The 85,175-nt window shown below is 59.5% G+C and carries 82 protein-coding genes; 52 read left to right on the forward strand and 30 right to left on the reverse strand.

Going from position 1 to position 85,175, the window contains the following annotated elements; all coding sequences use genetic code 11:
• The coding region (locus PSV43_RS00365; RefSeq protein ID WP_345784639.1) for a ThiF family adenylyltransferase at positions 1–474 on the forward strand (474 nt) is incomplete at its 5' end.
• A 1-nt stretch (position 475) separates the two neighbouring features.
• Here the strand turns inward: PSV43_RS00365 and PSV43_RS00370 are convergent.
• From PSV43_RS00370 to PSV43_RS00390, 5 genes are all read right to left on the reverse strand, one after another.
• A complete protein-coding gene (locus PSV43_RS00370; RefSeq protein ID WP_300192541.1) occupies positions 476–805 on the reverse strand; it encodes a TA system VapC family ribonuclease toxin in 330 nt (109 codons plus the stop codon).
• A gap of 86 nt (positions 806–891) precedes the next feature.
• A complete protein-coding gene (locus tag PSV43_RS00375) occupies positions 892–1,155 on the reverse strand; it encodes a hypothetical protein (RefSeq protein ID WP_300192542.1) in 264 nt (87 codons plus the stop codon).
• Between the two features lie 114 nt (positions 1,156–1,269).
• Positions 1,270–1,650, reverse strand: coding sequence for a rhodanese-like domain-containing protein (locus PSV43_RS00380; protein ID WP_300192543.1), 381 nt, complete (start codon positions 1,648–1,650; stop codon positions 1,270–1,272).
• A gap of 33 nt (positions 1,651–1,683) precedes the next feature.
• Complete coding sequence (locus tag PSV43_RS00385) at positions 1,684–2,211, reverse strand: hypothetical protein (protein ID WP_300192544.1); 528 nt, start codon at positions 2,209–2,211, stop codon at positions 1,684–1,686.
• Positions 2,212–2,233: 22 nt separating this feature from the next.
• Positions 2,234–2,950, reverse strand: a complete 717-nt coding sequence (locus tag PSV43_RS00390; protein WP_300192546.1) for a superoxide dismutase — start codon at positions 2,948–2,950, stop codon at positions 2,234–2,236.
• Between the two features lie 107 nt (positions 2,951–3,057).
• On the opposite strand from PSV43_RS00390, the gene PSV43_RS00395 reads away from it, so the two are divergent.
• The 11 genes from PSV43_RS00395 (at position 3,058) to PSV43_RS00445 (ending at position 11,627) form a co-directional block, all read left to right on the forward strand.
• Positions 3,058–4,128: an OmpA family protein gene (locus tag PSV43_RS00395; protein ID WP_300192548.1), complete on the forward strand. Its 1,071-nt coding sequence runs from the start codon at positions 3,058–3,060 to the stop codon at positions 4,126–4,128.
• A gap of 27 nt (positions 4,129–4,155) precedes the next feature.
• Positions 4,156–5,634, forward strand: a complete 1,479-nt coding sequence (locus PSV43_RS00400) for a hypothetical protein (protein ID WP_300192549.1) — start codon at positions 4,156–4,158, stop codon at positions 5,632–5,634.
• 16 nt (positions 5,635–5,650) lie between these two features.
• Complete coding sequence (locus tag PSV43_RS00405) at positions 5,651–6,457, forward strand: HAD-IIB family hydrolase (RefSeq protein WP_300192551.1); 807 nt, start codon at positions 5,651–5,653, stop codon at positions 6,455–6,457.
• A gap of 112 nt (positions 6,458–6,569) precedes the next feature.
• A complete protein-coding gene (rplU, locus tag PSV43_RS00410) occupies positions 6,570–6,884 on the forward strand; it encodes a 50S ribosomal protein L21 (RefSeq protein ID WP_300192553.1) in 315 nt (104 codons plus the stop codon).
• 19 nt (positions 6,885–6,903) lie between these two features.
• Entirely contained in the window at positions 6,904–7,179 is a 276-nt protein-coding gene (gene rpmA, locus PSV43_RS00415) for a 50S ribosomal protein L27 (RefSeq protein WP_300192555.1), read from the forward strand.
• 129 nt (positions 7,180–7,308) lie between these two features.
• Positions 7,309–7,965, forward strand: coding sequence for a phosphoadenosine phosphosulfate reductase family protein (locus tag PSV43_RS00420; RefSeq protein WP_300192557.1), 657 nt, complete (start codon positions 7,309–7,311; stop codon positions 7,963–7,965).
• Between the two features lie 6 nt (positions 7,966–7,971).
• Positions 7,972–8,715, forward strand: a complete 744-nt coding sequence (locus PSV43_RS00425) for a sulfite exporter TauE/SafE family protein (RefSeq protein WP_300192559.1) — start codon at positions 7,972–7,974, stop codon at positions 8,713–8,715.
• A 12-nt stretch (positions 8,716–8,727) separates the two neighbouring features.
• A complete protein-coding gene (gene cysD, locus PSV43_RS00430) occupies positions 8,728–9,636 on the forward strand; it encodes a sulfate adenylyltransferase subunit CysD (protein ID WP_300192561.1) in 909 nt (302 codons plus the stop codon).
• Positions 9,636–9,902 carry a hypothetical protein gene (locus PSV43_RS00435; protein ID WP_300192563.1) on the forward strand — a complete coding sequence of 89 codons (267 nt, stop codon included), beginning with the start codon at positions 9,636–9,638 and terminating at the stop codon, positions 9,900–9,902. Before cysD ends, PSV43_RS00435 begins: the two co-directional genes overlap by 1 nt.
• A gap of 23 nt (positions 9,903–9,925) precedes the next feature.
• A complete protein-coding gene (locus PSV43_RS00440) occupies positions 9,926–11,266 on the forward strand; it encodes a GTP-binding protein (protein WP_300192565.1) in 1,341 nt (446 codons plus the stop codon).
• A 148-nt stretch (positions 11,267–11,414) separates the two neighbouring features.
• Positions 11,415–11,627 carry a hypothetical protein gene (locus PSV43_RS00445; protein ID WP_300192567.1) on the forward strand — a complete coding sequence of 71 codons (213 nt, stop codon included), beginning with the start codon at positions 11,415–11,417 and terminating at the stop codon, positions 11,625–11,627.
• Positions 11,628–11,689: 62 nt separating this feature from the next.
• On the opposite strand, the gene PSV43_RS00450 is transcribed toward PSV43_RS00445, so the two are convergent.
• The 3 genes from PSV43_RS00450 to PSV43_RS00460 all read right to left on the reverse strand — a co-directional run bounded on the left by PSV43_RS00450 (position 11,690) and on the right by PSV43_RS00460 (position 14,679).
• Positions 11,690–12,151 (reverse strand): hypothetical protein, encoded by a 462-nt coding sequence (locus PSV43_RS00450; protein WP_300192568.1) that lies wholly within the window; start codon positions 12,149–12,151, stop codon positions 11,690–11,692.
• Between the two features lie 514 nt (positions 12,152–12,665).
• On the reverse strand, positions 12,666–13,541 hold the full coding sequence (locus tag PSV43_RS00455; RefSeq protein WP_300192570.1) for a hypothetical protein: 876 nt from the start codon (positions 13,539–13,541) through the stop codon (positions 12,666–12,668).
• Positions 13,542–14,037: 496 nt separating this feature from the next.
• On the reverse strand, positions 14,038–14,679 hold the full coding sequence (locus PSV43_RS00460; RefSeq protein WP_300192571.1) for a hypothetical protein: 642 nt from the start codon (positions 14,677–14,679) through the stop codon (positions 14,038–14,040).
• Positions 14,680–15,455: 776 nt separating this feature from the next.
• On the opposite strand from PSV43_RS00460, the gene PSV43_RS00465 reads away from it, so the two are divergent.
• The 3 genes from PSV43_RS00465 to PSV43_RS00475 all read left to right on the forward strand — a co-directional run bounded on the left by PSV43_RS00465 (position 15,456) and on the right by PSV43_RS00475 (position 17,216).
• Positions 15,456–16,049 (forward strand): hypothetical protein, encoded by a 594-nt coding sequence (locus PSV43_RS00465; protein ID WP_300192573.1) that lies wholly within the window; start codon positions 15,456–15,458, stop codon positions 16,047–16,049.
• 78 nt (positions 16,050–16,127) lie between these two features.
• The gene (locus PSV43_RS00470; protein ID WP_300192575.1) at positions 16,128–16,733 is read left to right on the forward strand and encodes a hypothetical protein; all 606 of its coding nucleotides are present in this window, start codon (positions 16,128–16,130) and stop codon (positions 16,731–16,733) included.
• A 189-nt stretch (positions 16,734–16,922) separates the two neighbouring features.
• On the forward strand, positions 16,923–17,216 hold the full coding sequence (locus tag PSV43_RS00475; protein WP_300192577.1) for an addiction module protein: 294 nt from the start codon (positions 16,923–16,925) through the stop codon (positions 17,214–17,216).
• Between the two features lie 43 nt (positions 17,217–17,259).
• Here the strand turns inward: PSV43_RS00475 and PSV43_RS00480 are convergent, their stop codons facing one another.
• From PSV43_RS00480 to PSV43_RS00495, 4 genes are all read right to left on the reverse strand, one after another.
• Complete coding sequence (locus PSV43_RS00480; RefSeq protein ID WP_300192579.1) at positions 17,260–18,432, reverse strand: DNA cytosine methyltransferase; 1,173 nt, start codon at positions 18,430–18,432, stop codon at positions 17,260–17,262.
• 61 nt (positions 18,433–18,493) lie between these two features.
• The gene (locus PSV43_RS00485) at positions 18,494–19,669 is read right to left on the reverse strand and encodes a hypothetical protein (RefSeq protein WP_300192581.1); all 1,176 of its coding nucleotides are present in this window, start codon (positions 19,667–19,669) and stop codon (positions 18,494–18,496) included.
• A 111-nt stretch (positions 19,670–19,780) separates the two neighbouring features.
• Positions 19,781–23,104 (reverse strand): ribonucleoside-diphosphate reductase subunit alpha, encoded by a 3,324-nt coding sequence (locus PSV43_RS00490; RefSeq protein ID WP_300192583.1) that lies wholly within the window; start codon positions 23,102–23,104, stop codon positions 19,781–19,783.
• 109 nt (positions 23,105–23,213) lie between these two features.
• A complete protein-coding gene (locus PSV43_RS00495) occupies positions 23,214–24,296 on the reverse strand; it encodes a ribonucleotide-diphosphate reductase subunit beta (protein WP_300192585.1) in 1,083 nt (360 codons plus the stop codon).
• 365 nt (positions 24,297–24,661) lie between these two features.
• Between PSV43_RS00495 and PSV43_RS00500 the strand changes: the two genes are divergently transcribed.
• The 4 genes from PSV43_RS00500 to PSV43_RS00515 all read left to right on the forward strand — a co-directional run bounded on the left by PSV43_RS00500 (position 24,662) and on the right by PSV43_RS00515 (position 28,363).
• Positions 24,662–25,306 carry an N-acetylmuramoyl-L-alanine amidase gene (locus tag PSV43_RS00500; RefSeq protein WP_300192587.1) on the forward strand — a complete coding sequence of 215 codons (645 nt, stop codon included), beginning with the start codon at positions 24,662–24,664 and terminating at the stop codon, positions 25,304–25,306.
• A gap of 42 nt (positions 25,307–25,348) precedes the next feature.
• A complete protein-coding gene (locus tag PSV43_RS00505) occupies positions 25,349–26,755 on the forward strand; it encodes an AAA family ATPase (RefSeq protein ID WP_300192588.1) in 1,407 nt (468 codons plus the stop codon).
• Positions 26,756–26,769: 14 nt separating this feature from the next.
• Entirely contained in the window at positions 26,770–28,065 is a 1,296-nt protein-coding gene (locus tag PSV43_RS00510) for a tetratricopeptide repeat protein (protein WP_300192590.1), read from the forward strand.
• A gap of 82 nt (positions 28,066–28,147) precedes the next feature.
• Complete coding sequence (locus PSV43_RS00515) at positions 28,148–28,363, forward strand: hypothetical protein (protein ID WP_300192592.1); 216 nt, start codon at positions 28,148–28,150, stop codon at positions 28,361–28,363.
• A gap of 15 nt (positions 28,364–28,378) precedes the next feature.
• Here PSV43_RS00515 and PSV43_RS00520 read toward each other — a convergent pair whose 3' ends face one another.
• Complete coding sequence (locus tag PSV43_RS00520) at positions 28,379–31,375, reverse strand: c-type cytochrome (RefSeq protein WP_300192594.1); 2,997 nt, start codon at positions 31,373–31,375, stop codon at positions 28,379–28,381.
• A gap of 138 nt (positions 31,376–31,513) precedes the next feature.
• On the opposite strand from PSV43_RS00520, the gene PSV43_RS00525 reads away from it, so the two are divergent.
• Both PSV43_RS00525 and PSV43_RS00530 read left to right on the forward strand, forming a co-directional pair.
• A complete protein-coding gene (locus tag PSV43_RS00525) occupies positions 31,514–32,674 on the forward strand; it encodes a TMEM43 family protein (protein ID WP_300192596.1) in 1,161 nt (386 codons plus the stop codon).
• A gap of 107 nt (positions 32,675–32,781) precedes the next feature.
• Positions 32,782–34,041, forward strand: coding sequence for a protein kinase (locus PSV43_RS00530; protein ID WP_300192597.1), 1,260 nt, complete (start codon positions 32,782–32,784; stop codon positions 34,039–34,041).
• Between the two features lie 34 nt (positions 34,042–34,075).
• Here PSV43_RS00530 and PSV43_RS00535 read toward each other — a convergent pair whose 3' ends face one another.
• Positions 34,076–34,489, reverse strand: coding sequence for a hypothetical protein (locus tag PSV43_RS00535; RefSeq protein ID WP_300192599.1), 414 nt, complete (start codon positions 34,487–34,489; stop codon positions 34,076–34,078).
• 26 nt (positions 34,490–34,515) lie between these two features.
• A complete protein-coding gene (locus PSV43_RS00540) occupies positions 34,516–35,547 on the reverse strand; it encodes a Gfo/Idh/MocA family oxidoreductase (RefSeq protein WP_300192601.1) in 1,032 nt (343 codons plus the stop codon).
• Between the two features lie 45 nt (positions 35,548–35,592).
• Here PSV43_RS00540 and PSV43_RS00545 point away from each other — a divergent pair, with 45 nt between their 5' ends.
• The gene (locus tag PSV43_RS00545; protein WP_300192603.1) at positions 35,593–36,048 is read left to right on the forward strand and encodes an MOSC domain-containing protein; all 456 of its coding nucleotides are present in this window, start codon (positions 35,593–35,595) and stop codon (positions 36,046–36,048) included.
• Positions 36,045–36,626 (forward strand): molybdenum cofactor guanylyltransferase, encoded by a 582-nt coding sequence (locus PSV43_RS00550; protein ID WP_300192605.1) that lies wholly within the window; start codon positions 36,045–36,047, stop codon positions 36,624–36,626. Before PSV43_RS00545 ends, PSV43_RS00550 begins: the two co-directional genes overlap by 4 nt.
• Positions 36,627–36,646: 20 nt before the next feature.
• On the opposite strand, the gene PSV43_RS00555 is transcribed toward PSV43_RS00550, so the two are convergent.
• Both PSV43_RS00555 and PSV43_RS00560 read right to left on the reverse strand, forming a co-directional pair.
• On the reverse strand, positions 36,647–37,006 hold the full coding sequence (locus PSV43_RS00555; protein ID WP_300192607.1) for a DUF5329 family protein: 360 nt from the start codon (positions 37,004–37,006) through the stop codon (positions 36,647–36,649).
• A 45-nt stretch (positions 37,007–37,051) separates the two neighbouring features.
• Positions 37,052–37,777, reverse strand: coding sequence for an RsmE family RNA methyltransferase (locus PSV43_RS00560; protein WP_300192609.1), 726 nt, complete (start codon positions 37,775–37,777; stop codon positions 37,052–37,054).
• A gap of 172 nt (positions 37,778–37,949) precedes the next feature.
• Here PSV43_RS00560 and PSV43_RS00565 point away from each other — a divergent pair, with 172 nt between their 5' ends.
• Positions 37,950–39,404: a hypothetical protein gene (locus PSV43_RS00565; protein ID WP_300192611.1), complete on the forward strand. Its 1,455-nt coding sequence runs from the start codon at positions 37,950–37,952 to the stop codon at positions 39,402–39,404.
• 40 nt (positions 39,405–39,444) lie between these two features.
• On the opposite strand, the gene PSV43_RS00570 is transcribed toward PSV43_RS00565, so the two are convergent.
• The 3 genes from PSV43_RS00570 to PSV43_RS00580 form a co-directional block, all read right to left on the reverse strand.
• Positions 39,445–40,734 carry an aminopeptidase P N-terminal domain-containing protein gene (locus PSV43_RS00570; protein ID WP_300192613.1) on the reverse strand — a complete coding sequence of 430 codons (1,290 nt, stop codon included), beginning with the start codon at positions 40,732–40,734 and terminating at the stop codon, positions 39,445–39,447.
• Positions 40,735–40,804: 70 nt separating this feature from the next.
• A complete protein-coding gene (locus tag PSV43_RS00575; RefSeq protein WP_300192615.1) occupies positions 40,805–41,887 on the reverse strand; it encodes a PDZ domain-containing protein in 1,083 nt (360 codons plus the stop codon).
• Positions 41,888–41,979: 92 nt separating this feature from the next.
• A complete protein-coding gene (locus PSV43_RS00580) occupies positions 41,980–42,969 on the reverse strand; it encodes a trypsin-like peptidase domain-containing protein (protein ID WP_300192617.1) in 990 nt (329 codons plus the stop codon).
• 147 nt (positions 42,970–43,116) lie between these two features.
• Here PSV43_RS00580 and lpdA point away from each other — a divergent pair, with 147 nt between their 5' ends.
• From lpdA to PSV43_RS00605, 5 genes are all read left to right on the forward strand, one after another.
• The gene (gene lpdA, locus PSV43_RS00585; RefSeq protein WP_300192619.1) at positions 43,117–44,493 is read left to right on the forward strand and encodes a dihydrolipoyl dehydrogenase; all 1,377 of its coding nucleotides are present in this window, start codon (positions 43,117–43,119) and stop codon (positions 44,491–44,493) included.
• A gap of 18 nt (positions 44,494–44,511) precedes the next feature.
• The gene (locus PSV43_RS00590) at positions 44,512–44,727 is read left to right on the forward strand and encodes a hypothetical protein (protein WP_300192621.1); all 216 of its coding nucleotides are present in this window, start codon (positions 44,512–44,514) and stop codon (positions 44,725–44,727) included.
• Positions 44,728–44,801: 74 nt separating this feature from the next.
• The gene (locus PSV43_RS00595; RefSeq protein WP_300192623.1) at positions 44,802–45,029 is read left to right on the forward strand and encodes a hypothetical protein; all 228 of its coding nucleotides are present in this window, start codon (positions 44,802–44,804) and stop codon (positions 45,027–45,029) included.
• A gap of 7 nt (positions 45,030–45,036) precedes the next feature.
• Positions 45,037–45,420: a hypothetical protein gene (locus PSV43_RS00600; RefSeq protein WP_300192625.1), complete on the forward strand. Its 384-nt coding sequence runs from the start codon at positions 45,037–45,039 to the stop codon at positions 45,418–45,420.
• A gap of 72 nt (positions 45,421–45,492) precedes the next feature.
• On the forward strand, positions 45,493–46,458 hold the full coding sequence (locus PSV43_RS00605) for an amidohydrolase family protein (RefSeq protein WP_300192627.1): 966 nt from the start codon (positions 45,493–45,495) through the stop codon (positions 46,456–46,458).
• Between the two features lie 93 nt (positions 46,459–46,551).
• Here the strand turns inward: PSV43_RS00605 and PSV43_RS00610 are convergent, their stop codons facing one another.
• Positions 46,552–46,953, reverse strand: coding sequence for a hypothetical protein (locus tag PSV43_RS00610; protein WP_300192629.1), 402 nt, complete (start codon positions 46,951–46,953; stop codon positions 46,552–46,554).
• 263 nt (positions 46,954–47,216) lie between these two features.
• On the opposite strand from PSV43_RS00610, the gene PSV43_RS00615 reads away from it, so the two are divergent.
• The 3 genes from PSV43_RS00615 to PSV43_RS00625 all read left to right on the forward strand — a co-directional run bounded on the left by PSV43_RS00615 (position 47,217) and on the right by PSV43_RS00625 (position 48,222).
• The gene (locus tag PSV43_RS00615; RefSeq protein ID WP_300192631.1) at positions 47,217–47,630 is read left to right on the forward strand and encodes a hypothetical protein; all 414 of its coding nucleotides are present in this window, start codon (positions 47,217–47,219) and stop codon (positions 47,628–47,630) included.
• Positions 47,627–47,824, forward strand: coding sequence for a helix-turn-helix transcriptional regulator (locus tag PSV43_RS00620; protein ID WP_300192633.1), 198 nt, complete (start codon positions 47,627–47,629; stop codon positions 47,822–47,824). Before PSV43_RS00615 ends, PSV43_RS00620 begins: the two co-directional genes overlap by 4 nt.
• Positions 47,825–47,994: 170 nt before the next feature.
• Entirely contained in the window at positions 47,995–48,222 is a 228-nt protein-coding gene (locus PSV43_RS00625) for a hypothetical protein (protein ID WP_300192635.1), read from the forward strand.
• On the opposite strand, the gene PSV43_RS00630 is transcribed toward PSV43_RS00625, so the two are convergent.
• On the reverse strand, positions 48,189–50,753 hold the full coding sequence (locus PSV43_RS00630) for a discoidin domain-containing protein (RefSeq protein ID WP_300192637.1): 2,565 nt from the start codon (positions 50,751–50,753) through the stop codon (positions 48,189–48,191). The two genes, PSV43_RS00625 and PSV43_RS00630, sit on opposite strands and share 34 nt — an antisense overlap.
• A gap of 92 nt (positions 50,754–50,845) precedes the next feature.
• Here PSV43_RS00630 and PSV43_RS00635 point away from each other — a divergent pair, with 92 nt between their 5' ends.
• Entirely contained in the window at positions 50,846–51,586 is a 741-nt protein-coding gene (locus tag PSV43_RS00635; protein WP_300192639.1) for a helix-turn-helix domain-containing protein, read from the forward strand.
• Here PSV43_RS00635 and PSV43_RS00640 read toward each other — a convergent pair.
• Positions 51,577–52,137, reverse strand: coding sequence for a GNAT family N-acetyltransferase (locus PSV43_RS00640; protein ID WP_300192641.1), 561 nt, complete (start codon positions 52,135–52,137; stop codon positions 51,577–51,579). The genes PSV43_RS00635 and PSV43_RS00640 overlap by 10 nt on opposite strands.
• 150 nt (positions 52,138–52,287) lie before the next feature.
• Here PSV43_RS00640 and PSV43_RS00645 point away from each other — a divergent pair, with 150 nt between their 5' ends.
• The 12 genes from PSV43_RS00645 (at position 52,288) to PSV43_RS00700 (ending at position 70,350) form a co-directional block, all read left to right on the forward strand.
• Positions 52,288–54,465 carry an ATP-dependent RecD-like DNA helicase gene (locus PSV43_RS00645; RefSeq protein WP_300192643.1) on the forward strand — a complete coding sequence of 726 codons (2,178 nt, stop codon included), beginning with the start codon at positions 52,288–52,290 and terminating at the stop codon, positions 54,463–54,465.
• A gap of 18 nt (positions 54,466–54,483) precedes the next feature.
• Positions 54,484–55,824 (forward strand): hypothetical protein, encoded by a 1,341-nt coding sequence (locus PSV43_RS00650; RefSeq protein WP_300192644.1) that lies wholly within the window; start codon positions 54,484–54,486, stop codon positions 55,822–55,824.
• A 102-nt stretch (positions 55,825–55,926) separates the two neighbouring features.
• A complete protein-coding gene (locus PSV43_RS00655; protein WP_300192646.1) occupies positions 55,927–56,943 on the forward strand; it encodes an AAA family ATPase in 1,017 nt (338 codons plus the stop codon).
• A complete protein-coding gene (locus PSV43_RS00660; protein WP_300192648.1) occupies positions 56,940–58,733 on the forward strand; it encodes a hypothetical protein in 1,794 nt (597 codons plus the stop codon). The genes PSV43_RS00655 and PSV43_RS00660 overlap by 4 nt, the downstream gene beginning before the upstream one ends.
• A 20-nt stretch (positions 58,734–58,753) precedes the next feature.
• The gene (locus PSV43_RS00665; protein ID WP_300192650.1) at positions 58,754–59,806 is read left to right on the forward strand and encodes an ABC transporter ATP-binding protein; all 1,053 of its coding nucleotides are present in this window, start codon (positions 58,754–58,756) and stop codon (positions 59,804–59,806) included.
• 61 nt (positions 59,807–59,867) lie between these two features.
• Entirely contained in the window at positions 59,868–61,313 is a 1,446-nt protein-coding gene (locus PSV43_RS00670; protein ID WP_300192652.1) for a hypothetical protein, read from the forward strand.
• Between the two features lies 1 nt (position 61,314).
• Positions 61,315–62,793, forward strand: coding sequence for a hypothetical protein (locus tag PSV43_RS00675; RefSeq protein ID WP_300192654.1), 1,479 nt, complete (start codon positions 61,315–61,317; stop codon positions 62,791–62,793).
• Complete coding sequence (locus PSV43_RS00680; RefSeq protein WP_300192656.1) at positions 62,780–63,664, forward strand: DUF58 domain-containing protein; 885 nt, start codon at positions 62,780–62,782, stop codon at positions 63,662–63,664. The genes PSV43_RS00675 and PSV43_RS00680 overlap by 14 nt, the downstream gene beginning before the upstream one ends.
• The gene (locus PSV43_RS00685) at positions 63,661–65,430 is read left to right on the forward strand and encodes a BatA and WFA domain-containing protein (protein ID WP_300192658.1); all 1,770 of its coding nucleotides are present in this window, start codon (positions 63,661–63,663) and stop codon (positions 65,428–65,430) included. Before PSV43_RS00680 ends, PSV43_RS00685 begins: the two co-directional genes overlap by 4 nt.
• On the forward strand, positions 65,427–68,141 hold the full coding sequence (locus tag PSV43_RS00690; RefSeq protein ID WP_300192660.1) for a vWA domain-containing protein: 2,715 nt from the start codon (positions 65,427–65,429) through the stop codon (positions 68,139–68,141). The genes PSV43_RS00685 and PSV43_RS00690 overlap by 4 nt, the downstream gene beginning before the upstream one ends.
• A gap of 174 nt (positions 68,142–68,315) precedes the next feature.
• Positions 68,316–69,677 carry a Gfo/Idh/MocA family oxidoreductase gene (locus PSV43_RS00695; protein WP_300192662.1) on the forward strand — a complete coding sequence of 454 codons (1,362 nt, stop codon included), beginning with the start codon at positions 68,316–68,318 and terminating at the stop codon, positions 69,675–69,677.
• A gap of 178 nt (positions 69,678–69,855) precedes the next feature.
• Positions 69,856–70,350 carry a YqgE/AlgH family protein gene (locus PSV43_RS00700; RefSeq protein ID WP_300192663.1) on the forward strand — a complete coding sequence of 165 codons (495 nt, stop codon included), beginning with the start codon at positions 69,856–69,858 and terminating at the stop codon, positions 70,348–70,350.
• A 2-nt stretch (positions 70,351–70,352) separates the two neighbouring features.
• On the opposite strand, the gene PSV43_RS00705 is transcribed toward PSV43_RS00700, so the two are convergent.
• The 3 genes from PSV43_RS00705 to PSV43_RS00715 are packed head-to-tail and all read right to left on the reverse strand — an operon-like array spanning position 70,353 to position 73,959.
• On the reverse strand, positions 70,353–73,043 hold the full coding sequence (locus tag PSV43_RS00705; RefSeq protein ID WP_300192665.1) for a hypothetical protein: 2,691 nt from the start codon (positions 73,041–73,043) through the stop codon (positions 70,353–70,355).
• The gene (locus PSV43_RS00710) at positions 73,040–73,612 is read right to left on the reverse strand and encodes a hypothetical protein (protein ID WP_300192666.1); all 573 of its coding nucleotides are present in this window, start codon (positions 73,610–73,612) and stop codon (positions 73,040–73,042) included. Before PSV43_RS00710 ends, PSV43_RS00705 begins: the two co-directional genes overlap by 4 nt.
• A 35-nt stretch (positions 73,613–73,647) precedes the next feature.
• Positions 73,648–73,959 (reverse strand): FmdB family zinc ribbon protein, encoded by a 312-nt coding sequence (locus PSV43_RS00715; RefSeq protein ID WP_300192668.1) that lies wholly within the window; start codon positions 73,957–73,959, stop codon positions 73,648–73,650.
• A 191-nt stretch (positions 73,960–74,150) separates the two neighbouring features.
• Here PSV43_RS00715 and PSV43_RS00720 point away from each other — a divergent pair, with 191 nt between their 5' ends.
• Complete coding sequence (locus PSV43_RS00720) at positions 74,151–74,981, forward strand: AraC family transcriptional regulator (protein WP_300192670.1); 831 nt, start codon at positions 74,151–74,153, stop codon at positions 74,979–74,981.
• Here PSV43_RS00720 and PSV43_RS00725 read toward each other — a convergent pair.
• Positions 74,978–75,379 (reverse strand): hypothetical protein, encoded by a 402-nt coding sequence (locus PSV43_RS00725; RefSeq protein WP_300192672.1) that lies wholly within the window; start codon positions 75,377–75,379, stop codon positions 74,978–74,980. The genes PSV43_RS00720 and PSV43_RS00725 overlap by 4 nt on opposite strands.
• 63 nt (positions 75,380–75,442) lie before the next feature.
• Here PSV43_RS00725 and rlmN point away from each other — a divergent pair, with 63 nt between their 5' ends.
• The gene (gene rlmN / locus PSV43_RS00730; protein WP_300192673.1) at positions 75,443–76,570 is read left to right on the forward strand and encodes a 23S rRNA (adenine(2503)-C(2))-methyltransferase RlmN; all 1,128 of its coding nucleotides are present in this window, start codon (positions 75,443–75,445) and stop codon (positions 76,568–76,570) included.
• A 205-nt stretch (positions 76,571–76,775) separates the two neighbouring features.
• On the opposite strand, the gene PSV43_RS00735 is transcribed toward rlmN, so the two are convergent.
• Positions 76,776–77,366, reverse strand: coding sequence for a cyclic nucleotide-binding domain-containing protein (locus PSV43_RS00735; protein ID WP_300192675.1), 591 nt, complete (start codon positions 77,364–77,366; stop codon positions 76,776–76,778).
• A gap of 53 nt (positions 77,367–77,419) precedes the next feature.
• Positions 77,420–78,325, reverse strand: coding sequence for a hypothetical protein (locus PSV43_RS00740; RefSeq protein WP_300192677.1), 906 nt, complete (start codon positions 78,323–78,325; stop codon positions 77,420–77,422).
• A 112-nt stretch (positions 78,326–78,437) separates the two neighbouring features.
• Here PSV43_RS00740 and PSV43_RS00745 point away from each other — a divergent pair, with 112 nt between their 5' ends.
• The 4 genes from PSV43_RS00745 (at position 78,438) to PSV43_RS00760 (ending at position 83,637) form a co-directional block, all read left to right on the forward strand.
• Positions 78,438–80,684, forward strand: a complete 2,247-nt coding sequence (locus PSV43_RS00745; protein ID WP_300192679.1) for an exo-beta-N-acetylmuramidase NamZ domain-containing protein — start codon at positions 78,438–78,440, stop codon at positions 80,682–80,684.
• A 33-nt stretch (positions 80,685–80,717) separates the two neighbouring features.
• A complete protein-coding gene (locus PSV43_RS00750) occupies positions 80,718–81,668 on the forward strand; it encodes a substrate-binding domain-containing protein (RefSeq protein ID WP_300192680.1) in 951 nt (316 codons plus the stop codon).
• Between the two features lie 16 nt (positions 81,669–81,684).
• Positions 81,685–82,218 (forward strand): hypothetical protein, encoded by a 534-nt coding sequence (locus tag PSV43_RS00755; RefSeq protein ID WP_300192682.1) that lies wholly within the window; start codon positions 81,685–81,687, stop codon positions 82,216–82,218.
• Between the two features lie 549 nt (positions 82,219–82,767).
• Positions 82,768–83,637: a hypothetical protein gene (locus PSV43_RS00760; protein WP_300192684.1), complete on the forward strand. Its 870-nt coding sequence runs from the start codon at positions 82,768–82,770 to the stop codon at positions 83,635–83,637.
• A gap of 219 nt (positions 83,638–83,856) precedes the next feature.
• On the opposite strand, the gene PSV43_RS00765 is transcribed toward PSV43_RS00760, so the two are convergent.
• Positions 83,857–84,477 carry a prepilin-type N-terminal cleavage/methylation domain-containing protein gene (locus PSV43_RS00765; protein ID WP_300192686.1) on the reverse strand — a complete coding sequence of 207 codons (621 nt, stop codon included), beginning with the start codon at positions 84,475–84,477 and terminating at the stop codon, positions 83,857–83,859.
• 91 nt (positions 84,478–84,568) lie between these two features.
• Between PSV43_RS00765 and PSV43_RS00770 the strand changes: the two genes are divergently transcribed.
• Positions 84,569–85,039: a hypothetical protein gene (locus PSV43_RS00770; protein ID WP_300192688.1), complete on the forward strand. Its 471-nt coding sequence runs from the start codon at positions 84,569–84,571 to the stop codon at positions 85,037–85,039.
• Positions 85,040–85,175 lie beyond the last annotated feature (136 nt).

The following is an 85,175-nucleotide window of genomic DNA, read 5'->3' on the forward strand; positions in this document are numbered from 1 at the left end:
TCGAATGTGGACCGCATGCTTGCGCCGGACTTTGATTTCGTTGTGGATGCCATTGACCGGACTTCGATCAAAGCGCTCATCATCGCCAAATGTCACGCTCGTGGTCTGCCGGTCATTACGTCGGGATCTGCGGGGGGGCGGCGTGATCCCACCGGCATCAAGATCGCCGATCTCGGTCACGCGGGAGCTGATCCTTTGCTCCGAGGCGTGCGTCAGTGCCTGCGCCGCGAACACGGCTTTGAGAAGAGCGAGCAAGGCCGCCCGATCACGATGGGCATTCCCTGTGTGTTTTCCATGGAGAAACCGGTGTTTCCGTGGGCGGATGGGTCCTGCTCTCTCGAAGCTGAGACCGGTGCCGAAACTGGGCTGCGCCTCGACTGCGCCGCTGGTTTTGGTGCTGCGACATTCGTCACCGGAACGTTTGGCTTTGTGCTCGCGGCGGAGGTGGTGAGAAAGGTTCTGGAAGTAGATTGAGTTACGACGCCAACGGATTTTTCCAACGCAGACAGATGCAGTTTGAGAAGTCGGCGTCGTTCGTATGCAGCTCTGCGCTGTGTTCAATGGCCAGCGCCGCGAGGTGCGCATCAGAGAGGGCGGCTCCAGTCCAGCCAATCTTTTCCAACTCATCCCAGTGCTGGGGTGTGGGGTAAAGCAAGGTGACGTTTGGCGCAGCGATCCAACGTTTAACTTCAGACAAGGCATCCGCGAGGGGCATGGGAGGCTGGATGACTCTGGGATTTGTCATCAGTCGTACAAACCCGAGAACGACATTCAGTGGCAGGCCCACCTCCTCACCCCGCGTCATAACATCCTCTCACCACAATCGGGCTGCCACATGGTCAGGTGCAGTCAAATTGTAGGCGTAAATAAGCAGATTGATGTCTGGCAGAATCATGATTTCTGCCGGGCTAGAAAGGCATCGACATCCAGTTGATCAGCCAGCCGGTTCAATTTCTGCAATGGAAGACCGGGTGCAAAGATGCCCTGGTGTGGACGAATGCGAAAGGGCGTCGAAGACGCGGCCATGTGGGTCGGTTTGCCGAGTGCTGTGCGTAGCAGGCTGAACGCCACCTCGGCCACTGGCTGTCCTTTTTGCTGCGCTGCTGCGCGGAGCAAACCTGCAAGATCGTCGTCAAGCGTGAGTGTCGTAGGCATGGCAGAAGAATGCCATAGGCTGCGAAATCGCCCAATGATTTTTTTTGCGACGCCAAGGAAGCCCTTGAGAGCAAAATGGAAGGAGGTGCTGACTAAGCAATCACCGGCACTGCGTTACTTCACCACCGGCTTGCCGGCTGTTTCCCAGCCGCCGAAGCCGTCATCCAGATGGATGAGGTTTGTGAAGCCGAGTTTTTCCAAAATCGGGAGGGCGCGGGTGCTGCGGCCACCGGCCTGGCAGTGGACGAGGGTGGGCTGGGTCTTGTCGAGTTTGCCAAGCTGCGCTTCGAAGTCTTTCGACATGATGTCGATGTTCTTCGCGCCTTTGATGTGACCGTCTTTGAACTCATCCGGCGTGCGCACATCAATGATGGCGGTTTTACCTTCGGCGATGATCTTGGCGGCTTCGTCGGCTTTGACGTGTTTGGCGGGGTCTGCGGCGAACATAAGGATGGGAAGGAGAAGCAGGAGGGTGGTGAGGAGGAAGGTTTTCATGGGATGTTAGAGTTTCAAGTTTAAGGTTTCAAATTAGACCGAGCAGTGAACTTCGACGGACATGTGGCTGAGGCGCTGATAAAGCTTTCTGAGGGCGAGCAGGGGCCACCAACGGTAGAGGTAGATTTCGAGCGGCTTCCACATGGCCACCCAGCCGATGATGGTGAGGCCTTCGCGGGAGACGGTCTGCCAGTTGGAGGCAGCGGGGATGAGCAATGTGGCGGCAAACTGGCAGGCACCGAGGAATAGGAGGCCGATGAGAAGGGATGCGCGCCCTTCGCGCATGAGCTGCTTGAAATCGCGCAGCGCCATCGCGGCGCGATAGTCAAAGTAATGGGAGATGGAATTCGCGACGAGCTGTCGTGCATCGGCGATATCGGAAGGATGTTTTGCCAGATGCACGACGAGCTTCAAATCATGTTTGCGCGGGTGTTCCTGCGCCCAGCTGACGATGAATTCTTCAGCATCGTGATCCAGATCACGCTCATGGAATGGGGAGGGGTCCAAGGAGTTGAACAACTGGCTCAACTCCGTGAGATTGACCTCGATGAGTTCGGTCATAAGCGTGATGCGGTGAAGACGCTCACGCCTTCGCTGCAGCGTAGCCCTTGGCGACTTCCGCCCAGTTCACCACGTTCCACCAGGCGGCGATGTAGTCGGGGCGCTTGTTTTGATACTTGAGGTAGTAGGCGTGCTCCCAGACATCGAGGCCGAGGATCGGGGTGCCGAGGTCAGCGGCATCGACAATGCCTTTCATGAGCGGGTTGTCCTGGTTTGGCGTGGAGGTGACCTTGAGCTTGCCATCCTTGGTGACGATGAGCCAGGCCCAGCCGGAGCCGAAGCGCTTGGTGCCGGCTTCGCCGAAGAGCTTTTTGAAGTCGTCGATGCTGGTAAAGGTGCTCTGAATCGCTTCACCGAGTTTGCCTTCGGGGCCGGTCGGGCCGCTGCCGGCCGGGGCCATCCATTTCCAGAACCAGCTGTGGTTCACGTGGCCGCCACCATTGTTGCGGATGGCGGTCTGGGAGGCTTCAGGGAGCGATTTGATGTCGGAGACCAGTTTGATGGTGTCGGTCTTGCTGATATTCGCCGCTTTGAGTGCATCGCCGAGCTTGGTGATGTACCCGGTGTGGTGCTTGCCGAAGTGGATGTTCATCGTCAGGGCGTCGATGTGGGGCTCCAGGGCTTCGGGTGCGTAGGGAAGGGGGGCTTGGGTGAGATCCAGCGCATGACTGCTGGCGGGAACAAGAAGTGAGCCCGCGAGGGTGGCGGTGCTGGTGGTGAGGAAGTGGCGGCGGTTCATATTATTGGGGTGTGGTTGAAGTCACAGAATACGAATTTTGAGGGGGGGATGTCACGGCGAAAGTGCCGCGTGCAATCTTTTGTCACCGTGGTAGCTTGGGATTCGTTATGGCCGCAGTCACCCATCCCCCCGAATGGACCACTCCGCAGTCCTCTTTTCGTTCTCGCGACGATTGGAGCCTGAAATGGTGGGTGATGTTCGCGCTGATTCTCTCGGTGGTGTTTCACATGATGCTCGTGGTGGGGTTTGACACACTGGGCATTTCGAATGTGACGCCGACCAAGCCGCGTGATGTGCCCGAGCGTTTGCGCATCAGCGAGCAGGTGCTGAAAGACCAGCAGGCCATCCAGGAGATCCCGGAAATCATCGCTCCCGGGAATGTGCCGGACATGAAGGCCTTTGAGCCCAAGCTGGATGATTTCGACAAGCTGCAGGAACTGCCCAAGAACCAGGAGATCGACCTCACGCCGAACGTGAAGGAGATCACCAATTTCCTTCGTGCCAATGATCCGGGTGACGGTGCGCCCGGCATGCCCAAAGGCAGCGACATGGCGAAGCTGCTGGCCCCTCAGACCATGGATGGGCCGGACATCGCCGCAGAGATGGCCAGCGTGCGCCGGGATGTCTTGTCCAAGCCTATGTCTGAAAAGCAAATGCTGCTGGATGCGGGAGCCGTGGACCCCGGTGATGGGGGTAAGATGGACAGCGGCCTGCTTGACGCTGTGAAAAGCCAGAGCACCACGGCCGCCTCCGGCGCGCGAGTGAAGGGCTTCAGCAATCTCGATGATCTGCTCGGCGGCGGCGGCAAGATGGGCGGTAGCACGGCCCCGATTCTGATGCCAACCGATCTGCTGTTTGAGTATGGCAGCGACCAGCTTGCCGAAGCCGCGCGCCTCAGCCTGATGAAGCTGGGTTTCCTCATTCAAAAAAACCCTGACTCGCTTTTCATTATCGAAGGGCACACCGACAGCTTTGGTGGTGAGGACTACAATCTCGAACTCAGCATCCGCCGTGCGAGTGCGGTGGTGAGCTGGCTGCGCGAATCCCTTGGCTTGGGCACGGACCGCATTCAGGCCGTGGGCATGGGCAAGTCGAAACCCATCGTCAGTGTCGCGGGTACGCCGGAGCAGCAGGGCATGAACCGCCGTGTGGAAATCAAGGTGCGGCCGAAAAAGTAACCCGTTTCACGTCAACCACGCAGACGCATGTCGGTAAAGTCCGTTTTCCTGCAGTTAACGAAACAATGGCTGCGCGGCGGCCGCTGGGTGGTGATGGTTGCATGTTTGATCTTTTTTGCGTGGTGTTACATGCGGGCCTTTCAGCGGCAGGGGATCATCCGTTCGGATTCACTTACCGGGCACGAGCGGGCTTATCTGAATGCCGCCATCGAAACGCGGCATGATCTGACGCCGGATTTTTCCAAAAGCGTTTCCCAGCCGCTGAACGACTGGCTGCCGCACCGTACGGATGGCGTGGTGCGCCCGCTCTGGCCCTGGCTGGCCGCATGGAATGTCGGGGCGGAACAGCCCCTCTCAGCCGGTGCCTTGAGTGCGGAGGACCAGCGTGTGCTGCGATTCAGCAAGCTCTGGCTCATGGGGCTGAGCCTTGGCTTTTTGATGATGCTGGGGCTGGCGGCGGCACGGGCGTTTTCAGTGCCGGCGGCGCTGCTCACGATTTTGACCATTGGCTTTGGCGTGCTGCTGCCTTCCACCGCTGAGTTTTCACCCGATGTGTTGTTTCAGCTGCTGTTTCTGCTCACCTGGGTGTGCTGTGTCGCAGCGTTGAAGCGCAATTCCCTCTGGCTTTATGGCTTGATCGGTTTTCTGTCGGCGCTGGCCAATCTGACGCTGCCGACCGCCACCACGCTGGTGCTGGTTTTTATAGCCGTGAGCACACTGCGCTGGCTGTGGGGCTGGGTCCTGGCCCACTGGCCGCACGAAGGCGGCACGTCACTCTGGGTCTGGCGCAATCACTGGCTGGGCATGGTTCTGCTGGTGGCGTGTCATCTGATCACCGTGGGGCCCATGATGGCGAACTCGAAGGAGAAACTGGGAGATGCCACACCCTTTCACTGGCGCTGGTTCGAAAACGAACCGGCCATGCAGCAATGGACGGCAGTGCACCGGACGCGCGAAGCTTTGCAGGCCGTACCGGCAGATGAACTGCCAAGTTATAAGAACTACCTCGCAACACATGCGCCCAATGCGAGGCAGGAGCGCTTTTGGCAGGGCGGGCTGAAAATGATGGATGCAGTGCTGCAATTCCCCTGGAGTTTTGATTCGCTGCCGCATGAACGCGGTGTGTTTGTGATCGTTTTGGCCAGTATTTTGGGCCTGCTGCTGTTGATCATCGCGTTCGTGGCGCCGCGTGCGGCGCATGCCGGGCAGGCGTTGCATCCTGAAACGGCCCCGCTGGCTTTGTTCGGCATCTTGGCATTTGTGGCCTGCTCCCTAGATTTCGGCTGGGACTTGCCGGTGCTGACCTGGGGGAATCGTCATCTGGCCTTGTATCCGCCGCTGGTGCTCAGCCTGCTCTGGGCCAGTGAGGCGCTGGTGCATCGTGCACGCCGCCGGAAAATGTGGCTGCCGGTCTTTGTGATCTACGAAACCGTGCTGTGGACGCTCTGTATTCTGGCCTTCTGGAGAGTGATCGCGGTCTTGCAGCCGGTCTCTTTCGCGGCATGACTGCGCGCCCCTATTCATGGCTGCCCCCAAACATCGTTTCATTCTCTGCTTCGACTTCGACGGCACTCTCATCCATCCGGGGAGCGACCCCGTGTTTCATCCGGGGCTCGGGCAGATGATTCAACTGCTGCGCGAACAAGGAGCGGCGTGGGTGATCAATACGGGGCGCGGTTTGAGCCAGACGACTGAAGGGCTCGCGCAGCATGGCATCTACATTGAGCCTGATTTCATCATTGCGCAGGAGTGTGATATTTATAAGCCGGGCTTCTTCAGCCGCTGGACCGACTACGGCTCATGGAACCGGCTGGCACGGCGTGCGCAGGAGCGGTTCGTCAAAGACCACCAGGCATCTTTGCAGGACATCCGCCGCATGGTGGAGACGCAGACGCAGGCCTCATTCATCAGCGGTGGAGAGGGGGAGATGGGCATTGTGGGCACCACTGATTACGAACTCGACGGCATCTGTGCTTACATCGACAACCACGCCCGGCAGTTCCCGGACATTGGCTATCATCGCAACGGCATCTATCTGCGCTTTTCGCACAGCGGGTACAGCAAAGGCACCGCCCTCAGTGAGCTTGCGCGCCTGCTCGGACTGGATGCCTCAGTGTGCTTTGCGGCCGGGGACAATTTCAATGACCTCAGCATGCTGGATCCGCGCCATGCCCGCATGATCGCCTGCCCTGGCAACGCGTTGGAACCGGTGAAACAGATCGTGCATGCACGAGGCGGATTCATCGCCACCCGCTTCGCCAGTGAGGGCATGATGGAGGCTCTGACGCATTTTTTTGGCAATTCTCAGGCTCCGGCAGCCTTATTTTAACAATTCTAAGGCTTTCGAAGGAAGTTTTCCCTTGCCGAATGGGGTGACGTGTGGAAATCTCTGCGCCCCTCGCCCCAAAATGGCGAAGGACAACTCTCTTACTTTTCAGGTTATGGCATACGCAATCATCAAAACAGGCGGCAAGCAGTATAAAGTCTCCGTGGGCGACAAGTTCGACGTGGAAAAACTCGAAGCTGCTGAAGGCGACATCGCCACTTTCGACCAGGTGCTCGCCGCCGGTGAAGGCAGCAGCATCACCGTGGGCGCTCCTACCGTGGCAGGCGCCAGCGTCTCCGCCAAGGTAATCAAGCAGCACCGTGCTGACAAGGCCACCACCTTCAAGTTCCGCAAGCGCAAGGGCTTCCACAAGACTCGTGGTCACCGCCAGCCGCTCACCCTCGTGCAGATCACTGCCATCAACGCTTAATTTTTAACTCTCTCTTCTTATGGCCCATAAAAAAGGACAAGGTTCCGTCAAAAACGGTCGCGACAGCCAGAGCAAGCGTCTTGGCGTCAAGAAATTCGGCGGCGAAGCCGTCATCGGTGGCAACATCATCCTCCGCCAGCGTGGTACGAAGTGGGTTCCAGGCCGTAACGTCGGTCTTGGCCGTGACCACACCATCTTCGCTCTCGTGGCTGGCCGCGTCCTTTTCGACAAGGAAGGCCGTCGTGTGAACGTCGAGCCTGAGGCTGCCGAGCCAGCTGCTGCCCTCGTGGCATAAGCGATCAAACAGTTATTTTTATCAGGGCGCGGATCACCTCCGCGCCCTTTTTCTTGCCCAATTTCCGTGATGGAATCCTATTTCCTACTTTACACATCGGGAATCAGGTGAATACTCCGCGCCCCTCGCATGAATCCCGACCAAATCCAAGCTCTCAACGATGCCGCCCGTGGCCAGTCGCCGCAGGAGATCATTAAAACCGCTCTGGCGCATGCCGAAACCGGGGCCATCGTTACCACGAATTTCCGTCCGTATGAGGCGGTGATCCTGCACCTCGCCACCGAGCAGAGCGCAGACATTCCGATTCTTTGGGTCGATCACGGCACCAATCTCCCTGAAACCTACCTCTTTGCAGAAAAGAGCCGCGCCCGGCTGGGCCTCAATCTTCAGGCCTATCTGCCGAAAATGACCGCTGCCCACTGGTTGGCGCTTAATGGCGGACAGATTCCGATGCCGGATGAAGTCGAGCGCGTGGAATCCTTCAGCCGCATCATGAAGCTGGAGCCCTTTGAGCGCGGCATGCGTGAACTGGCCCCGAAAGTGTGGATCACCGCGCTGCGCAAGGAGCAGAACCCCCAGCGTGCCGCCACGCTGCAGCCCTTCATGTGGGATGCCAAGTTCAACTGCCTCAAGGTGAACCCCATCCTCGAATGGACCCCCGTGGAGATGGACGCCTACCTGGCCGAACACAAGCTGCCGAACGAGCGCACCTACTACGATCCCGCCAAGGGCGACGAAAAGCATGAGTGTGGCCTGCACGCCAAGCTCGTCACTGACAAAGCCTAAGCGTTCATGGAACTGCCTGATCACTTTCTTCTGTACGTCCTGGCCGGCTTCGTCGCTCAATTGATCGACGGCGCACTCGGCATGGCCTACGGCGTGAGTGCTTCGTCTTTGCTGTCCGTCTTCGGTGTGTCTCCGCAGGTGGTCAGTGCCACGGTGCATGCGGCAGAATGCTTCACCACGGGTGCCTCGGGCCTCTCCCACCATGCGTTTGGCAATGTGGACCGCACGTTGTTTCGTCGGCTGCTCATACCTGCTGTGGTCGGTGCGGTCGTGGGTGCCTATGTGCTCACCTCGATCGATGGCAAGGTACTGAAGCCCTACATCTCCATCTATCTGGTGATCATGGGCGCGGTGATCATCGCCAAGGCCTTCACTCGTGTCCCGCCGCGCAAGGTCACCACACACCTCGCCCCGTTGGGATTCTTTGGCGCGCTGGTCGATGCGATGTGCGGCGGCGGCTGGGGGCCCATCGTGGCATCGAACCTCATCATCCGTGGCAATGACACGCGCATCACGGTCGGCAGTGTCAACGCCGTGGAGTTCTTCGTCACGCTCGCCGCTTCCATCACCTTTTTCCTGACCATTGGCCTCACGCATTGGAACATCATCCTGGCGCTCGCCATCGGCGGTGTCATCGCTGCGCCCTTCGCTGCGTGGGCCGCGAAGCACATCCCGCACAAGCCTTTCATGGTGCTTGTCGGCGTGCTGATTGTCGTCATCAATTCCCTCCGCATTTTCAAGATTCTTTAATTTACCCGTCTCATGTCCGCGATCACCCATCTCCAATTCCTCGAATCCGAGGCCATCTACATCCTGCGCGAAACTGCGGCGCAGTTCCAAAAGCCCGCGCTGCTGTTCTCCGGTGGCAAAGACTCCATCGTCATGGCCTGGCTGGCGCGCAAAGCCTTCCATCCTTCGCGGCTGCCCTTCCCGCTGCTCCATGTGGACACCGGGCACAACTTCCCCGAAGCCATTGAATACCGTGACTGGTTCGTGCAGGAGATCGGTGCCTCGCTGACGGTGGGTCTGGTGCAGAAGTCCATCGACGATGGTCGTGTGCAGGAAGAACAAGGCCACAACGCCAGCCGCAACAAGCTGCAGACGGTGACGCTGCTGGATACCATCGAAGAAAATCAATACGACGCCTGCTTGGGTGGTGGTCGCCGCGATGAAGAAAAAGCCCGCGCCAAAGAGCGCTTCTTCAGCCACCGCGATGGCTTCGGCCAGTGGGACCCCAAGAACCAGCGCCCGGAGCTTTGGAACATCTTCAATGGTCGCAAACACTTCGGTGAGCACTTCCGCGTCTTCCCGCTGAGCAACTGGACCGAGATGGACATCTGGCAGTACATCCGCCAGGAAAACATCCCCCTGCCAAGCCTCTACTTCAGCCATCAGCGCAAGATCATTGATCGCCACGGCCAGCTCCTCGACGCCAGCACCGGCATCATCCCGCTGCACGATGAAGAGAAGCCGAAGGTGAAGGAAATGACCATCCGCTTCCGCACCGTGGGCGACATCACCTGCACCGGCGCCGTCGAATCCACCGCCAGCACGATTGACGAAATCGTCGCGGAAGTCGCCGCTGCGAGACAGACCGAACGCGGCACGCGTGCGGATGACAAGCGCAGTGAAAACGCCATGGAAGACCGTAAGAAGGAGGGGTACTTTTGATGAAAAGATTGGCTGAAGCACTCTCCTACTCGGTGGCTTATCTCGCTTCCGTCCGTCGCAACGATGAAGACGCGGCAGAAGAGGACGGTGACACACTGGACTTCTTGACCTCCATCGTACGCGAGGCCACACCCGCTGAGATCGAAGCCATTCGAACCGCTTCAGAATCGGCCATCGCAACCCTTCTCGAAGACTCGGAACCCGACCACGAATTCATTCAAGGTTACCGCGACTGCATCGAAAACTTCTGCAACCCGACCGCATAGTCCCTCTCACTCCGCTTTTTATCATGGACGTTCTCGTTAACCCTACTGAATCCTCTCTCCTTCGTTTCACCACTGCTGGCAGTGTGGACGATGGCAAAAGCACTCTCATCGGCCGTTTGCTGTATGATTCCAAATCCATCTTCGAAGATCAGCTTCTCGCCGTCGAAGAATCCTCCAAGCGTCGTGGCGATGCGCATGTGAATCTGGCACTTCTCACCGACGGCCTGCGTGCCGAGCGCGAGCAGGGCATCACGATTGATGTGGCCTACCGCTACTTCGCCACACCGAAGCGCAAGTTCATCATCGCCGATACACCGGGGCACATTCAGTACACGCGCAACATGGTCACGGGGGCTTCCACAGCGGATCTCGCGATCATTTTGATCGATGCGCGCCTTGGCGTCATCGAGCAGACCATGCGCCACACCTATCTCGCCAGCTTGCTGCGCATCGGCCACATCGTCCTTGCGGTGAACAAGATGGACCTCGTTGGCTTTGACGAAGCCGTCTATAACAAGATCGTGGCTGACTTCCAGGCTTTCGCCAAAGGCCTCGATCAACTGCCGCAGGTCACGCCGATCCCGATGAGCGCGCTCAATGGGGACAACGTCGTCGATAGATCCGAGCACACCCCATGGTATACCGGCCCTTCGCTCCTGCAGCATCTTGAAACCGTCCAGGTACACAGTGAAACCGCTGCGGATGAAGCACGCTTCCCCGTGCAGTGGGTGATTCGCCCGATCTCCGACCGCAAGGATTCCAAACTCGGCAATCTGCATGACTACCGTGGCTTCGCCGGGCGCATGGCCAGCGGCACCTTCCGCGTGGGCGATGACGTGCTCGTGTATCCGTCCGAGATGAAGTCGAAGATCACGGGCATTCACACCTTTGAAGGCCCGCAGGAAGAGGCGATCCCGCAGCTCAGCTACAGCATCACCGTGGCCGATGAAATCGACACCAGCCGTGGCGGCATGATTGTGAAGGCGAATGAGCCGACGCAGACCAGCCAGGAATTCGACGCCATGATCTGCTGGTTTGCCGACAAGAAGACGCTCAAGCCGAACAGCCGCTTCCACCTGCGCCACACCACCAATGATGTGCGTGCCGTGGTCACCGACGTGCTCTACAAAGTGAACATCAGCACGCTGGAAAAAACCGTCGCGAGCAAGGAGTTCTCTCTCAACGACATCGGCTGCATCCGCCTCCGCTGCGCATCCCCGATTTTCTTTGACCCGTATGGAAAGAACCGCACCACCGGCAGCTTCGTCCTCGTCGATGAACAGACGAACAACACCGTCGCCGCCGGCATGATCACCCGCTCGCTGGTGGACGCCGGTGACGAAGATGCGGAAGTGGCGATCTAACGCGTGTGAAATTGGCAACATGGCCACGTTTGAGGACGTGGCCATGGTATGCAGGGCGTCATTCTTGATTCAGGGCTGACGCGCAGGCCGGACTGGGTCGGCAATTGAGGTATTGAGCCGGAGCAGTGGAAACGATAAACTCAGATCCATGTCACAGACCATTCACCTTGATCTGGAACTGCCGGGCGATCTCGCACGTTTCAAGCTGCCTCAAGGCGTGAATGAGCGGCTCATGTCCTTGCTCGACAAACAAGACTCCGGTCAGGAGTTAACCGATCAAGAACGGCGTGAGGCAGAGGGCTTGGTGGATCTGGCGGACACACTGACCTATCTCGGACTCAAAGCCAAGGCTGCTGCCTGAGCCTTGTGATGGGAGCCTTAGCGTGAAACAGGAAGAGGCAAGGCGCTTTTGGCTTTCGTAACCTACAGTGATTCGATCATCTCCCCTGCCTTCGTGCGGCAGGGGACGCGGAGGTGTTCGAGCCAGATGGGAATCCAGGTGTTGAGCACAAGCTTCCGCGCTTCGGCGAGATCATTGAACGTCGCAGCCGCCCATGGAAAGCCACGCTCTTGAAAGTAGAACTCCCATTCTTTCTTGCCGTGGGCGATGAAATAGGCGCCATCGTGTGAGTCCTTTTCAGTCTGAGTGGACGGCAGGTCTTCGGGCTGCAAACCTTGTGCCGCCAAGCTCGCCTCAATGTCCGCCCGCGTCAGCGTGAAGAGCCGGTTCACCGCTTCCTGGCAGCGCTCGGTATTGCCCTCTTCATTCGTATCCCGCCACTCGGCAGGCAGCCCCAGGTGCGCTAGCGACCACGTGGCCACATCCTCCACGGAATGCAGCACCTTCATCTGCTCGGCGATGGAAAGGGGTTCAGCAGGATTCATGCACCAAGCATTCCCGAAAACCGTCAGGAATCAAGCCCGTGGGATCGGCAGCCCAGTCAGCCCGCCTGTTTCCCAGTGAGCGAGCAGAAACTCGATGGGGATGGAGTATACCAAACGCCATTGGAAACAGGTCTGTATTCCTGTCATAGCAGAGGCTGTAAGCGAACAGGTGAACAGCGCGGCGCCCAGGGCCGTAGGTTGGGTGTGTTTGGCGTCGGGCGCGTATCGTGCTCCACAGCGCTCTCCGCCAAACCGCCCGACCACCAGGACGTTCGTACGCCAGGGTGCGTTGCCGCACGCTGATGGACGGGCGGGCTGTCGCCACACCCATCCTACGACTGCCTTTGCCTGTCTTCTCGCTGATCATCCGACTCGTTTCTACCTGCTCGTGGTATTACAAAAGATCTCCCGCGCGACCAGCAGAGGGTCTGCCTGCTACTGGTGCCATGCGGTCAAAGGCCCGAATCTTTCCCGCATTGATCCCGACAACTTATCTGGCGCATGGATTCGCTTTCTACGCATACCGTCCCGGCAGGTTCGCGGTATCACTGCGCGTCGGCGGCGCTGGCGCTAGCCGGTGGATCACCTTCTGCGAAGGCAGCCAGCCTTGATCCCGCCACTTGCGCAGCCCCGCCCGCCAGTCCTTGACCGAAGTTTGGCCGTTCACCCATCCGTTCGCCGCCCAGTGGTTAAACATCGAGGTGCCATCGCTGGCCGGTAGTCCGATCTGCGCCGCGTAGGCCTCCAGCTCCGCTTGGGTTCCACGGTCTGCATGGGGCTCCGCGCCAATGGGCAACTCCAGGCCTTTGAGGTTGATGCTCCGGTCCGCTTTGTTCAGCCAATTCAGCAGCCTCACACGGCTGAGCCGCCGTTGTTTCAGCTCGCACCAGGCGGTGCATTTCCCCAGTTCCGCCGGGATGTCGATGGCTTGATACGCCGGGTTTGCAGCGAGGTGCGCGAGCCACATCGCGTCATCCACCGGCAGTCCACGTCGTTTGGGTTTCTGGGTCGCGGCCAGGGGCTGCGCTGCTTGGGAAAGGTCGGCTTCGCGTACGTACGCGGGCGCTCGCCCATATGCAGGTGTGGGGGTGTGTGGGTGGGCGGGGGAAAGGGGAGTCTGAGGGGAAAGGGGGAGGGAGGGCGAGAGGGGGAGAGGTGTTGTGTTTTCAGACGATTTAGACGCAGCAAGACACTCCAAGACGGGTTCAGGCGAATTTAAGACGTTTTCAGTCGCATGCAGACGCCCTGCTTGATAGTAGCGGCGGTTCCTTTCGGCACGCTTGCTGACCTTGGATGGCTCCGCATCCACGATAACGCCTCCTTCGGGAGTGAGTTCAAAGCGCCGGCCCGAGGCGAGCAACGCAGCAATCGTTTCTGGTAGGATCACCATGGTTATATTATGGTATGAAATGCTATTTAATCAAGCGCTTTTGACCTGCTCCAGGTTCTCCGCCCAGGCCTTGAGGACCTCCCAGACCTGCACCCGACAGCCGGATTTCAAGAGACGTTCCCGCCACCCGGCCTGTGAGCAAAATGCCTGGCATGAATGGCACTTGATTAAGGCTGGGCGGCGAGGAAATCATCCATTCACTGACGAAGCCGAAAAGTGTCGCGGAGCGCGGACATGAGTCCGCAGCGGGTCGTCCGCGTGGGACGTGTGATGGCTCTTACTGAATGCCGCAAACACGGTGATGCTCGGTGTCGCGAAAGTTGCGTGCCAAAGCGGAGTGGGTGTTTGCTGCGGAGTGCAGCGGAATAAATTCCGCGCTCCGAGGAGCGCTACGCGCAAGCTGTGAGTCTCACGATCTACGCCCTTAATCAAGTGCCATTCATGCGTGGAATCTTGCCCGGTCTTATATGGTGCCTTCCGTCTCTCTCAACCGGGCTCAGCTCCCGTAAACATGAACCTTTTGCAGGTGCCGTTCCAGAAGCTCCGGATAGCCGGTCGAAGACTTGGGATGCAGGCGCTCATGACAGGGGCGGCAGATCGCCACCAGCTCGAAGAGGAGCTCATCACCCACATGGGCATAGGTCAGATGGTGGACTTCCGTGGCCCGAGCCTCCCAACACCCTTCGCAGGTGACCCAGGCCCTCCTCAAAACGCGCTGGCGCACGGACTGCCAGTCAGCAGATGCCAGATAGCGGCGATAGACAGCCCGCCACTCCGCCTTCCGCTTGGCGATGGCCGCTTCCCGGCACTGCCCGTAGGCAGCAAGGCCACTGCGGAGGCGCCTCTGGTACAGCTCCTCATTCCACTGCGGGCACCTCTCGCGGTTGGGGACGCTGGAGTGCGGGAGTGAATGGCTGAGCTTCTGGCCGCAGTCAGCACACTGGATGCGGTAGAAAGGCTTGCCGTCCGACTGCAGCGCCACACGCGGCTCCCGCCGCAGATGATCGCAATGCCGCTGCCTGGCAGCCTCCGCGCTGATCTCACGGCTGTCGATGTCCAAGGAGGGAAAGTGCCACTTCCTGCGGATGAATCTTGGTTGGGTGTCCGCTTCCATGAGGATGGGCAGGTGTGTTTCCATAGTGTCTGGAGGCAGTGCTAAAACCGGTTTGGATGCCCATGATGACCGGCATCTCTTTCTTCCAAGCGCCGGTCCGGGTGCGGGCGGCAAGGCAATCGCTTCTGGTAGGATTACCATGAATATATTATGGTAGGATTCGGTATTATATCAAGAACTTTTGACCTGTTTCACGATCTCACCCCGCTTCTTTCCAAGACTTGCAAAACCCTGCCCCGTGGCCGGATTTCAAGGGACGCACCGCCCCGGCCTGTGTGCAAAAACTCGCAGCAGGAAGCAAATCAGGGCAGGCGTTGGCATTCAATCCAGCCTCCCGATGGTTTATGCCCCTGGCTCCCACGTCCGCTCACGCGCCAAATACAGTCGATGGAAGGTTGCTGAAATTCATTGATAATCAGTGAACGGTGGCGCTTGAAGCCGTCGCTGGAGGGTTTCGGTGCATCACTTTTTAGCACCACCTGAATGGTTGCAAAATAAGATTGTCAAAAGATCGGCTTCATCCAATGATGGACACATAAAGGTAAATAATCGTAAACGAAACATTACCTGAAGCGGTTGCACAGCCTAGGAAAGTGTCGTGAAATTAAAGAAAAGTGGCGCAAATTCTTAAAATCGAATACCTGTATCATCCAATGACCGGATCTTCCATTGCTGCTCCGAATTGCCTCCAGGGCACCCCCTTCAGACCTGCCGCACAGAGTGTCCATGCACTCTGCGCACGGCCCCAGTCCCCCAAAGTAAACCAGAAATAGAACCTTAGACAAGGAAACCATAATACCATGAAGAGAGACGAAATACCACCCATGCACCCGGCCTGCAGGCCCCGCCTGCATCAGCCTCCCCTCGCGCGCCTGCTCCAGTCAGGCCTCATCCTCCTCATGCTCATCGGCATGCAGCTCCAGTCATACGCCGTATGCGACACCTGCTGGGAAAGGCAGTACCTCACCGGTTGGCTCGCAGACGCCCAAGCCGAAAGGAATGGCCTCGCCGTAGAACTCGGCATTTTGCAAGACACCCTCGAGGACGTCCTCTGCGAAGAAGAACCCGACGAGCAGGAGATCCAGGACATCACAGATCGCATCTCACAGGTGACACAGTCCATGAACACCGCAGACTCCATCATCAACGACGCCAGCCAGCGCCTGCAAAATCTCCCGCAGTGCATGATGAATCCCCCCTGCGGCGAGGGCATCCCCCAGGATCCCGTCTATGACGACCCGCCGCCCCCCGAGGACCCGCCCGAGGATCCTCCCCCCTACTACGGCGATCCCATCCCCGTCTACGAAGACCCGCCGCCCCCGCCAGACGATCCCCCGTTCCCACCGGAAGATCCCCCGTTCCCACCGGACGACCCCGATCCCGTTCCCGTGTAATCCCTTTTGAAGTCCGCACCCGCAGCGCTTACCGGTCCGCACCCCGGGCCGGTAAGCCGCTCACCCACGCACGCCCGCATGAAAAAGCCGCTCCTCACACTCCTCCTGCCGCTGCTGCTTGCCGCCACCCTCCTTTGCACCCTGCGCGACAAAGACGGCCCCACACCCAGCGCCCCGGCTCACGTAGCCGCCGCCGCTGCCGCCCCCGCCACGCAGCCCTCACGCCTCGCCATCCCTTCGCCCGCCGATCAGCGGGCCGCCTTTGAAGCCGTCGTGCAAAAAATGGAGGACCAAAATGAAAAGCTTCGCGAGCACGCCACCAAAGCCTTCTCCAACATGAGCCCCAAGCTCGAGCGCAGGCTCCTCGCCACCGTCATGCGCTTTCGCGAGCCCCGCTGCCGCCAGCTCTTCAGCACCTGGAAGCTCGATGCCGAAACCGCAGACGCCGCCATCAAGCTCATCGAAGCACACCAGGCCGAAGTCATGACCCGCCGCAGAGACTTCCTCATGTCCGGCATCCACGGCGCCCCCGACTACCGCATCGATAAGAGCGTCAATCAGGCCCTCGCCGAAGTCCAGCTCACCGCCCTCCTCGGCGAAGCCCGCTCCGCCGAACTCCGCGCCCTCGAAAAGCAGATCGATGCCGAATACCTCGCCCGCGCCCTCAGAAACGCCGCCGACTAAGAGCCTATCCAGTGAATAGCCATGATTAGTTCGAGGGCGTCTGGCGTTGGCGAATCCAGGCGAGAAGCCTTGGTTTGGCTGGCGGAGTTTTAGGGGGGGCTCCGGTGGAGGCCAACCCTGTTTGTGGCGGGCTGTTGCTCAGGCGTGAAAAACGATGGATTTCGGCGGTGAATCGCGGACTAAGGACCTATGAGCACGACCGCCTTGCCCCAGTCTTTGTTCTCGTTGCCCGTCGCCGAACGCGTGGCTTTGGCCGACAGGCTATACGCCAGTGTCCCGGAAGACTGGCAGAAGACCGTGGATCAGGCCTGGCTGGACGAGGCGACACGGCGTTCTGAGGAGTTGGATGCTGATCCGAGTTTGGAACTCTCGCATGAGGACTTCATGGCCGGGCTCAAGATCAATCTCAGCCACCCGACCTACGAGCAAATGACTGGCTTCTTACCCTGGGCCTTCGGTCTCGGTGTTAAACAAGGGTTCTGACCGAAGGCAGGATTTGTTTCATCTCCATTGGATTGACACAGTTCTAGCTGACCATCTGGCTTGCACGGTATCCTTTACCTGTTCCAGGATGCGCGGTCTCCTTGTGAGCGAGATGCCAGTATTTTCGTGGAGTGTTGTGTGTCAGTTCAGGGGGAGGTGCAGGGCCTTTGTATGTTGGCAGAAGCGTAGGCAGTTTAGAATGCTTTTGTCCATGCCATTGCTCCAGAATGGCACGACCAATGACTTCGGCGAGAAGTGAAGGAACTGCGTTGCCAGCTTGCCGTTGTTTGGCGGCAAGGTTTCCAGATAGATTCACATCGTCAGGGAAAGTTTGAAGCCGGCAGAGTTCTCTGGCGCTGAGGCGTCGGTTGTTCCAGTGAAACGGCCCCACCGCTGGACCGGGCTGTGCCTGAAGAGTCCACGAAGGCAGATGTTTTGCGAGTTTCAGAAGGAAGGTCCAATAGCGACGGCGCCAGCCGAAGAGCGGACGGCCTTCGCCACGTTCGGTATGATAAAGGTAGTTCTGACCTTCGGGGATGCTGGGCAGTAGATCAGCCCATTTTCCTTTCATCCGCAGATCGTCCTCATCATCAGGCTCTGCGGCAAGATCGCCTAAGGCATCCCAAGTGGTACGGGCGGATTCCAAGAAAAGATTATTCTCACCCGGTAGCGCATAGGAGGGTTGGGGGAACTGGAATTCACGACCTTCGCGATGTGCGACGAGGATGAAACGCTCCCGCAGTTGAGGCACACCATGTTCGGCTGCACGCATTATCTTAAAAAAGGGACGGTATTTAGTTCCTGCGCGTTGGTTGAGGCTTCCCACCATTTCTAGTAGCAGCTGTAGGCCCTCATCTTTGCCAGAGTAAGCAAGACCTGTGACGTTTTCCAGTACGAACGCGCCAGGCAGCGTCTGTTCGACAATGCGCATAAAGGCGTTGAGTGTATTGGCGCGTGGATCATCGAGTCTTCGAGAATCGCCGTTGGCCCAATAACCGGCTTTGGAAAATGGTTGGCAAGGAGGCCCGCCGATGAGAAGATCAGCTTCGCCAAGCCGCAGTTCTGCGGTCTCGAGAATGGTTTCCGTAGCGGTTTGAAACACATCGCGCTCTAGCACGGGCCACTTACGATTTGCTCGAAGTGTTTCACAGCAGGCATGGTCCATCTCCAAGAGTGCCCTTGCCTCGAAGCCTGCGGCTTCGAATCCATAGTCCATCCCTCCGCAACCGGAATAGAGACTTAGGAGTGTTGGAGTGCGAGCGGGCACGGCGGTAAGATCAATTTTTCAAGCGCACTGCCTCGGACAAGACAGCAGATGCGGAATTTTTCCAGCGTTCATCAACACGAACATTATTACTAAGTTTGGCTGGGCAACGGCTGTGCACATCCAATGTGATAGGAATGGCGTAACGGAAGGTCCAACTCTCTTCCACGGCATGGAGACAAGCGGCGAGGACATCGAAATCCGTTGGGCTATAATAGCGCGAGCATGGATCATTTTTCGATGCGCGTGTGCGCTGAAAATCCATACGCGCCAAGCCATTCGCCGCGCGCTGGCGAAGAACATTTTTGCACTCCACGGTAAGTGGCACCCGGGCATAATTGAGCCGCAAGTCAGGTCCACCTTCCTCATCCAAGCGAATACAATCCGTCACGCCTTCAAGTTGACTGAGCTGCTTAACCAAATGCTCTTCAGCCACCCAACCGCGAACGGCCATTTTTAACCTTCGGGCGCTGGCGATCAGGTCAAGCACCTGCCGCTCAGACATCTCAAACTCGGTCGCCAATTGGTGCAGCTTGTCGGCCTCTGGTCGCGTAAAGTTGTCGGGTTGAATCATGCGGGTCGGAGGCATCCAAATTTCCGGCCTTTCTGCCAGCAAGGCTCGATGACCTTGATCTTCACCCAAGGCTTCTCGTTCAAAGCGGACATAACGAAGAAAACTCGAGCGAGTGCCCCCTATCATGACTTCGGCTGGTTCTTCGGTGTTCTCCCGGCGGTCTCGCTCCCAAACATGCCATCCATTCTTTAACGTAGCCTCGGAATGGTGCTGCTTGTACTCAATGGACATGAAGAACCGAGTCGGATTGTGCATTTCAGGATCAACACCTACAAATGTGCCACGTTCCGGATCGATTCCGCAAAAGATAGTGGTGTATAGACCAAATGGATCCTGCCAGATCGAGTGCTCTTGCTTGTCATCCGGGCCGTACTTTACCTGGAAGCGATGTTCATCACCTGGGCGGTTCTTGGTGACCTTGCTATTGGCGAAAAACGCATAGGCCATGATGCCCATGCGCTCACCCGAAGGCAGTTCAAACGTGAAGCGGTAAGGAGCGGTTCCTGAATCAGGTCGATGCAGCAAACGGCAGCCTTGGAATTCCAACGCATCAGCGATAAAATCCACCAGCACCTGCCTTTTTGCACGACTGACCTTGTAGAAACGGGGCTCCATAGGTTCCTGGTGAATTTAAACTTATTTAACGGGAACTCCTCAGCGAGCGTCACTGCTCACCGAAGAGTTTGAGGTTAGCGCAAAAATGCGCCAGATGGCAACCACGTCCGCTTACTGACAAGCCTCACACGTGCCGCCATTCCTCATCGCTTCAATCGAGCAGGCCATGGCTTCGTCAGCGGTGAACTGTTTCGCAGCGGCAGCCGCAGCGGCGACGCCGGCGTGGTGGGTGCCGACGATGCCGCGCTTTTCCTTCTCGACTTCGCTGGTGGCTTTTTCGATGTTGGAGGCGCTGCGGGTGCGGAGGTAGTAGGTGGTCTTGAGGCCTTTGCGCCAGGCGGCGCGGTACATGTGGGAGAGGGTCTGCAGGGCGCTCTCGCCGCAGAAGAGGTTCACGCTCTGGGACTGATCGATCCACTTCTGACGACGGGCGGCGGCGTCGAGCAACCATGCCCAGTCGATGCCGAAGGCGGTGGCGTACTTGCGCTTCAGATCGAGGGGGACTTCCTCGATGCTTTCGAGTTCGCCGTCGGTGTACTTGATCTTGTTCTGGATCTCGGAGTTCCACAGGCCGCGCTTCTTTAGATCCTTCACGAGGTAAGGATTGAGCACCATGAAGTCGCCGGAGAGATTGCTCTTGGTGTAGAAGTTGGTGAACAGGGGCTCGATGCAAGGGCTGGAGCCCATGATGTTCGAGATGGTGGCCGTCGGCGCGATGGCGAGGACGTTGCTGTTGCGCATGCCGTTCTTGGCGATCTTGGCACGCAGGCCGGACCAGTCCATCTTGCCGCCACGGGGGACGTCGATGTCGATGCCGCGCTCTTTGGCGAGGAGATCCACGGTGTCCTGCGGCAGGAGTCCACGGTCCCACTTGCTGCCTTTGTAGGTGGAGTAGGTGCCTTTTTCTGCGGCGATGTCGCTGCTGGCTTCATAGGCGTAGTAGGCGACGGCTTCCATGAACTCGTCATTGAATTCGACGGCTTCCTTGGAGGCGAAGGGCAGGCCTTTGCGATAGAGCGCGTAGCCGAGACCCATGACGCCGAGACCGATGGGGCGATGGCGGCTGTTGGCGGTCTTCGCGGATTCGGTGGGGTAGTAGTTGATGTCGATGACGTTGTCGAGCATGCGCACAGCGACGCGGATGGACTCGCGCAGCTTGGAGTGGTCGATGTTGCCGTTGTCGTCGAGGTGGTTGTCGATGAGGACGGAGCCGAGGTTGCAGACGGCGGTTTCTTCGTGGCTGGTGTTCAGCGTGATCTCGGTGCAGAGATTGGAGCTGTGGATGACGCCGACGTGATCCTGCGGGCTGCGGACGTTGCAAGGATCTTTGAAGGTGATCCAGGGATGGCCGGTTTCGAAGATGGACTTGAGCATCTTCTTCCAGAGGTCAACCGCTTCCATCGTGCGGCCAAAGATCTCGCCCTTGGCGGCCATGGCTTCGTATTCGGCGTAGCGTTTTTCAAAGGCGCTGCCGTAGAGCTCGTGGAGGTCGGGTGCTTCGTTGGCGCGGAAGAGCGTCCACTGGCCGCGGTTTTCCATGCGCTTCATGAAGAGATCGGGCACCCAGTTGGCGGTGTTCAGGTCGTGCGTGCGGCGGCGTTCGTCGCCGGTGTTCACACGGAGCTGGAGGAAGTCTTCGATGTCGTTGTGCCAGACTTCGAGGTAGGCGCAGCCGGAGCCACGGCGCTTGCCGCCCTGATTGACCGCGATGAGCTGGTCATTGTGCAGCTTGAGGAAGGGGATGACGCCCTGGCTTTCGCCATTGGTGCCCTTGATGTGGCCGCCGGTGCCGCGCACGGCGGTCCAGGAGCCACCGAGGCCACCGGCCCACTTGGAGAGGTAGGCGTTGTCGGCGATGCCGCGCTGCATGATGGATTCAATGCTGTCGTCCACCTTGTAGAGGTAGCAGGAGGAGAGCTGGCTGTGCATCGTGCCGCTGTTGAAAAGCGTGGGCGTGCTGGAGCAGAAGCGGCGGCCTTTGTAGAGCTTGTACAGCGCGATGATCTTGTCTTCGGCGTTCTCCTTTTCCTGGACGCAGAGGCCCATGGCGACGCGGAGCCAGAAGAGCTGCGGGGTTTCGAGGCGCTTCGAAGGCTTGGAGACTTTATCGATGATCAAGTAGCGGTCATAGAGCGTCTGGATGCCGAGGAAGTCGAAGTCCATGTCGGCGGCCGGATCGAGGGCGTCGGCGAGCTTGTCGAGGTCGTACTTGAGGAGCTGCGGGTGCAGGCGCTCGATCTCGATGCCACGGGCGAGGTTCTTGCGGAAGCCACGGCGATGGTAGTTTGGGAGCTGCTCAATGCCGTGATCGACGATGCTCCAGCCGAGCACTTCTTCATAGATGTAGGTGAGGAGCATGCGGCCGGCGAACTTCGCGAAGTCGGCGTCCTTCTCCATCAAGGTGCGCGAATTGAGGATGATGGTGGTCTTGAGAGATTCGACGGAGATCTCGCTGAAGATGGAGCGGCGCAGCTCCATTTCGATCTCGGCACGGGAGACGCAGAGGTCGAGGCCGAGGCTGGCGAAGTCGATGCGCTTCTTGAGGTCCTGGCCGTCCCAGAGGAAGGTCTCCGTGGGGGAAACACGCACGAGGATGAGCGTCTGCTGCTGGTCGGACTCCTGCTCGTCCAAGATGGCGGCGGCCTGCTCGTCGCCGAAGCGCATGTTGGAGCGCAGCGCACGGTACTGGATGTAGGAGCGGGCGACTTTAAAGTAGCCCTGCTTCATGAGCTCTTCTTCGACGAGGTTCTGCACGTCTTCGATGTGCATGAACTGCTTGCCGTCATGGATGATGGCACGGCTGACGGCCTCAGCGATCTGCACGGCGGGGGTGGAATCCATCTCCATGGAGAGGAAGGCCTTGCGCACGGCGATCTCGATCTTGTTGTGATTCCAAGAAACAAGCTGGCCGTTGCGACGGATGACTTTGGTGGTGACCATGATGGGTTGGAGTGAGCCGGCGTCGTTTGCGTCGGAGTTGGCGAGGGTTCCGGTGCGCTTGCGACGTTCGGCCAGACTGCGGGCGACATCGTGGGCGTTGTGACGTACCAGCGCCTGCTCAATGACCTGGTAGATCTCCTTGGTGCTCAGCATGGGGGCCTCAGCGCCATTGTCCGCCGTGCGCTGGGCGACCTCCTCGGCCACCGCACGTGAAATGACCTGAACCAACTGGCGGTTCGAGTCATTGAAGATTTCGCTCTGGCGCTCGCGTGCCATGAGCAGATCGGTGATCGCATTGCCCACGGTGTCGGCGATTTCACCGACATCGAAATCACGCTCGCTGCTGCCGATGCGCACCTTGGTGTTTCCCGTCATGGGAATGCCAAGCACACCTGCGGTCAGGGCACTCCATTGGAACTGGGGTTTTTGGTGCTGAGGCGTGTTGTGGGCGACGTTTTTAAGCGCCTTGTCTTCGTGGAGCAGGTCTGTGATCATGGCGGGAGGTCCAGGCTTTGAGTTTAACGTGAGCAGGTGATTAACGGAAATGAGTCGGTGTGAAAGTTGACCTGAGAACTCCAGCGGGAAGTCGGCCAGTAAGGATAAATTAAAGATCGTCGTCGGAGCAGGCGGCAAGCGCGGAGGACTTCTGATAGTCGGTGACCTTGCCTTCGAAGAAATTCTGCTCCTTCTTGATGTCCATCAGCTCCGCCAGCCATGGCAGCGGATTGGTGATGCCTGGGTTCAGCGCCGGGAGGCCGCAGCCGTCCAGACGACGGTCAGCGATGTAGTCGGTGTAGCGCTCAAATTCTTCCGCGCTCAGGCCCACGGCATTCACGGGCAGGCAGTCACGGATGAATTCCTTCTCCAGCGCCACGCCTTCACGCATGATGTTGAGCAGTTCCTCGCGGAAGTCAGCGGTCCAGATGTCAGGGTTTTCCTCGATGAGGTCCATGAACAGATTGCGGAAGACTTCGATGTGGTTCGACTCATCCCGCAGCGTGTAGCGGAACATCGAGCCGATGCCGGGGAACTTGTTCTGGCGGTACAGGCTCAGGATCATGCCGAACAGGCCGTAGAACTGCGTGCCTTCCATGCACTGGCCAAAGACGAAGATGTTCTTGGCCAGGAGCTGCTTGTTCTCGAGCAGGGTGAGGTCGAGATCGCGGCGCAGGTTGTTGGAGTGTTTGGTGACGAACTCGTTTTTCTTCACGATCGTCGGGATCTGCTCAAACATCGCCTCGCACTCATGCGGGTTGATGCCCAGGGAGGAAATCATGTACAGCAGGGAATCCGCATGGATGTTCTCTTCATGGGCATGGCGGCCCAGGACGAGCTTCAATTCGGGGGCGGTCACCAGCTCGCGCACCACATGCTGCACGTTGTCTCCCACGATGCCTTCGGCAGCGCTGAAGTAGCCGATGCCCATCATGATGATCCAGCGTTCGTTCTGGGAGACATCGTTGGAACGCCATTGTTCCACATCCTTCTGCATCTGAATGTCTTCTGGCTCCCAGTGGTTGGCCTTCATGATCCGGTATAGGTCATAAGCCCATTGATATTTCAGCGGGAGGAGGTTGAAGGTCATGCTCTTACGACCATTGATCACCTTCTTGGCTGCGAAGGCAGCTTCAGCTTTGTCTTGATCGAGTTGGAACTCGCGGTTGCCAATCTTGTAGGTCTTTTCCATGACGATTTCGTTGCAGAGTGAAGGGTGTTTATTTGATTTTTCGCGAAAATGACTGATAATCGACCAACACTATAAATACTAGATGTAGCGGGTGCCGAGGCGGATCATGCACAAGATATTGTGTTCTGGCGAGATGTTTTTCCCAGCCATTGTGCAAAAATGCGTTTCACATCGAAGATTCAAGGGTTCCACGGCGAAAAAATTTTTCTCGCGTCAAAATGCCGACCGTGAAGAGCGAATTTGAGAATCTTTGCATCCTTGCTCGAGCGCATCGAAAACCAAGGTAAACCAAAAAATACCTAGAACTCGATAACGACATGGGACCGGAAGCGGATCTTGTCACGTAAACTGCTCATATTGAACCTATGAAATTCCCCCACATCGCCCGCTACGCTCTCCTCGCGGCCCTCTTGAGCTCCTGTTCGGTCATCGTTCCCCAGGGCACGCCGCCGGGTGTCACGGTCGATTTGATACCGAACGGACGCTACGCGCGCCGTCAGCACCGGCCCATGCGGCCCACCTACATCACCATCCACGCCACGGAGAATTATGGGAGGGGTGCTGGGGCCTATGCCCATGCCCAGATGCTCAAAACCGGCTCAATCAAAGGCAGGCACAACGCCATCGGCTACATCGGCTGGCATTTCACCGTGGATGACCATTCCATTTACCAAAGCATGCCCACCCATGAGCGCGGCGAACACGCCGACTATGACGGGCAGGGCAATCGCAGCTCCATTGGCATCGAAATGTGTGAGAACCGTGGCAATAACCGCACCCGCACCTTGGACAAAACCGCGCGTCTCACCGCCTGGCTCATGAAAGAGCACGGCATTCCGCTGAGTCACGTCGTCCCACATCAGCACTGGCTCATGATCCGCCATGATGATCACCGCAATCTGGGCCACAAAAACTGCCCGCACTTCCTGATGGAGCATGGGCGCCCCGGGGCGAAGTGGCAGGCATTCCTCAACAAGATCGCGGCGTATCGGCGCGCATTGGGAAATTAAAAGCCCTTGCCACGCCAGCCACCCCACGCTGGAGTCCTCCACATGGCTCAAAATCTCGACGCTCTTCGTCTAGCACTCCAACATTCGCCCGACAACGCGCCGCTGCTCATGCTCTTTGCGGACGGCTGCCTGGATGATGGGCTGCTGGAAGAGGCTGAACAGAGCTTTCAGCGCGTGCTGAAGGACGATCCTGCCCATGCAGACGCACGTCTGGGCCTCGCCCGCGTCGCTTTGCTGCAAGGCAAGACCTCTCAGGCGGCGGTGCGCGCTGAGCAGATCGTGTCTGACACCCCCACCTGCGCCGCCGCCTTCCTGCTGCTCGCACGCATTCACATCACCGAGGGCGATCTGCCCAAGGCCCGGGCCATGTATGACAAGGGCATCGCCTTGAACCGCTCTTTGGCAGATCCCGGCATCGAAAAAGATCTTCACGGCATCAAACCCTCCGGGGATGATGCCTCCGGCCCCAAGCGAGGTGCCATGACGTCCAGCGGCACTCTCATCGAAATGGTGGAAGAAGACAAAGACGATGATGAAGGTCATCCACGCGGCGGTGCCGCCTACGATCTCGGGCTGGCTGAATTTGGCAAACCAGAGCTGAATTTTTCCAATGTCGGCGGCATGGAGGCGCTGAAGGAAGAGATCCGCATGAAGATCATCTATCCGCTGAAGCATGCGGAGCTGTTCAAGGCCTACGATAAAAAAGTCGGTGGCGGCGTGCTGCTCTACGGCCCGCCCGGCGTGGGCAAGACGCTGATCAGCAAGGCCACCGCCGGCGAGATCAATGCCAACTTCATCGCCCTGGGTCTGCACCAGATTCTCGACATGTGGATCGGTGGCTCGGAGAAAAACATGCACGAGGTCTTCGAACTCGCCCGGCAGAATGCTCCCAGCATTCTGTTCTTTGATGAAGTGGATGCACTGGCTGCGGACCGCCGTGATCTGCGGCAAAGCGCTGGTCGCAATCTCATCAACGCCTTCCTCTCTGAAATGGATGGCGCGGAGGGCAATAACGACGGCGTGCTCATCCTCGGTGCCACGAATGCCCCGTGGCATATCGACCCCGCCTTTCGCCGCCCGGGCCGCTTTGACCGCACCTTGTTTGTGCCGCCGCCGGATGAAGCCGGACGCGTGTCCATCATCGAAGTCATGGCGAAGAATAAACCGATCGGTGAGCTCGATCCACGCGCCCTCGCCAAAAAAACCGAAGGCTTCTCCGGTGCCGATCTCAAGGCGGTCTTCGATCTCGCCACGGAAGACGTCATGAACGAAGTCATGCGCACCGGCAAAATCATCCCGCTGACGACGAAGGATCTGATCAAGGCGGCAGGTCGTCACAAAGCCACGACGAAGGCCTGGTTCGAGAGCGCGAAAAATTACGCGATGTATTCCAATCAAAGCGGCTTCTACGATGACGTCTTGAAACACCTCGGCCTCATGAAGCGCTGAACCCCTGACGGCGCATGTCTGACGATTTTCATCCCTCCCCTGAGGCCGCATTTGCCCGTGGCCGCCTGCTGCAGAGCCAGCACCGCACGCAGGACGCCATCGCCTGCTATCAGCAGGCGCTCGAGCTCGACGCGCATCACACGCTCAGTTACATCATGCTCGCGCTGTGCTGGATGCACGAGGATGGCACCGCGCCGAAGTCGATCGACGCGGCCCAGCGTGCCGTGGCGCTGGAGCCGGAAAACGCCTTCGCCCGCAGCGTCCTGGCGCTCGCCTTGAATGCGAATGCCAAAGACGGGCAGAACGCTGCCGTCAAAGTGGCACTGCAGCATGCTGAAGAAGCGGTGAGTCTCGACCCCGACAGCGATTTCAGCCACGCCGTGCTCGCACGCCTGCACCTGCGCCAGCGCGATTATCCGAAAGCGGAAGCCTCCGCCCGCGCCGCTCTCTCACTGGACACCGAGAACACCATGGCCGCCGAGGTGCTCTCCGCCGCGCTGCTGCTGCAGAAAAAGGACGGCGACAACGCGGAGCTCATTAAATATCAACTGCAACGCAATGCGGAAGATGACAGCGCGCATACCAGCGCTGGCTGGATGGCCGTGATGAAGGGGGATCACAAAAAAGCCAACGAGCACTTCCTCGAAGCGCTGCGGCTGAACCCCATGAATGAAAACGCAAGGCTGGGACTCATCGAGTCCTTTCGTGCGCGGTCATGGCCCTACCGCCTGCAGCTGAAGTTCGCGCACTTCATGAATCAGTTCACGGACGGCCGGCAGACCGCCATCATGCTCGGCGGTTTCATCGGCTACCGGATTCTCAGCAGCTATCTCAAGACCGTCTCGCCCATTCTCGCCTCGGTCGTCATCGGCGCATGGTTGCTGTTCGTGCTGTGGGCGCATCTGGCGCGCGGACTCAGCTCAGCCTTCATTGTGATGGATCGTTTCGCACGGCAGGCGCTGCGCCCGCGCGAATACTGGGAGGGCGTGGTGGTGGGCGGGCTGATCGTTGCCGCCGTCTCCAGCCTCCTGCTCGGCTTTGCATGGCATCTGGTGGACGCGGGCAGCTATGCCGCCCTCGTTTGCATCTTCGCCGCCGTGGTCAATGCCGCTGCCTTCACCAATGACCACTGGATTGGCCGCTATGTCTATGGCGTGGCCGCCGCGCTGGCCGGCACAGGCGCGCTCTACGCCACGCTGGATGTCTTTGCCGACCTGCACCTGCCCTTCGCCGGAGAATTCGGTTCTCTGGCTCTCCTCCTCGGCGTAGCTGCTACCTGGCTGCGCGGGTTCGGTGTCTTGTATCGGTGAGGTGGAGTGGGGCTTGCTCTCCTGCGGAGGACAGGAGGAAAAGCGGCTTGTTAGGCGATTCCTGTCCTGGTATCTTCTAGGCGTGAGCGCCCGTGACCTATTGCTGCAAGTTAAAGCTCTGCCCCTGGCCGAGCAGCTTCACTTCATGGACGCCATGATGGATTTTGGGGCCGCCACGCACATGCCCTCTGTTCAAATGCAGGTTCCCGATTTTGAGGCCTATTGGGAGCGCCTGCATGGTCTGGGCATGCCAAGATTGACGGCTGAGCAGACCGCAGGACTGGCAATGATAAACTGACCTGCTTGAGGCAGATCACTTCTTCATCAAATACGCAAAGAAGTCCTTCAGGTCCGCGTCGCTCATGCCGGTGGTGAGGCCTTCTGGCATCAGCGAAATGGGTGACGCTGTCATGGATTCGATGTCGGTCTGTTTGAGCGCGGTTTTGTTGTTGGCCATGTCCTTGATGACGATGCCCTTGGCGTCCTGCGCGTCCATGAGCCCGGTGAGGATCTGGCCGCCCTTTGTTTTCACGATGTAGGCGCCGAAGCCCTCGCGGATTTCCATGCTGGGCATGAAGAGGTTGTCGAGCCAGAAGTCGGCGTTGCTGCGGTCATAGCCGGTGAGTTCGGGGCCGATGGCTCCGCCTTCGCCAAAGAGCTTGTGGCAGATGAAACAGCGGCCCATGAACTGGATCTTGCCCTTCTCGGCATCGCCTAGTCCGGTTTTCAGCACGGCCTTGATGCGCTCCGACTCCTTTTTCTTTTCCGGTGTGGGACCGGTTGCCAGCAGGCCCTTCCAGTGCTTGTCGATGGCCGCATCAATCTCCGGGTCTTTGTGCAGGCTGAGCTGGCGTACGATGTCGATGGTGAAATGCTTCACCGGCACCTTCCAGTCGTTAACAAAACTCACCAAAATCTGCGCCCACTCCTTGCGGCCTGCCATCACGCGCAGGGCGTCTTCACGCAGCGCCTGGTCACCGGAAATTTGAGTTTCCCAGCCGAGCAGTAGCGCTTCGGGGATGCGCTTGTCGCCAAACTTAGCCGCCGCTTGCAGCATGCCACGTTTGAGACTCGCCGGATTGGTGGTCTTCAAAATCGCCACCATCGGCATCACCGCTTCCTGTTTGCCCAGTTCGGCCAGCGTCTTCGCGATGCCGATGCGTGCGGTGTTGCTGGCTTTCTTGTCGGACAGCAGCGCGAGCGCCTTCTTAAGCGCGTCGGCATTGCCACTGCGCAGCGCCAGCGTGAGGTCGCCGCCCCCTTGCTTCGCCATGTAGTCGTTGAGCGCTTTGGTAAGTGATTCCGGCAGCTTCGGCATCTCCGCGCCTTCAAACGCGGACGCAATGCCCGCGATGAACTTGCCACGCAGCGCTTCGTCGTTGGTCAGCGCGAGCAGATCGGCGCAGGACTGGAAGTTCTCCTCACCACCCGCCAGCGCGTAGCGTTTCGCGAGCTTTTCAGCGAGGTGATCGAGGAAGAGGGTGGTCTTGAGAAAAGCGGTGTCGGCTTTGAGGAAGGTGAAGACGGCGGCGCGTTCCTTTTCCGCCTTCGATTCGAGCGCCCACCATGCGAGTAGCGGCAGATGGCCGCTGATGTCTTCGGCATCACCAACCCAGAGCAGGGGCAGGGCGGACTGGGCCGGAATCTTTTTGGCCGTAGCAAGAATCTGGGCGCGGACTTCGGGATGTTTCTCTGTTTTAGCCATTTTCAGAAGGGCGTCCGTGTTCCGGTTTTCCTCCCCGACCATCTTCACGGACCAGCGCCGGATGTAAGGATCGCTGCTGGTGAAGGGCAGATCGTCGGCCAGCCCCAGCGCATCCAGTGCCCACAGGGTTTCGAGCGTCTGCGGCAGGGCCTTGAGCTTGGGGCCGAGTTCGGTGAGATGACGCCACCCGATCTCCAAGATGGCCTGCTTGCGGAACCACTCATTCGGATGGCTCAGGTAACCGAGCAACTCCTCCCCGCTCGCCTTGCTCAGATCAAATGGCTTCAACTTCGGCGCACCCGCAGCAGGCCGTACGCGATAGATCCGGCCGCTCGTCTTGTGCCAGTCGTCGATGGGGCTGACGTGGCTCAGGCGGGTGTCATACCAGTCGGCCATGTAGAAGCCGCCGTCGGGACCCACACCAGCCCAGACGGGGCGGAACCAGCGGTCCGGGGTGCTGAGGAGATTTTCCTCATCCTTCGTGCGGAAGGTGGAGCCGTCCGGGAGGCGCTCGCTGACATAGACGAGGTTATGCAGCGCGTTCGGGGCGATGATTTTACCCTCGTAGGCGCTGCCGAGCAGGCCGCCTTCATACACGGTGAAGGCCTGGGGGAAGCGTTTGTTATCGCCCTCATGCTTCATGTGCTCGAACCAGCCGAAGGCATACGGATTGGTCAGCGGGCCGTGCTTGCCCCAGCCTTTGATGCCGTAGCTGCCCTGCTCATAATGCATGCCGCGTGTGGCACCGTTCGTGCCGGAGAACAGGCGGCCCTTGCTGTCGAAGTCGAGGCTGAAGGTGTTGCCTCCGCCTTCACCGTAGATTTCGAAGGTCATCTTCTTGGGGTGGTAGCGCCAGATGCACTGGCCCTCCCACTTCACATTCTTGGTGTTGGCGCTGCTGACGTTGCCGGTGGTGGTGCTGCCGTTCGCACCGTAGAGCCAGCCGTCCATGCCCCATTGCAGATTCGTGGCGACGCTGTGCGTGTCTTCCAGGCCGAAGCCGCTGAGCTCCACCTCGGGCGTGTCATTGTCGGGCTTCGCGTCAAAATCGGCGTCCGCATAGCTGAGCAGATACGGGGGATTCAGCACCCAGATGCGCCCCATGCCATGCAGCGCGGCGCTGGCGATGTTCAGACCGGTGATGACGTCCTCGTGCTTGTCGAAAAAGCCGTCGCCATCCGTGTCTTCAAAGACGGTGATCTTGTCGGCCCCCTTTTCGCCCCGTGGCGGCGGCAGCGGCACCTTGTCAAACTTGGCGCGCAGGTGCTGATCGTAGCTGATGATCTTCAGCCCGGCGGGGAATTGGTACTGCCGGTACTGCACCACCCACATGCGGCCCTTGGAATCCCAGCTCACATACAGCGGCTGCTCCACCACCGGCTCGGCAGCCATGAGGTCGATGACGACATCGCTGCGTATTTTGAATTTCTTCAATGCCTCCTCGGGGGGCGTGGGCGGCGTGTCGTCACGCATGACCCCGCGTCCGGCGCGGGTTTCCATGATCTTTTTCACGGCCTCATTCCCCGCGACGGCGTCGGTTTTGACGTTCGGGTCGGCAGCGAGCGCGGAACTGCCGAGCATGAGGAGAAGGAAGCGCGTTTTCATAAGTGAGAGACTAACAAACGAAGCTGCGGTGCTTTCTTGCCGCCTTGTCACTGGTTCCGGTATTTTCGTGTGGCAGAAAAAAGAAGAGGTCAGGCGGGATTTGCACTCCAATTTACGAAATCCACCCAATTCTATTCCATGGCTGACTCCTACACCGAAGTGACTTCACAAAACTGGTTCAGCCGCATTGGCGGATCGATCAAAGGCATCCTGTTTGGCATCATTATCATTCCCGTGACGATCGTTCTGCTCTGGTGGAATGAAGGCCGTGCCGTCACCACCGCGAACAGTCTGAAGGAAGGTGCCGCCGCCGTGGTGCATGTGGCTGCGGACAAAGTGGACCCTGCCAATGACAAAAAACTCGTGCATGTGACAGGGGACGCGAAAGCCACGGGCATGGTGGAAGACACAAATTACGGCATCAGCGTGCCAGCGCTCCGGATTGTTCGCACCGAGGAGATTTATCAGTGGGTGGAGAACACGAAGACGGAGACAAAGGAAAAAGTCGGTGGCAGTGAAGAAACCACGACTACCTACACTTATGAAAAGAAATGGGTGGATGAGCCGGTGAAGTCCTCCGAATTCAAAAAGCCCGAAGGCCACACCAATAAGGGAGACTTGATCCCCGAAAACGCGAACATCGCTGCCGGGGAGGTCACCCTAGGTGTGTTCGATGTGCCGGAAGACTTCGTGAAACAGATGGGCAGCCCGATCAAGAATGCGGTCACGGATGCGGATCTGGCCAGGCTGCCTGAGGATCTCAAAACTGGAACGAAAATCCAGGACGGGGCCTTTTACATTGGTGAAAACCCCAAAACGCCCCAGGTCGGTGACGTGCGCGTATCCTTTGAAATCGTGAAGCCCGGCACCTACAGCATCCTGGCGGCGCAGATCGATGAAACCTTTGAGCCCTACCAGACCAAGGCCGGTGACGCGATCAACTTCATCGAGGAGGGCACGGTCAGTGCCGAAGCGATGTTTAAAAACGCCGCCGCCGCGAACTCGATGATCACCTGGCTGGTGCGCTTTTTCGGCTTCCTCTTCATGGCCTTCGGTTTCATGGCCATCATGAAGCCGCTTAGCGTGCTGGGCAGTGTGATCCCCTTCATTGGGAACATCATCGGCATGGGCACGGGCCTGATCTCTTTTGTCCTTGCCGGCACCATTTCCTTCCTGGTGATCGCCATCGCCTGGATCTTTGTCCGCCCGCTGCTGGGCATCGCCATGCTGGCGCTGGCCATCGGTGGATTTATCTACATGCGTAAACTGGCAGCCGCCAGCAAGCCCGCCACGGTTTGAAACGGAACACCTAAATATACCCCAAGGTTTAAGGTTGTTGCTCCCTTGGGCAGGTGTGTCACAGTACCTCACTGATGCGACTTACCAGCAGTTCCGCCGCTCCCCTTGTGACTCGTTCCGCTCCACCTTCCTCGCAGGAGCTTTCCGCCATGATGCCCTTTGGGCGTTATTCGGTGCAGGCGCAGGTGGGCATTGGCGGCATGGGTACGGTGTATCGTGGCACCCAGCTCAGCCTGGGGCGGCCGGTGGCCATCAAGGTGCTGCGTGTGACCGACGGGTATGACTTTGCCTTTGAAGACCGCTTCCGTCGTGAAGCGCGGGCCATGGCCACGCTCAACCACCCAAACATTGTCGCCATCTACGACTATGGCCACATCGGCACTGAGTTTTTGTTTTTCGTCATGGAGTTCGTCGATGGCACCGACCTCGGTGAAATCATGAGCACCGGGCGCATGACGCGCGAACTCGCGCTGCAGCTGCTGCCGCAGATCTGCGCCGGACTCGAATACGCGCACTCCAAAGGCATCGTCCATCGTGACATCAAGCCCGCGAACATCATGCTCACGCGGCAGGGGGAGGTGAAGATCACAGACTTCGGGCTCGCCAAGGACGTCATGCGTTCGCCCTCCATGGTCACAGAAACGCACATGGTCATGGGCACGCCGGAGTACGCCGCACCGGAGCAGTTCAACGCCCATCGGGATGTCGATCATCGTGCCGACATCTATGCTTTCGGCGTGCTGATGTATCAGATGCTTACCGGGGCTCTGCCGCGCGGCTCCTGGCAGCCACCTTCGTCCTTGCTGCCTGGCCTGGACCCCCGCTTTGACGCCATCATCATCCGGGCGCTGATGACAGATCCGCAGCACCGTTATCAGTCGTTGGGTGACATGCGCCACATGATTGAGGCTGCGCGAGTGCCGGTGGCGCAGACTCCCAGCAGACCGTTGATGCAGGTCGCCAAACCCTCTGCCGGACGCATCCTGCTGCTCGAGGACGATCTCATGGTGCGCGATCTGATGCGGCGTGCTCTGGAAAAGTTCTCTTTTGAAGTCGTCGAAACCGGAGACGGCAAGGACACGCTGCGACTGTATCAGGAGGCGATGCAGCAGGGCCGCCCCTATGACCTCGCCATTCTCGACCTCACCATTCCCGATGGCATGTGCGGCCGGGAAACCATGATGTATCTCCGTCGTCTCGATCCACAAATCCTCGCCATCGTCTCCTCCGGCTACCGGGATGATGCCGTGATGAGGGACTGCGCCGCCTACGGCTTTGCTGCTGCGCTGCCGAAGCCCTATCAGGTCGAAGGCCTGCTGCACGTGGTGAATGGTGCTCTCGCCGTGGGCCGCCGACGGACGGTGTAGTACATGCCTTCAAAGGTATCGGGGCTCATAAGGTTCATTCAGCATAGTCGGGCACACGATTTCCTGAGCCAAACTGTCTGCGCCAGGCAATGAATCTCGTGTGAGCTGGGCTGATTTGGTGAACCTGAGTTGCCACGAACACTTCGTTTGAATAAATGTTCTCAAAGTGACCAGAAACGTCCACCCAAGCGGCGGTTCCTTTCTTATTTAGCGAGGAGCCGTCTCTATGAGCGGGTTGAGATTGAACATAATCCCAGACGCTCCGGGGGAAACAGCAGCTGAGAGCCTGATACCTGCGATACACGGGGGTGGTCACAATAAAGTCCGCTCCACCAGCTACGACGGTAACGTGCCCTTGACGCCGCAGTTCCTTTTCATGTGAAGCCTTTTGAGAACTGGTGCATCCCAGCGCCGAGGTCAAAGCCAGCATGGCGAGCAGCGTTTTCATGCAATTCAGGGATGAAGGTCGTTTTTTTACACCACCCTCACCGCCGCCTGGGCGTCCATCGCCTGCCACACGGCATGCACCACTCGCATGTAGTTCATGCCTTCGCCGAATCCTGGCCGTGGTCGCGGCGCTTGGGGATCTCGCACTGCGGCGATGAAATCGCGCTCCACCGTCCAGCTTCGTTGCATCTCGGTGGGAACCGACAGTGACTCCAGTTTGCCGCCGCGTTTGCCGAGTTGGAGGTCGTCCGTGTTGAAGTCATAGCTCAGCGTGCCTTCGGAGCCGAAGATCCACAGCTTGTCCGTCGGCGCATGCGCGGCCACACCGCTGAAGAGCATCGTTGCTTCGATGCCGCTGCGGAATTTGGCCATCACGTTGACGAAATCAGGAATATCCACCTCCACGCCCGCACGTTCCGGAATCACCACATTGCCGCGTGCCTCCAGCTCCACGATATGTCCGAGCCAATGCTGCAGCACCTCGGTGTAAATGCCCAACGTGAGGATTTGAATCCCGCTCAGGTCCGACTGCTGCCGCCAGTGCGCGGGCTTCGCCGCATCCAGCCAGGCATCATTGAAGCTGTGCAGCAGCACCTGATGCGGCGTGCCGATGGCTCCTTCCGCGAGCAGTTGCTTCACTAGTTCGCCACCATGCATGCCCTGCGGTGCCGGACAGATCGCGGTGACGAGTTCCGGATACCGCATGGACGCCTCCCACATCTGGTTCGCCTCTGGAAGGGATGCCGCCATGCGTGCCTGCGTGAAGACATGCTTGCCGTGCTGCAGCGCGTAGCATGTCATTTCCGAATGCATGTACGGGTGCGTGCCGATCCAGACCACATCCACTTCAGGACTCGACGCCAGCTCTTCCCAGCGCTCCACGGCCTTCGCTTCGGGTGCAAACTCGCGGCAAAAGGCCTCGGAGCTCTCCAGCGAGCGGTTCGTCACCTGCGTGATCTGCACGTTCGGGATGGCCCGCAGGCCGGGCATGTGGCGGGATTTGACGATGCCACCGGCACCAATGATGCCGATGCGGATGGGTTGCTCTGTTGCGGTCATAGACGTATGGATTGTGACACGTTGGAGCCAACATCCAAGCCCTGCATGCAAATCCTCCACATCTTCATTTCCCCAGAGCACAACTTCGTCGGTCATCACGGCCTGCCACCCGGCACCGCGCCGACGGTCGAAGTGCCTGAAGTTGAATGCGTGACCGGCAAGGGCCTGCGCGGCGACCGCTATTTCGACTGGAAGGAAGACTACAAGGGCCAGGTCACCTTTTTTGAGCACGAGCAGTACGAACGCGTCTGCGAACAATTCAGTGTGATGGGCGTGCCAGTTTCCGCTTTCCGTCGCAACATCATCACCAAAGGCATCGATCTCAACACTCTCATTGGCACCGAATTTGAAGTGCAGGGCGTGCGTTTTCTCGGCACGCAGGAGGCCGCGCCCTGCCATTGGATGAACCAGGCCTTCGCCGAAGGCGCGGAAGCCGCGCTCAAAGGCCACGGCGGCCTGCGTGCCAAAATCTTGAGTGACGGCATCCTCCGCAAAACATGACCTCTCCCTTCGCCGCCGCATTGCTCGCCGGGGGCCGCTCCACCCGGATGAAACAGGACAAAGCCCTGCTTCACTGGCATGGACAGGACCTGTGGCAGGCGCAATTGCACAAGCTGCAATCTTTGGGTGCCGAACGCGTGCTGCTCTCCTGCCGCAGTGAGCAGTCCTTGTTCGTCAGCCCCGACGAAAGCGTGGAAGTCATGCACGATCCCGAGGGCATCGATGAAGGCCCGCTCGGTGCCATCACCCGTTGTTTGGAACAGGTGCAAATGCCGCTGCTCGTCCTCGCCGTCGATATGCCCTGGATGACCGCCGCCTTTCTGCGCGAGCAATTGCACCAGCACGAGAGCCCGGAGAAGGGCTGGTTCTTCCGTGGCCCGCACGGCGATGAAGCCCTGGCCGGACTCTACGTTTCCTCCATGCTGCCGCTCATGCGCGAGGCGCTGTCCAAGAAAGACTTCAAGCTTCAGCACCTCATCGAGGCCGCCGTCCATTCAGAACTGGCCATCACTCATGCGCTCGGGGACGAACAGATGCCGTTTTTCCACAATGCGAACACGCCGGCGGATTTGAAATGATGTCGCAATATCGCGCCATCTCACAACTTTTGAAGCTGGGCCGTCAGATACTCGCCACAGGGCGTTTCTTTGCCATCCTTGAAGCGGATCAAGTAGGCCTTGCCGGAAGTCCCTGACGAGGAGGCCACTTTGGCGATGAAGTCGGCGGCGGTCTTCACTTCCTTGTCATTCCGCCCCCATTTGGCGCGGAGGAATTTGGCCGCGTTCGCCGCGCTGTAATCGCTGCCGTTCCGGACGAAGGTGGCGTTTTCCAGTCCCTGGATATGCGAGATCAGAGATTCGATCTTCGCCTTTTCCGCCGCCGGCGCGGTCTCTGCAGCAGGCAGCGCGGTAAAGAAACAAAGAAGGTACAGGAATGGGAGAATGAGCTTCAGTGACATGGCTACTGATGAATCGCGTCTCGCCACCGCATGGGATGTGCTGAGTCAACGCAGCTCATGCCCCAAAATCGCCAGCGTGGCGATGCAAGCGGTCTCAGCCCGCAGCACCAACGGGCCTAGCGTGACCGGTACAAAGCCCGCCGCAAAAGCCTGCGCTTCTTCTTCCGTAGTGAAATCGCCTTCCGGGCCGATCAAGACGGCCACGCTGGTGGGTCTCGATTCCGGCAAAGCTTGCTTGAGCGTGCGGCTGTGTTCGCTCAGCGCAGGAATCAGTTTGAAGTCAGCCTGAAAAGTCAAACCCATGGCGAGCGCAATGGGTGCCTTCAATTCAGGCACGAACGGTGTGTGACACTGCTTCGCACTTTCGATCATGTGACGCCGCCATTTGGCGAGTTTCTTTTCCACCTGCGCGGAATCGAGATGAACCACGGTGCGCTCGGTGATGACAGGCTGCACACTTGCCGCGCCCAGCTCCACCGCCTTTTCGAGCATCCACTCAAAGGGCTCGGCCTTGATCAGCGCGGGCAGCAGATGGATCGAGGTTTGAAACGGCTCGACGCATGTTTCAGAACGGATCACGGCCTGCACCGTCGATTTGGTCACCTGCGTGATCTCGCAGACGGCCACGCGGCCTGCCCCATCAAAAATCTCGATGACATCCCCCGCCTGTTTCCGCATCACCCGCCCACAATGCTGCGCCTCATCCCCGCCGAGCGTGAGACGCGGCGTGGTCCAGTCAGCAGCAGGGAGATGGAAGCGGGGCAGGGACATAGGTGGGTGCGCGGGTAATGAGCTTGTCTGCTTGGGCTCTTCAGGCAAGCAAGTCAAGCTGGAGGCGGAACCATTCATTGATGGGTATTTTGATCTAGACTTCTAGGAAATAGTATGTTTGTTTGTTAAACAAACATTCAATAAGAGCCTCAAAAACAGCATATTATTCGTCATGAAATCTTCATCTTTACGTTCCAAGCCGATGCCACTCCTCGTGCTGTTCTTGATGATGGCGGGCATTTCAGGTGTCGCAGGTGACGAGCCCGCTAACATGATCACGGGCAAAGCGAATCTCGGCAAGAAGGTGAAGGAACGGCTTCTGTCATCCGATACCGCCATGCCGAAGCTTCTGGCCTTTGGCGAAATCATGGAAGGCGGGAAGTTCCGTCTCGTGCCCGCCGACACCACCCTCGATGCAAAATTTTCCTCCGATGTCTTCGTGGTCATCAACGACCTTGACGGCTTGTTCGGCGAACTGTTGGAGCCTGAGACCGAGTATGCAAAAAACTGGAAATTGATCGTTAACAGGACCGGCGAAGATCAGTTGAAACGAGCAGCGCTTGAACGTGCAGAACAGAAGATTAAACTCGACAACGTTGACAAGGAACGTCTCGCCAAAGCATCCGATGCCACAGCGATGAACATGCTCAACGTGGAGCGTGGGAAGACCGATCTGGCGCTCAAAGATGCCGACAAAAAAGAGACGACGCTTACGACGCAGGTCGAATCCGCGAAACGGTTCATCAAACATGGCTTCAAACCGTTGAGTTTGAATTTCCGTCTGCGAATCGGCGGTGAAACGTTCGACAAACTCCATCCCACCGATGTGGCGGAGATGATCGATTCAGAGAAGTCGCTCTTTCTCCTGCGCTTCAATCTGCGTGACATTAACAAGGACAAGGACGCATGGCTGAAGCTTTTGAAATCCAGCCCGATGACGTGCATGGTCGGTGACGTGGCACTGACGTATGTGTCAGAAAGCGGCAAGAAGAGCTACATCGGCGTGGACAGCGGCTTTCGTCTCGGGATTCCGCTGTTCCGCTGGGAGTTCTGGATCAGCATGGGCATCATCGTCGGCTGCCTCGGCCTTTTCGTCTGGAAGGCGCCGACAACGGACGTGCTCCGTGACACCGGCATCACTCTCACCAACCTCACCCAGGTGAACCCGAACTACTGGCATCAGCACAAGCACCCGTTGAGTCTTGCGCGATTGCAGATGTCCATCTGGTTCTTCATCATCATCGGCTCGTTTGTTTTTCTATGGTCCACGACTGGCAGCCTCGCAGGCGTGAACAACACCGCACTCATCCTCATGGGCATCAGCGGCGGGACGTCCATGTTTGCCGCCATCATCTCAGAAAAGAGAGATTGGGACGCGAAAAAGCGCGAGCCCGCAAACGTGTCAGACAGCGCCTTCACCAACTGGTTCATCGACATTTTGAGTTCTGACGAAGGTATGACCATCCACCGTTTCCAGATGTTCGCCTGGACTCTGGTGCTTGCCGTCGTCTTTGTGAACGGCGTCCTGTCCGACTACGCCATGCCGCTGTTCAGTAACGAACTGCTCGGCCTGATGGGCATCAGCTCGGGTATCTATATCGGCTTCAAGATCAAGGAAGGCAATTGAGAAGGCGGTGCGCCTGACGCACCCCCATGCCGCTCACGCGTCAGCCAGCCATCAGCGCCTCAATTTCATCCGCCTCAATCGGAATATGCGCCATGAGATCAATGTTCTCATGCTCGCCGATGAAGATGTTGTTCTCCAGACGCACGCCGAGCTTCTCCTCACGGATGTAGATGCCGGGCTCCACGGTGAAGACCATGCCAGCCTGCACCGGCTTCCACATGTGGCCCACGTCATGCACGTCGATGCCCAGCGGATGAGAGGTGCCGTGCGGAAAGTATTTTTTATACGCGGGCTTTTCGGGGTCCTGTTTGGCGATGTCGTCTTCGGTGATCAGTCCGAGGCCGAGCAGTTCTTTTTCCATCAGCTTGCCCACCTCTTCCTGATACTCGCGAATGAGAATGCCTGGGCGCAGGATTTGGCAGCACGTTTTGAAGACGCGCAGCACGGCGTCATACACCTGGCGTTGGCGCGGCGTGAACTTGCCGTTCACAGGAATCGTCCGCGTGAGGTCGGCGTTGTAGTTGCCGTAGTTCGCGGCCACATCGAGCAGCAGCAGTTCACCATCCTGGCACTGGCAGTGATTGGTGATGTAATGCAGCACGCAGGCGTTCGCGCCGCTAGCGATGATCGGCGTGTAGGCAAAGCCGCGCGCACGCTGGCGGATGAACTCATGCGAAAGCTCGGCCTCGATCTCGAACTCCTGCACGCCGGGTTTCACAAACTTCAGCAAACGGTCAAAGCCCTCGCCCGTGATGCGGATGGCCTCATTCAGCGCCGTGATTTCATGCGGGCTCTTGATGACGCGGAGCTCGTGCATGAGCTGCGCGAGGCGGCGGTAGTCATGCAGCGGATACTCGCGCTGGCAGCGCTGCGTGAAGCGCATCTCCCGCGTTTCTGTGGGGATGGTGGCGCGGGTGTGCTCGTTCGAATTGAGGAAGACATGGTCTGCCTGGCAGATCACGGAGCGGAACTGCGTCTCGAAGTCCTCCAGCCAGTGCACACGCGCGATGCCGCTGCGCTCCTGCGCCTGCTCCTTGCTGAGCTTCTCGCCCTCCCACACGGCGATGTGCTCGTTCGTTTCGCGCACAAACAACATCTCCCGCTGCTTCGGATCAACAGCATCAGGAAAGAGCACCAGAATCGTCTCCTCCTGATCGACACCGCTCAAATAAAACAGATCACTGTTTTGCACAAAGCCGAGGGAGCCGTCCGCATTCGTCGGCAGCACATCATTGGCATGTACGATCACCACCGACTGCGGCGGCAGCTTGGCATAAAGATGCTGACGGTTGGAGACAAACAGTTCGGCGGGCAGGGGTTGGTAGCGCATAGGAGTAGGGCAAGCGTCCCGCTTGCAGCAGGAAGCCGAAATTGCACGCAAGCCGGAGGCTTGCACCCCTTTATTGCGCCACCACCGCCTTCGGCGGATGGCGGTCGGCCTTGATCCACTGCTGGACCTCGGTCCAGAAGGCTTCCACGGGCAGGGCAAAGGTGGTGACGCGGTCAACTCGTGCGATGTTGATGCCGACGACCTTGCCTTCGAGCGTGGCGACGGGGCCGCCCATGTCGGCGGGGAGGAGCGGGATGTCGTGCTGGAGGACTTCGGGGAAGTTGTCGTTGCGCAGGGAGATGCCGCCATTGGCGAAGTCTTCCCCCTCCCAGTTATTCAGCACCTTGGTGCGGCTGGCGAGGCGGACCCGGCAGCTTTCCTCCTTGTTTTTGCGCAGGTAGTGGATGTCAATGATCTCACCGGGCTGGCGCCTTTTGACGATGTCATAAACGCGATCAAGCGCCGCCACCTTTTCACCTGCAATGGTGATGAGGACATCGTCCTCCTGCAAACCGGCGGCCTCAGCTGGGCTTTCGCTGGCGATGCCAACGATGCGTACGCCTTTTCCATCTTTGGACGTCTTGGCATCCATGCGGATGCCCATGGCGGCTCCTTCGCCCGGAATGCGGCGGAATTTGGCGCTGACAATGCCGATGCGCGTTTCTTGGCCTGACTCGGCGACACTGCACAGCCACTGGCCGAGGCCGAGGGAATGGGCACCCCCAAAAGAAACTGCACGCAGGCCGGTGATGCCAACGGCCTGAGCCAGCACCAGATCCAACCGTGTGTCGCGGTGCACCTCGCGCAGATCGGCGCTGCGCCCGTCGCTGAAATTGATGCGTGTTTTCTGCAGCTCGGGCACTTCACTGGCCTTGATCAAAACGTAGCCGTCTTCACCCACAATGGTGGCGGTGCAGAGGGTGCGGCCCAGCGGGCTCTTAATGCGCGCGGCACAGGCGATCGTGAGCGGCTTGAGCTTCTCGACCGCGGAGAGTGTGTGCTTCCCATTGGTGCGGTCTTCCTGAGGCAGAGGCAGGCGGGACGGATCCGCCTGAAGAAAAAGAGGGCTGAGGAGGACGAGAAAGGCGGAATGACGAAAGCCAATGGATAAAACTCCCCACGCACGGCATGCGGCGGGCCTGACATTCGTCATTGCTTCGCTTTGCTCACCCCTTCGGGGCAGCACACGCTTCGCGGTGCTGGCTGTCTCGCTTCGCTCGGCTCTGAATTCGGCATGCGTCATTTTCACTGTCCTTCCTCCTGCGGTTTTTGCGCCAGTTGGACGGACAGGTCACGTTCCTTGCCGTGGGTTCTCAGTCTGATTTTGAGGGTGTCGCCGGCGGCAAGGGCACGCACGGTGGCGGTGAACTGCTGCTGGTCGGTCATGGCGTCGCCATTGACACTGAGGATGACATCCCCGGTACGAATGCCGGCCTTAAGAGCGGGCGAGGCGTCGATCACATCGGCCACCTCGAGATCGAGGCTGTCGTTCATCACGGTCGCCACCCCGAGATAGCCGCCTGCGCCCGTACCCCAGGTCTTGATGACCTGCGACTTCTGCATCGCCCCCCAGGAGCGGAGAAAAGGGGCCATGGAAACGTGGACGTTTTGATCCCGGCCCTCCCAGATCTGGCTGTGGATGCCGATCACCTCGCCATTGAGATTGAACAGCGGGCCGCCAGAGTCGCCACCCATCAGCACGCAGTCGGTATGCAGGCTGTTGGCGGTTTGTTTGATGATCTTGCCCACGCGCAGCACGGGGCCGCGTGCCTTTTCGTAGCCGCCAGGGTGTCCGAGCGCAAAGCACCACTCGCCGGGCTGCGCCTTGGCGACTTCACGGCTCAGATTCACAAAGGGCCAGGGTTTGCCACGATCTTTCAGTCTCGCCAGTGCGGCATCGGTCGTTTTGTCCAGTCCTAGAGATTTGGCCGTGGTGATGGTGCCATCTTCCAAAATGATCTTCATCTCCTTGCCAGGGCCATTGGGGACATGGGCGGCGGTGAGCAGCAGTCCGTCGGCGGAAATGATGACGCCGCTGGCCGTGCCGTCGCCGGACTGGATGGCCACCAGCGCCTGACGCACTTGGGGCAGGAACTTCTGCACGCCGTTCTGGATCTTCAGAAGTTCGGCGATGTCGGCCTTCGGCGCTGGGTTTTTATCCGCCCCCCCCGCAGCCATGGCTGTTGTGGCAATGAGGCCGAACGCCACGGAGACCGTAGCGGCTCTGCGAGCCAAGGAAGTGCAGAGAGAGAACATGCGCGTGCTGGAGTTTACGTTCACCCGCCCGGCAGGTCAAACTGCGATCCTGCGGGGAATCTGCTGTTGAATACGGTGCCGGGCTGCGCTTCTCTCGGTCGTCTTACTCCCAATTACACTCTTTACATGAACTACGACCTCATTGTCATCGGCGGCGGGCCTGCGGGCTACGTCGGAGCTATCCGCGCAGCGCAACTCGGCAAAAAAGTGGCCTGTGTCGAAAACGACCGTGCCGGCGGCACCTGCCTGAACTGGGGCTGTATTCCTACCAAGGCTCTCCTGCGCAACGCCGAGCTGTATCATACCCTGACCCACCGCGCCGAGGAGTTCGGCCTCAAGATCGGCAGCATCGAGTACGACTGGTCCAAGGTCATCGGCCGCAGCCGTGGCGTCAGCGACAAGCTCAACAAGGGCATCGAGTTCCTCTTCAAGAAGAACAAGGTCGATTACATCCGTGGCACCGCCAGCATCCCTGCCGCAGGCAAGGTCGAAGTGACCGCTGCAGACGGCAAAACGGAAACCCACGATGCGGCTAACATCCTCATCGCTACCGGCGCCAAGACCCGCCCGATGCCCGGCTTCCCCTTCAACGGCAAGACCGTCATCGGCAGCAAGGAAGCCATGATGCTGGAAAAGCAGCCGAAGAGCATCATCGTCATCGGCGCAGGTGCCATCGGCATTGAGTTTGCCTACTTCTTCAACGCCTACGGCACCAAGGTGACCGTCGTTGAAATGCTGCCAGACGTGCTGCCAGTGGAAGACACCGAAGTCAGCAAGCTCCTGGAAAAGAGCCTGACCAAGTCCGGCATCCGCATTCTCACGAACACGAAGGTCACCGGCACCTCCGAAGACGGCAATGGCGTCAAAATCACCGTCGAAGGCGCTGCCAATGAAACGCTGGAGGCAGAAGTTTGCCTCGTCGCCATCGGCGTGGCCCCAGTGCTGCCCGGCGGCATGGAGATCAAGCTCACCGACCGCGGCTGGCTGCAGACCGACGACCGCTATCAGACCTCCGTCAAAGGCGTCTATGCTGCCGGCGACATCATCGGGCCACCCTGGCTCGCCCACGTGGCCAGCTACGAGGCTGTCCAGTGCGTGGAAGGTCTCTTCACCAAGAGCAAGCCGAAGAAAGTCGGCGTGTTCCCAGGCTGCACCTACTGCCATCCGCAGGTGGCCAGCATCGGCCTCACCGAGCGTGCGGCGAAGGAAAAGGGCCTCAAGTTCAAGGTCGGCAAGTTCCCGTATGCGGCCAGTGGCAAGGCTCTCGCCGCTGCTGAGTCCGAAGGCTTCGTCAAGATCCTCTACGGCGAACCTCACGGCGAAATCATCGGCGCACACATGATCGGCAGCGAAAGCACCGAGATGATCGCCGAGATCGGCCTCGCCATGAATCTGGAAGCCACCTGGGACGAAATCGAAGCCACCATCCACGCCCATCCGACTCTTAGCGAGATGGTCAAGGAGGCTACCGAAGTCGCCAAGGGGCATCCGATCCATGTGTGAGTGAACTCGTGACGCGCCATGCCGCATGATGATCTGCTCGATTTCGGCGACCTCGCCGAGATGATCATCGGCGGCTGGCGCTATCTCTTGAGTCGGAAGTACCGGCTCAAGAAGCACCGCGAGTGGCAGAATGATGGATGGGTTTGGATAACGCTCGAAATCATCCTTGGCGTATTCGGAGTTCTAGTATCGCTTTGGCTGCTGAATTTGGTGGTCTTTTCAATGTTGAAGTAAGGCGGCCCGAAGGGCTTAGGATGCTGAAAGAACCTGTCTTGCGTGACAACGCTTTACCTCTACCATCAGGGGATATGTCACCCGCCGCCCTTTCACTGCTGAACATGAACCGTCTGGATCGCACGGCGGTTTCGGTGGGCACGTTCGAAGATCAGCGACGCGAGGATTACGAGTACTGGATGTCGCGTCCGGCACGGGAGCGCTTTCTAGGAATCGAAAAATTACGACTGGCCTACTATGGAGAGGATGCTCTCAGACGATTTGACCGAGTTTTTGAGGTATCTCAACGAGGAGAAGGTTGAGTATCTCTTGATCGGCGGCTGGGCGGTGGGATACCACGGCTACCCGCGACTGACCCAGGATATGGACGTCTGGGTGGAGATGAGCGTCGAGAACACGTGTCGCCTTCTAAAGAGCCTGGAACGCTTCGGTTTTAAACCGGGCATGGTCGATGAGTCCCTGTTTCTCAAGCCTGGAAACATTGTGCGTTTTGGGTTCCCGCCGAACCGGATCGAAATCCTCAATCAGATTTCAGGCATTGAATTTGCCGAATGCGTGCCGCGCAAACAAATGGCCGATTTTGACGGCCTCATGGTACCTGTCATTGCATTGGAAGATTTGATCCGCAACAAGCGGGCGAGCGGACGGCACAAGGACTTGGCGGACATCGAAGGATTGAACGCAGACGAATGATTGCCTGCAAGACCAACGGTTCCTGACAAGGACGCGTTTTGTATCCCGTATTGGCTTCTCCAACATCACCTCATGAATCGCCGCCAGTTTCTCCAGACCACCTCCGCCGCAGCTCTTACCGCTTCCTCCTGCACTACGACGACCAAGCGGGCAGACAAGCTCATCATCGACACCCATCAGCATCTCTGGGGCGGCGATTTCGTGAACCCTCCGTGGGTCAAAACCGCGCCTGAAGTCCTGCGGCACACCTTCCTCACGCCGGAATATCAAGAAGCCACACACGGCCTGAACGTAAAAGCCATCTACATGGAAGTCGATGTGGCTCCGCGCGACCACATCAAAGAAGCTGATGCCATCGTGGCACAGTGTCGCGCCCGCAACACGCCCACCATCGCCGCCACCATCGGCGGTCGTCCCGCCTCCGCTGATTTCGAAAGCTACGTGCAGCGCTACGCGGGCAACGGCATCGTCAAAGGCCTGCGCCAGGTGCTGCATGGTCCCTCCACGCCCGCAGGCTACTGCCTGCGCCCGGACTTCGTGCGTGGCGTGCAGACGCTCGGCAAACACGGCCTCAACTTCGAACTCACCATGCGCCCCACCGAGCTGCACGATGCGGCGAAGCTCATCCAGCAGTGCCCCGAAACTCACTTCGTGCTCGACCACTGCGGCAACGGCGACCCCAAAGCCTTCAATCCCAAACTCGGTCCCGGTTTGCCACGCACCTGCACCGCCGACGGCTGGAAACGCGGCATCGACGCCGTCGCCGCACAGCCCGGCGTGATGTGCAAGATCAGCGGCATCGTTGCCTTCGTGCCACCCGGCGAATGGCGCGCCGAAGACCTCGCCCCCGTGGTGAATCATTGCCTCGATGCCTTCGGCCCCGACCGCGTCTTCTTCGGCGGTGACTGGCCCGTCTGCCTCCTCGGCAGTCGTGTTCGTGGCTGGGTGGAGGCGCTGGATCAGATCGTCGCCTCACGCCCCTTCGCCGACCAGCGCAAGCTGTGGTCAGGCAACGCGACCCAGTTTTACAGGCTCTAAGAAACCGCTGCCCAATTCAGAAAATCTCTGTGGCGTTCCCGCCTCTGCGGTGCAAATCCGTGTCTCCCCCTCGCAACCCGGCAAATCACCGGGTCATGCCCACGCCAAAAGCGCCGGACAGGCCTTGCGCCAAACCGCATCGTCGAACCACGCAGAACTTACGCGGGTGTAATGCGGCACGCCCGCTTTCTTCCAGGCGATGATGACTCCTGTGGCAGTCAGAGACACCTCTTCCACCAGTTGCCTGCCGATTTTGAAACTTTGGAACAAGCCAGTCGGCACAAGTATTTCGGCATCAGAAAGCTGAAGGCAGGCAGCCGGACGCCGCAGCCGCCAAAACCTGTAAATGAAAACCACGCTCACGACACCCAATGCAAAGAGCCAGTGCTCCCACACAATCAATGCAAGGTAGATCCATAGCACTTTAAAAAGAGGAGATCTGAGATCAGGGAAACGTCGCAACTCAAAAGACTGGACGGCAGCGTTGGTATTCATGCGAAGAGTATTCCAAGAACAATGACCCTCAATCCAGCGTCTGCCGGTAGCGCATCGCGCCGATAAACAAGGCAACGATCGCGAGCAATGCAATCTGCCAGAGCTGCAGGGAAATGTCTGCAAGTATATTCCCTTCAGATCCTCGCCCGAGGTTGTTCAACTATGTAAAGCATACTTGACATGTGACAAGCATGCTTTACATGTCGATGCATGCAGAATAACCCCTCAACTCTCGGCCACTCCATCACCCACCCTCGCTCCAAATGAATAACTCGATCAATCCGACCACGCGCGCCTTTCACCGGTATTTTGCGGAACTCGGCGCTGCCATGGCTGGCTATGCGGTGCTTATCATCGCGAGCCGTGTTCTTCTCTCCTCTGAAATCGGCCGGCAGTGGAATGGTGGGTGGCAGTGCGCTCTCTCACTGGCTCCTGCGATTCCTCTGGCCCTCGTGTTTCTTGCCGTCATTCGTTTTCTCAATGGAATGGACGAACTGGCGCGACGTATCGCTGTGGACTCACTCGCCGTCGCCGGCGGCGTCACCGCAATGCTGGCGGCTTCCTATGGACTGATTGAGAGCACCGTGTTTCCACACGTGTCCGCATGGTGGACATTCATGATGTTTATGAGCAGCTGGCTGATTGCTGCACTGGTCCTCAAACGCCGTTACCAATGAAAAATAAATTGCGTGAACTGCGGGCGGAGAAGGCGTGGTCGCAGGGCGATCTCGCGGACAAGCTGGGCGTTTCTCGGCAGACCATCAACGCCATCGAAACGGAGAAATACGATCCCAGCCTGCCGCTCGCCTTCAAGGTGGCGAAGCTTTTCAAACGGCCGATTGAAGCGATCTTTGAGGACAATGAAAGATAAAAGCAGCCGCCCTGCTGGGAACGCCAGCCCTTCGGCGGCGAGTTGATGAATCTGCTGGAGATGGCGACTTACCGATTCGAGGGATTTACCGTCGCGGATGCAAGCAAGTTTCGCTATCGCATCAGGCTGGAAGTCGAAGAGCGGCAGCAGACCCACGATCCCTTGAAACTATGAACGCCCAATGGCTAAGCGAAAAAGGCGTGGATCAAAATTGCTTGAAACAAATGCGGGCGGATGCACTTGCCGAAGCCAAAGACGCGGCAGCCTATGCAATGACGAGCGGATTGCCTGAACCTGCCGCGATCATGAACGACATCTATTGGGCAGTTGATTGCGCCACTTCTTCAACACCTTGTGATCATGATCACTTCACCACGCCCAGCACCTCCAGCTCATGAATGGACCAGTAGGTCCCTTTCCGTTCACCAGTCTGCAGGATGCGGATGTACTTGGCCTTCGTCGGTTTGGGGAAGAGATATTCGATGGCTCCGGCGTCGCCATTGGCTTGGAGCACGGGCTTCTCCCACTCGGTGCCGTTGAGTGACAGTTCGATTTTGTACTGGCGCGGGTAATCGTTATGCGACTTTCCAGTGTCGAGCAACAGCCCGGAGATGTCAGTGGCTTCAGGAAGCTCGATCTGAAACCACATGTCCGGACTCTGCGAAGCATGCGTGTCCCAGCGGGTGGCGATGTCGCCATCAACGGCTTTGCCAACTTCCTTCGCGCCATGGCTGGCACTGAGCTTCCAGTCAGCACGGTTTTTCAGCGGCTGCGGGTACAGCGCCAGCAGTTCCTCGATGGTCCATGGTGTGATGCGCTTCGAGAGTTCTTTGCGCAAGGCCTCCACCTGTTTCTTCTGAACGAGCTTGCCGTTGTTGCCGAAAGCCTTGCGAATGTAGCTGGTGACGTCGGCGATCCATTGGTCGTTGTTCGTGGCCATCGGCACCATCTGTGCCTCGTAGGTCTTGCCATTGATCGGGCCGGCGAGGCCGTTCATCATCACGCGCACGATGGCGTCTCCTTGCACGGCCGTTTTGGAACCGGCAAGCGGTGGGGCCAGGGTGGCGCCTTCGCGACCAGCAATCGGCATGCCCGTGCCATCGAAGCCGTGGCAGGCGAAGCAAAGCGAGCGGAAAATTTCCTGTCCGCGCTCCAACTGCTTCTTCTCATCCTTCGTGAAGCTGCCGCTGATCTTCGGTGCTTCCACGAGCAACTGCGCGCCGATTTCCCTCACGCCAATGCTGAGCGATGTCATGAGCATGGTCTGCGCTTCGAGCTTCCAGTTCGGCCAGTTGAAGTGGCGGCTGGTGTAAAGTGTCTGCAGCACCACAGTCGGGTCCTTGTCCGCGCGCAGAGCTTTGATGTCGGCGATCAAAGCGGTGTCGCCTTTCTTCACCAGCGACTCCGCCACGCGGATGCCACTGGCGCGGAGCTGGGGATGCTCATCTTTCATCGCCGTGTGGATGATCTCGGGCGTGATGGCATCGAGACCTTCAAGCGTCCACAGCGCGTGCAGTCGTGCGAGATGGTTGTCATTCTTCGCAGCCATCTCGATGAGTGCGGGCACCACGGACTTGTCATTCTTGACCACCAGCATGCGCTGTGCGGTGTCGCGCCAGAAGCCGTTCGGATGCGTGAGGTGGGCGACGAGTTGTGCGGGTGTCTCGCCGATCATCTTTGGCTGCGCGCCGGGTTTGAAATCTTTGTGCACCAGACGCCACACGCGGCCATGACCGGTGACGTGCTGCATTCCGGTAGGTTCGATGGCAGAGCGCAGGAAGCTTCCCGGCTTGACCCAGTTGCCTTCCTGAATAATGCCGCGATACGCATCGACGATATAGAGGCAGCCATCCGGGCCGGTGGTCATGTTCAGCGGACGGAAATTCGGATCGCTGCTGCGGATGAACTCATCCATCTGCGCTTCATACGGATTGGTCACGGTGGTGATGCCATCCTTCACCTCAACGGTGGAGCGGCGGATCAAACGACCCACCGGCTCTGGGAGGAAGACATTGCCATACAGTTCCTTGGGCAGGCGGTCACCTCGATACACCGTCTGTCCCGCACAGCCCGTGAAGTGATTCAAGCGCAAGTCTTCCGGTGAGTGAAAGCGTCCGGGGCCACCCTGGAAATCGCCCAGTGCGACGATGGGCCACACGGTGTCAAATTTCTCGCTCTTTTGCTGCGGCACGTTGATTGCGGCATAGAGGATCGGTGCCTGATAGTTCCACAGGCCCTTTTCGCCACCGGCATTGCTCCACCACATCTTGCCGTAGTCATCCTGCGCCAGACCCCACTGGCCGCCATTCGGCGCGGTGTTTTCTTTGAGCGGCGCGTCCTTGCAATTCCAGCGCAGGCGGTAGCCGTTGTAGGTCGTGTAAATCCAGTTGTCGAGACCCCACACGAGGCCGCTGGGCTGATGCTCCATGTTGCCACCGCGCGGGCCGCCGACATACCACGGCGCTTGCTCATCCGCCACGCCGTCACCATTCGCATCGCGATGCAGCGTGACGTCGTTCGTGTCCGTGATGCCCACCAGCACACGGTCATCCAGCGGCAGCACCATGCGGGGTAGCAGGATGTTGTCGAGATAGACGCTGTGCTTGTCGAAGACGCCATCGCCCTTGGTGGATTCATGCAGCGAGATGCGGCTCTTCGGCGTCAGTTCGTCCGTGCCGTCGATGTCCTGCATGTAGGTGCGCATCTCGACGATGTACATCTTGCCATTGCCATCGAAGGCGATGGCCGTGGGCTCCTTGATCGTCGGATCACTCAGCACCAGCTCCAGTGAGTAGCCGTCGGGCAGCTGGATCGTTTTCAGTTCCTCCTCGGCAGTCAGCGCCTTGATGGGGAAGGTGTAAGCCGGCTTCGTTTGAGCGAAGGCGGCGGTGCTCGCGAAGGCGAGGAAGGAAAGGAAGCGGAGGTGCATGACGAGCGGAGGTTGAAATATCGCCATTTACATACTGTCGCAACCGGCCGTTCGTTTGGTGACAGGCTGCCAATCTTTGTTAAAATCCGGCCATGCCGCTGCCACGCCTCCAAGCCGAATTCTTCGCCCGGATCGCCGATCCGCAGGGCGTGCGGGCCGTCTTTGAGCACATGCCGGGCGTGTTCTTCTTCATGAAGGATGATCAGGGGCGTCACATCGCGGCGAACAGCGCCACGTATGAGCGCTTCGGCATCAAGAGCGAGCGCGATCTCATCGGCGCGATGGACGAGAAGTTCTTCCCGGCGGATGTCGCCAAGGCCTACCGCGAAGACGACCAGAAGGTCATTCGCAGTGGCAAGCCGCTCATCAACCGCCTCGAAGTCTGGTATGACGAGCAGCGAAATTTAAACTGGTTCCTCTGCACCAAGCTGCCCGTGCGCGACAGGCGGGGCAGAGTCATTGGCGTCATGGGCATCACGCGGCGCAATGAAGACCGCATGCGGCAGCACGATGTGCGAGAAGTGGCCGCCGCTGTGAAATATGCCAGCGAACACTGCCAGGAGGTCATCACCACTGCGGAGCTCGCCCGCGCAGCCGGAGTTTCCGAGCGCCACCTGCATCGCAAACTCCGCGCCGCTCTCGGCCTCAGTCCCTATGAGCTGCTGCTGCGCACTCGCATTCAATCCGCCGCCGAGGCCCTTGCCAAGACGTCAACGCCCATCATCCAGATCGCCCTCGATCACGGCTTCTGCGATCAAAGCGCCTTCACCCAGCAGTTCCGCAAACGCACCGGCATGACTCCGAAGGAGTTCCGCACGCGGCATCACGGGTGAGACTGCTCACTGTCTGCGGCGCGAATGGCCGCCAGCCTCTGTCGCAAGCTGTTGGCGGCAGACGTGTCTGGCAGCAGAGACTCATCCAGCGTGAGTGTTAATTCCCAGCCGCCATGAGGCTGCCTGACATGGGCCGCGCCAAGGCTGCTCCACCAGGTGAGCATCACATAATTATCATCCAGCACGTGCCCCACGAACTGCCGGATGCCAATGGCGTACGCATGCTCCCAGATGGCCGCGAGCAACAGGGTGCCAGCACCCTGCCCTTGAAATTCATCCGCCACGGTGAAGGAAACCTCTGCCATTTCTGCATTCTCGGCGGAGCGCCAGAACGAGCCACCTCCTACGCCGGGAACATCGTCGTTGTCTTCGATCACAATGATCCAGCTCGCATGCTGCCCCTGATCTTCCGCACAGAGACGGTCGATGAAGGTTGGATTGGCCCCACGGAAGCTTGTCCAGAACCTGAAGTAAGTGGATTCAGGCGAAAGCCGCTTGAAGGCATCGATGATCCGCTCCCGATCATCCGGAAGCAGCGGACGCAGGAGCACGGGAAGTTGGTCGCGAAGATGCAGTCGATAGTGGTCCAGCAAAATGGGGATGTTTGAGTTGAAGCCAACTAGAGACCAATTGGCCGTCTGATCAACCACGACAAAGCAATCGTGTTTGTGAGAAGGCGCATCCGTGTCTAGCCTGCACCGATGCCAGCCCCACGAAAAACCTCCAAATCCGAAGTCCTGCGCGGACTCGTGGATCGCGTGGTGTTTCACAATGAGGACAACGGCTACTGCATCTTGAAAATCGTCCCCCAAGGCCGGCACGATGTCGTGAGCCTGATCGGCAAAGCACCGCGCGTCGTGGCCGGAGAGGAATTCGAAGCCAGGGGCATCTGGGAGCCGAACCGCGACTTTGGCCCGCAGTTCAAGGCGGAGGCCATCAAGCTCACGCGCCCGGATTCCCTGGCAGGAATCGAGCGCTACCTCGGCAGCGGCTTGATCGAGGGCATCGGGCCGAAGTATGCGAAGCGTTTGGTGGAGAAATTCGGCCCCAAGGTCTTCGACATCATCGAGAACGAATCGAAAAAACTCGAAGACGTGGAAGGCGTGGGCAAGAAGCGCCGCATCGAAATCCGCGCCTCATGGATCAAGCAGAAGTCGATTCACGGCATCATGCTCTTCCTGCATCAGCACGGCATCAGTTCATCGCGGGCCCTGCGCATCTACAAAACCTACGGCGAAGAGTCGCAGGCGGTGCTGAAGGAGAACCCCTACCGTCTGGCGCAGGACATCCGCGGTATCGGCTTTAAAACGGCAGACGACATCGCTTATCAACTCGGCGTCGCCGAAGACGCGCCCGAGCGGATCAAAGCAGGCATTCTGCACGTGCTCGAAACTGCCGCCAGCAGCGGCCATTGCTGCCTGCCAGAAACCAGCGTCATCCAAAAAGCCATCGACCTGCTTGGCGTGGAAGCCTTGATAGCACCACAGGTCGAAGCCCTCATCGCGGGCGATCAGATTGAGCGCCACGAAACGTTCCTTTATTTACCCTACCTGCGCGCCGCCGAACAAAGCATCGCGGCAAATGTGAAGTCGCTCGCCGCCCTGCCTGCGGCCTATCCGAGCATCGACGAAGACGCCGCCTTGGCCTGGGTGATGAAGAAGACGGGCAAGGAACTCGCCGAAAGCCAGCAGCGCGCCGTGCGCGAGGCCCTGCGGCAGCGCCTGCTCATCATCACTGGCGGCCCCGGTGTCGGCAAGACCACCATCCTGCGCAGCATCCTCCTCATTTTACAAAGCAAGCAGATCAAACTCGTGCTCGCCGCACCCACCGGCCGTGCAGCCAAGCGCCTCACCGAAAGCACTGGCCTGGAGGCCAAGACGCTGCATCGCCTGCTCGAATACCAAGGCGAAGGCCAATGGGGCAGGCATCGTGGCAAGCCGCTCGCTGGCCATCTCTTCGTCGTGGATGAAGCATCGATGATTGATGCACCTCTCATGGCGCAGTTTCTCTCCGCGCTTCCCGAGGGCGCGCATCTGCTCATCGTGGGAGATGCGGATCAGCTCCCGTCCGTCGGTCCGGGCATGGTGCTGTATGATTTAATCTCCAGTGAAAAAGTGCCGTGCGTCAAGCTCACCGAGATCTTCCGTCAGGCCGCCAGCAGCCGCATCATCACCAGCGCGCATGCCATCAATCGCGGTCAGGTGCCCGATCTGAAGCCTTCGCGCAACAGCGACTTCTTTTTCCTCCAAGAGAGCGAGCCGGAGGAGATCAAGCACACGCTCGTCGAACTGGCGCACACGCGACTCGCCACCAAATACGGCCTCGATCCCATCCGCGACATCCAGGTGCTCACGCCGATGAATCGCAACCTCCTCGGCACCATCTCGCTCAATCAATCACTGCAGCTCGCGCTCAATCCGCCCAACGAATTGAAGTTCGAGATCGAGCGCTTCGGCGTGACCTTCCGCGTGGGCGACAAGGTCATCCAAACCCACAACAACTACGACAAGGAAGTCTTCAATGGAGACATCGGCCACATCGTCACCATCGATGCCGACCCGGTGAAGATCCACGTCCGCTACGATGCCGACCGCCTCGTCGAATACGAGCCCGGAGAGCTTGATGAACTCCAGCTTGCCTACGCTCTCAGCATTCACAAAAGCCAGGGCAGCGAGTTCCTCTGCGTCATCATTCCCGTCAGCACCCAGCACTACGTGCTGCTGGAGCGCAGCCTGATCTACACCGCCATCACTCGCGCGAAGAAACTATGCGTCCTCGTCGGGGATGAACGCGCCATGTCGCTCGCTGTGAGCAAGCAGGAAAGTCGCAAGCGCTGGACGGGGCTGCGCGGATTATTGTGCTCGTCATCCGGCGGATGATCGGATATGAATCCCGGCATGACGGATCAAGCTCAGCTTTCCACGGCCTGGTTGAGACAGGCTTGCCACACGCGGCGCAAAGTGAACGTCGGCTGGTGGCTGGCACGGGCAATGCCTCTGCTGGTGGTGGCGGGTGTGCTCGGATTTGCCGTGATTTTTGTACTGCGCTCACGTGGCATGGAGCTGGGGTGGAGCCAGGTCTGGCCATGGGTGGCGTCTGTCTTTGCAGCTTTAATGCTCACAGGCTGGCTGCTGGCGCGGCGGCAGTTTATTAGCTCGTCGCAGGCCTTGGTGCGGTTGGAGTCAGAGCTCCAGCTTCACAATGCGCTGACCACCGCTGCCGCCAGCCGAGGTGTCTGGCCGGCATTGGTCGCAAAGGTGGACGATGGCTGGCGCTGGCGCTGGCGGGCCGTGGGCGGCCCTGTCATTTCATTCGCTGCCAGCCTTGCTCTGGCGGTCTGGCTGCCGGTGGCGCAGGACGTTGAAGCCAAGGGGCCGACGGTGGAGCCGCAGGCCTGGGCGCAGATGGAAGACTGGCTGGAGAAGCTGAAGGAAGACAAGATCGTCACTGAAGAGGAAAAGGAAGAGCAGCTGGCAAAGATCGCCGAACTGCGCAATCAGCCGCCGGAAAAGTGGTTCAGCCATGAGAGCCTCAACGCAGGAGACACGCTCAAGGAGCAACTGCAGCGTGACATCAAACAAATGGCGCAAAATCTGAGCACGGCGGAGCGCAGCCTCAATGCACTGAAAAATTATGCCGATCAGCTTTCCGTGGAAGCCAAGGAGCAGCTGCTCAAAGACTTTGATCAGGCGCTGGCGGACATGAAGTCGAGCGCACTGGAGCTTGATCCTGAGCTGCTGAAGTCGATTGCGGCCCTCGATCCGAAGAATCTGAAAGGTCTGACGCAAGAGCAGATGAAACAGCTAAGCGAGTCGATGAAGAAAAAGGCCGGAAGCTGCAATGGCATGTGCAAAAATCCCGGCTTTCTCGGCGATGGCGAAGGCGAGGATGATGAGCTGGCAGACCTGCTGAAAAAGAATGGCCAGGGTCAAGGTGATGGAGAAGGCCCCGGCAATGGCGGAATCACGCGCGGACCGGGGACGGCACCGCTGACGCTGTCCGATGAAGAGAATAATTTCGGCACCAACAAGAACGAGGCGGTGTCGAACACCGATCTGTCGCGCGCTCAGGTGGGCGACATGCTGGCGCTGCAAAATGGCAGGCATGGCGTGGACAAATCCGCCAAAGGCCCCCAGGCCGCCGGTGTGGTGCAAGACGCCGGACAAGGTGGCGAGCAGGTCTGGCGCGAGTCCTTGACGCCAGAAGAGAAGGCCGTGCTGAAGCGCGTGTTTCGCTGAGCTGCGGGTCATTCGCTGACGTGTATGGCATCGTTTGTGAAATGTGTGTGAACTGCGGTTTTCAACTCGACTCATGCGTTGGTTCTTGTTTTAGTCGGATGAATGACAGACGCCTACGCTTCAGACTCAGAAATCCAGTCGGCATCCCTACCTGTTGATGCCCTGCGCCGCGCCTTGAACGAGGTGCTGTTTGGACAGAGTGAACTCATCGAGCTGATGCTTTGCGGCGTCATCGCACGTGGGCATGTGCTGCTCGAAGGCCTGCCGGGCTTGGGAAAAACCGAACTGGTGAAAGGGCTCTCAAAGGCGCTGAACCTCACCACGCGCCGCGTGCAGTTCACACCGGACCTGCTGCCGGGAGACATCACGGGGAATCCGGTGCTGCAGGAGGTGGATGGCAAACGCGAGTTCGTCTTTCAACCTGGGCCGGTATTTACGAATCTGCTGCTCGCAGATGAAATCAACCGCGCCTCTCCCAAGACGCAGTCCGCATTGCTTGAAGCCATGCAAGAGCGCCGCGTGACGGTGCTCGGGCAGACGCACGTGCTGCCAGATCCGTTCTTCGTGCTCGCCACGCAGAACCCCATCGAACTCGAAGGCACCTACCCGCTGCCGGAGGCGCAGGTGGACCGCTTTTTGTTCAAGCTGGAGGTGCTGCGCAATTCGGCCGCGACGCTCGCGAAGATCGTGACCCAGCGCGAACTCGGCGTAGAGCCGCAGGTGGCCTCGGTCGTCACTCGCGAGGCGTTTGCGCAGATCCAGGCGACGGCGCGGCGCATCTTCCTGCCTGAGATCGTCGCAGACTACATTGCGCGCATTGTGGATGCCACGCATCCCGGCCAGTCCCAGGCATCGCAGGGTGTGCGCTTCGGGGCCAGTCCGCGCGCCGCGCTGAGTCTGGCGGCGGCGTCCAAGGCGCGCGCGCTGATGAACGGCAGGCCCAATGCGAGCTTTGAAGACGTGCAGGCGCTGGCCCTCCCTGTGCTCAATCACCGTGTGCTGCTGGACTACACCGCACGCATGGATGGCAAAACGAGTGTCGGCGTGGTGCGTGCCATCCTGGCGGAAGTGCCGGTGCAAAATCTCGCCACACCCCGCACCCTGAAGGAGGCGGCATGAAGCCTTTTCACCGCCTGCTGCTAAGTGTACTGCTGCTAGGGGCCACGGCGGCACACGCGCAGAAAAACATCGCCAATGAGGAGCTGGATCCGCTCTCAGGCACTCGCGTGCAGGTTCGCAGCGTGTTTGATCCGCTGCCTCCCTCGGGATATGCGCCGATGCGCATTGTGGCCACGAACGGCACCGGTCGGAATGCGCGCTGGGGCTTTGATTTCCATTCGCAGACCCAGTACTACCGGCAGCAAAACGAGCACGACAGCAGCTTTGCGCTGGATGTGCCGGGACGCTCCACGCAGTCGGCGTTGTTCATGGTGCCGCTGGCCGTGGATTATGACGACAGCAGCAGGGGCAACAACAGCCATGCGCTACGTGTGGATTTTTCAGGCACGGGATTTGAGGTGTCGCCTAAAACTGACCACGATAACCGCAGCACCGGATTTCCGGCGTTAGCGCTCAGCGAGACGCTGGCTGAGCTCAGCATCTCCAAGCTTAATCACGAGCTGGAGGCGAAGCTGCGTTCAGGCGGCGGCAGACATTATGGTGGGAGCACCGTGTTTGGCAGCCGGTTTGAGCCGGCGGATCTGCCGGAGTCATGGCTCGGCTACAGCGGGTTTGATTTCGTGCTCCTGAGCAGCACGGACTGGCAGAAGCTGAAACCGGCGGTGAAGCGTGCGCTGCTGGAATGGGTGAGGATGGGGGGTAAACTGAACGTGTATGCGACTGCTGGAACCACGGCAGATTCACTGGGACTGCCCGATGGGTCGGATGCGGCCAAGGAGAGGGTGTCGCTGGGAAAAATCACGGTGTTGAGCTGGGATGGAAAAACACTGTCAGCAGGCCCGACGGTGAACCACTACTGGGGTCAGACCCAACGGGTGAACAGTCTTACCGAGGAGCATGCCACCTTGGGTGCCTGGTCGCTGCAGGGACTGCTGGGCACACGCAGCTTTGCATCCTGGCAGGTGATTGTCTTTCTGGTCGTCTTTGGCCTGCTGGTGGGGCCTGTGAATCTGTTCGTGCTGGCTCCGGCAGGCAAGCGGCACAAGCTCTTCATCACCACGCCTCTGCTGTCCATCGGTGCCAGTTTGATCATGGTGGTGCTGATTCTGGTGCAGGACGGCACCGGCGGCGTGGGGCGGCGCTTTGTTACCATCAATCTCGAACCCGGCGAAGCGGCAGCGTATGTGACGCAGGAGCAAATCAGCCGCACCGGCGTGCTGCTGGGCGCAGGTTTTGAGATGAAGCAGCCCGTGCTGATCGAGCCGCTGGTGATGCCGGACACGCCGTGGGCGAAACTAAAAAAAACCTCCACCGCGCAGTCCGCAAATCTGACGCAGGACGGCCGCGAACGGCGCGGCAATTTCTTCCAAAGCCGTGCGGAGCAGGGGCAGGTGCTGCGGGCAGCCGTCTCGACGCGCGCACGCCTGGAACTCAAGGCCGCCGCACCTGATGCCGCGCCGACATTGATCTCAGCACTCGGTTTCACGGTGGATGAACTGTTTTACACAGATGCTGAGGGCGCTCAGTGGCGGCTCGAAAAGCCGCTGAGCACCGGCCAGAGTGCGACGCTAGTCAAAACAGATGACAGCGCCCAACGGTTGTGGTGGGAGGCAGCAGTCAATCCCGCCGTGGACTCGCTGCGAAATTCGCTCTACAACACGACGATGCACCGTCGCGCGTTCTTCGTCGCGAAGGCCCGGCAGGCTCCGGATTTCACTCTCGATACCCTGTCCTCCATTCGCTGGGAGGATGATCGCATCGTAGTCTTCGGCCCGGTGACACAGCCCTGAACTCCGCATCTTCGATCTTCATGTCATCGTCTGTTTCGACTTCCGCACATGTTCCTGAAATGGACCGCACCAAGCCTGCGGTCGTGGTGGAGGATCTGCATCGCACCTTTGGGGCGCTGAAAGCCGTGGATGGTGTCTCCTTCCACATTGATCACGGGCGGGTGGTTGGCTTCGTCGGTGCGAACGGTGCGGGCAAAACCACCACCATGCGCATCATGGCCACGCTTGATTCCCCCGGCAGCGGCAAGGTCAGCATGGGTGGTCACAACGTCGTGCATCATCCAGCCAAGGTGCGCCGTCTGCTGGGCTGGATGCCGGACAGCTTCGGTACCTATGAGCACATGACCGTGCTCGAATATCTCGACTTCTATGCGCGTGCCCTTGGTTTCAAAGGCGCGGACCGTCTCCGTCGCATCCAGGAGGTGATGGATTTCACCGATCTCACGCCGCTGGCCGATCGCATGAGCAACAAGATGTCCAAAGGCCAGACGCAGCGTCTCTGTCTGGGCCGCGCGTTGCTGCATGATCCGCAGATCCTCATCCTCGATGAACCGGCGGCGGGTCTCGATCCAAAGGCGCGCGTCGAGCTGAAAAACCTCATTCGCATTCTGGCGCAGGAAGGCAAAACCATCCTCATCAGTTCGCACATCCTCAGCGAGCTCGGGGAGATGTGTGACAGCCTGCTCTTCATCGACAAAGGCCGCATCGTTCATCATGGCGACGCCGAAAGCATGATGCGCGGCACCGAGACCGCCGGCGAGACACTCGTGCATGTGCAGATTGCCGGTGAACCCGCCAAGCTCATCGAATGGGCACTCACCGCGCCCCTGATCAAGATCGAAGAAGAAACCAAGCGCGGCGCACGCCTGCGCATTCAGGCTTCCGATGATGACACCCTGGCAGGTGTGCTGCGCCGCATGATCCAAGATGGCCTGCCCGTGCTCGACTACCACCGCGAGGAGCGCCGGCTCGAAGATGCGTTCATCGACATGCTCGGTCAGATTGACAACAACACGTTCAAAGCGCAGCCGCAGGGAGGGCTACCGCAAAAAAACGCAGAAGACGCAAAATGATGAACCCAAAGTTGAATCACTTTTTTGCGGTTTTTTGCGCCTCTTTGCGGCCATCCCAATCATGAGTGCCGCCCTCTCCATCTCCGACTTTTCGGACCGCCTCTCACCGATGGTGGTGAAGGAGCTGCGGCAGGGGCTGCGCACGCGGCTGTTCGGCGGCGTGCTGCTCACGCTGCATCTGATGCTGGTGCTGCTCACGCTTCTGAGCGGCGGCGCGGAAAATGCCGACGTCGTAAGCGGATGGTTTGACGGCATCATCACCCTCGTGCTGTGCATCATCATGCCGCTGCGCGGATTCTCCGCTGTGGCAGATGAGTTGAAGTCCGGCACGCTGGACATGCTGGCGCTCACCCGCCTTTCAGCCGGGCGCATCATCTTTGGCAAATGGGCCGCCATCGCCTCGCAGTCGTTGCTGCTCATGCTCAGCATCCTGCCCTATGTCGTGGCACGTTTCGTGTTTGGCGGGTTGGATCTGTTTGGCGAGATTGCGGCGTTATTTTACAAATGGCTGGCCGGCGTGGTGATTGCGGCGGTGATCGTCGCTCTTTCCACCCAGCGCCAGTTCTGGCTGCGGGCCGTGGTTGTGTTCCTGCCGCTGCTGATCGGCGGCTGTGGCGCGGCTTCCTTCCTGATGGTGTCACGCATGGGCGGCGGGATGCCTCCGGGCTCGGTGTTCTCTTTCTTCACCAAGTCCGGCGGGGGTAGTTCCGCCCTGCTGGTGGTGGGGATGGCGGCGTGGGTGATTTTTTTCTCTCTCAGTCTGGCGGCCACGCGCATCGCGCCGACCGCTTCACTCCTGAGCGTGGTCAAACGCTCCGTGCATCTGATCATGATCCTGTCATTGATGCTGCTGGGCTGGCTGACCGATTCGGGCGCAGCCATGGCGATGACCTCTTCATCGATGCTTCCTCTGATCATGATTGATGCCCTGACTGAGCGCGTGAATGAAGTGCCCTCGGTGTATGCTGCATTTTACCAGCGTGGGCGGTTGGGCCGGGTGGCGCTATGGCTGCTGGCTCCAGGTTGGGTCACGGGTTTTGTTTACACCGTGGTGCTGATGGGCTTGGTGGCATTGCAGACGGGGTGGGTCTTCAGTGGGCCGGAAACGCAGCTCGTCGTCGTGAGCGCTGCCGGGACGTGGATGATCGCGGCTTGGGTGCAGCTTTTTTCCACACGCAAATCGCGCGATCTGCTGCCGCCCTTCATCATTTTCTGGCTGCTCGTGAACGTCCTCATCGCGACCCTTGGCAGCCTCTTGATGATTCCATTGGCCATGAAGAGCACCACGGTCTGGCTCACCTGCGCGCTTCCCCAGTTTATGCCGAGAGGTTATGCGATGGCGCAGGCAGGAGACAAGGCTGCGCTGCTCAATCTCGGCATGCTCAGCGCCTGCATCTGGCCTGCGGTGCTGCTGATCGCCGCAGTCTTTGCCTGGCGGCGTGTGCGCGCTGCGCGGCAGGAAGGCTGGCGCATGACTCACGGCGACAGAGGAGGCACCACAGTCTGACATGAATACCGCTCTGCCCATGCTGCGTGATTTCAGTGATCGCTTCAGCCCGATCGTGGTCAAGGAGCTGCGCCAGGGACTGCGCACACGGTTCTTCACTTCGGCGCTGATCTTATTCCACACTCTCATCATCCTGCTTCTCATCACGGTGACGTTTGGTGCGCCGGTGGAGGCCGTAAACGGCATTTTCTGGGGGATTGCAGGTTTCATGCTGCTGGCGGTCATGCCGCTGCGTGGCTTTGCCGCCCTGCATACCGAAGCCACTGACGGCACGCTGGACATGCTGACGCTGACCTCCATCGCATCGTTTCGGATTCTGTACGGCAAATGGGTGGCGCTCTACAGCCAGGCGCTGCTGGTGGCAGGCTCCATTCTGCCCTACATGGTCGCACGCTACTTCTTTGGTGGGGTTGAAATCCTGCGGGAGGTCGTGGCGCTGACGATCCTAGTGCTCGGCTCCGGAGTCATCACAGCGGCGCTGCTGGCCTTTTCTTCGCAGGTGCCGTTGTTGCTGCGCATCTTTCTGGCGCTCTGTGTCGGCGCTGGCGCAGCGCCGCTGGGGTTCTTCACCGCATTCCTTGTTACGGCTTCGCAGGCAGACTCGATGGTACGCGAATTCTTTGCGCTCGATCTCTGGGCACAGTGCAGCCTCGTCGGCGGCATTCTGGCTCTGGTGGTGTATACCGTGTACTACTTTCTGGCGCTCGGTGCCTCACGCATTGCTCCGCCTTCGGAGAATCACAGCACGCAGAAACGACTCATCGCATTGGTCGTGCATGGCGCTTTGATGGTGACGGGCCTGCTGCTGTGTTTTCTCAGCACGGAACCACGGGTTGCTCTGTGGGCCTATATTCCCCTGATGTTCCTGACGCTCATCGTCTGCATGGATGTGCTGACGGAAGAGATGCCGCGCTACCCCACCGCCGTGGCGGTGCTGGCACGGCGTGGGCGTTTTGGCAGGCTGGCAGGCAGGCTGTTGTACCCAGGCTGGGCTTCCGGCGTGCTTTTCTCCGCCATTTTGTGCATGATGGCGTTGATCATTATTGCGGGCATCACATGGAAGTCTTCGGCAATGGATTGGGATGTCGGCCCGTTTCCGCACTTGCTCTGCCTCTTCCTGGCCGTTTTCGTACCTGTGATCCTGCGCATCAACCGCACAAACATCTTTGCCAACTGGTGGGTCGTGCAGCTGTGCTCAGTCTTACTCGGCATCCTGCTGTCGATGTTTTGCCACACCATGAATGCGCGTGATCTGGGGGTTCTCGGCATGGTCTCCCCCATCACCGCCTTGTTTGGTGTCGAGTGTGTGGACTACAGCAGCCGTGGCGGCATCCTGTTCCTTGGCTGTGTTTTCAGTGCCGTGTGGCTGCTCGCCGCAATGGTGCGTGCAAAGATGAATTTCAAAACCTACACCCTGCTCGAAAGCGAAGCACTGGAGCAAGCCGGTCAGGAAACCCCTCGCACTCATGACGCTGCTTGATGACGCCAGCGCACTGCGCACGCTGCACATCCGCGCGCGTGGCTGGGCGCGTGTGCTGAAGCTGCCCTTCCGTCAGCAGCGCTGGCGTGGCCATGCGGGTGAATTCCTCGGCGGCGGCACCGGCAGCAGTCTCGACTTCCAGGACCATCGCCTCTACCTGCCCGGCGACGATCCACGCCAGATCAACTGGCAGGCCTACGCACGCACCGGCACCTACTCGATGAAGCTCTATCGCGAGGAGGTGCGCCCTCTCGTTGATGTGATCCTGGATGTCTCGGCCTCCATGTTTGCCTTCGCCGCCAAAGAGCAGCGCGCGTTGGAATTGTTTGCCTACACCATCGAGTCGGCGCTGCAGTCGGGTGCCACGCTGCGCTGCTACGCCGTCGCTGGTTCAAAGCATCAACTCTTGGAGCCGGAGGTCATTCTCAGCGGCCAGTGGCACGCCCGCGTCAGCGCCTTGATCCCCACCCAGGAAACTCCCGTGCTGAATCGTCTCCCGCTGCGTGCCGGCGCGATGCGCGTCTTCATCAGCGATCTCCTGTTTGCCACGGAGCCGGAAGCCGTTCTCGCCTGCCTCAGCACGCGCGGCGGACGCGGCATCGTCTTCGCTCCGCAATCTCAGGAGGAGTCCGATCCCGGCTGGGACGGCAACTACGAATTCATCGACCCCGAAACCGGCCTGCCACACGAGCACCGGGTCGAAGCCGCCCTGCTGCAGCGCTACGAGGCAGCCTATCGCCGCCATTTTGAACTGTGGAAAGCCGCCGCCCAGAAACACGGCATCGCACTCGCCCGTGTGGCGGCGGAGGCAGACTTTCAAAAAGCACTGCAACTCGAAGGCCTTTCCAGTGGAGCCGTGGAAACCGCATGAACCTCACGCTCGCCAATACCTGGGGCCTGTGGGCGCTGCTCGGTCTTCCCGTCGTGATCGCCATTCACTTCTTGCAGCGGCGCAATCGCCGCGTGCCGGCCACCACGCTGTTCCTGCTGCAGCAGATGAAGCGCGAGAGCCGTACCGGCAGCCGCTTTGAGCGCCTGCGCACCTCCATCCCGTTCTGGCTTCAGCTCTTGATGGTCCTTCTCCTCACCTGGCTGCTCGTGCAGCCACGCTGGCTCAAACACGACGCCGTGCAGCGCATCGCCATCGTGATGGACAGTTCAGCCAGCATGCAGGCCTTTCGCTCACCCGCTGTGCAGGCGGCGGATGAAGTGCTCGGCCTGCTCGAAGGGCCTCTAGCACGCGCGGAGCTCACCCTGCTGTCTTCCGATTCCGAAGCCCCCAGCCTGTATCACGGCACACAGGCGGGTGAAGTGCGCCAGGCGCTGGCCCACTGGGAGCCGCTGCTGGGGGTGCACGATTTCACACCCGCGCTGCGCGTCGCACGCGGCCTCGTCGGGCAGCAGGGCGTCGTGGTGCTCATCACCGATCATCCCCTGCCTGTGCCACCGCTCTTTGGCGCACAAGTAGTTTCCGTGGGTCAGGAAACCGACAACGTCGGCTGGGCGGGCGTGACCGTGGAAGAAAAAGACGGCCAGTGGCTGTGGCATGCGCTGGTGAAAAATTACAGCCGCACCGCACAGGAGCGCCAGTGGCGTGCGCAGGCCGGTGTTGCGGAGTCGCCCTGGAAGCTGCTCAAGCTCGGTCCCGGTGAAACCCAGACGTTGTCTGGTCCTTTCCCCGCTGGTGACATCCAGCAAATCGCACTGCATCTCAGCGATGATGCCTTGCAGCTCGACAACGATCTGCCGCTGGTGCGGCCCCAGCCCAAGGTGCTCTCCCTTTGTCCGCTTGAAGGTGAATCACGGGTGCTGGCAGAGTTGTTCAGCCGCTACGCGCACCTGCGCATGGTCGCTGTGCCGGGCGAGTCAGATCTCGTCGCTGCAGTGATGACTGAAAATTTCGCCCTGCCGGAACAGCGGCACGGCTGCTTTTTTCAAGCTCCCGCAGACGATGCAGCGCCTTATCTCAAAGGCAGCATCGTCGCCGAGCCGCATGCGCTGGTGGAAGGACTGAACTGGCAAGGCTTGCTGGTGCGCGAGTCGAAAACCATGCCCCGGCAGTCGCAGGACCGCGTTCTGCTGTGGCAGGGAGAGCGTCCGCTGATTGTGCTGCGCGTGATGCCCGCAGGCGGCAGGCAGTTGATCTGCCAGTTTGATCTGGAGACTTCCAATGCGCGCAAGCTGCCGGCGTTTGCCGTGTTGCTGCATCGCTTTCTCGAAGAATTGCGTGCGGACAAACTCGCGCCTGAAGCCGCCAACTTCGATGTGCGTCAGCACCTCGCCGTCGCGCATCGTCAGGATTCGGAGGCCGGCCCGTTGAAGCAAGGAGAGCAGGAAATCCCCCTCGCGCAGGCCCGGCTGCTGCGCGCCCCCGCGCGGCCCGGCCACTTCACCGTACATCAGGGGGAGACGCTGCTTCTCACTGCGGCGGCGCATTTTGCCGACACCCGCGAGGCCGATCTCACCCAGGCCAAGCCCTTCAACGAACTCGACAAGGTCAAAGCCGTTCAGGTCGAAACCCTGCATGAGGCCGACCCCAACTGGCGGCTCTGGCTGGTGCTGCTGCTCCTGCTATTGCTGGGTAGCTGGTGGTTCACGACTTCCAAACGCGAAGCCCGGGAGGTGGCACGGCCATGATGTTCCGCCATCCAGAATGGTTCGCACTGCTGCCCGTGCTGTTGTTGGCAGGCTGGCTCCTGCCACGGCTCTCGCTGTGGCGGCCGCTCAGGTTGCTGATGCTCGTGCTGGTCACGGCAACGCTCGCGCAGCCGCAGTGGCGGCGTCTGGCAGACGGCGTGGATCTCTGGGTCCTGCTGGACAGCTCTGTGTCCGCCGAGCAGCCCATGGCGAAAGGCATGACAGAATGGGAGAAGCTGCTCGAAAAAAGCCGGGGCAGTCAGGACCGGATCTTTTATCTCAACTATGCGGCGGAAGTGATGCGGCGCGGTGCTGAAGGCGCGGAGATGTATGCCCGCAATCAGACCCAGACGCGCACCGCCCAGGCCGTCACGCAGGCGCTCGCCTTTGCGCAGCGCGAAGGCCGTGGCAGGCCAGCGCGCATCCTTGCCATCACGGATGGTTATTCAACGGAGCCCCTGACAGGTCTGGCGTCCAAACTCACGCAGCAGGGGGTGGAGCTGGACTACCGCCTCGCCCGTGAAGTCGAGACCACCGACTTCCGCGTCTCCGCCATGAAGCTGCCTGCGCGCGCTCAGCTCGGTGAGCCGTTTCTGGTCGAGATCGAACTGCGCGGTACGACCGATGGCAAAGTGCCGCTCACGCTGTTGCGCAATGGACGTGAGATCAAAACAAGCGAAGTGGCCGTGAAACTCGGCAGCGGCATGATCCGCTTCACCGACCGCCTCCCGGCAGCAGGTGTGGCGCACTACGAAGCCATCATCCAGCCCGCCAAGGACGCGCATGCCGGCAACAACCGCCATGAGGCGATGATTGAAATCGCCGGCGGTCCCCGCGTGCTGCTGCTCACAAAATACACCAACGATCCCGTCGCGGAAACACTCCAGCGCCAGGGCTTCACCGTCGAAACCGTGAGTGAACTCCGCTCCCTGCGTCCAGGCCAGCTGGCAGGTGTGAAGTGTGTCATCTTCAACAACGTCCCCGCGTTTGAACTGCCCTCCGAGTTTCTACCTGCTATGGATTTTTATGTGCGCGAGCAGGGTGGCAGCATCCTCATGGCCGGTGGCAAACAGAGCTTTGCGGCTGGTGGTTATTTCGAATCACCGCTCGATCCGCTGCTGCCAGTGTCCCTCGAAATGAAACAGGAACACCGCAAGCTCATGGTCGCCATGGCCATCGTGATGGATCGCAGCGGCTCCATGGGCATGACCGTGCAGAACGGCTTCACGAAAATGCAGCTCGCCGACGAAGGCGCGGCCAATGCCATCCGTTTCCTCGGGCCGCAGGATCTGCTCGCGGTTTATGCTGTGGATAGCGAGGCCCATGAAATGGTGCCGCTCCAGCAGGTGGGCCCGAATCGCGAAAAAATGGAAAGCGCCGTGCGCCGCATCGAAAGCACCGGCGGCGGCATCTATGTTTACAACGGCCTCAAAGCCGCATGGGACCAGCTCAAAACAGCACCCGCCGGACAGCGGCACATCATTCTCTTCTCCGACGCCGCTGACTCCGAGCAGCCCGATGCCTACAAGAGCCTGATGGATGAAATCACCAAGAGCGGCGGCACCGTCAGCGTCATCGCCCTCGGCACCCGCAGTGATCCCGACGCATGGCTGCTTGATGACATCGCCAAGCTCGGCAAAGGCCGCATCTTTTACACCGACAAAGCAGAAGAACTGCCCAGCATCTTCAGTCAGGAAACCGTCGCGGTGGCACGCAGCGCCTTCATAGAAGAACCCGTCGGCACCAAGGCCGCTGGCGGCTGGTTTGAGATCAGCAGCCAGGCCTTCGAATGGCCCAAGGAAGTGGATGGTTTTAATCTGAGTTACCTGCGCGAGTGGGCCAGCCAGGCGCTCATCTCGCAAGATGAATACGCCGCACCACTCGTGTCCTTCGGGCCGCGCGGTACCGGTCGCACCGCCGCAATCAGTTTCCCCCTCGGCGGCGAGCACTCCCAGCGCGTGCGTGACTGGCCCAAATACGGCGACTTTTTGCAGACGCAGGTGCGCTGGCTGATGGGGGAGGCCGTGCCGCCCGGCATCGGCGTACGGCATCGCATCGAGGGCAACACCCTCACGCTGGATCTGCTCTACGAGGAGGAGTGGGAACCGAAGCTGCGCAGCAAAGCGCCGCGCGTAGTGCTCGCGCATGGCTTGCGTGCCGAGGGCTCGCACGAGCTCGCCTGGGAGCGCGTCGCACCCGGGCATTTCCAGACCAGCACCGAGCTCCCCGAAGGTGAAATGGTGCGCGGTGCCGTGCAGGTGGGCGGTCAGGCCATCAGCTTTGGGCCCGCCATCGTCGGCACCAGCACCGAGTGGGCCTTTGACGAGTCACGCGCGGAAGAGCTTCGCCGCGTCTCACAGACCAGCGGTGGCCGCGAACTGCTGGAAATGAGCCAGGCTTGGCGCAGCCCCACGATCCCGCGCTTCACCGATCTCGGCCTCTATCTGCTCATCACCACGCTGCTGCTCCTGTTGTTCGAAGCCTTCGTGACACGCACTGGCTGGAAGCTACCACAGCGGGCCCGTGCCGAAGCCACGCAGCGGCTTAAAGTCGCCAAGCCAGCCCGGGAGACCGTGCAGCACTGGCAGCGGCTGCAGCAAACGCCGCAGGCGGATGCTCCCAAAACAACCGCAGTGGCAGAAACCACGCCGCCTGCACCCGCGACGGATGCCGAGCGCCAAAGCCGTTTTCAGCGGGCGAAGAAACGATGATGGAAAGTCGCCACGGACGCGTGTGCGGAAGGATCAGACAAAGGCTTGAGTGACTTTGATCCAGACTCTTTTCCAACGGCTCATGGTACTAAACTGCCGTTCTTTGCCTTGCGAGACAAAGAATCCGGCGTGGCCAACGTACGTTTGAGGCACTCAAATCCATCGAAGATCATCATGCCCAACTCTCGCCGCTCCTTTCTGAAGAACTCCTCTCTCGCCTCCGCCGCCGTCGCATTCCCTGCTTTCGTGCGTGGCCAAAATCTCAACAGCAAGCTCCAGGTGGCCTGCGTCGGCGTAAACGGCATGGGCTACAGCGATTTGCACAATGTCGGGTCGCATGCAGCGGTGAAGTTTGTCGGCTTCTGCGATGTGGATGCAAACCGCTTCGACAAGGCGGACAAGGAGTTCCCCGGCGTGAAGCATTTCTCCGACTACCGCGAGATGTTCAGCACCCTGGGCGATGGCTTTGATGCCGTGACCGTGGGCATTCCCGATCACATGCATGCGCCGGTGGCCGTGGCCGCGATGCAGAAGGGCAAGCACATCTACTGCCAGAAGCCGCTGGCTCACACGGTCTGGGAGGCACGCCAGATGAAACTGTGGGCGGAGAAGAAAAATCTCACCACCCAGATGGGCAACCAGATCCACTCCTCCATCGAATACCGCATGGGCACCCGCCTGATCAAGGAAGGTGCCATTGGCAAAATCAAAGAAGTCTATTCATGGGTCGGCGTCACGGGCAATGAGCGCACGCGCATGTTCCAGCCACCACCCTCGGCTCCAGTACCGGCAAATTTGGACTGGGACCTGTGGATCGGTGCGGCACCGATGCGTGAATACGCACCCTCCTACCATCCCTTCATCTGGCGCGACTGGCAGGACTTCGGCGGTGGCGGTCTCGGCGACTTCGGCTGCCACATCCTGGACCCCGTCTTCACCGCGCTCGATCTGACCGCGCCGATCAGCGTTCATGCCAAGAACAGCGGTATCAACAACCAGATCTGGCCCACGCATGAGACGATCAACTACGTGTTCCCTGGCACTGAGTACACCGCAGGCAAGACCATGAAGCTCACATGGATGGACGGCGGTCTGAAACCGAGCCACAAGCTCGCGCAGATGCCAGGAAACATCGATCTCCCCGGCAGCGGTTCCATCTTTATCGGCGAAGGCGGCACCATGGTGCTCGCACACGTGGCCGGACCACGCCTGTATCCGCTCGACAAGTTCACCGGCTTCAAATATCCAAAAGAAGAACCGCGCAGTCACTGGCACACCTGGGTGGATGCCTGCCTCGCCAGCAAGAAGACCAGCGATGGCTTCCATTACGCCGCCCCGCTGGCGGAAACCGTGCAGCTTGGCAACGTCGCCACACGTCTGGCCATTCCGAAGATCGATCCAGTCACGGGCCGCATGGATGAGGCGAACCAAGTCTTGGAATGGGATGCCGCCAATTTGAAATTCACGAACGCCCCCGAGGCGGACAAGCTGCTCACGAAAACCTACCGCAAGGGCTTCGAAGTGGCGGCGGCATAAGACCCCCGTCTAGCCTGATGACAGATGCGCGCTGGCTTGAAAAAGTCAGCGCGCATTTTTTTCGATGCGTAATCGAGCGGCTGGCGTAGTTAATGCGTCAGACATCGATATGAATTCGGAAAACACCAACGAATCATCGTCTTCCCTCAGTGGAAGCCTCCTGCTCGCCTCACCGGCCATGCGCGACTCGAATTTTGCCCGCTCCGTGGTCTTCATGGCGGCGCATAACGAGAAGGACGGAGCCTTTGGCTACATCCTCAACCGGCCTCTGGAGCAGTGCGTCGCCGATCTCCTGCCGGATCAGGATCTCGGAGCGCTTGGTGAGGTTCCTGTGTTCATAGGTGGCCCTGTTTCGACCGACAAGCTGGCCTTTGCCGCGCTGCATTGGAACAAACGCCGCCGCACACTGCGCTGCCAGACCCACCTCTCAGTGGCAGACGCCCTGCATGCGCTCAGCCTCGGTCATGATGTGCGCGGCTTCGTTGGCTACTCCGGCTGGAGCGGCGGCCAGCTTGAAAGCGAGCTTGAAGTGCGTTCCTGGATCACGGCAGACGCCCGCCCGCTGGTGCTCACCGTTGAAAAGCCGGCGCAGATGTGGTCTGCCATTCTCAAGGACATGGGTCCGGTGTATCAGGTGATGGCCGGGGTGCCCGAGGATGTGGGGCTGAACTGAGCCTACTTCGTGAACTCCTTGTCGATCGCATCCAGATACTTCGAGATCGGATCGGTGCGTGGCGGGAGTTCTTTTTGAATGGTGGCCGGCAGGTTGAGAAAGTCGTCAAACTTGCCGGAGAGGCGGCCGCTTTCGCTGGCTTCAAACCAGTCGAGGTAGTCGCGCACAGCGATGGACTTCTGATAGGCGATCAGGGCAAACTCATGCAGCGCAGCGAGGCGCTTGTCCATGTCCTTGGTCCTTCCGGCTTCAATGTCATGCACCGCCACAAGATAGCCGCGGACCACCGGGCGGTATAGAATGCTGACACGCAGCTCCAGCGCGCGCAGTGAGGCGGTGTTGTAGGCCAGTATCTTGGCGCGATCCGGGAGCTTGAGGATGTGCTGGTATTCTTCCAGCGGCAGATTCACCTGTACGAGGGCAGGCGCAGCACCCGGGGTTGGGGTTGCTGCTGCGGAGGCTTTGATCTGTTCCGGCGTGGCGGGTTTGGCGTTCGGATTGGTGGTGCGCGGTTTGTCCGCAGAAGTGGCGGAGGGTTTGGCTGCCGGTTTGGAGTTGCGATTGGTCGCGCGCGGTTTGCTGCTTTTCCTGACGGGGGGCCTGTCCTCCTCTGCTTTTTGGGCGGGCGGTTCCTCTTTGGGGGCTTCTTCCGCCTTGGGTTTGCTTTTGCGGAAACCAAACAGCGGCTCCGCAGTCGGACGTGCGGCGGCAGGAGCGAGCATCTGCCAGGCATCCGCCATCAGGGGCGAAATCAGCCGTGCAACATCAAGCGTGGCAGGCGGGGTGAGAAACGCCGCCTTCTCCTTGGCGGGCGTCTCCTCTTTCTTTTCCTCCGCAGGTTTCTTGCCGCCACGAAACCAGTTCATGGGATTGAGCTTGGTCGGCTTCTTCTCTTCTGGGGGCTCTTCCTTGGCTTCCGGTTCCTGTTTGACGGAGACCTTGGGTTTTTTGAGGGTGGCAGGTTTCTCCTTTTCTGGCGCCTTTTTGTCAGCCGTTGCGGTCACATCGGGTGTGTCCTCAGGCTTCTTTTCTTCACTGCCCGCACCAAAGAGACGCCCCATGAATCCGGGCTTCTTTTCCTCTTCCACGGTCTTCTCTTTTTCGACCGTTGCGGGGGGCGCAGGGGCAGCTGGTTTCTCAGCAACCTTGGCCGTGCTTTCTTTGACGCTCGGCTCATCCGGCGTCTGTTTCTCATCACTGCCAGCACCGAACAGGCGGCCCATGAATCCAGGCTTCTTTTCCTCCTCGGCTGGCGGCTCTTTCTCGTCGGCGGGTTTGTCACCTGCCTTGGCTTCACTGTCCTTGGCATCCCCTAGGAAAAGCATGCGGCGGATGAGGCTGCGTTTTTCTTTGGGATCCTCCTCTGCCGGCTCTTCCTTGACCTCGGCGGCGCTGTCTTTCGTCTTGGGCTTGGCTGGCGCAGAAGCCGTATGGGGCGGCGTATGAGGTTCACTAGTTTCACTCGCTGCGACGACTTGCAGCGGTGCTGGGAGGACAAACGGGTGCAGCTTCACGTTCTTCGGGACTGCGGCAGGAAGCACCTCGTAGTGGAGGGTGATGGCTTCCTCGATGGCCTTGAGACTTTCAGCTGGCGTGAGGGGTTCGCCGACGCCGGGCTTGGCCAGAGCGGCAAGCTGCAACGACCACCATTTGTTCAGGCTTGAGGCCGAGGCGGCAAAGTTTGGAAAGGTGGCGCTGAGCAGTTCGCGTTCGGAACGCGGGTCGCTCGCAAGCACATTGAGAAACTTGTTCAGGTTCTGCGGACCGCTTGGCTGGTCCACCAGCGCCAGTACCAGAGCGCAGCAGGAGGTCTCGTAAATCGTGCGGGAGAGGTTGTCCATCTCCACCGGGGAGGCTTCGATGATCTCCTCGATACCATAGATTTTACCACTGTGGAACAGTGTGGCAAACATGGCGCTGGGAGTGGGGCTGGCTCGGTAGTCCAGTGCATGCAGCACGCCGGTCATCACCCAGTCGGGCAGCAGCAGGCGCCCTTCCGGCGTCTCGATCTTCTGATGATTCCGCAGGATGCGCTCGGCCAGCAGCGCGCGTACGATCTCCTTGCGCAGATCCTCCTTTTTGAGTCCGGGGCCTTCATTGATCGTCACCTGCAGGTGAAAGCCACCAAAGCTCAGCTCGGAAATGGCCGTGGAGATAGGCGGGCCTTTCGACTTGGCCGCCTCCTCGCCCGTATTCAACAACACCACGATCGGCAGCACCCACGCCTCTTTGTCATTGAGCACCTTGCGCACTTCCTCGGAAATCTCCTCACAGCGCGTGGCCATGGCGCTGCGGGTCTCAAACACTTTCCCATGCACAATGAACTGCCGGCTGGTGCTGGTGGAACTGGTGACGGGGATCTTGTCCGAAGGAGACGCCACACGGGGAACTTCCTTTAACCCAGGCTTCTGGGTGACGGCTTCCAGCACCTGCATTTTGCTGGCGGAATTATCAGAGACCGCAGGGGCGGCGGGTGGTTGTTCTACCGCAGGCTTTGCAGCAGCGCCATTCTGCCCTTCGCCGGGCGGGGGTGGTGTCACGCCAGTCTTCGGCACCTCAATGGCGGCCGCTGCTTCCTTCTGCTCCCGAGTGAGAGGCGAGGCCTGAGGCACGGGCGTCTGTCCCACCGCAAGCAGTGTGGCGCAGACAAACGAGAGCACGCCTGCGAGGGCGGATGGGAAACGGCGTTTCATGCGGAAGGGAAGCGGGGATCGAGCACGAGCTTGTCCTTGGCGATGGTGATTTTGTTCATGAGGAACAAGGCCCGGATTTCCGGATCCAGCGCCTCCGCCAACACCTCCAGAGACGGATAGAGCGGCCGCATCATGCCACGTGGCATCTGCAGATGGCCGTAGGCACCGCGCAGCAGCTCAACACGAAAATTCTTGCCGTCGCGGCTGATGCCGAGATCCACGCTGGCGGTGCGCGTGTAACCTTTGATCTTCCAGATGAGAAACAAGCGTGCGCTGCCCGGCTCCAGGTCAAGGCGAGCGCCGTCAAAAACAATCCAACCACCCAGCATGCCCGGAATTTTCCCTGCAAGCGTCGTGGCGAGGTGGCGGTTGATTTCAGCCTCGCTGATCTCCATCACCGCCGCACGTTTGATGGTCGTCTGGCGCATGATGTCGAGCAAGTCATCGACTTTGGCAGCATTTGGCGCGGCGATCTTGGGTAGATCGGCCGGTCGGTGCGCCACCCAGGCAGCTCCAGCCAGCAGACTGAGCCCAAGCAGCCGCATAGTCTGGAGCAGGGGGCGAATCACGGCGGCTGGGGTGGGGGATGGATGCGGACTCAGTGCTAAGCACCCGACGTCTTGGCAGGTGCCGCCGGGGTGGCAGCGGGCGCCGGACTGGCAGCAGGTGTCGAACTCGTAGAGGCTGCGGCGCTTTCAGAATCCTTCTTCGCCGCCGCTTTGTACGAATCACTGCGGTAGTCCGTGATGTAAAAGCCGTTGCCTTTAAAGATGAAACCTGCGCCCAGTCCGATCTTGCGCTTCACCGGACCCGGGCAGCTCTCAACGGGGCAGTCCGTGAGGTGGGAATCCTTCATCGACTGCTTGGCCTCAAACTTGTGGCCGCACGTCGTGCATTCGTAATCGTAAGTGGGCATGATGTGTTGGAAATTGCGTGCGCGGGGGTAATGAGGTGCGCAGCAAGAGGCTAAGTATGCCGCTTGGCACCCTCTGCTGCAAAAGGATTTTCCCCCTCCGTTGCGTCCGGTGCGTAATTCAATGCTCGACACTCAGGCGCTCCTGAATGTATTATCCGGCTATGGCTCCGTTGTTCCAAGAAACCGTCTTCATGACGAATCTTTACGCCACCCCCGCCGACTGGCAGCGTGATTTGTTTTATTCCGTGGTGCGTGCGGGCCATTTAAAGGCGGGTCACGAGCACCGCATCGAGCGTGAAACCTACCCAGGTCACGAGTTGATTTTCTGCCTCAGAGGCCGCGGCTGGGTCCAAGTCGCAGGCAAACGGCACGAAGTCGTACCCGGCTCACTGCTCTGGGTGAACTGCCATCACCCGCATATCTACGGTGCCGCAAAAAAAGATCCGTGGGAGCTGTACTGGATGCGCATCGAGGGTAGGTCACTGGACCGCATCGCCGAACTCCTGCAGGTGCGCTCACAGCCCGTGCTCGAAGGCATCAATGAGCAGGCGGTCTCGCAAGAATTTGAGCGCGCCTTTCAATACATGAGTGGCACCCGTCCCAGCGATGCCGCACTCGCCAGCGCCGCCGTCGCCGCCGTCATCGGCCTGGCATTCCACGTGCGTCTCTCTGAGCCGGGCCTCGTGCAGCCCGAACTTCCCTCCGCCGTCTCCAAGGCGCTGGAGCGCATGCGCCTCTATTTCCATCTGCCCATGCGTGTGATCGAGCTCGCCCAGCTCAGCGGCATGAGCGAGAGCCACTTCAGCCGCCAGTTCAAAGCCGCCATCGGCACCAGCCCCATCGACTGGCTGCGGCGTGAGCGCATCAATCAGGCCAAGCGCCGCCTCATTGAATCCGACGACCCCGTCAAAGAAATCGCCCGCCAGGTCGGCTACCACGATCAATTCTTCTTCTCCAAGGACTTCAAGAAAATGACCAAGCTGACTCCCACGCAGTTCCGCGAGCAGGAAAAGCAGTCCTAGCCCGGCAGCGCTTTCCGCTTCATCCGCTCCTCCAGCCACGCATGAGAGCGGCGGAAAATAAAATCCAGCAGCAGCGCCAGCAACGCACCCGCGAACGCCCCACCGATGCCGCCATACACGGCGATCATCCAGCTCTCGTCCACGTTCTGCAGCACCGCCCGCCCCACCCACGCCGTGATGGCCCCTGCCGGAATACCCGCCAGGATGCCGCATTGCAGCAGCAGCGCCCGCACCGCCGTGGCTGGCCGTTTCGTGAAGAAACCCAGCGCCACCGAACTGGACACCACTCCCATCGCTGTCATCCCCGCTGCAATCGCGCAGGCAAACAACCCGATGCCAATACCCACACCGATCAGTACAACCATGACAAGCAGTGCAATGAGGCCGGGGATTCCCATGCCACGAGCATCAAACCCAAATCTCGAATTTCAAATGTTCATTTCAACGCCAATAGTGCGCAGATGAGCATCACCCCCGCACCCCAGGGCCTCCTCGGCATGAAGCCGGAGGAGATCTCTGCCGTGTTCGCAGAGCTCGGCCAGCCCGCCTTTCGTGCCAAACAGCTCGTCGAGTGGGTCTTCGCCAAACGCGCCGCCACTTTCGAGGCGATGACGAATCTACCCAAAGCGACCCGCGAAGCACTCGCCACCCGCTTCGTCACGCGCACGATGACCATCGCCAAAGTCGCCGGCTCCAGCGACACCACGCGCAAGTTTCTCCTCAAACTCCACGACGGCCGCTACGTCGAGACCGTGCTCATTCCCGCCAATCCCGCTCTCTACGGCGGCAGTTCGGATCGCCGCACCCTCTGCGTCTCCAGCCAGGTCGGGTGCGCCTACGACTGCAAATTCTGCGCCAGTGGTCTCGCCGGCTTCGCACGCAATCTGACAGCCGCGGAAATCGTCGAGCAGATTGTGCAGGTGGAGGCTTACGCCGGAGAGCGCGTGGACAATCTCGTCTTCATGGGCATGGGAGAGCCCCTTGCAAATTACTCCAACGTCACCAAGGCCATCGAAATCCTGAACGCCGAATGGGGCATCGGCATCGGCGCACGCCACATGACCGTCAGCACCAGCGGCCTCGCCCCGCAGATCAAAAAACTCGCCGACTTTCCGCTGCAAATCCGCCTCGCCATCTCCCTGCATGGTGCCACCGATGAAGTGCGCGAGAAAATCATGCCGGTGAACCGCAAGCACAACCTAGGCGAGCTCTTTGAAGCGCTCGACTACTGGAATCAAAAGCGGAAGCAGTTCCTCACCTTCGAGTTCATCCTCATCGCCGACGTGAACGACAGCCTCCAGCAGGCCCACGCCCTGGCCAAACGCGCCCGCAGTGCCCATGCCAAGGTCAATTTGATCCCCTACAACACCGTGGATGGCTTGGAGTGGGTCCGCCCGAGTGAGGCCACCCAGGATGCCTTCCTCGCTGTGCTGGTCAATGCAGGCGTCACGGCCACCCTGCGCCGTGAAAAAGGCCACGACATCGCCGCCGCCTGCGGACAGCTCCGGTTGAAACAGGAAACGGAACTCGGCATCATCGAATCACCCATTCCAGCCAAACGCATCACGATTGGCAGCGGCGCGGCCTGATTCTCTGAAGCGCCAAAGACGCGCCCTATCGAAGCCCAGGCAACGTTGGGTTGTCTGCACCGTGCCTTGTTCCTGTGGAACAAGGAAAGCTCCGCTTCACCCCAAACGCTTAACACTGTAGAACCAACGGCAGGCGGCTTGATACAACCAGCCGCTCTTCAGTATCAAGCGCTCCAAATGAGGAGTGGTTCAACAAACTGCTAAATTACCTCACCCGCGCCGGTTTTCGGACCACCTTGGCAGGGGCACGTTTCACCGGTCGCTTAAGTTTGGGCTTGGCCGCCGGTTTGGCAGGGGCCTTGTCCCCACGCAGCTCACGCAATTCCTTTTCCACCTCGGCCAGGCGCTTGGAGGTGGCCTCCAGCTTGCGCACGACCAGTCGGGCCACGAATTCGTAGAGCGCAGCGTGGAAATCCGGGTCTTCCTCGCGCGGATGGATGTCCTGCAGGAATTTCTGGTCCACCGCCAGGCACACAGCCTTCGAGGAGGCGATGACGGAAGCGAGACGCTTGTCGTGGTTCACGAGCGCAAGCTCGCCGAAAACTTCCCCGATGCGGGTGATGGCAGCAACTTTCTTGCTGCCGACCCGCACTTCCAGCTCACCACTGAGCAGGACGTAGATGCGGGAGTCGATGCTGCCCTCTTTGATGATGTGATCGCCCGGCTCGCATTGCAGCAAGCTGCTGGAGTTCAACACATCATCAAGCTGGTCATCGCTAAAAATGGCGAGAGCCGGCACCGCCCGCAAAGGCGACGGGCTGTGCTTCTCGTCATGGATGTAAGCAAACTCTTTCATGGAATTCGCCGGATTCTGTCAGCGGGAGGGCAGGGGGGAAAGACAAATCTTGTTCATTTTCCACCACCCTTCACCGCCGCATCATACGCAGGCCAGAAACTGGCCGGCGGCATCAGGTCCTTGCCGCCGTCGTCAAACCGCGTGCCAATCTCCTGCAACGGCAGCGATTTCGCCACCTCAATGCCCGCCGTGATATTGGCCGGAGTGAACACTAGACGCGTAAGCTGCATGCCCTTCAGCGGGCTCAAATCCGTCACCGGCGTGTCGGCAATATGCAGGCGCTGCAGGGCCGTGCCGGTCAGTGGGGAGAGATCCTTCACATTCGTACCTTGCAGCGTCACGCTCACCAGCGGCACCGTTTTCAGCGCGCTGATATCCGCCACCGGGCAGTCCGTCAGCCACAGCATCTGGATCGGGCAGTGGGCGATTCCTGAGATGTCGCCAATCGGGCAGCCCACCGCGTTCAGCTCCACCAGCGGCATGTTTTCCAGCGCCGCCAGATTTTCGACCGGCGTGCGGCTCAGGTAGAGTTTTTGCAGCGGCATGCCCCGGATCGGCGAAAGATCCCGCACCTTCGTGTCTTCAAGGTACAGCTCCACCAGCTTCTTGCCCTGCATCGGCCGCAGGTCAGTGATGGGCGTCTCGCTCAGGTCCAGCGCCATCGGCTCGATGTGTTCGAGAAACTTCACGTTCTCAATTTTCGCCCCACGCAGGCTCAGCGCCACCACCTTCCCGTCTTCGATATTGAACTGCCCCGTCCCGGTGTAGCCAGGGTTATGAAACTTGATCTCCGTGTGCATCATCTCCTGCGTCCAATACACCTTCTTCGGCGCGTCCTTCGTCGGAGCTGGCACAGCCGCAGGTGCTTCCACCACGGCTTTCGGCGCAGGTGCAGGTTTCTTGGCTTCATCACCACACTGGGTCAAAAGGAGAGGAAGGAGGAGCAGACTGGGCTTCATGCCATGGGCATGCCGGATTTCTCCCCACGTTGCAAGGCGGAAGTGAAACAAGGGGCAAAGAAGAAAAAGAAATAGGCAGCCGCATCCCGTTTCTGGCAGCATGGCTTTGATCATGCTGCGCTCGCTCACCTTCTTTCTTCTCTGCACCTTCGCTTACGCGGACGAGTTTGACCCACTGCGTGCCGTGGTCAGCAAAGCCGTCGCCAAAGGGAATCCGCCAGGCGCGGTGCTCTGGTTTGAGAGCGGCCCGCAGAAGATGACCTTCACGACGGGCCAGCGCGCGCTCATTCCAGCAATGGAAGCAATGACGGAGGACACCGTCTTTGATGCCGCATCTCTCACCAAAGTGGTCGCAACACTCCCGAGTGTCCTGATCCTGATCGAGCAGGGCAAGATCGCGCTGGAGTCGGAAGTGCGCCAATATCTCCCGGAGTTTCGCAGCGGCATCACCGTGCGGCATCTCCTCACCCACACCTCCGGTTTGAAGGCGGGTCTTCCCAAGGTGCCGGAATGGACAGGTTATGCAGCAGGCATCGCACACGCCATCTCCTCAGAGCCAGACGGACCTCCCGACCGCTTCTTCCGCTACTCCGACATCAATTTCATCCTGCTCGGCGAGATCGTGCAACGCGTCAGCGGCATGCGCTTGAACGAATTTGCCGCAAAACATGTGTTCGCGCCGCTGCACATGGACTCCACGCGCTTCCTGCCACCAGCCGAATGGATCCCACGCATCGCACCCACAGAGAAAGACGAAAGCGGCGTCATGCTGCGCGGCGTAGTCCATGACCCCGCCTCACGCAAGATGGGCGGTGTCACCGGCCACGCCGGCCTCTTCACCACCGCCGCCGATCTGGCCAAATACTCACGCATGATCCTTCAAGACGGCGCAGGCGTCCTCAAACCGGAGACGGTGAAGCTGATGACGGCACCGCAGACGATTGCCACAGTCTTCGAACGGCGCGGCCTCGGCTGGGACATCGACTCCACTTTCAGCAGGCCGCGTGGCAAAACATTCCCCATCGGTTCCTTCGGCCACACCGGATTCACCGGCACAAGTCTATGGATCGCGCCCGCATCGAAGACCTTCGTCATTTTCATGAGCTCACGCCTGCACCCCGAGGGCAAAGGCAGCGTGCGCGATTTGTATGAAGAGATCGGTACCGCAGCAGCTCAATGCGTGAAGCTCACCCCCGCCACTGGCCCACCCTGGCCGCGTGCCGAGACCGAAGTTCCCACGGTATTGAATGGCATCGACGTCCTCGCGCGGCGCAAGTTCGCAGACTTGCAAGGCCTCCGCGTCGGCCTCATTACCAATCAAACCGGCATCGATGCCCAGCGCCACAGCACCATCGATCTTCTGGCAAATGCCCCCGGCGTGAAATTGAAAAAACTCTTCAGTCCCGAGCACGGCATTCGTGGCGAACTCGATCAGGAAAAGATCAGCAACTCGACCGACAAAAAGACCGGCCTGCCTGTGCTCAGCCTCTTCGGTGAACAGCGCGCACCCACTCAGGACCAACTCGCAGACTTGGATGCCTTGGTGTTCGACATTCAAGACATCGGCTGCCGCTTCTACACCTACATCGGCACCATGCGGCTTTGCATGGAGGCCGCAGCGAAAGCGAAGAAAGCTTTCTACGTGCTGGACCGCGTCAATCCCATCGGCGGCATCCAAGTGGAAGGCCCCGCAGCCATCGATGCCGAAAAACCCACCGCCACCCACGCCATCCCTCTGCGCCACGGCATGACCGCCGGCGAACTCGCCGCCATGATGAACGCCGAGCGCAGCATCGGCTGCGACTTAAAGGTGATCCCCGTCGAAGGCTGGCAGCGCCACATGCTCTACGATCAAACCGGGCTGCCTTGGATTAATCCCTCGCCCAACATGCGCTCATTGAATGCCGCGCTGCTCTATCCAGGCGTCGGCCTCCTGGAGTTCAGCATCACCGTCGGGCGCGGCACAGACACCCCGTTCGAAATCCTCGGCGCACCCTACGTGGACGACCTGCGGCTCTCGTATGAACTCAACAAACTGGGCCTTGCAGGTATCCAGTTCACCCCGCTGCGCTTCACGCCCACCGCGAGCATTTTCAAAGGCGAGGCATGCGGCGGCGTGCGCATGGCCATCACAGATCGCACTGCATTGCATGCGGTCGATGTGGGCATTGCCATCGCCTGCACATTGCAGCGGCTTTACCCAAAAGAGTTTAAGCTGAGCCTGGTGGATACCCTGCTCAATCGCGCCGCCAGTGTGAAGGCGCTGCGCAGTGGCGAGACATGGAAAAAGGTGTTGGCAGGCTGGGTCGCGGAGACGCAGGTGTTTGAGGCGAGAAGGCGGACCTACCTCCGCTATTGATGGAGAGGAAGAGTCCGTGCTACCATGCAGCAGATGAAATCCCGCCGCTTCCTTCTCGCCTTCACCCTCCTGATTGTCGCCTGCGGCAAAACTACGGATGAGCATGCGGCATCGCGGGGCACCATCGCAGTATCCTTGCTCTCATTGCAGAACCCCTTTTTCAAAGTCATCGGCGACAGCATCATCGCCGAAGCAAAAAAGAACGGCTATGACACGCTCGTGGTCAGTGCAGATGGCGACGTCGCACGCCAGAGCAATCAGATCAAAGACTTCATCGTGAAGGATGTCGCCGCCATCGTGTTGAGTCCCACAGATTCCAAGGCGATCGTGACCGTCATCCAGGAGGCAAACGCCGCCGCTATTCCCGTCTTCACCGTGGATGTTCCCTGCAACGAGCCCGGTGTGAAAATCGTGACGCAAGTGGCCACCGACAACTTCGGCGGCGGCAAAATGGCGGCAGAGGCCATGATCGAAGCGCTGCAAGGGCAGGGCGGGAAGATCGGCGTGCTCGACATGAAGCAAGTGGAGTCCTGCATCCTGCGCGTGAAAGGCTTCAAAGAAGTTCTGGCTGCCTACAACGCCACGGCGGCGAGAAAGATCGAGATCGTGAGCGAGCTCGACTGCGGCGGCGCGAATGACAAGGGCTACAAAGCCACCGAAGACATGCTGCAGGCACAGCCAGATCTCGTCGGCATCTTTGCCATCAATGACCCCGGCGCGCTCGGCGCACGCGGTGCCATTGAGAAGGCGGGCCGCACTGACAAAGTCGTCATCATCGGCTTCGATGGCCAGCCCGAAGGCAAACAAGCCATCAAAGAAGGCAAGATCTACGCCGACCCCATCCAGTTCCCCGACAAAATGGGCGCTGAAGTCGTGCGCGCATTCATGCGCTACTCCAAAGGCGAAGAGCTCCCGCCGCAGCTGCTCATCCCGACCAGCCTGTATCGCAAAGCCGATGGCGTGGCCGATGCTTCGCTGAAATGATCCCATGCTCAATCTCATGAACCCGCTCACCCTCCTCACCTTGCTGGCGCTCGGCGCAGCCACTGTCTCTGCGGCAGAGCCGAAACCCGAATCTGAATTCACCACCACCGACCCGAAGAAGGTCAAAATCTTAGAGGACTCATCCCGCGAAAAAGATCCCGAGATCGATCACTTCAAGCATCTCTGCCCCGGTCTCGGTGGCTATCAGGTCATCCATGAAGGCGGCGATCTCCGCAGCTGGATCAATCTGATTTTCGACGGCAACAAAACCGACCTCATGGGCGATACTCTCAGCGCCTGCCCCGGCCAGTTCCCCGCAAAAGCCAACGACGTCGTGCAATGGCGCGGCCTCCGCCAGGGCGGCTCCTTCATCCCATACGCAATCATCTACCGCATGATGTCGAGCGCCGATGACGAAAAGCAGACGCGCCTCGAAACGCTCGTCATCATCAAGCTCGACAAGGATAAATCGACCATCGTCGGGCATGTGCCCGCGAAGGAAGGAAATGAAAAAGCCGAACTGCTGGCGGACAAGCTGTGCAAGCCCTGAGCAAAAACGCATGAAGACCGTTATGAATGGCACTCGGTTAAGGCATAGCCTCGTTCGCTTTTGCAGTTCCAAGGGCATCGAATTTGTCGCCTCGGCATTTCCTTGGCAGCATGCTGCTATAGCAGTTGCCAAAACGCATTTCCGTTTAGTTGACTGTCTCTTGCTCGAAGAGGGTGGCTCCGACGGCGGCTGGCTGAGAGCCGCCAGCCCTACCTGCGCTGGGCATAGGCATGCTCGGCGCGAGGTAGAGCCCTTGGTCCTCCAAGCGCCGTCGAGCGTCGCCATGCGTCGCTTTCCGGGAAGCCGTTTTGGAAAACGCTACATCCTTCATCACATGGCTCCGCCGCACACCAGTCCCAACGGGACTGCGCATCATAGCGAAGGGTTGCCGAGCCTCAGCGAGGCTACCCTGGGGCCCCGCCATCAAATCCGGAAAGCAAACCCAGCACCCCGCTACACCCCACGCTCACCAGCAGCGTTTGCAAAAAGCCCCGCCATGCAGAGAGAGGATCGCCACCTTCACAACCCACGATGAATGCTTTTAAACGAATGCCGCTCAGGTCTGTGATTTCATTCATCCAATGCTCCCGACGCACACTGTTGCTGGCAGCTCTTGCCACCTGCTTCTGCTGGAATGTGCAGGCCGCCGACGAGGTGCCGCACGTGCGCATCCTCTTTCTCGGCAACAGCTACACCGCGTTCAATCTCCTGCCCGGCATGGTGGGCGAGCTCATGCTTTCCTCCCAGATGCTGGCTCCGCATATCGGCAGCAATTTAGAGGGCAGCTACACGCTGGAGCGTCACACCACCAATCCAGAGGGCATGGCCTTGCTGAAAAAAGGCGCCGATGACGGCAAGCCCTGGGATGTCGTCGTGGTGCAGGAGCACAGCGTCGTGTCTGCTGCCGCTGCGGTGGATGAAGATGCCAGACTGCTGATGGAAAACGGTCTCTCCAAGCTCGTCAAATCCGCCCACGAATTAAACCCCAAAGTGCTCGTCGTCGTTTTTCAGGTGTGGGCGCGGCACGAAAGACTTTGGAAAGAAAAGTCCCCCGATGCACTCGCGACGGGCGCAGAGCCTGCGCAGGCACGTGCTCGCACCCACCTCGCGAATGCAAACGCCGTGAAGGCGGCCCAGGAAAAAAATCCAGGTGCAAAGATCATTGTCAGCCCCGTGGGGGATTTCTGGTGGCTGGTCCATGATGTCTATCCGGCCATGTCGCTTTACGCCGAGGATGGCATGCATCCCGACCTCATGGGAACATTGCTCAGCGCGTATGTCATCGCCGGCAGCATCGGCGGACGAGAAGTGATCGAACAGTCCACGTGGATGCCGCCAGACTGCCCTGCAGTGCAGGTGGCGCGAGTGAAGAAGACGGTGCTGGACCACCCCGAAGTGTTCAAGGCGGCAGGGAAATGATACCACGATCTATTGGAAAATAGGTCTGTTACATCTTTGCGGATGTCAACCCCGCCATGCACCAGCCCTGAATGGGCTGCGTAGTCCAGCCCAGGGTCAGACGAGCCTCAGCGAGGCGACCCTGGGTATGGCAGACAATTCCGGGAAGCAAACCGAGCACTCCGCAACATCGCCCCACTCACCAGCAGCGTCCGCACTCTGTCCCGCCGCAGAAGTCCATCACTTGGGCCGCCAGGTGGTGACGTCATCCCCTGTGCTCGGAGCCTGGTCTTTGCCACTGCTGTAAACAGCCACCTTCGTGACCAGATGCGCCGCCTGATTCGCCGAGAACTTGGGCTCAGTGTTGCTGGTGTCGGGATTCTTCACCTGATTGTCACCATTCGTGTCGAGCAGGATGTGATAAGGCTGCCCATACATGTCGGCGAGCTTGTAGGGTCGTGCAGCACCCACCAGTCCATGGCGACCATTATTCCCAGGGGGGAATGCTACGAAAGGCGTGCGCTTGGGATTCAAATCCACCGTGCCGCTTGATGCTGGAGGAATACCCATGAGAGTGTCCACCAGCGAGTTGTTGCCATCGGTGAGCAGTTCGGCTGCGTCCTCACCATTGGCTCCTTGGCTGGTGGCAACAATGGGCCAGCGATTGTAGTCGGTCTGGTAGTGGTCGATGCCATTCTTGAGATCCATCAGCACCGTTCGCACTTTCAGACGATTGGCTTGGTCGATGGCGTTACTGATTCCCGCCGCCGTCAGGCTGGCAAGGATCGCGATGATGGTGATCGTAATGAGCAGTTCGATCAGGGTGAACGCTCTCGTGGCCGGTTGCCGGTGCGTTTTCATAATATAATAATACCTGAAATGGCAGCCGGGGGTCAATGCTGCTTTTTCATCCTTGAACCATCTGTCGAAACAGCGCACGGCTTGCCTCCCCGTGAACAAGCAAGCCGTCCTCGATCAAATCCTCTCCGTGCTCCATTCCGAACTCGCCGCTCTCACCCGCGCCGCCCAGAGTTCCTTTGCCGCAGCCACAGACCCCGACAGCAAGGCGGAAAACAAGTACGACACCCGCACCCTGGAGGCCTCCTACGTCGCCCGTGGCCAGGCCCAGCGCGTGGCGGAGCTCCAGCAGGCCGTGCAGGCCTTCACGGCCTTTTCAGCCCGCACCCTGGAGTCAGGCGTCACCATCACCCTCGGCTCCTTGGTCACCCTCGCTCTTCCTGCGGAAGCCGCCCACTATTTCATCGGCCCCTTCGCCGGAGGCACCGAGATCCTGCACGAAGGCACCGAGATCGTCGTCATCACCGCCGCCTCAGCCCTCGGTCAGAAACTCATGGGCAGACGGGCAGGAGAGTCCATCCCCCTGCAGCCCGGCCTCTCAGCCAAAATCACCACGGTGCAATAAACTTGCTTCCAGCTAGAGCGTTTTCCAAAACTGATTTCCGGAAAGCGGCGCATGGTGACGCGCGCAAGCCCAGCGCTGGTGGGGCTGGCTGTCCTCAGCCAGCCGCCGTCGAAGCCCATGATCTGCGATCAAGAAA

This window comes from Prosthecobacter sp. (genome assembly GCF_029946185.1).
In the GTDB taxonomy this organism is placed as follows: Bacteria; Verrucomicrobiota; Verrucomicrobiia; order Verrucomicrobiales; family Verrucomicrobiaceae; genus Prosthecobacter.

Bases quoted from the DNA above. Each gene is read 5' to 3' on its own strand.
- PSV43_RS00440 (WP_300192565.1), top strand. From the start codon at position 9,926: ATGGACGTTCTCGTTAACCCTACTGAATCCTCTCTCCTTCGTTTCACC.
- PSV43_RS00420 (WP_300192557.1), top strand. From the start codon at position 7,309: ATGAATCCCGACCAAATCCAAGCTCTCAACGATGCCGCCCGTGGCCAG.
- PSV43_RS00450 (WP_300192568.1), bottom strand. From the start codon at position 12,151: ATGAATCCTGCTGAACCCCTTTCCATCGCCGAGCAGATGAAGGTGCTG.
- PSV43_RS00650 (WP_300192644.1), top strand. From the start codon at position 54,484: ATGACGGATCAAGCTCAGCTTTCCACGGCCTGGTTGAGACAGGCTTGC.
- PSV43_RS00425 (WP_300192559.1), top strand. From the start codon at position 7,972: ATGGAACTGCCTGATCACTTTCTTCTGTACGTCCTGGCCGGCTTCGTC.
- PSV43_RS00385 (WP_300192544.1), bottom strand. From the start codon at position 2,211: ATGACCGAACTCATCGAGGTCAATCTCACGGAGTTGAGCCAGTTGTTC.
- PSV43_RS00520 (WP_300192594.1), bottom strand. From the start codon at position 31,375: ATGAAAACGCGCTTCCTTCTCCTCATGCTCGGCAGTTCCGCGCTCGCT.
- PSV43_RS00760 (WP_300192684.1), top strand. From the start codon at position 82,768: ATGCCGCTCAGGTCTGTGATTTCATTCATCCAATGCTCCCGACGCACA.
- PSV43_RS00455 (WP_300192570.1), bottom strand. From the start codon at position 13,541: ATGGTGATCCTACCAGAAACGATTGCTGCGTTGCTCGCCTCGGGCCGG.
- PSV43_RS00525 (WP_300192596.1), top strand. From the start codon at position 31,514: ATGGCTGACTCCTACACCGAAGTGACTTCACAAAACTGGTTCAGCCGC.
- PSV43_RS00720 (WP_300192670.1), top strand. From the start codon at position 74,151: ATGACGAATCTTTACGCCACCCCCGCCGACTGGCAGCGTGATTTGTTT.
- PSV43_RS00700 (WP_300192663.1), top strand. From the start codon at position 69,856: ATGCGCGACTCGAATTTTGCCCGCTCCGTGGTCTTCATGGCGGCGCAT.
- PSV43_RS00655 (WP_300192646.1), top strand. From the start codon at position 55,927: ATGACAGACGCCTACGCTTCAGACTCAGAAATCCAGTCGGCATCCCTA.
- PSV43_RS00535 (WP_300192599.1), bottom strand. From the start codon at position 34,489: ATGAAAACGCTGCTCGCCATGCTGGCTTTGACCTCGGCGCTGGGATGC.
- PSV43_RS00495 (WP_300192585.1), bottom strand. From the start codon at position 24,296: ATGGAAAAGACCTACAAGATTGGCAACCGCGAGTTCCAACTCGATCAA.
- rplU (WP_300192553.1), top strand. From the start codon at position 6,570: ATGGCATACGCAATCATCAAAACAGGCGGCAAGCAGTATAAAGTCTCC.
- PSV43_RS00735 (WP_300192675.1), bottom strand. From the start codon at position 77,366: ATGAAAGAGTTTGCTTACATCCATGACGAGAAGCACAGCCCGTCGCCT.
- PSV43_RS00555 (WP_300192607.1), bottom strand. From the start codon at position 37,006: ATGTCACTGAAGCTCATTCTCCCATTCCTGTACCTTCTTTGTTTCTTT.
- PSV43_RS00630 (WP_300192637.1), bottom strand. From the start codon at position 50,753: ATGCACCTCCGCTTCCTTTCCTTCCTCGCCTTCGCGAGCACCGCCGCC.
- PSV43_RS00675 (WP_300192654.1), top strand. From the start codon at position 61,315: ATGAATACCGCTCTGCCCATGCTGCGTGATTTCAGTGATCGCTTCAGC.
- PSV43_RS00750 (WP_300192680.1), top strand. From the start codon at position 80,718: ATGAAATCCCGCCGCTTCCTTCTCGCCTTCACCCTCCTGATTGTCGCC.
- PSV43_RS00375 (WP_300192542.1), bottom strand. From the start codon at position 1,155: ATGCCTACGACACTCACGCTTGACGACGATCTTGCAGGTTTGCTCCGC.
- PSV43_RS00705 (WP_300192665.1), bottom strand. From the start codon at position 73,043: ATGAAACGCCGTTTCCCATCCGCCCTCGCAGGCGTGCTCTCGTTTGTC.
- PSV43_RS00635 (WP_300192639.1), top strand. From the start codon at position 50,846: ATGCCGCTGCCACGCCTCCAAGCCGAATTCTTCGCCCGGATCGCCGAT.
- PSV43_RS00380 (WP_300192543.1), bottom strand. From the start codon at position 1,650: ATGAAAACCTTCCTCCTCACCACCCTCCTGCTTCTCCTTCCCATCCTT.
- PSV43_RS00665 (WP_300192650.1), top strand. From the start codon at position 58,754: ATGTCATCGTCTGTTTCGACTTCCGCACATGTTCCTGAAATGGACCGC.
- PSV43_RS00400 (WP_300192549.1), top strand. From the start codon at position 4,156: ATGTCGGTAAAGTCCGTTTTCCTGCAGTTAACGAAACAATGGCTGCGC.
- PSV43_RS00560 (WP_300192609.1), bottom strand. From the start codon at position 37,777: ATGTCCCTGCCCCGCTTCCATCTCCCTGCTGCTGACTGGACCACGCCG.
- PSV43_RS00545 (WP_300192603.1), top strand. From the start codon at position 35,593: ATGCAAATCCTCCACATCTTCATTTCCCCAGAGCACAACTTCGTCGGT.
- PSV43_RS00485 (WP_300192581.1), bottom strand. From the start codon at position 19,669: ATGGAGCCCCGTTTCTACAAGGTCAGTCGTGCAAAAAGGCAGGTGCTG.
- PSV43_RS00740 (WP_300192677.1), bottom strand. From the start codon at position 78,325: ATGAAGCCCAGTCTGCTCCTCCTTCCTCTCCTTTTGACCCAGTGTGGT.
- PSV43_RS00745 (WP_300192679.1), top strand. From the start codon at position 78,438: ATGCTGCGCTCGCTCACCTTCTTTCTTCTCTGCACCTTCGCTTACGCG.
- PSV43_RS00465 (WP_300192573.1), top strand. From the start codon at position 15,456: ATGAAGAGAGACGAAATACCACCCATGCACCCGGCCTGCAGGCCCCGC.
- PSV43_RS00645 (WP_300192643.1), top strand. From the start codon at position 52,288: ATGCCAGCCCCACGAAAAACCTCCAAATCCGAAGTCCTGCGCGGACTC.
- rpmA (WP_300192555.1), top strand. From the start codon at position 6,904: ATGGCCCATAAAAAAGGACAAGGTTCCGTCAAAAACGGTCGCGACAGC.
- PSV43_RS00370 (WP_300192541.1), bottom strand. From the start codon at position 805: ATGACGCGGGGTGAGGAGGTGGGCCTGCCACTGAATGTCGTTCTCGGG.
- cysD (WP_300192561.1), top strand. From the start codon at position 8,728: ATGTCCGCGATCACCCATCTCCAATTCCTCGAATCCGAGGCCATCTAC.
- PSV43_RS00680 (WP_300192656.1), top strand. From the start codon at position 62,780: ATGACGCTGCTTGATGACGCCAGCGCACTGCGCACGCTGCACATCCGC.
- PSV43_RS00540 (WP_300192601.1), bottom strand. From the start codon at position 35,547: ATGACCGCAACAGAGCAACCCATCCGCATCGGCATCATTGGTGCCGGT.
- PSV43_RS00610 (WP_300192629.1), bottom strand. From the start codon at position 46,953: ATGAATACCAACGCTGCCGTCCAGTCTTTTGAGTTGCGACGTTTCCCT.
- PSV43_RS00490 (WP_300192583.1), bottom strand. From the start codon at position 23,104: ATGATCACAGACCTGCTCCACGAAGACAAGGCGCTTAAAAACGTCGCC.
- lpdA (WP_300192619.1), top strand. From the start codon at position 43,117: ATGAACTACGACCTCATTGTCATCGGCGGCGGGCCTGCGGGCTACGTC.
- PSV43_RS00475 (WP_300192577.1), top strand. From the start codon at position 16,923: ATGAGCACGACCGCCTTGCCCCAGTCTTTGTTCTCGTTGCCCGTCGCC.
- PSV43_RS00460 (WP_300192571.1), bottom strand. From the start codon at position 14,679: ATGGAAACACACCTGCCCATCCTCATGGAAGCGGACACCCAACCAAGA.
- PSV43_RS00595 (WP_300192623.1), top strand. From the start codon at position 44,802: ATGTCACCCGCCGCCCTTTCACTGCTGAACATGAACCGTCTGGATCGC.
- PSV43_RS00715 (WP_300192668.1), bottom strand. From the start codon at position 73,959: ATGCCCACTTACGATTACGAATGCACGACGTGCGGCCACAAGTTTGAG.
- PSV43_RS00660 (WP_300192648.1), top strand. From the start codon at position 56,940: ATGAAGCCTTTTCACCGCCTGCTGCTAAGTGTACTGCTGCTAGGGGCC.
- PSV43_RS00550 (WP_300192605.1), top strand. From the start codon at position 36,045: ATGACCTCTCCCTTCGCCGCCGCATTGCTCGCCGGGGGCCGCTCCACC.
- PSV43_RS00510 (WP_300192590.1), top strand. From the start codon at position 26,770: ATGTCTGACGATTTTCATCCCTCCCCTGAGGCCGCATTTGCCCGTGGC.
- PSV43_RS00445 (WP_300192567.1), top strand. From the start codon at position 11,415: ATGTCACAGACCATTCACCTTGATCTGGAACTGCCGGGCGATCTCGCA.
- PSV43_RS00755 (WP_300192682.1), top strand. From the start codon at position 81,685: ATGAACCCGCTCACCCTCCTCACCTTGCTGGCGCTCGGCGCAGCCACT.
- PSV43_RS00615 (WP_300192631.1), top strand. From the start codon at position 47,217: ATGAATAACTCGATCAATCCGACCACGCGCGCCTTTCACCGGTATTTT.
- PSV43_RS00480 (WP_300192579.1), bottom strand. From the start codon at position 18,432: ATGGACTATGGATTCGAAGCCGCAGGCTTCGAGGCAAGGGCACTCTTG.
- PSV43_RS00625 (WP_300192635.1), top strand. From the start codon at position 47,995: ATGAACGCCCAATGGCTAAGCGAAAAAGGCGTGGATCAAAATTGCTTG.
- PSV43_RS00575 (WP_300192615.1), bottom strand. From the start codon at position 41,887: ATGACGAATGTCAGGCCCGCCGCATGCCGTGCGTGGGGAGTTTTATCC.
- rlmN (WP_300192673.1), top strand. From the start codon at position 75,443: ATGAGCATCACCCCCGCACCCCAGGGCCTCCTCGGCATGAAGCCGGAG.
- PSV43_RS00695 (WP_300192662.1), top strand. From the start codon at position 68,316: ATGCCCAACTCTCGCCGCTCCTTTCTGAAGAACTCCTCTCTCGCCTCC.
- PSV43_RS00690 (WP_300192660.1), top strand. From the start codon at position 65,427: ATGATGTTCCGCCATCCAGAATGGTTCGCACTGCTGCCCGTGCTGTTG.
- PSV43_RS00395 (WP_300192548.1), top strand. From the start codon at position 3,058: ATGGCCGCAGTCACCCATCCCCCCGAATGGACCACTCCGCAGTCCTCT.
- PSV43_RS00405 (WP_300192551.1), top strand. From the start codon at position 5,651: ATGGCTGCCCCCAAACATCGTTTCATTCTCTGCTTCGACTTCGACGGC.
- PSV43_RS00725 (WP_300192672.1), bottom strand. From the start codon at position 75,379: ATGGGAATCCCCGGCCTCATTGCACTGCTTGTCATGGTTGTACTGATC.
- PSV43_RS00620 (WP_300192633.1), top strand. From the start codon at position 47,627: ATGAAAAATAAATTGCGTGAACTGCGGGCGGAGAAGGCGTGGTCGCAG.
- PSV43_RS00590 (WP_300192621.1), top strand. From the start codon at position 44,512: ATGCCGCATGATGATCTGCTCGATTTCGGCGACCTCGCCGAGATGATC.
- PSV43_RS00670 (WP_300192652.1), top strand. From the start codon at position 59,868: ATGAGTGCCGCCCTCTCCATCTCCGACTTTTCGGACCGCCTCTCACCG.
- PSV43_RS00605 (WP_300192627.1), top strand. From the start codon at position 45,493: ATGAATCGCCGCCAGTTTCTCCAGACCACCTCCGCCGCAGCTCTTACC.
- PSV43_RS00570 (WP_300192613.1), bottom strand. From the start codon at position 40,734: ATGCGCTACCAACCCCTGCCCGCCGAACTGTTTGTCTCCAACCGTCAG.
- PSV43_RS00435 (WP_300192563.1), top strand. From the start codon at position 9,636: ATGAAAAGATTGGCTGAAGCACTCTCCTACTCGGTGGCTTATCTCGCT.
- PSV43_RS00765 (WP_300192686.1), bottom strand. From the start codon at position 84,477: ATGAAAACGCACCGGCAACCGGCCACGAGAGCGTTCACCCTGATCGAA.
- PSV43_RS00500 (WP_300192587.1), top strand. From the start codon at position 24,662: ATGAAATTCCCCCACATCGCCCGCTACGCTCTCCTCGCGGCCCTCTTG.
- PSV43_RS00470 (WP_300192575.1), top strand. From the start codon at position 16,128: ATGAAAAAGCCGCTCCTCACACTCCTCCTGCCGCTGCTGCTTGCCGCC.
- PSV43_RS00565 (WP_300192611.1), top strand. From the start codon at position 37,950: ATGAAATCTTCATCTTTACGTTCCAAGCCGATGCCACTCCTCGTGCTG.
- PSV43_RS00505 (WP_300192588.1), top strand. From the start codon at position 25,349: ATGGCTCAAAATCTCGACGCTCTTCGTCTAGCACTCCAACATTCGCCC.
- PSV43_RS00390 (WP_300192546.1), bottom strand. From the start codon at position 2,950: ATGAACCGCCGCCACTTCCTCACCACCAGCACCGCCACCCTCGCGGGC.
- PSV43_RS00685 (WP_300192658.1), top strand. From the start codon at position 63,661: ATGAACCTCACGCTCGCCAATACCTGGGGCCTGTGGGCGCTGCTCGGT.